109 protein-coding genes and 2 pseudogenes (2 of these 111 cut by a window edge) are annotated in these 112,925 nt (G+C 67.4%); 55 read left to right on the forward strand and 56 right to left on the reverse strand.

Annotated elements, in window-relative coordinates:
* The 5 genes from ACLJOO_RS22575 to ACLJOO_RS22595 all read left to right on the forward strand — a co-directional run.
* Positions 1-36: the 3' portion of a hypothetical protein gene (locus ACLJOO_RS22575; RefSeq protein WP_130388718.1), read on the forward strand. 480 nt of this gene lie to the left of the window's left edge; only the last 36 of its 516 coding nucleotides appear in the window; its start codon lies off the left edge, out of view; its stop codon occupies positions 34-36.
* Positions 37-254: 218 nt separating this feature from the next.
* A complete protein-coding gene (locus tag ACLJOO_RS22580) occupies positions 255-1,685 on the forward strand; it encodes a helix-turn-helix domain-containing protein (protein ID WP_410789260.1) in 1,431 nt (476 codons plus the stop codon).
* Between the two features lie 200 nt (positions 1,686-1,885).
* On the forward strand, positions 1,886-3,001 hold the full coding sequence (locus tag ACLJOO_RS22585) for a hypothetical protein (RefSeq protein ID WP_410789261.1): 1,116 nt from the start codon (positions 1,886-1,888) through the stop codon (positions 2,999-3,001).
* Positions 3,002-3,225: 224 nt separating this feature from the next.
* Positions 3,226-3,657, forward strand: a complete 432-nt coding sequence (locus ACLJOO_RS22590; protein ID WP_410789262.1) for an ASCH domain-containing protein — start codon at positions 3,226-3,228, stop codon at positions 3,655-3,657.
* A 219-nt stretch (positions 3,658-3,876) separates the two neighbouring features.
* Positions 3,877-4,212, forward strand: coding sequence for a hypothetical protein (locus ACLJOO_RS22595; protein ID WP_410789263.1), 336 nt, complete (start codon positions 3,877-3,879; stop codon positions 4,210-4,212).
* A 344-nt stretch (positions 4,213-4,556) separates the two neighbouring features.
* Here ACLJOO_RS22595 and ACLJOO_RS22600 read toward each other — a convergent pair whose 3' ends face one another.
* The 4 genes and pseudogenes from ACLJOO_RS22600 to ACLJOO_RS22615 all read right to left on the reverse strand — a co-directional run bounded on the left by ACLJOO_RS22600 (position 4,557) and on the right by ACLJOO_RS22615 (position 10,773).
* The gene (locus tag ACLJOO_RS22600) at positions 4,557-4,817 is read right to left on the reverse strand and encodes a DUF3024 domain-containing protein (protein WP_410789264.1); all 261 of its coding nucleotides are present in this window, start codon (positions 4,815-4,817) and stop codon (positions 4,557-4,559) included.
* A 258-nt stretch (positions 4,818-5,075) separates the two neighbouring features.
* Positions 5,076-8,931 (reverse strand): annotated as a pseudogene (gene mobF, locus ACLJOO_RS22605) (MobF family relaxase).
* A gap of 90 nt (positions 8,932-9,021) precedes the next feature.
* Positions 9,022-9,597: an HD domain-containing protein gene (locus ACLJOO_RS22610; RefSeq protein WP_410789265.1), complete on the reverse strand. Its 576-nt coding sequence runs from the start codon at positions 9,595-9,597 to the stop codon at positions 9,022-9,024.
* A gap of 336 nt (positions 9,598-9,933) precedes the next feature.
* Positions 9,934-10,773 carry an SAM-dependent methyltransferase gene (locus tag ACLJOO_RS22615; protein WP_410789952.1) on the reverse strand — a complete coding sequence of 280 codons (840 nt, stop codon included), beginning with the start codon at positions 10,771-10,773 and terminating at the stop codon, positions 9,934-9,936.
* A gap of 617 nt (positions 10,774-11,390) precedes the next feature.
* Here ACLJOO_RS22615 and ACLJOO_RS22620 point away from each other — a divergent pair.
* Positions 11,391-12,299: a helix-turn-helix domain-containing protein gene (locus ACLJOO_RS22620; RefSeq protein WP_410789266.1), complete on the forward strand. Its 909-nt coding sequence runs from the start codon at positions 11,391-11,393 to the stop codon at positions 12,297-12,299.
* 10 nt (positions 12,300-12,309) lie between these two features.
* Here ACLJOO_RS22620 and ACLJOO_RS22625 read toward each other — a convergent pair whose 3' ends face one another.
* Positions 12,310-12,798 carry an SAM-dependent methyltransferase gene (locus ACLJOO_RS22625; protein WP_410789267.1) on the reverse strand — a complete coding sequence of 163 codons (489 nt, stop codon included), beginning with the start codon at positions 12,796-12,798 and terminating at the stop codon, positions 12,310-12,312.
* A gap of 37 nt (positions 12,799-12,835) precedes the next feature.
* On the reverse strand, positions 12,836-14,248 hold the full coding sequence (locus ACLJOO_RS22630) for a hypothetical protein (RefSeq protein ID WP_410789268.1): 1,413 nt from the start codon (positions 14,246-14,248) through the stop codon (positions 12,836-12,838).
* A 97-nt stretch (positions 14,249-14,345) separates the two neighbouring features.
* Between ACLJOO_RS22630 and ACLJOO_RS22635 the strand changes: the two genes are divergently transcribed.
* From ACLJOO_RS22635 to ACLJOO_RS22665, 7 genes are all read left to right on the forward strand, one after another.
* Entirely contained in the window at positions 14,346-15,734 is a 1,389-nt protein-coding gene (locus ACLJOO_RS22635) for a hypothetical protein (RefSeq protein WP_410789269.1), read from the forward strand.
* Between the two features lie 10 nt (positions 15,735-15,744).
* Positions 15,745-16,698, forward strand: a complete 954-nt coding sequence (locus tag ACLJOO_RS22640; protein WP_410789270.1) for a phosphotransferase family protein — start codon at positions 15,745-15,747, stop codon at positions 16,696-16,698.
* A 282-nt stretch (positions 16,699-16,980) separates the two neighbouring features.
* Positions 16,981-17,181, forward strand: coding sequence for a hypothetical protein (locus ACLJOO_RS22645; protein ID WP_410789271.1), 201 nt, complete (start codon positions 16,981-16,983; stop codon positions 17,179-17,181).
* 1 nt (position 17,182) lies between these two features.
* The gene (locus ACLJOO_RS22650; RefSeq protein ID WP_410789272.1) at positions 17,183-17,491 is read left to right on the forward strand and encodes a hypothetical protein; all 309 of its coding nucleotides are present in this window, start codon (positions 17,183-17,185) and stop codon (positions 17,489-17,491) included.
* Between the two features lie 258 nt (positions 17,492-17,749).
* The gene (locus ACLJOO_RS22655; RefSeq protein WP_410789273.1) at positions 17,750-17,959 is read left to right on the forward strand and encodes a DUF397 domain-containing protein; all 210 of its coding nucleotides are present in this window, start codon (positions 17,750-17,752) and stop codon (positions 17,957-17,959) included.
* A gap of 507 nt (positions 17,960-18,466) precedes the next feature.
* Complete coding sequence (locus ACLJOO_RS22660; RefSeq protein ID WP_410789274.1) at positions 18,467-19,708, forward strand: hypothetical protein; 1,242 nt, start codon at positions 18,467-18,469, stop codon at positions 19,706-19,708.
* Positions 19,708-20,334 (forward strand): hypothetical protein, encoded by a 627-nt coding sequence (locus ACLJOO_RS22665; RefSeq protein ID WP_410789275.1) that lies wholly within the window; start codon positions 19,708-19,710, stop codon positions 20,332-20,334. The genes ACLJOO_RS22660 and ACLJOO_RS22665 overlap by 1 nt, the downstream gene beginning before the upstream one ends.
* 436 nt (positions 20,335-20,770) lie before the next feature.
* On the opposite strand, the pseudogene ACLJOO_RS22670 reads toward ACLJOO_RS22665, so the two are convergent.
* The 6 genes and pseudogenes from ACLJOO_RS22670 to ACLJOO_RS22695 all read right to left on the reverse strand — a co-directional run.
* Positions 20,771-20,881 (reverse strand): annotated as a pseudogene (locus tag ACLJOO_RS22670) (transposase); the annotation flags it as partial.
* A 417-nt stretch (positions 20,882-21,298) separates the two neighbouring features.
* On the reverse strand, positions 21,299-21,670 hold the full coding sequence (locus ACLJOO_RS22675) for a very short patch repair endonuclease (RefSeq protein ID WP_410789276.1): 372 nt from the start codon (positions 21,668-21,670) through the stop codon (positions 21,299-21,301).
* Entirely contained in the window at positions 21,657-22,514 is an 858-nt protein-coding gene (locus ACLJOO_RS22680) for a hypothetical protein (RefSeq protein ID WP_410789277.1), read from the reverse strand. The genes ACLJOO_RS22675 and ACLJOO_RS22680 overlap by 14 nt, the downstream gene beginning before the upstream one ends.
* 457 nt (positions 22,515-22,971) lie before the next feature.
* Positions 22,972-25,011 carry an AAA family ATPase gene (locus ACLJOO_RS22685; protein WP_410789278.1) on the reverse strand — a complete coding sequence of 680 codons (2,040 nt, stop codon included), beginning with the start codon at positions 25,009-25,011 and terminating at the stop codon, positions 22,972-22,974.
* On the reverse strand, positions 25,004-26,242 hold the full coding sequence (locus ACLJOO_RS22690) for a DNA cytosine methyltransferase (protein ID WP_410789279.1): 1,239 nt from the start codon (positions 26,240-26,242) through the stop codon (positions 25,004-25,006). The genes ACLJOO_RS22685 and ACLJOO_RS22690 overlap by 8 nt, the downstream gene beginning before the upstream one ends.
* Positions 26,243-27,323: 1,081 nt before the next feature.
* Positions 27,324-28,238: a hypothetical protein gene (locus ACLJOO_RS22695; RefSeq protein ID WP_410789281.1), complete on the reverse strand. Its 915-nt coding sequence runs from the start codon at positions 28,236-28,238 to the stop codon at positions 27,324-27,326.
* A gap of 159 nt (positions 28,239-28,397) precedes the next feature.
* On the opposite strand from ACLJOO_RS22695, the gene ACLJOO_RS22700 reads away from it, so the two are divergent.
* From ACLJOO_RS22700 to ACLJOO_RS22715, 4 genes are all read left to right on the forward strand, one after another.
* Complete coding sequence (locus ACLJOO_RS22700; RefSeq protein ID WP_410789282.1) at positions 28,398-28,967, forward strand: RNA polymerase sigma factor; 570 nt, start codon at positions 28,398-28,400, stop codon at positions 28,965-28,967.
* Positions 28,964-29,794 (forward strand): hypothetical protein, encoded by an 831-nt coding sequence (locus ACLJOO_RS22705; protein WP_410789283.1) that lies wholly within the window; start codon positions 28,964-28,966, stop codon positions 29,792-29,794. The genes ACLJOO_RS22700 and ACLJOO_RS22705 overlap by 4 nt, the downstream gene beginning before the upstream one ends.
* A 517-nt stretch (positions 29,795-30,311) precedes the next feature.
* Entirely contained in the window at positions 30,312-31,094 is a 783-nt protein-coding gene (locus tag ACLJOO_RS22710) for a hypothetical protein (RefSeq protein ID WP_410789284.1), read from the forward strand.
* A gap of 31 nt (positions 31,095-31,125) precedes the next feature.
* The gene (locus tag ACLJOO_RS22715) at positions 31,126-32,436 is read left to right on the forward strand and encodes a Gfo/Idh/MocA family protein (protein ID WP_410789285.1); all 1,311 of its coding nucleotides are present in this window, start codon (positions 31,126-31,128) and stop codon (positions 32,434-32,436) included.
* A gap of 39 nt (positions 32,437-32,475) precedes the next feature.
* On the opposite strand, the gene ACLJOO_RS22720 is transcribed toward ACLJOO_RS22715, so the two are convergent.
* From ACLJOO_RS22720 to ACLJOO_RS22730, 3 genes are all read right to left on the reverse strand, one after another.
* Entirely contained in the window at positions 32,476-32,955 is a 480-nt protein-coding gene (locus ACLJOO_RS22720; protein WP_410789286.1) for a DUF2231 domain-containing protein, read from the reverse strand.
* A gap of 106 nt (positions 32,956-33,061) precedes the next feature.
* Positions 33,062-34,804, reverse strand: coding sequence for a WD40 repeat domain-containing protein (locus tag ACLJOO_RS22725; RefSeq protein WP_410789287.1), 1,743 nt, complete (start codon positions 34,802-34,804; stop codon positions 33,062-33,064).
* A gap of 236 nt (positions 34,805-35,040) precedes the next feature.
* Positions 35,041-35,634, reverse strand: a complete 594-nt coding sequence (locus ACLJOO_RS22730; RefSeq protein WP_410789288.1) for a TIGR03086 family metal-binding protein — start codon at positions 35,632-35,634, stop codon at positions 35,041-35,043.
* Between the two features lie 52 nt (positions 35,635-35,686).
* Between ACLJOO_RS22730 and ACLJOO_RS22735 the strand changes: the two genes are divergently transcribed.
* The 4 genes from ACLJOO_RS22735 to ACLJOO_RS22750 all read left to right on the forward strand — a co-directional run bounded on the left by ACLJOO_RS22735 (position 35,687) and on the right by ACLJOO_RS22750 (position 37,883).
* Positions 35,687-36,106 carry a MarR family winged helix-turn-helix transcriptional regulator gene (locus ACLJOO_RS22735; RefSeq protein ID WP_410789289.1) on the forward strand — a complete coding sequence of 140 codons (420 nt, stop codon included), beginning with the start codon at positions 35,687-35,689 and terminating at the stop codon, positions 36,104-36,106.
* A 145-nt stretch (positions 36,107-36,251) separates the two neighbouring features.
* Positions 36,252-36,662: a DoxX family protein gene (locus ACLJOO_RS22740; protein WP_410789290.1), complete on the forward strand. Its 411-nt coding sequence runs from the start codon at positions 36,252-36,254 to the stop codon at positions 36,660-36,662.
* 52 nt (positions 36,663-36,714) lie between these two features.
* A complete protein-coding gene (locus tag ACLJOO_RS22745; RefSeq protein WP_130388757.1) occupies positions 36,715-37,224 on the forward strand; it encodes a sigma-70 family RNA polymerase sigma factor in 510 nt (169 codons plus the stop codon).
* Positions 37,221-37,883, forward strand: a complete 663-nt coding sequence (locus tag ACLJOO_RS22750) for an anti-sigma factor family protein (protein ID WP_410789291.1) — start codon at positions 37,221-37,223, stop codon at positions 37,881-37,883. Before ACLJOO_RS22745 ends, ACLJOO_RS22750 begins: the two co-directional genes overlap by 4 nt.
* A gap of 331 nt (positions 37,884-38,214) precedes the next feature.
* Here ACLJOO_RS22750 and ACLJOO_RS22755 read toward each other — a convergent pair whose 3' ends face one another.
* Together ACLJOO_RS22755 and ACLJOO_RS22760 are read right to left on the reverse strand one after the other, a co-directional pair.
* Positions 38,215-38,454, reverse strand: a complete 240-nt coding sequence (locus tag ACLJOO_RS22755) for a hypothetical protein (RefSeq protein WP_130388759.1) — start codon at positions 38,452-38,454, stop codon at positions 38,215-38,217.
* Positions 38,455-38,507: 53 nt separating this feature from the next.
* Positions 38,508-39,218 carry an ArsR/SmtB family transcription factor gene (locus ACLJOO_RS22760; protein ID WP_410789292.1) on the reverse strand — a complete coding sequence of 237 codons (711 nt, stop codon included), beginning with the start codon at positions 39,216-39,218 and terminating at the stop codon, positions 38,508-38,510.
* 66 nt (positions 39,219-39,284) lie between these two features.
* Here ACLJOO_RS22760 and ACLJOO_RS22765 point away from each other — a divergent pair, with 66 nt between their 5' ends.
* Positions 39,285-39,887, forward strand: coding sequence for a flavin reductase family protein (locus tag ACLJOO_RS22765; RefSeq protein ID WP_410789293.1), 603 nt, complete (start codon positions 39,285-39,287; stop codon positions 39,885-39,887).
* 46 nt (positions 39,888-39,933) lie between these two features.
* Here ACLJOO_RS22765 and ACLJOO_RS22770 read toward each other — a convergent pair whose 3' ends face one another.
* Positions 39,934-40,200, reverse strand: a complete 267-nt coding sequence (locus tag ACLJOO_RS22770) for a hypothetical protein (protein WP_410789294.1) — start codon at positions 40,198-40,200, stop codon at positions 39,934-39,936.
* A 258-nt stretch (positions 40,201-40,458) separates the two neighbouring features.
* Between ACLJOO_RS22770 and ACLJOO_RS22775 the strand changes: the two genes are divergently transcribed.
* On the forward strand, positions 40,459-43,245 hold the full coding sequence (locus tag ACLJOO_RS22775; protein WP_410789295.1) for a LuxR C-terminal-related transcriptional regulator: 2,787 nt from the start codon (positions 40,459-40,461) through the stop codon (positions 43,243-43,245).
* Positions 43,246-43,285: 40 nt separating this feature from the next.
* On the opposite strand, the gene ACLJOO_RS22780 is transcribed toward ACLJOO_RS22775, so the two are convergent.
* The 5 genes from ACLJOO_RS22780 to ACLJOO_RS22800 are packed head-to-tail and all read right to left on the reverse strand — an operon-like array spanning position 43,286 to position 46,656.
* Complete coding sequence (locus tag ACLJOO_RS22780) at positions 43,286-44,071, reverse strand: arylamine N-acetyltransferase family protein (RefSeq protein ID WP_410789296.1); 786 nt, start codon at positions 44,069-44,071, stop codon at positions 43,286-43,288.
* A gap of 24 nt (positions 44,072-44,095) precedes the next feature.
* A complete protein-coding gene (locus ACLJOO_RS22785) occupies positions 44,096-44,491 on the reverse strand; it encodes a VOC family protein (RefSeq protein WP_410789297.1) in 396 nt (131 codons plus the stop codon).
* A gap of 11 nt (positions 44,492-44,502) precedes the next feature.
* Complete coding sequence (locus tag ACLJOO_RS22790; RefSeq protein ID WP_410789298.1) at positions 44,503-44,853, reverse strand: SgcJ/EcaC family oxidoreductase; 351 nt, start codon at positions 44,851-44,853, stop codon at positions 44,503-44,505.
* The gene (locus ACLJOO_RS22795; protein WP_410789299.1) at positions 44,850-45,944 is read right to left on the reverse strand and encodes a YbfB/YjiJ family MFS transporter; all 1,095 of its coding nucleotides are present in this window, start codon (positions 45,942-45,944) and stop codon (positions 44,850-44,852) included. The genes ACLJOO_RS22790 and ACLJOO_RS22795 overlap by 4 nt, the downstream gene beginning before the upstream one ends.
* A gap of 1 nt (position 45,945) precedes the next feature.
* Positions 45,946-46,656 carry an SDR family NAD(P)-dependent oxidoreductase gene (locus ACLJOO_RS22800; RefSeq protein ID WP_410789300.1) on the reverse strand — a complete coding sequence of 237 codons (711 nt, stop codon included), beginning with the start codon at positions 46,654-46,656 and terminating at the stop codon, positions 45,946-45,948.
* 110 nt (positions 46,657-46,766) lie between these two features.
* Between ACLJOO_RS22800 and ACLJOO_RS22805 the strand changes: the two genes are divergently transcribed.
* Positions 46,767-47,690 (forward strand): LysR family transcriptional regulator, encoded by a 924-nt coding sequence (locus ACLJOO_RS22805; RefSeq protein WP_410789301.1) that lies wholly within the window; start codon positions 46,767-46,769, stop codon positions 47,688-47,690.
* 115 nt (positions 47,691-47,805) lie between these two features.
* On the opposite strand, the gene ACLJOO_RS22810 is transcribed toward ACLJOO_RS22805, so the two are convergent.
* Positions 47,806-48,579, reverse strand: coding sequence for a GntR family transcriptional regulator (locus ACLJOO_RS22810; RefSeq protein WP_410789302.1), 774 nt, complete (start codon positions 48,577-48,579; stop codon positions 47,806-47,808).
* Positions 48,580-48,767: 188 nt separating this feature from the next.
* On the opposite strand from ACLJOO_RS22810, the gene ACLJOO_RS22815 reads away from it, so the two are divergent.
* The gene (locus ACLJOO_RS22815) at positions 48,768-49,766 is read left to right on the forward strand and encodes a YeiH family protein (RefSeq protein WP_410789303.1); all 999 of its coding nucleotides are present in this window, start codon (positions 48,768-48,770) and stop codon (positions 49,764-49,766) included.
* On the opposite strand, the gene ACLJOO_RS22820 is transcribed toward ACLJOO_RS22815, so the two are convergent.
* From ACLJOO_RS22820 to ACLJOO_RS22830, 3 genes are all read right to left on the reverse strand, one after another.
* A complete protein-coding gene (locus tag ACLJOO_RS22820) occupies positions 49,751-51,556 on the reverse strand; it encodes a glycoside hydrolase family 2 protein (RefSeq protein ID WP_410789304.1) in 1,806 nt (601 codons plus the stop codon). The genes ACLJOO_RS22815 and ACLJOO_RS22820 overlap by 16 nt on opposite strands.
* 100 nt (positions 51,557-51,656) lie before the next feature.
* Positions 51,657-52,373 (reverse strand): class I SAM-dependent methyltransferase, encoded by a 717-nt coding sequence (locus ACLJOO_RS22825; RefSeq protein ID WP_410789305.1) that lies wholly within the window; start codon positions 52,371-52,373, stop codon positions 51,657-51,659.
* The gene (locus ACLJOO_RS22830; RefSeq protein WP_410789306.1) at positions 52,345-52,842 is read right to left on the reverse strand and encodes a GNAT family N-acetyltransferase; all 498 of its coding nucleotides are present in this window, start codon (positions 52,840-52,842) and stop codon (positions 52,345-52,347) included. The genes ACLJOO_RS22825 and ACLJOO_RS22830 overlap by 29 nt, the downstream gene beginning before the upstream one ends.
* A gap of 185 nt (positions 52,843-53,027) precedes the next feature.
* Here ACLJOO_RS22830 and ACLJOO_RS22835 point away from each other — a divergent pair, with 185 nt between their 5' ends.
* The 5 genes from ACLJOO_RS22835 to ACLJOO_RS22855 all read left to right on the forward strand — a co-directional run bounded on the left by ACLJOO_RS22835 (position 53,028) and on the right by ACLJOO_RS22855 (position 56,279).
* The gene (locus ACLJOO_RS22835; RefSeq protein ID WP_410789307.1) at positions 53,028-54,044 is read left to right on the forward strand and encodes a TRM11 family SAM-dependent methyltransferase; all 1,017 of its coding nucleotides are present in this window, start codon (positions 53,028-53,030) and stop codon (positions 54,042-54,044) included.
* 9 nt (positions 54,045-54,053) lie between these two features.
* A complete protein-coding gene (locus ACLJOO_RS22840; protein WP_410789308.1) occupies positions 54,054-54,440 on the forward strand; it encodes an ArsR/SmtB family transcription factor in 387 nt (128 codons plus the stop codon).
* Positions 54,433-55,104 carry a cation diffusion facilitator family transporter gene (locus ACLJOO_RS22845; protein ID WP_410789309.1) on the forward strand — a complete coding sequence of 224 codons (672 nt, stop codon included), beginning with the start codon at positions 54,433-54,435 and terminating at the stop codon, positions 55,102-55,104. The genes ACLJOO_RS22840 and ACLJOO_RS22845 overlap by 8 nt, the downstream gene beginning before the upstream one ends.
* A 126-nt stretch (positions 55,105-55,230) precedes the next feature.
* Positions 55,231-55,728, forward strand: coding sequence for a SigE family RNA polymerase sigma factor (locus ACLJOO_RS22850; RefSeq protein ID WP_410789310.1), 498 nt, complete (start codon positions 55,231-55,233; stop codon positions 55,726-55,728).
* Entirely contained in the window at positions 55,725-56,279 is a 555-nt protein-coding gene (locus ACLJOO_RS22855) for a hypothetical protein (RefSeq protein WP_410789311.1), read from the forward strand. The genes ACLJOO_RS22850 and ACLJOO_RS22855 overlap by 4 nt, the downstream gene beginning before the upstream one ends.
* Before the next feature lie 130 nt (positions 56,280-56,409).
* Here ACLJOO_RS22855 and ACLJOO_RS22860 read toward each other — a convergent pair whose 3' ends face one another.
* The 5 genes from ACLJOO_RS22860 to ACLJOO_RS22880 all read right to left on the reverse strand — a co-directional run bounded on the left by ACLJOO_RS22860 (position 56,410) and on the right by ACLJOO_RS22880 (position 62,094).
* Entirely contained in the window at positions 56,410-58,032 is a 1,623-nt protein-coding gene (locus ACLJOO_RS22860; protein ID WP_410789312.1) for a DUF222 domain-containing protein, read from the reverse strand.
* A 115-nt stretch (positions 58,033-58,147) separates the two neighbouring features.
* Positions 58,148-59,014 (reverse strand): amidohydrolase family protein, encoded by an 867-nt coding sequence (locus ACLJOO_RS22865; RefSeq protein WP_410789313.1) that lies wholly within the window; start codon positions 59,012-59,014, stop codon positions 58,148-58,150.
* A 4-nt stretch (positions 59,015-59,018) separates the two neighbouring features.
* Positions 59,019-60,254, reverse strand: a complete 1,236-nt coding sequence (locus tag ACLJOO_RS22870) for a RimK family alpha-L-glutamate ligase (protein WP_410789314.1) — start codon at positions 60,252-60,254, stop codon at positions 59,019-59,021.
* A 57-nt stretch (positions 60,255-60,311) separates the two neighbouring features.
* Positions 60,312-61,058: an esterase family protein gene (locus ACLJOO_RS22875; protein WP_410789315.1), complete on the reverse strand. Its 747-nt coding sequence runs from the start codon at positions 61,056-61,058 to the stop codon at positions 60,312-60,314.
* Positions 61,018-62,094: an alpha/beta hydrolase gene (locus tag ACLJOO_RS22880; RefSeq protein WP_410789316.1), complete on the reverse strand. Its 1,077-nt coding sequence runs from the start codon at positions 62,092-62,094 to the stop codon at positions 61,018-61,020. The genes ACLJOO_RS22875 and ACLJOO_RS22880 overlap by 41 nt, the downstream gene beginning before the upstream one ends.
* A 64-nt stretch (positions 62,095-62,158) precedes the next feature.
* Between ACLJOO_RS22880 and ACLJOO_RS22885 the strand changes: the two genes are divergently transcribed.
* Positions 62,159-62,500, forward strand: a complete 342-nt coding sequence (locus ACLJOO_RS22885; RefSeq protein ID WP_410789317.1) for an MmcQ/YjbR family DNA-binding protein — start codon at positions 62,159-62,161, stop codon at positions 62,498-62,500.
* On the opposite strand, the gene ACLJOO_RS22890 is transcribed toward ACLJOO_RS22885, so the two are convergent.
* Both ACLJOO_RS22890 and ACLJOO_RS22895 read right to left on the reverse strand, forming a co-directional pair.
* Complete coding sequence (locus ACLJOO_RS22890; RefSeq protein WP_410789318.1) at positions 62,497-63,603, reverse strand: winged helix DNA-binding domain-containing protein; 1,107 nt, start codon at positions 63,601-63,603, stop codon at positions 62,497-62,499. The two genes, ACLJOO_RS22885 and ACLJOO_RS22890, sit on opposite strands and share 4 nt — an antisense overlap.
* Positions 63,600-64,766, reverse strand: coding sequence for an epoxide hydrolase family protein (locus ACLJOO_RS22895; protein ID WP_410789319.1), 1,167 nt, complete (start codon positions 64,764-64,766; stop codon positions 63,600-63,602). The genes ACLJOO_RS22890 and ACLJOO_RS22895 overlap by 4 nt, the downstream gene beginning before the upstream one ends.
* Positions 64,767-64,827: 61 nt before the next feature.
* On the opposite strand from ACLJOO_RS22895, the gene ACLJOO_RS22900 reads away from it, so the two are divergent.
* Complete coding sequence (locus ACLJOO_RS22900) at positions 64,828-65,844, forward strand: helix-turn-helix transcriptional regulator (protein ID WP_410789320.1); 1,017 nt, start codon at positions 64,828-64,830, stop codon at positions 65,842-65,844.
* A 148-nt stretch (positions 65,845-65,992) separates the two neighbouring features.
* On the opposite strand, the gene ACLJOO_RS22905 is transcribed toward ACLJOO_RS22900, so the two are convergent.
* Together ACLJOO_RS22905 and ACLJOO_RS22910 are read right to left on the reverse strand one after the other, a co-directional pair.
* A complete protein-coding gene (locus ACLJOO_RS22905) occupies positions 65,993-66,733 on the reverse strand; it encodes a response regulator (RefSeq protein WP_165546714.1) in 741 nt (246 codons plus the stop codon).
* Positions 66,730-68,088 carry a sensor histidine kinase gene (locus tag ACLJOO_RS22910; RefSeq protein WP_410789321.1) on the reverse strand — a complete coding sequence of 453 codons (1,359 nt, stop codon included), beginning with the start codon at positions 68,086-68,088 and terminating at the stop codon, positions 66,730-66,732. Before ACLJOO_RS22910 ends, ACLJOO_RS22905 begins: the two co-directional genes overlap by 4 nt.
* Positions 68,089-68,264: 176 nt before the next feature.
* Here ACLJOO_RS22910 and ACLJOO_RS22915 point away from each other — a divergent pair, with 176 nt between their 5' ends.
* From ACLJOO_RS22915 to ACLJOO_RS22925, 3 genes are all read left to right on the forward strand, one after another.
* Positions 68,265-68,987: a M15 family metallopeptidase gene (locus ACLJOO_RS22915; protein WP_410789322.1), complete on the forward strand. Its 723-nt coding sequence runs from the start codon at positions 68,265-68,267 to the stop codon at positions 68,985-68,987.
* Between the two features lie 19 nt (positions 68,988-69,006).
* Positions 69,007-69,375: a hypothetical protein gene (locus ACLJOO_RS22920; protein WP_410789323.1), complete on the forward strand. Its 369-nt coding sequence runs from the start codon at positions 69,007-69,009 to the stop codon at positions 69,373-69,375.
* A 94-nt stretch (positions 69,376-69,469) separates the two neighbouring features.
* Positions 69,470-69,847, forward strand: a complete 378-nt coding sequence (locus ACLJOO_RS22925; protein WP_410789953.1) for a pilus assembly protein CpaE — start codon at positions 69,470-69,472, stop codon at positions 69,845-69,847.
* Here ACLJOO_RS22925 and ACLJOO_RS22930 read toward each other — a convergent pair.
* A complete protein-coding gene (locus tag ACLJOO_RS22930) occupies positions 69,844-70,548 on the reverse strand; it encodes a hypothetical protein (protein ID WP_410789324.1) in 705 nt (234 codons plus the stop codon). The genes ACLJOO_RS22925 and ACLJOO_RS22930 overlap by 4 nt on opposite strands.
* A 63-nt stretch (positions 70,549-70,611) precedes the next feature.
* On the opposite strand from ACLJOO_RS22930, the gene ACLJOO_RS22935 reads away from it, so the two are divergent.
* The gene (locus ACLJOO_RS22935) at positions 70,612-71,625 is read left to right on the forward strand and encodes an ornithine cyclodeaminase family protein (protein ID WP_410789325.1); all 1,014 of its coding nucleotides are present in this window, start codon (positions 70,612-70,614) and stop codon (positions 71,623-71,625) included.
* On the forward strand, positions 71,625-72,962 hold the full coding sequence (locus ACLJOO_RS22940; protein WP_410789326.1) for an aromatic amino acid lyase: 1,338 nt from the start codon (positions 71,625-71,627) through the stop codon (positions 72,960-72,962). Before ACLJOO_RS22935 ends, ACLJOO_RS22940 begins: the two co-directional genes overlap by 1 nt.
* On the opposite strand, the gene ACLJOO_RS22945 is transcribed toward ACLJOO_RS22940, so the two are convergent.
* A complete protein-coding gene (locus ACLJOO_RS22945) occupies positions 72,963-74,009 on the reverse strand; it encodes an iron-siderophore ABC transporter substrate-binding protein (protein WP_410789327.1) in 1,047 nt (348 codons plus the stop codon). It abuts the gene before it with no gap.
* Positions 74,010-74,198: 189 nt separating this feature from the next.
* Here ACLJOO_RS22945 and ACLJOO_RS22950 point away from each other — a divergent pair, with 189 nt between their 5' ends.
* The 4 genes from ACLJOO_RS22950 (at position 74,199) to ACLJOO_RS22965 (ending at position 76,448) form a co-directional block, all read left to right on the forward strand.
* A complete protein-coding gene (locus ACLJOO_RS22950; RefSeq protein ID WP_410789328.1) occupies positions 74,199-74,852 on the forward strand; it encodes a hypothetical protein in 654 nt (217 codons plus the stop codon).
* Between the two features lie 65 nt (positions 74,853-74,917).
* The gene (locus ACLJOO_RS22955; RefSeq protein ID WP_410789329.1) at positions 74,918-75,232 is read left to right on the forward strand and encodes an ArsR/SmtB family transcription factor; all 315 of its coding nucleotides are present in this window, start codon (positions 74,918-74,920) and stop codon (positions 75,230-75,232) included.
* Positions 75,229-75,708 (forward strand): SRPBCC domain-containing protein, encoded by a 480-nt coding sequence (locus ACLJOO_RS22960; protein ID WP_410789330.1) that lies wholly within the window; start codon positions 75,229-75,231, stop codon positions 75,706-75,708. Before ACLJOO_RS22955 ends, ACLJOO_RS22960 begins: the two co-directional genes overlap by 4 nt.
* Positions 75,705-76,448, forward strand: coding sequence for an SDR family NAD(P)-dependent oxidoreductase (locus ACLJOO_RS22965; protein ID WP_410789331.1), 744 nt, complete (start codon positions 75,705-75,707; stop codon positions 76,446-76,448). The genes ACLJOO_RS22960 and ACLJOO_RS22965 overlap by 4 nt, the downstream gene beginning before the upstream one ends.
* Here the strand turns inward: ACLJOO_RS22965 and ACLJOO_RS22970 are convergent.
* The 5 genes from ACLJOO_RS22970 to ACLJOO_RS22990 form a co-directional block, all read right to left on the reverse strand.
* On the reverse strand, positions 76,445-77,371 hold the full coding sequence (locus tag ACLJOO_RS22970; protein WP_410789332.1) for an ornithine cyclodeaminase family protein: 927 nt from the start codon (positions 77,369-77,371) through the stop codon (positions 76,445-76,447). The genes ACLJOO_RS22965 and ACLJOO_RS22970 overlap by 4 nt on opposite strands.
* On the reverse strand, positions 77,371-78,537 hold the full coding sequence (locus ACLJOO_RS22975) for an NAD(P)/FAD-dependent oxidoreductase (RefSeq protein WP_410789333.1): 1,167 nt from the start codon (positions 78,535-78,537) through the stop codon (positions 77,371-77,373). The genes ACLJOO_RS22970 and ACLJOO_RS22975 overlap by 1 nt, the downstream gene beginning before the upstream one ends.
* 190 nt (positions 78,538-78,727) lie before the next feature.
* Positions 78,728-80,272, reverse strand: a complete 1,545-nt coding sequence (locus tag ACLJOO_RS22980; RefSeq protein WP_410789334.1) for an aldehyde dehydrogenase family protein — start codon at positions 80,270-80,272, stop codon at positions 78,728-78,730.
* A 79-nt stretch (positions 80,273-80,351) separates the two neighbouring features.
* On the reverse strand, positions 80,352-80,621 hold the full coding sequence (locus ACLJOO_RS22985; protein WP_410789335.1) for a protease inhibitor I42 family protein: 270 nt from the start codon (positions 80,619-80,621) through the stop codon (positions 80,352-80,354).
* A 62-nt stretch (positions 80,622-80,683) separates the two neighbouring features.
* A complete protein-coding gene (locus tag ACLJOO_RS22990) occupies positions 80,684-81,265 on the reverse strand; it encodes a hypothetical protein (protein ID WP_410789336.1) in 582 nt (193 codons plus the stop codon).
* A gap of 86 nt (positions 81,266-81,351) precedes the next feature.
* Here ACLJOO_RS22990 and ACLJOO_RS22995 point away from each other — a divergent pair, with 86 nt between their 5' ends.
* On the forward strand, positions 81,352-81,828 hold the full coding sequence (locus ACLJOO_RS22995) for a DUF1992 domain-containing protein (protein ID WP_410789338.1): 477 nt from the start codon (positions 81,352-81,354) through the stop codon (positions 81,826-81,828).
* Here ACLJOO_RS22995 and ACLJOO_RS23000 read toward each other — a convergent pair.
* A complete protein-coding gene (locus tag ACLJOO_RS23000) occupies positions 81,821-83,911 on the reverse strand; it encodes a thiamine pyrophosphate-dependent enzyme (protein WP_410789339.1) in 2,091 nt (696 codons plus the stop codon). The genes ACLJOO_RS22995 and ACLJOO_RS23000 overlap by 8 nt on opposite strands.
* Positions 83,912-84,065: 154 nt before the next feature.
* On the opposite strand from ACLJOO_RS23000, the gene ACLJOO_RS23005 reads away from it, so the two are divergent.
* On the forward strand, positions 84,066-84,716 hold the full coding sequence (locus tag ACLJOO_RS23005; protein ID WP_410789340.1) for a hypothetical protein: 651 nt from the start codon (positions 84,066-84,068) through the stop codon (positions 84,714-84,716).
* A gap of 15 nt (positions 84,717-84,731) precedes the next feature.
* Here ACLJOO_RS23005 and ACLJOO_RS23010 read toward each other — a convergent pair whose 3' ends face one another.
* Entirely contained in the window at positions 84,732-85,595 is an 864-nt protein-coding gene (locus ACLJOO_RS23010; protein ID WP_410789341.1) for a hypothetical protein, read from the reverse strand.
* Positions 85,596-85,692: 97 nt separating this feature from the next.
* Positions 85,693-86,484, reverse strand: coding sequence for a sigma-70 family RNA polymerase sigma factor (locus ACLJOO_RS23015; protein ID WP_410789343.1), 792 nt, complete (start codon positions 86,482-86,484; stop codon positions 85,693-85,695).
* Between the two features lie 166 nt (positions 86,485-86,650).
* Here ACLJOO_RS23015 and ACLJOO_RS23020 point away from each other — a divergent pair, with 166 nt between their 5' ends.
* Positions 86,651-87,364, forward strand: a complete 714-nt coding sequence (locus tag ACLJOO_RS23020; RefSeq protein WP_410789344.1) for an NIPSNAP family protein — start codon at positions 86,651-86,653, stop codon at positions 87,362-87,364.
* A gap of 148 nt (positions 87,365-87,512) precedes the next feature.
* A complete protein-coding gene (locus ACLJOO_RS23025; protein ID WP_410789345.1) occupies positions 87,513-88,397 on the forward strand; it encodes a serine protein kinase RIO in 885 nt (294 codons plus the stop codon).
* Here ACLJOO_RS23025 and ACLJOO_RS23030 read toward each other — a convergent pair.
* A complete protein-coding gene (locus ACLJOO_RS23030) occupies positions 88,381-89,547 on the reverse strand; it encodes a prolyl oligopeptidase family serine peptidase (RefSeq protein WP_410789346.1) in 1,167 nt (388 codons plus the stop codon). The genes ACLJOO_RS23025 and ACLJOO_RS23030 overlap by 17 nt on opposite strands.
* A 75-nt stretch (positions 89,548-89,622) precedes the next feature.
* The gene (locus ACLJOO_RS23035; RefSeq protein WP_410789347.1) at positions 89,623-91,278 is read right to left on the reverse strand and encodes an FAD-binding dehydrogenase; all 1,656 of its coding nucleotides are present in this window, start codon (positions 91,276-91,278) and stop codon (positions 89,623-89,625) included.
* A gap of 36 nt (positions 91,279-91,314) precedes the next feature.
* Here ACLJOO_RS23035 and ACLJOO_RS23040 point away from each other — a divergent pair, with 36 nt between their 5' ends.
* Complete coding sequence (locus ACLJOO_RS23040; protein ID WP_410789348.1) at positions 91,315-93,177, forward strand: DUF5107 domain-containing protein; 1,863 nt, start codon at positions 91,315-91,317, stop codon at positions 93,175-93,177.
* Positions 93,178-93,371: 194 nt separating this feature from the next.
* Positions 93,372-93,764: a DUF3592 domain-containing protein gene (locus ACLJOO_RS23045; protein WP_238151433.1), complete on the forward strand. Its 393-nt coding sequence runs from the start codon at positions 93,372-93,374 to the stop codon at positions 93,762-93,764.
* A gap of 30 nt (positions 93,765-93,794) precedes the next feature.
* Here the strand turns inward: ACLJOO_RS23045 and ACLJOO_RS23050 are convergent, their stop codons facing one another.
* Positions 93,795-94,412 (reverse strand): TetR/AcrR family transcriptional regulator, encoded by a 618-nt coding sequence (locus ACLJOO_RS23050; protein ID WP_410789349.1) that lies wholly within the window; start codon positions 94,410-94,412, stop codon positions 93,795-93,797.
* Between the two features lie 87 nt (positions 94,413-94,499).
* Here ACLJOO_RS23050 and ACLJOO_RS23055 point away from each other — a divergent pair, with 87 nt between their 5' ends.
* Both ACLJOO_RS23055 and ACLJOO_RS23060 read left to right on the forward strand, forming a co-directional pair.
* On the forward strand, positions 94,500-95,660 hold the full coding sequence (locus ACLJOO_RS23055; RefSeq protein ID WP_410789350.1) for a phosphatidylinositol-specific phospholipase C1-like protein: 1,161 nt from the start codon (positions 94,500-94,502) through the stop codon (positions 95,658-95,660).
* Positions 95,661-95,667: 7 nt separating this feature from the next.
* Positions 95,668-96,117, forward strand: coding sequence for an OsmC family protein (locus tag ACLJOO_RS23060; protein WP_410789351.1), 450 nt, complete (start codon positions 95,668-95,670; stop codon positions 96,115-96,117).
* Between the two features lie 414 nt (positions 96,118-96,531).
* Here ACLJOO_RS23060 and ACLJOO_RS23065 read toward each other — a convergent pair whose 3' ends face one another.
* Positions 96,532-97,686, reverse strand: coding sequence for an FUSC family protein (locus tag ACLJOO_RS23065; protein WP_410789352.1), 1,155 nt, complete (start codon positions 97,684-97,686; stop codon positions 96,532-96,534).
* A gap of 67 nt (positions 97,687-97,753) precedes the next feature.
* Between ACLJOO_RS23065 and ACLJOO_RS23070 the strand changes: the two genes are divergently transcribed.
* On the forward strand, positions 97,754-98,257 hold the full coding sequence (locus tag ACLJOO_RS23070) for a DUF5709 domain-containing protein (RefSeq protein WP_410789353.1): 504 nt from the start codon (positions 97,754-97,756) through the stop codon (positions 98,255-98,257).
* Between the two features lies 1 nt (position 98,258).
* On the opposite strand, the gene ACLJOO_RS23075 is transcribed toward ACLJOO_RS23070, so the two are convergent.
* Together ACLJOO_RS23075 and ACLJOO_RS23080 are read right to left on the reverse strand one after the other, a co-directional pair.
* Positions 98,259-99,584, reverse strand: a complete 1,326-nt coding sequence (locus tag ACLJOO_RS23075) for a cytochrome P450 (protein WP_410789354.1) — start codon at positions 99,582-99,584, stop codon at positions 98,259-98,261.
* A 38-nt stretch (positions 99,585-99,622) separates the two neighbouring features.
* Entirely contained in the window at positions 99,623-100,867 is a 1,245-nt protein-coding gene (locus ACLJOO_RS23080) for a PucR family transcriptional regulator (protein ID WP_410789355.1), read from the reverse strand.
* Between the two features lie 109 nt (positions 100,868-100,976).
* Between ACLJOO_RS23080 and ACLJOO_RS23085 the strand changes: the two genes are divergently transcribed.
* A complete protein-coding gene (locus tag ACLJOO_RS23085) occupies positions 100,977-101,810 on the forward strand; it encodes an SGNH/GDSL hydrolase family protein (RefSeq protein WP_410789356.1) in 834 nt (277 codons plus the stop codon).
* Between the two features lie 62 nt (positions 101,811-101,872).
* Here ACLJOO_RS23085 and ACLJOO_RS23090 read toward each other — a convergent pair whose 3' ends face one another.
* Positions 101,873-104,887, reverse strand: a complete 3,015-nt coding sequence (locus tag ACLJOO_RS23090; protein ID WP_410789357.1) for an alpha-mannosidase — start codon at positions 104,885-104,887, stop codon at positions 101,873-101,875.
* 200 nt (positions 104,888-105,087) lie between these two features.
* Here ACLJOO_RS23090 and ACLJOO_RS23095 point away from each other — a divergent pair, with 200 nt between their 5' ends.
* A complete protein-coding gene (locus ACLJOO_RS23095; protein ID WP_410789358.1) occupies positions 105,088-106,182 on the forward strand; it encodes a TAXI family TRAP transporter solute-binding subunit in 1,095 nt (364 codons plus the stop codon).
* A gap of 6 nt (positions 106,183-106,188) precedes the next feature.
* On the opposite strand, the gene ACLJOO_RS23100 is transcribed toward ACLJOO_RS23095, so the two are convergent.
* Together ACLJOO_RS23100 and ACLJOO_RS23105 are read right to left on the reverse strand one after the other, a co-directional pair.
* The gene (locus ACLJOO_RS23100; protein WP_410789359.1) at positions 106,189-107,529 is read right to left on the reverse strand and encodes a sensor histidine kinase; all 1,341 of its coding nucleotides are present in this window, start codon (positions 107,527-107,529) and stop codon (positions 106,189-106,191) included.
* 36 nt (positions 107,530-107,565) lie between these two features.
* Positions 107,566-108,231, reverse strand: coding sequence for a response regulator transcription factor (locus tag ACLJOO_RS23105; protein WP_012918592.1), 666 nt, complete (start codon positions 108,229-108,231; stop codon positions 107,566-107,568).
* 118 nt (positions 108,232-108,349) lie between these two features.
* Between ACLJOO_RS23105 and ACLJOO_RS23110 the strand changes: the two genes are divergently transcribed.
* The gene (locus tag ACLJOO_RS23110; RefSeq protein ID WP_410789360.1) at positions 108,350-110,371 is read left to right on the forward strand and encodes a TRAP transporter permease; all 2,022 of its coding nucleotides are present in this window, start codon (positions 108,350-108,352) and stop codon (positions 110,369-110,371) included.
* Positions 110,368-111,345: a TAXI family TRAP transporter solute-binding subunit gene (locus ACLJOO_RS23115; RefSeq protein ID WP_410789361.1), complete on the forward strand. Its 978-nt coding sequence runs from the start codon at positions 110,368-110,370 to the stop codon at positions 111,343-111,345. The genes ACLJOO_RS23110 and ACLJOO_RS23115 overlap by 4 nt, the downstream gene beginning before the upstream one ends.
* A gap of 212 nt (positions 111,346-111,557) precedes the next feature.
* Here ACLJOO_RS23115 and ACLJOO_RS23120 read toward each other — a convergent pair whose 3' ends face one another.
* Positions 111,558-112,211 (reverse strand): hypothetical protein, encoded by a 654-nt coding sequence (locus tag ACLJOO_RS23120; RefSeq protein ID WP_410789362.1) that lies wholly within the window; start codon positions 112,209-112,211, stop codon positions 111,558-111,560.
* Positions 112,212-112,428: 217 nt separating this feature from the next.
* Between ACLJOO_RS23120 and ACLJOO_RS23125 the strand changes: the two genes are divergently transcribed.
* On the forward strand, positions 112,429-112,925 hold the 5' end (the start) of the coding sequence (locus ACLJOO_RS23125; protein ID WP_410789363.1) for a hypothetical protein. The gene runs 1,609 nt beyond the window's last position; only the first 497 of its 2,106 coding nucleotides appear in the window; it begins with the start codon at positions 112,429-112,431; its stop codon lies off the right edge, out of view.

The following is a 112,925-nucleotide window of genomic DNA, read 5'->3' on the forward strand; positions in this document are numbered from 1 at the left end:
GTCCTCGATCAACTGCTGTGGGGCCGCGACGGTTGAATCTCAGTGACCAGTCACACCTGTAGCGAACCTGGTGAGCCAGCGCGATTCCTCTGATGCACTGCAAGCCACCATCTCCACTTTGCAGCTTCGGCGCAGGCAGTCCCACTCGTTGTTGAGCGACGTTTCGCATCCTCTCGCATTGCTCTCGTTTCGCCCGATCTCCGGCCCGCCCAGCCGTTGAGCTTCCACACGCAGCTGGACTGTGGAGGGCCGACATGAGCAGACCGCACCTTCCGATCGGAACGTGGGGCAACGTCCGATCCCGTGCAGAGAGGAAGGACGCCGAGGGCAAGGTGGTCTCTTGGCGCGCGTCCGCGTACTTCCGTGACCACGACGGACGTACCCGTGAGGTCACCGCGTCCGCCAAGACCAAGGGCGCAGCCGAACACCGCCTACTCACGAAGCTGCGAGACCGCGCAAAGCTCACACGGTCCGGCGAGCTGAGCCCGACGGACAAGATCAACGACCTCATCGACCTGTGGATCGAGAAGTTCGAGGAACGCATCGAAGACGGCCGTCGATCACCGACGACGCTGACGACGTACCGCACAGCCATCAAGAACTACGTGCGTCCTGCCCTCGGTGAACTCCTGATCGGTGAGGCAACCACGCCCCGCATCGACAGAGTGATCGGAACCATCAAGCGCAACGCCGGCCGCCCCACCGCGAAGACCTGCCGCGCGGTCATCTCGGGGATGATGCAACTCGCCGTCCGGTACGGCGCCCTGACCGTCAATCCGGTCCGCGAAGTCGAGGCGGTCGAGTCCCGCCCGAAGAACCCGCCCCGCGCCTTGACCAACGACGAGATCGCCGGTCTCCGGCAACTCCTGACCACCGACGAAGCCGCCGTACACGCCGATCTCCCGGACCTAGTGCTCTTCATGCTCGGCACCGGAGTCCGAATCGGCGAGTCACTCGCGGTCCTCTGGTCACAGGTCAACCTCGAGTCCAGCGCAGTCGAGATCACTCACACCATGGTTCGCGTCCCAGGCCAAGGCTTGATCCGCAAGGCCCCGAAGTCCAAGGCCGGCGAACGCGCCCTACCCCTCCCGGACTGGGCCATCGCCATGCTCCGCCGACGCCACGCAGCCGGCGTCAGCCTCGACGAACCCATCTTCGCCGACTCCCTAGGAGGCTTCCGAGACCCCTCCAACGTCCGCCGAGCCCTCCGCCGCGCACTGTCCCCCGTAGCCAGCACCGCCCGCCGCGACTTAGGCGAGACCCTCCGATCCGCCCGCCTCCAAGCCGGCCTCACCCGCAAACAGGTCGTCACAAAGCTCGGCTGGCCAAAGACCAGACTCGAGCTGATCGAGAGCGGCCGCATCAAACTCGACCGCGAACTCGTAGCCACCCTCGTCAAGACCTACCGCATAGACCTCGACGCATCCCCCACCCTCAGCGCCCAAGTCGACCAAGCAGCCCAACCCTCACCCTCAGACGCCCTGACCTGGATCCGCTCCCACACCTTCCGCAAGACCACAGCCACCGCCCTAGACCGCCGAGGCCAATCCGCACGCCAGATAGCCGACCACCTAGGCCAAGCCCAAGTCTCCATAACCCAAGACGTCTACATGGGCCGCCGAATCCACAACCCCTCCGCAGCAACCGCCCTAGACCAGGAGTTCGCGGACCTCGACCTCTGGTGAGAAACGTTCGCCTGGTCATCCGGGCCGAGTGGCTTGAGCCGCCTTGGACGCATGGAGTGGTGGGGTCACACGAACCGGCCTAACATGACGGCTCAAGTCGACATCGGTCGGCCGATGTTCAGATTGTTGCTTCACCGTATCGAGACGCCAGCGCGACCTTCTTCGAGCTGGCTGTCCGCTAACCGCTGGGGGGACTAGCGATGACCGAATCTCCAATTGACGTGGACGACTCCGAGGACGATGTTGCGCGGGCGGATGTCGAGCGCGATCGGGCCGAGCTGCGGGAGTTCATCAAAGGGCTGGACGCGGACGACGTCAAGTCGGGCGGCTGGTTCTCGAAGCTCGTCGCCCACGCGCTGAACTCCTACACCAAAAAGGTCGACTGGCAGTACTTCAAGGAGAAGTACGACGGCGTGCCAGCGGACGGCATCGTCGAGCAGCGGATCAGGATGGCATCGCGGTACGCCGCGCTCGAAGGTGGGCTCTCCGCTGGGGCGTACTCGGCGGCCGTCGTCGCGACTATCGGCAGCCTTGGCGGTGCCTCACCGTTGACTATGCCGGCTGCCGCGGTGACGTTCATGGTAGACCTCGCCTACATCACCCAGCTGCAGCTGCGCCTGGCCTACGACATCTCCGTGCTCTATCGGATCCCGCTGGACCTGGACGACCCGGACGACCTGTGGAAGCTCGTGCGCGTTGCCTTCACGATCAAGACCGGGGAGCTGGCGCGGGAGGGCGTCACCAAGTCGGTTCCGTTCGTGGTGCGCCCATTGGTCAAGCGGTTCTATTCCAGGGATGTTCTGACCGCAGCGAGAGCGCTCCCTGTCGTCGGGAAGTACCTGCTGCAACGCAATGCGATCAAGGTCGGCATCCCCCTGGTCGGTATCCCGCTCGCCGTCGTGCTGAACCGCTACACGACGCTCGTCGCGGGCCGGCACGCGCGAGCTGTCTTCCGTAACGAGGCACGGGTGATCGAGCTGGCCGAGAGGATGAGCAGTTCGAGCCGGTATCCACAGTTGATGCTGTGGGTCGCGTGGCTCGTCATCACGGCGGACAACAAGATCCGCGACGACGAGACGCTGCTGATGAAGCACCTGGTGCGGGTCGTCCGCGATCAGCATCAAGTAGTCGATGGTCAACTCGCTAACGTTGTCGATATCGATCCCAGCGATGTGTGGAAGCGTCTGGAGGCTGAGTCCGGAGACCTGACCGAACTCATCGAGGTCGCGGACCGAGTGGCCACGGTAGACGGCGACCTGACCGCACGTGAGAAAGAAGTCATCGCTGAGCTTCGTTCCCGCTGTCGCCGAACTTGAGATAGCCACGAGCCGTTCGCGTTCTTGGCGGCCTACCCTGGCGGGAGAGCCGATCCGGGGTCTCTATCCCACGGGTCCTGGCCCCGACGGGCGCGAAACTGTCCAAGTCGCTGCTGCGCGAGCACGGCCGTGGCGTCCTTCCCGTCGATGTCGAACCATGGATGCTCGACACCACTGCCTCGCCCGGAACGGTCGACAACAACGTCGACGCCTTGGTCTGGTTGGTGTCGCAGCTGCTGGCGGATGCCAAGCACTTCTTCCGATCGTTCACCGTCAAGGAGCTAGGCCGACTGATGACCGCACGCCCCACCGAACCACTGATCAGCACCCACGAGATGCGCATCTACAAGCGCTACTTCGACCTCATCGCCACCGGCCGAAAAACCACCGAGATCCGGGTCAACGACTCCAGCCGCAAGAACATCAAACCCGGCTCCCTGATTCGGTTCCGCTGCCAAGGCGACGAAGTGCTGACCCGGGTAACGAGGGTCGCCCCGTACACCGACTTCGACGCAATGTTCGACTCCGAATCAGTCGCCGCCGTCAACCCCCTCGCCACGCGGGAAGAGCAGCTCGCCAACATCCGCGAGATCTACCCTCCCGAGCGCGAAGCCCTGGGCGTGGTTGCCATCGGCATCGAGCTGGTGAAGCCCTGATGCGGGGTCCGGTCCGTTATGGCCACGGGCCCACTGACCATGGGGAAGCCACACCGGCTGTTGCGGACCAGGCCTAGCAAGATGACCCGCGATGAGTGGCCCAGACCAGCACCTCGTCTGCTACCAGCAGGCGGGTCCCCTAGCCCCGCACAAATGCTCATACCGCGGAGCCAGTATCGCCGCGGGCCGAGGCTGAGCTCTGCCCGGTACCGTTGAAGGATGAGCCGTCCCACGTTCATCCGGCAGGTGACCTCGTCGACGACGTACCACCCGGACGGCAGCGTGGACACCACGAAGGACCCGGCCGTGTGGACGCTGGCTCATCGTGGCTACGGCGGATCTGGAAGGCTGGATGTGTGGGTCTATCCGACCAAGGCGGACGCGCTGCGCGAGGGAGCCGCTTTGGCGATGGCGTGCGGCCTGGACGAAGACGAGCGGGCCGTGAAGCTGTTTGAGGCAAAGCGCTACGACCAGGTTATGGAGCGGTATGAGGCCACCCACCCCGACACCCACCTGCTGCGTGTCCAGCCGGCCTTCCTCCAATACCCCGGCTGAGACTCCCGAAGGCTGGTCCGACAGTCCGACCGGTTGCGGCGGCCTGGTGGTGTCGCGCTGACAGTTGGCCTGGGCGGCGTCAGGATCGGTCGGTATTACCAGTCGTCGAGCAGCACGACGCAAGGCACTAGAGCAGCGGGCAGCACGGTCGTCCCGCAAGGCGATCTGTGCCGACTCGCCAAGTCCCGTTCCTGCCAACTGCAGATGGGGGGGTGCCCCAGGAGGCGCCCGGAGCCAGCCACGCGAGACTTGTCTGCCCCACTGGAACACTTGCCCTACACGTGACGCGCCCACTTGATCGACTCGCTGCAAATGCATCGCACGATCACGCCGACCGGTCGAGGTCAGCCCCAGAAAATGTTGGTGGGGTCGCGTTCGATCTCAGTCAGTAGGTCTTCGATGCCCTGCGACGGGGGGAGCCGGTCGTAGGTATGGAAGCGCTGGTGCTGGTCAGCCCAGTACAGCGTCCAGGACTTGTCGGTGGCGTTGTAGCGCAGGCGAGCGATCGCGGAGCTCGTCCAATCTGGCCCGAGGTCCTCGCGCCACGGCGGGCGTCGTTCCACGATCGTCAGATGGCGCGGGGCGTGCTCGCACTCGATGCGCACCTGGTCGCGAGCGTGCTCGGGGACCCTTGCGGCGCACCATCGCTGTACGCGTGCAACATCCAGTTCAGGAAGAGCCATTCAGATCACCAGTCGTCGGGTGGCTGGAGCCGTGCTTGTCTGGTCAGCGGCTTGGCCGATCGACGTGTGGAGCACGGCCGGTTGGTCGACACCCCTGCTGGAAGCATGCAGGTCGGCGACATTCGTACCAAACCCTACCGACCACGGCCGGTGGGTCTGGCACCGACTGATGCGGCGCCGTCACTCTGGCTCCGGCAACGGGACGGATTGCGTTGGCACCGCAGCGATGCCTGTGCTGTCGACCGATCGTTCGACAGCCTCTGACGAGAAGCTGGCAAGCAACTTCGCGAGTCGGGAGTGCTGACGGTGTCGATCGGCAGCGCCGGCTGGTGGGGCGTCTCCGAGGATCGAGTGGACGTGGATCTGGTAGCGCTCCCTGTAGGCGGCGATCTCGCGGGCGAGGTCGGCGAGTTCATCGGCTGGAGGCTCACCGGCTGCGTGGCCCAACTCGCGGTACCAGGCGGGTGGATGGGCGAGCAGCTGCTCGGCGAGCCAATTGGCGCGTTCGATGATTTGGGATTCGAGTTCGCGGAGTGGGGCGACGAGTGTGGGGTCGCTGACGTGCGTGGCTGGGGTGATGAGGCCGAGGATCTGTGCGGGGTGGTGGCCGGTCTTGTGTAGTGATCGGGCGGTCAGGCGGTGGACTCTGTGGTGGATGACGGCGGCGAGGTCGTCAGCAGTTGTGAGCTGTGATTGGCCGACGGCGCGGTGGAGTACGTCGGTGATGTCTAGGCTGGCGTTTTCGGCGCGGCGGAGTTCGGCGATGAGTGGGCCGTAGGCGGGGGAGGCTTGGAGTGCGGCTTGGTCGGCTGGGTCGAGGCCGGAGGTGGCGATGGCGGTCCGATAGCGGTTCTTGGCGTCGAGTTGGCAGAGGTGTTCGTGGATGGGGATCAGCCGGTCGAGGCTGGTGGCGTTGTCGAGTTCTTGGCGCATGACTTCGTGGGCGGATTGCTCGACGCCTGGGTCTTGGAGGACGGCTTCGAGGACGTCCTGCATGGTCTGTTCAGTGTGGGGCTCATGGAGATCGGTAGCGGTTTGGTGGGTGGCTACGTAGGCGTTGTTGGCGTCGCGGCCGCGGGTCATGCCGACGTACATCAGGGCCCGGGTGAGCTGGTCGGTGACCAGTAGGTGGGCCGTGTCGACGGTGGCGCCTTGGGCTCGGTGGGCGGTGGTGGCGTAGGCGAGTTCGACGGATTCCTGGACGTATACATTGGGGAGGGTGACGGTGTCGCCGGTGTGGTTTTGGACGGTGAGGGAGCCGTCGGGCCAGCGGTGGATGACGGTCCAGTGGTCGCCGTTCTTGACGAATTGGCGGTGGCCGTAGGGGAGGCGGCGGTTGTTGAGGCGGGTGACGATGTGGTCGCCGAGGCCGACGTGGTTGCCGTTGTGGAGTTCGATGCCGTCGGGTTCGACTTCGCCGGTGGTGATGCGGTCGAGGCGGGCGCGGGCGTTGAGCCGGGCGACGGTGGTGTTGTCCGCGGCGATGAGCAGGCTGGGTTTGCCGTGGTGGGTGTCGGTGAGCCAGGCCTTGTAGGCGGCGTCTTCCATCGCCTCTGATGAGCCCGCGGTCAGCCGATCGTGGTTGTCGTAGGCGTCGATCGCGGTGAGGTCTCCGCGGCGTAGGGCAAGGCTGGCGTCGCGTTCCCAGGGGCTGGTGAAGCGCCAGACGTCGGTGAGTTCGGCAGCCTCCGTGTCGCGCGCGATGAGCCGGAAGGCGCCCCCTGTGTCGGCGGCGGAGCTGTGCGTCGTCGCCAACGAGGAGAAGTTTGGCACCAGCGGTGTTGGCGGCGCGGGCGATTGTGGCGAGTTCCATCGTGCCGGCCATGGAGGCCTCGTCGACGATGACGAGCTGGTTCTTGTGGAAGCTCCATCGGTCCTGTTCGGCGTGTAGCGCGGCAAGCTGTGCAGCAAGCCGTTGCTGACGCCGTCGACGGTGCGACCGGTCGGCTAGGCGTACGGCGTACGACGTCTGCTGGATCTGGTCGCGGCGTTGTTCGGCGCCGAGGCCGGCGGACTCGTAGATCCATTTCGCGATGTTCTCGGTGGGGGTGCCGATGGCGCCGGACAGGATGGTTGAGGCAGCTGACGATGGCGCGAGGGCGATGATCGACCCGTCGCCGTACCTGGCTTCCCAGCTGGCGGTGAGTGCGGAGAGAAGGCTGGTCTTGCCAGTGCCGGCCGGTCCGATGAGGGCTTCGAGCTTCTGGCCGCTGGCCGCGATTCGCGCGATCGCGGCGGCTTTGTCAGGGCTGAGGCCGGCGGTGTAGATGGTGGCTGGGGCGATGGTGGGTCCGGTGGTGTCGCGGGCGAGGTCGAGCAGGACTGCTTCGGCGCCGAGGATGACGGGTGAGGTGTAGATCTGGCCGTTGTGGATGGTGAACACGTCTTCGCCGCTGGCGCGGATGACAGGGGTGGTGACCAGGTCGGGTGCGGTGAGGGTGATCGAGTGCTGTTCGGCGCGTCCGACGATCGCCTGCAGCGCAGCGAACCGGTCGCTGGTGCTGACAAAACGGAGGAGTCGGGTTTGGCGTGCGGCTTCGGCGAGGAGGTTCCAGCGGGTCCACGTCGCGCGTTTGGTTTGCAGTGTCAGGACGGTCGCGGCGCCGTACGCGTCGAGCGTTTCCGGGCTCAGGTCTGCGGCTGCCAGAGGACGCTCGCCAGCCGCGTTGAGCGATCGTTGGATGGCGGCGACGGCGTCGTGTCCGATGGCCTGGTCGGCGCGTTTTCGCCACTGCGCCATGAGCACGGCGAGGGGTTGGGCGTGGTGCTTGGAGGGGCGGTTCATGAGGGTTGCTTGCTGCCGTAGGGCGTACATTTCGCGGCGGTCGTGTGGCCGGATCTGGTCGTCGCGGTCATCGAGAAGTGCGTTGAGGTTGGCGTCGATCTGTGCCGTTCTGGCGGAGAACTCGCGGATCAGTTCGTCGGGAATCGCGTCGATTTCGAACGCCGGATTGCGCCGGGAACCGCGTTCGCGCAGCTCCCAATTCACCCCGAGACGGCGGGTGAGATGGTCGGCCAGAAGCACGTTGTGGATCTCCGACATCGCCACCGCGGCCCGGTACAGCACACGCCCATCCAGGGTCCGCCAGGCGCCGTCCGGGCCCTGGACACGGTTCGCGACCACCACGTGAGTGTGCAGTTGCGGGTCGCCGCTGCGACTGTTCCAGTGGTCGTACGCCGCCGCGATCACCCCGCGAGTGTCCAGCTGCGCGATGCCGCCATCGCCGCTCCTGGTGAACGCCGCATGCTGCTCGATCAGCGACACCAAGTCGGCGACAGCCGCGTGATGCGCAGCGACGATCTGCTCCTGCGTCCCCACATCGGCAGTCGCCCATAGCGCCGAAACCGACTTCACCGGCGAGAACGTGAGGTCGAACCCAGCGACCGCCTGCCGCGACTTCTTCCGCATCTCTTCCCGCCGGATCTGCGCCACGGCGTGCTCACGTTCGGGGTCCGGCAGCGCCGGGTCGAGTTCGCGGATCCGGTCGCGGATGCGCTCCTCCGGGCTCTTGAAAACGCGGTACGGCTCGCCAAGTGCCCGGCCGGTCAGCGGATCTTCCGCGCGCCCGAACAGCGCGGCCATCTGCGCCTCGGTCACCTCGCTCCCCGGGACCAGCTCGCCATCGCCCAGACCGCCAAGGCTCTGACCAATCCAACGGCCATGTGGGTATCCCGACGCGGTGTAGTACGCCGTCAACGGCGTCGCCATCCGCCGATCAACATCACCAGCGGCGACATGCCGAAGCAGATACAGATAACCTTCTCCGGCATTCATCCGGTGGATACTCAGCACAGTCGCCCGCCGGGAACGAGGCTGTTCAGTGGGTCTGTCAGATAGCTCATGCAAGCTCAACGGCTGAGCGCTCACAGGCTTGATCGCGACGGCTCTCGCGGGGGTCGCCCCGAGCATGCAAGAGGTGTGCTCGGATCGAGGCTGTCGTAACACGGCCAGCGACGCTCGTCGGCTCGCGACGGCGTTGCTCCGCCTGGATTCAGCGCCGTTACTATTCACAGAGACCTGACGGAATCGCGCCATTTGCGGTGGTTGAGGCGACGAGACAGTTGATGTACTCGGCCTCGAACTCGCTATCAGATTTGTGGCTACCCGCCGAGGAACTCGGGAGGGTCAGCGGTCGCGCCAGGCGAGTGGTGAGGTTTGAAGAGCTGCTTCGGCAAGGCGGCGACCGAAATCGGTTTGGATTCGGGCGCGGGACGACTCGATCCAGCCTGTGACGCGCTTGTAGCCGGCTTCGCCGTACTCGACGGCCTGCATGAGGCATTCGAGGCGATCGGCGTCTTTGGCGCAGCGTGCCTCGATCGTCTCGGCGGCCTCGTACTCGGTGACGGCTTCCCTGATGCTCTTGGCGGCCGCCTCCGGAAGGACTGCGACCTGGTCCTCGGTGATGCGTTCGTTGCTCGCGACATCCATGTACGGCTTGGCGCTGTGCGGGATATCGCCGATGCGGGTCTCCTGGGAGTCGTGCCACATCCCGAGGTACGCCGCCCGCGCCGGATCGCCGCCCTCCTCGCTGGCGATCAGCGCCGCGAGCTGGGCAACGCGCAGGCTGTGCTCTGCGACGGACTCGGGGTCGCGGACGCCGACATGCCACCATCCAGACCGACGGAGCCGCTTGAGTACACCCATCTCGTAGGCGAAGGCAGCGACTCCTGCTGCGTCGCGGTCGGTAGTGTCACGGGTCACGATTACTCCGTTCGATCAACAGTCGGCCACCCGCACCGGAGATTGTTCAACTCTACGGTGCTACTGCGAGCGGGGCTGTCGTCCAGCGCTGCTTCGAGCCGCTCGCCGGTATGTTGTCGTAGGGCTCTGCCGTACTCGCACGCACTGGCTTGATCGAGCTCCTCGGTTCCGGTCTTGCTCCATTGGATGAGGGCAGAGTTGCACCACGCTGTTGACGGTGCTATGAGGCGCGAGCTGTCGATCGGCAGCCAAGGTGACTTGCCTGCGCTGTCGACGTGGATCGAGATCCGCGAGAAGGCCGGAGTACGGAGCGGTCGAGGCTTGGCTCTTTGGTAGTCAGCGGGTGCAGGTCAGTTTCTGTCCGATGCCGCCGGCAACGCAGCCCTGCACCCAGCTAATCGGGTCTATCTCGGTGTTGGGCCATTGGTGGCAAGGGACCACCCCCGGGTCCAGGAGGCGTTGCCCGGGGAACATAGCTCGGATCTCATCGAGGGTTCGGAACCAGCCAGTTCCGAACGAGCTGTTAAGCAGATGCTTCTCGATGCGGCGCAACGCGCCGCTCGCGACATCCTGTGGGTCGAGGAAGTGGGAGATCACCGTGCAAGAGCCCGGTGCCGCGGCGTCGATGTACGTCTGCATGATGCGGGCCACGTCGCTGGCTGAGCCCGAGCGATGGTGGAGGGTTGCGGCCTGGATGATCGCGACCGGCTCAGACCAGTCGATGAACGAATTGACCTCTTTGGACTCCAGCATGTCGTCGGGCGTAAAGATGTCGCCGTCCACCACGCGTACCTGCTCGTTGGCAGAGACAAAGGAGTGGGCGTGCGCCAGCACCTCCGGGTCGTTGTCGACGTACAGCACTTTCGCGGCGGGATTGATCGCCTGAACGATCTCGTGGACGCGATGGCCTACCGGCAGTCCTGGGCCGCAGTCGACGAACTGGGTGATGCCGGCAGTGCCTGCGAGGTGCTGGCAGGCGCGGAGAAGGAAACCCTGGCTGGCGACTGCCAGGTCCCGGAAGCGTGGGGCGATCTCCTTGATGCTGAGTATGAGCGTGCGATCGACTGCGAAGTGGTCCTTGCCGCCCTGCGCCAGGTTCCAGAACCTAGCGTCGCTCGCGTTGCTGAGGAATTGCGCCACGAAGCTGTCGTGCGAGATCGGTTCGCAGTCCGTCATCGCCGGCACGGGGCTCCTTTCGCTCCGAGAATTCTTGACAGGATCTGTGCCGGTGAGCGACCTGGCAGAGCCAGTCGTCGCTCACCGGCCTTCTTGGAGTCCCGGCTTCGGGCCGGTGGTTGGATTCGATCCGCCCCACAGGGGAGAGCAGATCGCCAAAGGGCTCCAGATCGAGGCGCTGAACCGAGGCGTGCGGACGCGCCAGGATCGAACTGTGGCCGTTCAGCGTCAACTCTGATCGCCGTCGAACCGACAGCTAGAGGTCTTCGTCGCGCCAGCGGCGGAACCTGCTGTTGAGTCGCTCCAGGCACCGCTCAAGTCCGCGCTGCAGACCGCAGCGCGTGGCCTGACGGTCGATGAGACCGGCTCGTATCAACAGGTGCGGTGCCGGTCGAGCGTCCCCGGGATCGGCCGGTTGTGAGGGACGTATCAGTGTCGTCATTGGTTTCACCGCTCCATCACTCGTGGTGTCGAGTCACCCAGTGAAGCAGCGAACGTTCCATCATGCAACGTTTCATAACGGCGCGTTTCGTCGTACTCTGTCTCCAGGTCGGCGCGGATAGCGATCGGTCAACGGGGTCCGTTGTAGGGTTCTGGTCGCTGAGAAACGAGGTCAGATGACGCTGGAATCAGCCATCGGTTCGGTGGTCCCGCGGTACCTGCTCGGCCGGCACCTGCGAGAGCTTCGTGAGGCTGCAGGTCTGTCTCTCCGTCAGGCGGGGTCAAGGCTGGAGATGTCGGCATCCACGGTCTCGCGACTGGAGAACGGCGAGTCTCCAGTGCGGAGCCTGGACGTCGAGCAGGCATGCAAGGTGTACGGCGTAGCCGACGCCGAGCTGGTGCGCGCCTTGATGGATCTGGCGAAGGAGACCAGGGCGGCCAAGGCGAAGAACTGGCTGAGCTCGTACGCAGACCTGGTGTCGGACAACTTCGTCCTCTTCACCGGCTTGGAGGCATCCACGTCGTCCCTGGCCCTCTACGAGACGGACCTCATCCCCGGCCTGTTACAGACTCGCGACTACGCGAAAAGCATCATGGGAGACGAGCGCTTCACCCGCTCGGACATCGATCCTGATGTGCTCGAACGCCGGTTAGAGATCCGGCTCAACCGGCAACAGATCCTGGACCGCGAGTCGGGCGCGCCCAGACTCGCCGTCGTACTGAGCGAAGCAGTGGTCCGCCGGCGTGTCGGTGGTGCCGAGACGATGGCAGAGCAATTGACCCACCTACTGGATATGGCTCAGCGCCCAGATGTTGCGATCAGGATCATGCCGTTCGACGTTGAGGAACACGCCGGCATGACGACCGGGCCGTTCGCCCTGCTGGGCTTCCCGTCCCGCGGTCCGCTGGTCGAGTGGTCCGGTGCCTACGTGGACGGCTTCCTCGGGTTCTTCTGGTCGGACAAACCCGACGAAGTCGAACTGCTTCAGAAGGCCTGGGTGAATCTGTGGGAGACCGCCCTCGACGACGCGAGGTCCGCTGAATTCATCAAGCACAGACTCAGCCAACTCCAACCGAACGCCTGACCCAGCGGGGTCAGCGCTGGTCGGCTGGCGCGAAGTAGTTCGTAAGCATGTCGGTGGTCCAGGCCGGCTGGTGGGTCTCGCCCCGCGGCCCGAACTCATCGAACCAGGGCTTGATGTCGAGGACAGGCGTTCCGTCGACGGCGTCGAGATCCTCGACGTGCAGGTCGAGCCCATCGACTTTGACAAGTCGGCAGCGAGAGATGCCGAGCCAGTTGACCCTGCGCATGTTGCGGTGACCGAACGCACCAACCTCGGGCCAGGCCGGGTTGTCTCTGGGGCGGCGGGCGCCGAGGTTCAGATCGGTCTGGTCGGAGAGGTGAAAGAAGAACACGACCTCGAGGTGTGAGAACGCTTCGAGGCCGGCGGTGGATCGTTCGTCGAATCGCTCGTTGTTGATGCGCAGGATGGAGCGGGTACCGCCCCAGTAGTCATCGGTAGGTTCGTTTCGGCCACCGATGACCTGGGCAACGGGTTCGATCGTGAGAGGACTCGGCGTCATCGGGACGTCCTTTGATCTGTGGGTGGTGAACAGGGGGTCATCTCGGCGCGGAGGCGAGGTAGCGTGCGGCGCGATGATCGAGCTCGGCAGCGGCTGGGATGCCGCGGGCCCGGAACGGCGACAACGCCGATCGCATGTCGACGACAGTTTGACGCGTGCGGCCAGAGTGCACGCCGTCCATGGCGTCGAGAGCCGCCGACCAGGTTGAGCAGGCTTCGTCGATCGCACCCTGACGCGCCTGAACTGCTCCGAGGTACCCCAGGGTCACAGCGTGCGTCCGGGTAAACGTTGCCGCCTTCCGCGTACGGACGCTGCGTCTGAACTGGGTGGTGGCCGCGGCCAGATCGCCGAGGTCGCGCAAAGTGCACGCAGTTTCGTGGGCAAGGCTGGCCTCGCCGAAGAAGAAGACCCGGCCGGGCTCGTCGTCACCAGAGCCAGCGGCGGTCAGGTTGTCCTCGGCGCGCAGGAGCGCTTTCGTAGCCGCGCTGCCTTGACCGTCAGCCGCAAGAGCCCTGGCCTGGACGACCTCGAGCAGAGCGCGTTCCCTGGGACTGGCCAATGTCGATCGTGTCCCCGACAGCGACGCCTTCGCCAATTGCACTGCTTGTCGTGAATGGCCGAGATCCACAGCCTGGTGTGCCATCGCGCGCAGGACATGGCCGGCCAGGGGTGGATCGTCGGCCTCTGCAGCGAGTTGGACGGCGACGGTGAAGTACTTCTGCGCGGTTGCGTGCTCGGCGTTGTCGAACGCCATCCAGCCACTGAGGTACGCAAGTTCGCCCGCTGTGGCGAACAGGCCGCGGCGAATCTCGGCGCTCGCGTGGGCGGCTCTCAGCGCGCTGGCGACGTCGGATGTCAAGTACTGCACGACTGCTGTGCGCGCATGCCCGCCGCCACGGCGCTGGTCGATTCGGGTGAACATCTGCGCCATCTCCCGGATTGCTTCCAGGTCACCGGCGCCGATCAATCGTCCGCTGCGCGCAGACCGCTGGGCTCCTCGGTGCGCCATGGTTTCCCACCAAGCCTGTGAAGGAACCGCCAGTGCGGCTACGGAGTAGCCGGCGGCTCGCAGGACTGACCTGCGCTCGATGTCCACGTTGCCTCTTCCCAGATCGGCGAGCGCTGTCAGCGTATCTGCGGACCAATCCGGTGCTGCAGGTGCCCGCGGACCGGACAGGCCGACCTGGTCGAGAGTGATGACCCTGCCGAGGCGGCGCGAAAGTGCCTCCACCAGGATCGCTGGGGCGTCACCCGACGGCGTCGACCCTGCGACCCAGTGGGAGACGTGGGATCTGCCCACCGAGACCAGGCGCTCGTTGCCGGCTTCGGTGGCCACCCGGCCTACCGCCCGTGCGAGTTGGGCATGCGACCAGCCTGCCTCCGCGATCACCGCGGCGAGCTTGGAGTTGCGGCGCGGTCCGGCGCTCGACGTTCCCGTTCGCTCGTTCACCACTTTCACCACTCTCGGCCCCAGAACCGGTATCCCACCCACGGTAGCTAGTGATTCGCTCATCGTATCCGCACCGAAGCAGCAGGAGGGCCCGAGAGTGCAGCTAGAGCACGTCGCGCGGCACGTGGCACGACCAGATCCGCAATGGTGGACCTCGGGCGTGCACGCGGGTCGGCTGCTGCGTGACTGCTTGGCTGAGCAGGACATTCGGACGCTGTTCTTGTTCCTGCGCGATCACGGCTACAGCAGGAGCGCGCTCGCTGCTGCGTCCGGTCTCGCGGAAACCCGGGTCCGGAGTATTTCCCAGGGCAAGCAGGTGGTGACGTCGTACGACGTACTGGTGCGTATCGCGGATGGGTTTGGCATCGACCGCGGTCTGCTGGGTGTGGGGTCTCATGTGCGGAGCGGTGAAGCCAAGAGGGATGGCAGATTGCGCGACCCGGGCGCAGCGCCAGGGTTCGTCGGATCGCTCGCCGCCCTGGCCGTTGGCCCGGTCCCGGCCGAGCTGAATGGGTACGTCGACGCCAGGCAATCCACCGCGACCAGCGTTCCATCGCGGGTGACTGCAGCCCACGTCGATCTGGTCCGCGTGGTTCGTGACGAGCACCGACAGATCGATGCCGCCCATGGCGGCGGGTCCTGCCGGGACTCCGCGGTCAGCTACCTCGCATGGGCGAATGGCATGCTGGCCAGCCGGTTCGAGACGGAACGAACCGAGACAGACTTCAAGGCCGCACTGTCCGACATGTACCAGGTTGCCGGATGGGCAAGTCACGACCTTGGGGACCACGGAGCGGCCCGTCACTACCTAACTGCTGGGCTTGTCCTTGCGCGGGAGATCAACGAACTCGCTCTGATCGCTGGTGGTTTCTACCGCCTTGGCCGCGTCTCGATCCACCAAGGTCGGGCCCAAGAGGCGCTGCGGCTATGGCAGCTCGGGCAGATCGTGGCGCAAGACAGCGGAAATCTCGCAGCAGTCGCTGTCTTGCACGCGAATGAAGCCTGGGCCTACGCCATGCTTGGCGCCGCGGACAGGGTCTCAGACTCACTTGCACGTGCTCAAGACGAACTCGGGCGAATTGACGAAGACACGGTCCCGTCGTGGGCTCGATTCTTCCTTGCGCCTGCAGATCTGGACGGTATCTCGGGGGTCATCTACGCCTGCCTGGCCTCCCACCCAGAGCATCGGACCCGGTTTGCGCCGCGCGCGATCGAACATGCAGAGCGCTCGTACGCGACGAGGGGCGCGGGGGAGGAGCGGAGCCGCACGTTTGACGCGATCAGCATCGCCACCGGCTACGTCCTCGACGCACAGCCAGACCGTGCGGCGGCGGCCGGGCATCAGGCTGTCGACATGGCCATGGCCACTGACTCGGTTCGCGCCGCCGATCGGTTGCAGGCGATGGTGTCCCTGGCTCGTCCGTACACAACCCACGACGGGGTGGGCGGGGTCCTCGAGCGTGTTGGTGCATTGATCAGCGGCTAGCTTCTACGGCGTGACAACTCTCAGCAGCGGCGAACGCGACCGTCTCGACACTGCTCTGCGCGACATCGCCAGCGCGGCAGGGATCGACCCCGCAGGCGCCGTACTGCTCCGCTACACGATGAACGCCGTCTACAAACTCCCCGCCGCCAACCTGGTGCTCCGCGTCGCTCCCGTGGCCAATCGCCTCACCGTCCGCCGCGTCACCAAGATCGCCCACCGGCTGGCTGAACTAGACCTGCCTACCGTCCGGCTGGCGCCCGGACTGCAAGAGCCGATCGAGACCTCAGGTTGGGCCGCCACCGCCTGGATGTACCTCCCGCAGATCCCCGGGCAACGTCACCGGCATGCCGAACTTGCCCGTCCGCTGCTGGCATTCCACTCGCTCCACGATCTCGGATTCCCCCTCCCACAATGGGATCCCATCAGCCGCGCGGAGTCCCGCCTCGAGACCGCTGCGGCAGCTCGGGACGGCGAACTGGACTACCTGCAGACATGGGCATCAGACCAAGTCGGGCTCGCATTGAGCGATCTCGTCGGCTGGCTGCGAGACCGCGTCCGCTCGGTTCGGGCCGCTACCGAGTCGACCGAGTGGCTCCTGCCCACGGCCGTTATTCACGGTGATGCGCACGTCGGCAACCTGCTCACCGACGCTCGCGGCCAATCTGTGCTTTGCGATCTGGACTCGGTGAGTATCGGCCCGCCTGAATGGGACCTCGTCCCGGCCGCCCACGGCGTGGAGCGGTTCGGAGATCCGCGTGAGCAGTACGACGACCTCCGTGCGGCGTACGGCTTCGACCTGCTCTCCTCGCCCACTTGGCCGATCCTGCGGTCGATCCGCGAGCTCCAGATTGTCACCAGCGTGATCGGCGGGCTGCCCGGCCGGCCCGACGTCGCTGATGAGCTGGCTCACCGGCTACGCAGCCTGATCGCGGGCGATGCGGCTACTTGGCACCGCTACCAGTAAGGCGGCGCAGCGGTGGGGGTACATCGTAGACCCCCACGCTGGGCTGAACAACTCCGCGTGTGCCGGTCGAAACTCGGTGATGTAGGCAACGATTCGCCTACATGGGCTGGGGCTTCAGCCTCACTGCCCTCGCCCGAGACCCATTCGACTGAGAACGGGGATGTTCATGATCGGCTGTTGGCTCCTAACGCACGCGCACACGACGGTCCTGTACGCACTCATCGGCATCGCGGTGGCTGCGTACGCCGTGATGCTCCGTGACATCGCGCAGGAGGTCCGCGGGTGACGACAGTCCCCGAGCCTTTGGCCGATCCCATGCCGCAACGTCGTGTGCGGGTCTGGTTCGGCGATCACGTGATCGCCGACTATTTGGTCGGGCCCGACTTGGCCGAGCGGTACGCCGCGGCATCTTCCAGGCGATTCGGTCTGCCGGTGACGGTCGACCTCGTGTCCGGGCCGATCTGGATCGACGGCGGGCAATGAGGTGACCGGCGCTGCCCGACCGGCCATGCTCGGCTACTTCGTCGAGACCTTCCTGATGACGCCGACCGAGCAGGACCGAGCTCGCAACCTGCTGCTCGGGTTCGCAGACCGCGCGGGTTCACAGATGACGGCGATATACATGGAGGCGCTCGACTCCCAGCCGGCGGCGATCGAGGCCTTGATCGAAACAGCGCGCCGAGGAGACGTCTCGGCGGTCGCAATCACTGCCGCCGATTCAATCGCAGCGCAGTACCGCCGTGAACTCGAGGACGCCGGAGTCCGACTCCTAATCGCGCGCGACTCGCCCTGAGCAGGCGAGGCCGAGGCTCCTCAACGCCTCCTCCCTGCGGCCGACCTCACGACCGCGGGTAGGCCTCGGCCTCGCCACTGTCCGGAGTTCCTCGGTCCCGGGATCCCCGCACGCCCCTGTGCACAAGCCCGGGACCGAGGACTCCACCTTGAGCCGGCTGGCTCCCGTCGTGAACACGGCCTGCGGGAGCCAGCCGTTCCAACCCCGAGTCAGCCGGGTTCCTGGCTGGCCTACCCGCTCCGAGCGAAAGGGAAGCAAATGACCGACCTCACCACCGCCGTCTGGCGGAAGGCTACCCGCAGCAACAACAGCAACAACTGCGTCGAGGTCGCGCTCATGCCGGACGGCGGTGCGGCGGTCCGCGACAGCAAGGAACGGGGTCGCGGCCAGATCCTGCGCTTCACCGCCGGCGAGTGGGCGGCATTCACAGAAGGCATGAAGGCAGGAGAGTTCGACGCTCGTGCCTGATCGCTCAATCGCGCGGCTTATCAATCCGCACCAGCGATCACTGCCCGTGTGGGCCTCACGGCGGATACTGTTCGTAATAGTTCTGCTACTTCGAGTTTGCGTTCGCGTGGATAGGGGATGGCTGTGTCCGAGCTGAGAGGTCGTCGTGGCGGCGACGACCCGAGCAAGGGCACCAGGCCAGGGGATCAGGCAGGCAAAACCGGGCGTCCTGAGAACGAGACGCCTCGGCAGTCCGACGGCGGCGTGCGTGATCAGCAGGTAAGCCGTAGAGATGCTCCGACTCCGGATCGCCACGACGCTGCACATCATGAGGCCCGGCGTCCGTCTACTGCTCGCGAGAAGTCCGAGCAGCGCCTCGATGACGTCAACCTGTCGGGCAATGCTCGCGGGGCATCGGCTGAGCAACGCGATGACTCGACCGCCCCGAACTCCTCTACTGTCGTGTCCCGGGCGTCGGAAAGCAGACAAGAGGACGCGCGGGCGTCCGCTGACCCTCGGCTGAGGGAAGTGCAGGCATCCGAGGCCGACTCAATTGAAGGCGAGACCGCGGACCGTCGATCCTCACACCCACTGACCGCTCGCGAAAAGCTCGAGCAACGTCTCGATGAGATGTACTGGCCGGGGTACTCCAAGTGGTCGTCAACCGAGCGGAGCGATGACGAGTCGACCGAGCGACGACCGGTCGATCCTCCCTCGGCCCCGGCGGCGACGCCGGTCGATGATCGACCCGAGCCGGAGGACCCGTTCGCCTCCTACTCGCCAGAGCTTCGGGCCCACATGCTTCACGACGACACCTTGGCACGCCTCCAGTACATCAGCCCGCCCGCTCAAGAAGCCGAGTCCACCTCCCACGACGCAGATCCTCCCAGTCTGGTTGAGTCGCATGGTGCTGACGAGCGAACGTCAGAGGCGGAACTGCCTGACGACGTAGCGAGCGTCGCGTTGACGGCAGACGACGGCACCACGTCGACGTCACGTCTGGCCAACGAAACCGGCGATCAGCCCGCTGCCAGCTCGCCTGACCAACCGTCCACCGACATCGAGGCTGCCGCAGCCAAGGATCAGAAGCTCGCCGTCGATAGCGTTCCGGCCGGTGGCAGCGACTTGCTCGAAACCGATGACGTTGCTGCTGGCATCGATTCCGAACCGGGGTCTGTTGCCGGCGTCGACGAGGTCGCCGAGCTGGAGCACGAGTTCGTCGACGATGCCACCCCGGAGGAGATGGACCAGTACCGCCGAATCCGGGAAGCTGACGACGTCGACGCGCTCGCGGATCACAGCGGGATGCCGCGTGAGGTCATTGAGGAGGCAAAACAACACCTCTTCCAGCGCCAGCACGACGTGGCAGTTCGCCCGGGCGAAATCAGGCACGGCTACTTCACCCCGGACGCGTTGTACGGCGATCTCTGGGAGCGAGTCGCGTCCGGTGCGGAGTTGACTGACAAGAATCGAGTGGAGTTCTGGTCGTTGCTGGCGCACGAGTACGTCGAGTCAAGGCTCATGGCGGCCGGACTGCCGTATCGGTCGCCAGATCCTAGAGCCTGGGACCAATCGGGGACGCCACTGGCCACCTCTGATTACCCGTCGGCGCACAACACGGCACCATTGAGTGCGCGGTCATCGAGGATGGATTTACTGATTCTTTGGGACTCGTCGTTGGACATACCGAGGGGCGACCTTCGGGTCGCGGAAGACCTGTCGAATCTTGACGAGGTGGTACGTGTGGCGAAGGAAGGGCTGGGATTGTGATGGATACAGGAGCGTGCGAGCGGCTCTTGATGCGTCTTACGGCGGCGAGCTGGGACAACCATGAGGCCGAGGAACGGCACTCCAGATCGCGAGGTCTGCTTGCGCAGGAGTATTTGCGGCGGATGGCGATCTGGGCCGAGGTGCTTGGTGTGCCGAGGCAGTGGCCGTTCTTCGAGTTGGCGGTTGTGTTCGATCCATCGGTCGAGACTGACGCAGGCTGGCTACTGCGCCTGGAGGCTGGGGTCGGGCGTGAGCTCGGAACTCGGACGGAACAGGTGCTTACCGACATGTTCAGGTGGGCTTCTTTGGGTGAGCGTCCGAAGGAGCGGTTTCCTGAGTTCGAGGATCCGTATGAGCCGATGGTGCAGGTGTTCGAGCGCGGCGGCGAGATCTATCCCGGCCACGGATCGATCGAGCTCCTCGCAGCCTCGGTTCCATATCTCGGCATCACCGAACGTCTCGCTCAGCCGCCGTTCCCGATCGACGCCGCCACCTTGGACGAGGTCGATGAGAACGAACGGATCAGGGTCGAGAAGTCACGCGCACGCCGAGCGGCCAAACGTGCGGAGCAAGAGCCCACATTGCACGCCGGTGAGGAGGCCGAGCAACCGTCAATTGACTCTTGATCGACATGCGCGCGTGGTCCGGCTGTGCAGTCATCCGTGCGGAGGTCGGCGCATGGTATCGGCGAAAGAGGAGGGATCGGCGCTTTGACCGATTTGGTCTCGTGTGAGCGACTGCTGGCGCAGCTAGCGCTGTCAACGGCGGCCGCGAAGGACGATTGACGAGGCTGAGGACCTCCACGTTTCGTCGCGCGGGCGGTTGGCGGTTGAGTACTTGCGGCGGATGGCGGTCTGGGCTGATGCGCTGGGCGTTCCCGGGCGATGGCCATTCTTCGATCTGGCCGTGGTGTTCGATCCTTCGGACGAGAGGCTCCGCGTCATTCCGCGCCTCGTGTTGGTGGCTGTGTTGACTCGGCTGCTCGCTGGGCGCGTTGGGCAGCTGCCTGCGTAGGGATTCCTCGGCCTTGATCCGGCAGTCCTCGTCCGGGGCGTCCAAGGTGGCGACGAGGTCGGCGAAGAACTCGTTCCAGGCCGGCCCCGTCTCCGATGTAGCCACCCGCAGTCCCAGGACCTCGCGGTGACCATCGCCGTTGACACCGGAGCCGGACAAGCCCGCGCGGGCTTGTGATAAGACGAGTTCGGTGGAAGACGAACCGCCGTCGCGGGGCGCCGTCGACGAGCGGCCGCAGGACAGGGGCGCCAGCGATGAAGCTGGAGATCAGTCGATGCCCGCTCAGTTCATCGCGCATGTCTTCCGGCAACTACCCATGTGGTATCGCCGAAGTGGCCGGCTACTCGCTGCCCACTGGCTGATCCATGCGCCGGCCTGCCCGGAGCTCCGCATCGCCCCGCTAGCAATCATGGAGGGACTGCCCGCCACGGTGCGCGTCAAGGCGCCCACGGCGTCCCGTCGGGATCTCCGGCCCTTGACGCGTACCTGAGGTCAGCAGCTATCGGGGCGATGCAGTAGGACTGCCCGTTCGCTGACACGCATACTTCAGGCGCGTGGGTGTGGTGCGAGTCGCCATCAATCGCGGACCAACCGCTCGATTCGATCGGCAACTTCAAGCAAGTCCTCGTGCTCCCAGACACGCACCACTATCCAGCCCACTTCCTGCAGGCTCGCAGTGTTCATCTGGTCACGCTCGCGGTTGCGGGCCAGTTTCGGGGTCCAATAATCCGTATTCCGCCCTGGTGAACGACCGTGATCCGGGCAGCAGTGCCAGAAGCAGCCATCTACGAACACAGCGACCCGGCTACCGATGAACACGAGGTCAGGGCGAGGCTTGGCCGCTCCTAGGTCCAGACGAAGGTCCTTCCGGAAACGCAGGCCCCGACGATGCAACTCGGAACGGATTGCTCGTTCAGGTGAGGTGTCTGTTCGCCTAATCGCCGCCATCGTGCGGGAACGGCCAGGTGAGGTTCCCGGTGGACTCTTCGGCACTGAGATCGGCACGAGCGCGCTCCCCTTCCGTGAACATCAGCTCTGACACAAGGCTCTCAAGATCGGAGGGTCCCACGACTCCAACCCGGACCTCCCCCAGAATATGATCCCGTCGTCCCGGCACCAGGACACCTGGCCCAACGGCGAACCCGCTGACACTCTGGAAAGCTGGCATGAGCTGATGCGCATAGAAGACCGCTTGGTAGAGCCCATGTGCAACGTAGCCGGGGTCGAGGCTCTCGCTCGGGAACTTGCACTCGAGCACCAACGCACGATGGCCACGTTGAGCCAGCACCACATCAGGTCTGATATTTCGGGCCCGGAACGGACGCCCGTCAGACATGGTTAGGCTAGCCGCGAACTCCTTATAGTGATCGACGACATCGTATATTGCCCAGCAGTTCGCAGCCTCGCACCATAAGTCCCAGGAACCGCGACCTTGCAGATCGATCGTGTAGACAGGCCCATCCGTCATGTATCCGATCGGACGCAAGCTAGTAATCCGAGCCCCGAGCTTCTCACTGGCTAGCAGAACCGCGCCGAGCACACTTAGCTGAAACAGTGCCTCAGGGAATCCGTCAGGACGCAAGAGACGTCGCGCCATGGCCTCGGCGCCTCCGCGCTCTATCGCGGAGAAGACACCTGCAACCTCAGCGACCACGCTCCACGGCCAGCCTGCGGAACGGACTGCGCGTACGTCGTCCTTTGCTGGCGTCGTCTCGTCAGACTCATCGAGTAAATCCAGGATCGGCAGAGCCTGGACAAGGACGTGCTCGACGTCCGTGGCCAGAGCCTGCACGTCCTCCGCGTATGGCCCGACCAAAGTGCTCGAGGCGTCAAAGGCCTCCTTAAGACGGGTAAGTGTCCACGCAAGGACGCTAAGGGTCACCTGGTCTGTTGAACGATGTCGTCGCCGTATGGCGAAGCTGGCTGGCGGCCAGCCTTTCAGCCGCGTCCGGGGCCAGTCGACACGTGTCTGAGGAGTGTCGGACCAAAAGCGACGTCGCATCGATAGAGTTGGCAGGTGGTCCTGCCAGGCCCTCGCCGATCGTGGCCATCGACGGAGAATCGGGGTGCACTCGAGTAGCAGGATCCGCATAGCCCTGCGCTGAATGTCGTTCGAGGACCACTCGCGATTGACTATGTCAGGAGCCACCGTAGCGACAGCGCGATATAGGTTCCCGACGCCCGACCACTCGGACAACACTCGCAATAGGCCCTCTTCGTGCACCGCAGGCCCGGTCGGTTCGGTCATCTCAGGCCCGCATCGCATGAAGATTATCTCTGACCCACCGCCAATTCTCTGGTGTCAGCGCTTTCATCCTCACAATGCTTCTGCCAAGGTCATCCAGAATATCTGGTTCGTACTTAGCGACCATATTTCCGGCAGATAGGACGTACGCCTCTGCAAGAAGTTCCTCTAGCAGGACAGCTTGTGAATCCTCCGGACTCAAGATCTGGTCCCGGTCCCCTGAGGACGGCAGTCCTTCAACATAGTCAAGCGCAGCGTCAGTCTCAGCCGTATCGTCCCGTTCGCCAACCGCTGCGATAACGGCGGAATCATTGGCATCCTCGCCCTCCGGCGGTCCGGCCATGCGCAACCCGTGCTCTATGTATGCCGGAATGTCCACAAAGAGCCCTGCGCCTAAGTGTGTGTCAGCAACCTCGAGATGGGCAGAGTAGAGCCGGGTGACCCGGTCTTGAAACCAGTCCAGGAGAGACTCAGTGTTCACGTGGCCGGCGACTATGTGTTGGAAGTCTTCAGCAGATGCGGGTGGTACCGGCGCATGCTTGAAGCGTCGACTCAATGCCTGCCCCATCCGAAAAACGCGTTGCGCGTCTACAGCATTGTACGTACCCAGCACACGCCAGTCTGACCCAGCGGCGTACTCGATCGACGGCGGCGTGCGCACCTCTCGCATCTCGCTCTCGGGCTGATCGGTCCAATCAAGGTAGACGGGGACAGCATCCTTGCCCGGCAGGCGACGGACGCCTACTCGGACCCGCTTACCAGATAACCAAGTCAGAACACCGCCCAGCACACGATCCATGTCAGCCCGATTAGTTTCATCCAAAACTAGCCACTGGTTTAGACGAATTGACTGCAGTAGGTCGCCTTCTACACTTTGGATTTCGCCATCGACGACAGTCTCACCAAGTACTAGTTTTTCGAAGGTCCACTCTTCCTCCGGCGTGACCCAGACTGCATCAACCCCCTCACCGGAGAAGCCGAAATGCTCTGGGGTTCGGTCAATCTTGTCGATGACCTGCTCGAGTATCTCTGTCTTCCCCGTCCCGGGTGGGCCAACCAAAAGCACCGCGCGCGAAGACGCGATTGCAACCTCCACCATCCGCTCAATCCGGGCAGCGAGTTGTAGTTCGACTGTTCGCGCCACATGCCGTCTTGTAGCAGCTGCCTCGCGTCGCCGATATCGCTGGAAGGCCTCGTCGCCATCAAGAGCCGCAAGACGCATGGCCTCAAAATCCTCGAGGTCAGCAAAGGGGTTGATACTTCCGTCTCGGCGACCAAGCTCGCTGGCAATCTCCCTCAGAGCGGCCAGAGAGTCACCACCGACCAGGCTGAAATTGTCCGCGGTCTCACCCCTTACCGCGAAGAATGTCGCGATCTCCTTTTTTACGGTGGTGTTCCGGATCATTCTCAGCTTCGCGCCTTGACCGTCGTCGAAGGTTGAGATGTCAAGATCCCTAATGTGGGTAACTGGTTCCGGCATCAGGCCGCGTTCTTCCCAGTCGGCTGAGGTAGCAGATGGCCAACGTTCCAATTCCTGCTTATTCTCACCTGTCAGCATCTCAAGCGCTCGAGAGCGGATCAGCGCGGACGCGCGCCCCATCTGATTGTGATTCTGAGTCCCTTGATAGTTGCTGCCTAGGCCGCATGCGACAAGCTTTAACGACGGAAAGCCCATGATCCGGACGCGCCATCCCCGGTTGCTCCTGGCTTGCGGCATGAGAGACAATAAGTGCAGTTGGATGCTGACATACTGAATGGTCCCAACAGCCTCAGCGTACGCTTCGACGGTCACTCCATTTCGCTGCAGCCATTCTTTGAAGTCGCGCTGGCTCTCCACATTGTACAGATTGCTGTGAGCGCCAACCCCATATTTGTTGACAGTATGGTTTGCAACCCAGACGTCGGGGTCGAACAGCTCACTAATGGCGGGAAGCGCCTCAGGCCATAGCGCTGCGGTCTCCGTCTCCGATCCGGACATAAGGAGGTCTCGAACCGGTGATGGATCCCAGTCTGCGATATCGGCCGGCGCGCCGTGATCAGGCATGAAGCAACGCCTTCAGTGCACGACCCACGGCCTCAGCAAACAATGGGGGTACGGCATTTCCGACCTGCGAACACCTAGCGACGTCAAACTTCCTGCGGGGACCGTTGATCGTATAACGCCCCTTGAACCTGAAGTCATCCGGGAAGGACTGAAGGCGGGCCATCTCGCGGACGGTAACATTGCGTGGTTCGACATAGTGAATGAACTCATCGGGGTGAGTGGTAATTGTTGACACCGGTGCGTCTGGGTCAACCACCACCTTCTTATCCTTCTTTGTTCCCATCGACAGGAGGAACTCCTTGGAGAGGCGTCCCCTGGGCTGGGTCTCCTGAGCCTGCTCATAGAGATGAAGAATTCGCTCCCCGTGCTTCGTATACCGATGCGAATCCGGGACAGCCCCCGAAGGTATACCTCGGCGCATTTCAGTCGCGTATGGTCCGACAGCATCGATGTAAGTAGAGCTGTCGAACTTGGGTGAGTCGGGGCATTCAATCCGCTCATCTTGATTCAGGAGATCTGCGATCGCTTCGGCGGCAGTGACCGGTCGATCAACAGGCAATCCGTGCGTCATGAGGTGTTGCTCGCGCACTTTCTCGAGATGCTCAAAGAAGTCGGACGGGGAGATGTCAAGTTCTGATCGAACTCCAACAATAATCGCCCGCCTGCGGATTTGAGGTACGCCGAAGTGGCTTGCATTGGCAATGCCGAATGCTGCGCTGTAACCAAGCTGCCCCAAGGCTTCGACCACCTCAGCAGCGACAGACACCTGAGCGCCGTCACGCGGCCGGGACTTGAACGGTCGAGTGATTCCTTCAACGTTCTCGATCAGCGTCACCTTGGGCTGAACCAACTCGACAAACTCGAGGAGTCGATGGACCAGGTGATTCCGCTCGTCTGCTCCGTTGCGCGCGCCGCCAACTGAGAAGCCCTGACAAGGGGGACCTCCGGCGACGAGCGTGATCTTGCCCCGAAGGTTGAGAAGTCGCTGTCGATTCGAAGGCTCACTCAAGAAGGCGTCGATGTCATGGGGCGATCGGTCGACCCAAGATGGCCACTTCTGGTAGGCCAGGTATGGAGCACCGTCGGCCACAAGGTTGCTGTGCAGTGTGTCGAACGCCATGGGGTCGCGCTCGATCGCGAACAGACCGTCCCAACCCGCCCTATGCAGGCCCAAGGATAGGCCACCACAACCCGCAAACAGGTCGATACTGGTCAGGTCGAGTTCAGCCATGCTGACGCATGCTCCTTCGCTCGTTGGCCCTGTTCGGCCAGGGCCGATCGGTCGATCTTATTCTCTGACAGGTGAACCTAGCGGAGGCCTCCGACACCCCGGCGCGAGCGGGACTGGCCTAGGCTGCCAGGAGACAAGCCCGTACCGCGCCGCATCCTGAATGGGCTGCTCGGTCACGTGGCGACGGGCGTAAGTGGCCGGCCAGGAACCACGCCGCGATCGAACGAGCCACTCGATGGTCTGGGCGATTGAACATACGGGCGCCCAGTCGCCAGATCTGGTTCGGCGCCATTCCAAGGCCAGACCTGGCCATGCCCCGCGTTGGTGTGCTGTTTACAGCGCCCAACAGTGCCGCATCGCCGAGTCGGGTGGGCTCTCCCATGAGGGACTGAACAACGGGCAGTGACGGAGAGTGAGCGGCGTGCTGCTGACGGCGCGCTGAAGGGCGTTGTTAGCTGCGTCTCTCTGCCATCGGATTAATATGAGGTGCTCTGCCACGGGGCTCTCAGTGGGGAGTGCCTGCGCATCGGCGTCACGTAACTGAGCGATGCAGTTGGTGGGGCAGGTCGGTGTCCGACGGCGGACCGGAGGACGGATCCATGTGAGCTGCGTTGGCAGCGCTGACTCCGCAGCAGCGGCGATTCTGTCTGCAGACCCGCCGGTGGTTCGCTTCTGTCGTCAGCTGTCCGCTTTTACCCAGCGGAATCACTAGGAGGCGAGGGCTGTGCACGGTCGCCGATGCGAAGTCCGGTGGTGTGAATCCGCAGGTCACGGGTAGATTTGCTCATCGATGACAAACGATGAACGTATTCTGCCAGAGTCCGCGGGTTGCGGGTTCGAGTCCCACGGGGTCTGCCGCATCTGACTTGGCGTTTGTCAGGTTGGTTGCAGGCGCCAGGCCTGTTTGTCAGTGGCTGGACTTCTCCTATGTGTTCAGAGCAGCGCAGCCGTGGGCGCGTTCGCAAGGGCGGCGACTGCCGGCTGGCGACAGGCTAGATCGCGGCGAAGGCTCTTGAGAGCATCTACGCCCAATGGGGCAAAGTGTTCGGTGATGGTCGGCCATCGCGCGGCCGGCCTGTGCCTACTCGCCTAGGAGGAGGGACTGGAAGCCGGTTTGGGATGTGTGGTTGAGGCCGTTGAAGGTGGCTGGGATTTTGCCGTATGACGTTGTCGCGGTGGCTGTGCCGTTGAATTTGCTGAAGCCGTACTGGTAGGCGGTTTGGGTGTCGTGGTCTACGGCGGTGATGACCGTGGGGCCGTTGACGCCGCACTTGTTGACGACCAGCGACTCGTACGCCGCCCAGCCGGACTTCCGGATCAGCTTCACCACCGGCTTCGCGGCGGCTGTGGTGGGGATGTGGATGGTGTAGAGCGCACCGGCTGTCGTGGTCATCAGCAGGGTGTCGTACGTCCTCTCCTCGCTGATCATGGTCATCGTCTTGAAACCACGGAAGCCAGCGAACGAGCCGGCCGACCGGTACCCGGCGCCGGTCGGGGCGTAGCGGTACAGGTTGCCGTTGCTGTTCAGGCCGTACAGGTACGCGGGCCGGGATCCCTTGAGGGGATAGTTCGAGGTGGCGATGGACTTGAAGCTCGCCCAGCCGGTGCCGACCCGGACGGCCTTCGACTGCGCCGGGCGTCCCCCCGAGAGGACGGTCGTCTGCCGGTACAGGTTCGAGCCCAGCAGGAACAGGCCGAAGGCGTAGTACTGGGTGCCCGCGGCGTTCCACGCCAGGTACCACCTGTCCATGAAGCGGGTGGCGAAGAACTTCGAGGACACGTACGGCGGCGACACCAGGGTCGGCGGCTTGTGCGCGGTGATGTCGACGGTGCCCACGACGTTCGCCTTGGTCGGCCAGACGACCGAGTTCCAGCAGGTCTGGGCTGCAGCGGTGGCCGATCCGGGCGCGGCGACCGCAGTCGCAGCTGTGGTGGTCGCACTGGCGGCCAGCAGACCGAAGCCAGTCAGAACGTGTACAAAGCGCCGCAGCCTCATCGAGCAGTCCCCTCCAGAGAACCCCAGACCACCCCGGTCCCCCCGAGGTCGGTAGTACAGCCCGGGCCGCAGCCTACCGAAACCATCAGCGTTTGATCGGGAACCCGCTCGCCTGCGCCGACACCTAATCGATTGGAAGGTGATCGTGAGGGGAGTGTCGTGCGGGCTTTGGTTGGTGTTTCGGATCGGGAGCTGTGGGATCGGGCCGCGGAGGGGGACTCCGGGGCGTTCGCGCAGTTGTACGACCGGCATGCCCGGGCGGTCTACAACTTCCTGCACCGGCGGACCGGGTCCTGGAGTGATGCGGAGGATCTGACGTCCGCGGTCTTCCTGCAGGCGTGGCGGCGGCGGGCTGACGTCGTACTCGATCGTGACTCGGCCCTGCCCTGGCTGTTGCGGACGGCCGACTACACCGCCCGCAACGAGTGGCGGAGCAAGGTCCGGTACCGCCGTGCGTTGGCCGCCGCGCATCTCATCCACAGCGAGGTCGAGGACCCTGCGGACGATGTGGCGCAGCGGCTCGACGACGACCGCCGGATCCAGGCGGTCCAGGCGTTGTTGAAACGCCTGCCCAGACAGGAGCTCGAGATCGTCGAGCTCTGCGTCTGGGCCGGACTCGATCAGGCCGCGGCGGCGGTAGCGCTCGACGTACCGATCGGCACGGTCAAGTCGCGGCTGTCCCGCGCTCGAAAGCACCTGCGCGAACTCGATCTGGAGACCCAGGCATGAACATTCTGCTGCCCGACGGCGACCTGCGCCCGTCGACCCGAGACCGTCAGCGCGACGAACTGATCGCGATCCTCGAGAGCCAATCCGGTACGCCGTCACGCCGCCGCCGACTGCTTGTTCCGCTGGCCGCGGTCGCGGCGGTCGTCCTCGTCGCGGCGTTCGGCTTCGTCCTCAGGGACAGCAAACCACGGGTTGCGTCGGCGCCGGCGGTCGAACCATTGAGCGCGGCGGAGAAGGCACATCTCGGTCAGCGATGCCTGGTCAGCTACAACCTCGCGACGTCCACGGGCCACGCGGTCCTCGACGGGTTCCGGTTCGTCAACCCGCCCAGCGACGCGTATGTCCGAACGTGGGTCGTCGGCTACGGCGACGGTCTGTGGGTGAACTGCGGGTTCAACCAGGCCGGAGCCATGGTTTCGGGTACCGCGGCCGCATCGAGGCTGGGGTTGTTCAACGAGGTGCAGGCCGGCGGGCCAGGCAGCGGCGCCTACCTGAAGTCGGTCACGCGTATCACCGTCACGCCGCTCGGCGGCGAGCCGGTCGAGGCTGTGCTCCGCAACGGCTTCTACTACGCCCCGGTCAGGTCGGTGCCGGCCAGCAAGGCGCAGACCGACAGCAGCCCTCGCCCGTACGTCGTTCGCGGGTACGACGCCACCGGGAACCTCGTGTACACCAGCGCGGCGACCGAGGCCGACCGCAAGGCCGAACAGGTCGCCTGTCGCGCCGACCCGACAGGCCGCACGTACTCCTTGATCGGCTCGGAAAGACCTCTCCCTGCTCCCAAGGACTGCCGTCCCAACCTCCCCTGGACCTGGCTACCCAACTGACGCCGCACCGGTACGTTGCTACGGTCGGGTCGTGCTTGTGCGTCGTCGGGCTGTTCTGCTTGGTGTTGCGTCTGCGCCGTTGCTGGTCGCGTGTACGAAGAGCGCTGATGAGGCCGCGGCGAAGTTGAGGGTTGAGAAGGTTTGGGCGGAGGCGGTGGTGACGCCTGGGCCGGCCATGCTGGGGCGGGTGCGGGTGGTGGGGGATGTTGTGGTGGTGGTTGACGGGACCGGGACGGAGGGGGCTCGGGTCTGCTGCTTGAACGCGGCGGACGGTGCGGCGAAATGGATCATCGACGGGAAGAAACCGATGTCGGTGCCCGGGTTGGGGGCCGTTCGGGTTTGTGTTGTCGGTCCGGGGTTTCTGGGGAACACGGCGACTTTGGTTCAGCGGCCGGCGGTCAGGGTTGCTGGTGACGTGCTGCCGGTTTCGGTTGCGGGTGCACCTCGGGGTGCGACGACCAGTGGGGTTGCCGGTGTCGACGTACGGACGGGGGATCCGGTCTGGGGATTTCAGGCGATGGCGATTCCGTCCAACGAGCGCACGATGGTCACGGCAGTGGCTGAGTCCGTCGTACTTGCGACTGTCAGTACGCCGTTCGGCCCTGGCTGGCCGACCAGGGCCCAAACGCCGACCACGATCGCGCTCGACGCCAAGACCGGTGACGAGCTGTGGCGTGACGTAGACGTCGTCGGAGTCTCGGGTGACGGGAACTCGGTCGTCGTCGCGAAGCGGACGGCGGCGTCCTGGCAGATGGAGGTCCGGGACGCGCGGACCGGAAAGGCTCGCTGGACCGGTACGCATCAGTCCCGCGGACCGCACGAACACAAGGGAACAGCCGCGGACCACACAGTGCTGCAACACGCGGACCGCACGGATATCGACGTGATCCGGCTGTCCGATGGCGAGCCACTCGTTCTCGATACCGACAGTGTGCCGAACGTGGTGGCGAGCGATCCACCGTTGCTGGTCTGGGACAACGGGGTCGCCTGGTGGGCGAAGGGCCCGAACGGTTTCGTCACCCAGGCCTTGCCCAAAGGCTCGCCCACGAAGGGGAAGCATCGGCCCAAGGGCCTGGAGTTCAAGGCGGCGTACGGCGTTGGGCCGCACATCTGGGGCGTGTACGGCGACACGCAGGAGAGCGAGAAGAACGACCACCTCGTCGGCACGATCGCGGTGGATCGCACCGGCGCACCGTGCTCGCCGAACCTGCCAGGCGTTGCCCTCGCCGACGTCTCCGAGAAGTGGTTGGCGGTAGGTCGAGCGGGGTACGTCGAGGTTCACCGGATCACTCCAGCTTGAGCCGTCCCCCCCGAGAGAAAGACTGCTACAGATGCAGACAGTTCCGTCCGCGCCGGTGCGCGCCGTGCTCGTCGGCGCCGGGCATCGCGGGGTGCTCTACTCGCGCTACGCACAGGTCGCGCCCGACGAGTTGGCGATCACCGCGATCGTCGAGCCTGATCCGACGCGTCGCGAGCGGTGGGGCGCCGAGTTCGGGATCCCCCAGGCGGCCCGGTACTCGTCGCTGACCGACCTTCCGGACGCAGGCGCGGTCGCGGACGTGGCGATCGACGCCACGATGGACCAGGATCACGTGCCGACCGCGATCCATCTGCTCGGCGCCGGGTACGACGTGCTGTTGGAGAAGCCGATCGCCCAGAGTGCGCCGGAGCTCATGACCTTGGCGGAGGCGCAGCGGACGTCCGGGCGGACCTTGATGATCTGTCACGTGCTGCGCTATGCACCGTTCTACAGCGAAGCCAAGCGCCGCATCGTCGCCGGCGAGATCGGCGAGCCGTTGAGCATCGAGATGGCCGAGCACGTCAGCTACGACCACATGTCGATGGCGTTCGTCCGTGGTCGCTGGGGCAACTCCGAGCAGTCGGGTTCGTCGATGCTCCTGGCCAAGTGCTGCCACGACCTGGATCTGATGACCTGGCTGTGCAACGCCGCGGCCCCGGCCCGTGTCGCCGGCTCGGGGTCCCGTGGCATGTTCGTACCCGAGCGGGCGCCGCACGGGGCGGGGACGCGGTGCCTGTCCGACTGCTCGATCGAGGCGACGTGCTCGTACTCGGCTCAGCGGCTGTACGTCGACCTGAACAAGTGGCCGGAGTACATCTGGGAGCAGGCCGAGCACCTGAGCCCTGAGCTCGACCTGGACCAGAAGCTCGAGTCGTTGCGCACGGACAACCGCTACGGCCGGTGCGTGTGGCACGCCGACAACGACGTACTCGATCGTCAGACCGTGAGCGTCGAGTTCGCGGACGGTGTCATCGGGTCGTTCGCGCTGGCGACCAACACACCGGCGTCGAGCCGCACACTCCACGTCGTCGGGACCACCGGTGAGATCTCTGGTGCGCTGGAGGACGGGACGCTTCGGGTACGTCGCATTCGCACCGACGGAGCTGCTTCGTTCGACGAGGAGATCATCACCACGTCGGTGACCAACGACATGCACGGCGGCGGTGATCATCGGCTCGTGGCCGACTTCGTTCGAGTCGTGCGCGGGGAGCCGGCAAGCGTGTCGAGCACGCAGCTTGCTGACTCGGTCAACGGCCACCTACTGGTCTTCGCCGCCGAACGCGCCCGGCAGCAGCACCGCTGGGTCGACCTCACCGAGCTGCAGCCCGTCGTCGACGCCTGACGCCTCACTCCTCCAACCGACCCAGGCTAAGCGCCGGAGCTAGTTGCTCTCAGCAAGGGAATCGCGGCGGGCAGTGCCGCGGTTCAGAGCTAGGTGCCCGCCGAGGAAGCCTGCGCCTGCTATGACCAGGTTCCCGGCCAGGGCGAGCTTTGTGCCGGTCCGGTGCCTGCCGCGCAGACGCGCGACGAGTGAGCCGGCGAAGAGGAAGATCGCGGTGTCGGCGCCGAGCGCGTGGATCGCGCCGATCCGGCGTTCGGAGCCTGACAGATCCGCCCAGTCGGCCGCGCCTGCGATGGCCGTCGGTACGGACGCCAGTACGCCGAACCCGGCGAGGATCGTCGCCCCGCGACGCGACTGCCGACCACCTGCGAGGTCGAGAAGGGTTGTGCCGAGCCAGCACCCGGTGGTCACGTCGGTCAGCGACGGATGGATCGAATGACCGAGTACGTCGGTGTGCATCGGACTGCGCTGTACCCAGTCGATCAACGGCGCATAAGCCAGCTCCTGAGCGCGAGCCACGCGCTCAGAGAGCGAGCTTTCACCCACCGCGCGAACCACACGCTGCGGCAACGGTCTCGACGCCACGTTCTCAAGATACGCGAACGCCCGTCACCCTTGGAAGCACTTAGTCGCGCGAGGGTTTGGGATGGGTCAGGAGGGAGGCTAAGGAGGTCTGGGGAGAGGGGCGGTAGCGGAGTACGGCGATTGAGCCGTCGGGGGACGTGCCGATCAGTAGGGCGCCTGAGGCTGTTGGGAGGAGGGTTGCGTCGGTGAGCTCGAGGGGGTCGAGGCGGCGGCCGGAGGGGAGTTCGAACAGGTCGACCTGGTGGCGTCCGCTGCTGATCAGGAGGCGTGAGTCGGGTGTGACGGCGGCGTTGGTGCGCGACGTGGATGGGCTCGGGCCGCGAGGGGTTTCGAGGCGCGTGTAGCCGGGGAGTCGCCACAGGGCAAGGCCGTCCGACTCCACTACGGCGAGATACTGGCCGTCAGGGGTGACGACGGGCGGGGATTGGGCGTTTGCCCGGACGGCGAGGTTGGCGATCGGAGCTCCGCTGGGGAGTTGCGCGATGATTGCGCGCCATTCGTCGAGTTTGGTCCGGCCTTGGACAACCACGGTGTCTCCGGCGGGCGGGATCAGGAGGGTTCGGACGTCGGTGATCCCGGTGGATTTCAGTGGCAGGTGGGCGACGGTTCGTCCGGTCGGTAGCCGGCGGATGCGAACCTCGCCGCGGCGGCCGATGGCGGCGAGAGTTCCGTCGGGGCTGAGGGCAACGGTCGGGTTCGCGGCGGGCATGTTCTCGGTGAATGTGCGCGCCCGTCGGAAGAGAGGGTCCGCCTCGGATCGGCGCCAGAACCTACTCGACCATCTGCCCCAGCTCGCCACTGCCAGCAGACTTCCGTCCGGGCTGATCGCTGAGCGGTATCCGGTCTCGCTCAGGACGCGGCTCTCGATGGGCGATGCGTCGGCGGGCTGTGGCTCCGCGGGCAGGCGCCAGAGTCTCGTGGACGGTCGCGTGCTGATGAGCGTCGAGCCGTCCGAGGTCACCTTGAACTCCCCAACGTCGTCCGGGCGATGGAGTCGAGCTAGGAGTTCGAACGGTGCTGCGCTCTGGTTCAGGTAGTCGGTGGCCAGGCGGACGAGGGTTTGGTCTGCTTGTGGCCAGTCGGCTAGTTCGACGAGGCAGCGGGCCGACCAATGGAGCCGTGCGCGATCCAGTAGTTGCCAGAGGTACTGCTGTCGGTTGCCGTCGCGTAGCAGTTCGATGAGGGCTTCCCATTCCTCCGGCAGGAGGCGCTCGGGTACTGCTGCCACTCGATAGGCCCAGCCGAGCCGCTTCCCGCGGCGGGCGGCGATTGCGAGCTGGACCCGGAGGGCGGGATCGCCTTCGGCGCGGGCTGATTCGAGGAGGGCGCCGCTGGGGTCGACCGTGGTGTAGCCCTCGAAGTCGCCTAGGAGGAACAGCGTCACTGCTCTCTGGCGTACGTCGGCTGGCAGCCGATCCCTGACGAGCTCCTTGAGCTTCCCGTCGGGCGCCTCCAACCACACGTGCCGGATCGCCTCGTGCGATACCGGATCGGTGAGGGCTAGCAGGCAATCCCATGCCATGTCGGCGACGCTCGGATCGACGAACATCCCGCGTACGGCGTCCCCCGAGCCGGCGACGAAGACCTCGGCCAGTGTGCGGGCGTACCAGGCGACGCGCTCCGGCGAGGGCGGCTTGGCGTTGCGGCGCCGCCACTTCGGCCGCTCCATCCGTTCGAGCTCGCTGAGCGCTCGCATCTGGTCGCGCGGATAGCTGCGTCGGTGGAGGCCCAGCGCGGTCCTGCGGAGGTGATCGTGGAGCGGGGAGATCTCCTGGCGGGGCACCCGAGCGACCTTATCGGTGCGTTCAGCTGACCCACCGGTCCGGTTTGATGGGACTGGCGCGGGTAACTACTTTCTGTAGCGCGGTCGCGCGGTCGCGTACGCCCAGCTCGAGACGGTCGCGGTGTGGGAGCAGGCCACGTTGCTCGGCGACAGCTCGAAGGACCACAAGGTCGAGCGGCTGCGGGTCGGCTTCTCTGGTGCGTCGGGTGGCCAAACGTTCTCGGGAGCCAGTTAGTTCAGTTCGGCCAGGTGGGGTTGCGGCCGAGGTGGGCGATGATGCGGTCGAGGGTGTCCTCGCCGGACCACGGTACGTCGGGTGCGAACGGCGAACCCGGGGTACGGCGGACCTCGCCGGTCGGCACGACCTGCGCCACGTCCTGCGCCGCCTCGAGCGTGGCAGGAGCGAAGGTCACCGTCGTACCGAGCGACTTCGCGACGTCCCAGCTGTGCACCACGTAATCGATGAAGTGGAAGCTGACCGCCTGCGCCCCAGGGAACGAGGCGTCCGGCCCGAACTCGGCAAGCGTGAACGTCCGGTCCACGACCCCCGGCTGCGCGAACGCGTCCAGAACATGCTCAGCAGATTCGACGTACGCCTTCACCGGGTCGTCGCCGAGATCGCGGACCTTCCAGATCGCCGGGTCGGACTCGCCCCGCGACGCGGCCGCGAAGCCGTAGTGCTGGGTGGCCATGTGGGCGAGCAGACCGTACAGGGTCCAGGCACGACACGGCGTCGGCTTGGACAAGTCGTCAGTGGTCGCGGTCGAGACGAGCTCGATGCTGGCCTGAACGGCCTCGGCATCGAGCTGAATGTAATCAATAGTAGGCATGCACCTATCATAAGCGCCAGCATATGATTGCGCCAGTGCTACCTTTCCGGGCATGGCAACCGAGCGCCCCGACCTCGCTGCGATGCTGTATCCGCTGGTGCGGGAACTGATCGCGCTCGAACTGCCCGTGCTCGCCGCGCACGAGGTCTCGATGTGGGGCTACTCGGTGCTCACCGCGCTCGACGACACCCCGGTCCGGACCCAGGCGGCGCTCGCTGAGGCGATCGGCGCGGACAAGTCCCGCATCATCGGCACCCTCGACGAACTCCAGCAGGCCGGCCTGATCGAGCGCACCCCGGACCCCGCCGACCGCCGCGTCCGCCTGCTCTCGATCACACCCCAGGGCCGCCGGGTACGCCGTACCGTCCGCAAGGAGATCCAGGCGCAAGAGGAACAAGTCCTCACCGCACTCGCCCCGGCCGACCGCAAAACCTTCCTCCGCATCCTGCAAGAACTCCACGCCTCACGCTGACTGTTGCTGCGCGGGTACCAATTCGCCACCCGAAAGGCAATCGATTCGGAGTGTGATCTTCAAATCACGCAGCGTTGAACCAAGTAGAGCACTCAATCGTTCGAACCAGGCACACGACCAATCCACACCGCAAGGAGTGAGGCCTGTGCAGGTGCTTGAGCGTTTTCAAAAGGAAGTGATCGGCGTCTTCCGGATCGTCGTCGGGTTTCTGTTCGCCACCCACGGCGGGGCGGCGCTGTTCGGCGTACTCGGAGTCGAGCAGGTCGGCGCGTTCGTCTGGCCGTCCTGGTGGGCGTCGTTGATCCAGACGGTCGGCGGTGCGCTGGTGATGATCGGGCTCGGCACCCGGTACGCCGCGCTGCTGTGCTCGGGATCGATGGCCTACGCGTATTTCAGCGTGCACCAGGCGGGTGCTTTGCTGCCCGTGCAGAATGGTGGCGAGAAAGCGGCGTTGTTCTGCTTCGCCTTCCTGCTGATCGCCTTCCTGGGCAACGGCACCTGGTCGGTGCAGCGGGCAGCGAAAGCACCAGCGCAGGCAGTCACAGCGACGAAGTGACCCAATGTTCGACCCAGTGTCAGACCCGCAGTCCCACAGAGCAGGAGCGCCGATGGCCGACGACCGGGCGACGCTGCTGCGTGAGCTGCACGATGTGCACGCTCCTGCGCTGTGGCGGTTCGTCGTCCGGTTGACCGGCGACGACCGGCTGGCGGAGGACGTCGTCCAGGAGACCCTGCTCCGGGCCTGGCGGCGGCCGAACATCCTGGCCGAGGACGAGGCGGGCGCCCGGGCGTGGCTGTTCACGGTGGCGCGCAACCTCGTCATCGACGACCGGCGCAGCGCCCGGGTCAGCAGGGAGGTCGCCAGCGACGATCTCCCGGAGAACCCGAGCGCCGACCACGCGAACGCCGTACTGGATGCCTGGCTGGTAGCCGAGTCGCTGGCTCAGCTGTCGGAGGAACATCGGCAGGTGATCGTTCGTGCGTACTACGGACGCCGTACGGTCACCGACATCGCCGAGGAGTTGGACATCCCGTCGGGCACCGTGAAGTCGCGGCTGCACTACGGGCTGCGGGCGTTGAAGCTCGCGCTGCAGGAGAAGGGGGTGACGAGCCAGTGAGCGACCCGTACCGGGAATGGGACGCGGCCTATCTACTTGGCGCGTTGTCGGCGAAGGACCGGCGCGTGTACGAGGAGCATCTGCACGCCTGCGAGGAGTGCTCGGCCGGGGTAGCGTCCCTGGCCGGCATCCCCGGAGTACTGGCGGCCTTGCCGGCCGACCGTGCGCTGGCCACGATCACAGCGGATCCGCCGAATCTGCTGCCCGGTCTGGTCCGGAACGTCCAGCGCGACCGGCGCAGGCAGCGGATCCGGTTCGGCGCGCTGACGACCGGGATCGCCGTCGCGGCCGCTGTCGTCGGTGCGGTGGTCGTCGTCCCGCTGACCCGCAACGAGCCGAAGGGCGACTACGTCGTACTGGCCCAGACGGTGTCCAGCAAGCTGTCCGCGGACGCCCGGCTGGTGCCGGAGCCGTGGGGTACGACGATCGAGATCAGCTGCCGGTACGACGAACTCGCGACGCCGAGCGAACGCGCCCGCGGGTACGAGTTGTACGTCACGGACACGTCCGGGAAGGTCGCGCTGATCGCCAGCTGGACGTCCTCGCCCGGGACGACCGTGAAGCCGGCGGCGACCACCAAGCTGCAGCGCAGCGAGATCAAGGCCTTGGACATTCGCAGCTCGGAATCCGGCCGGGTGCTGCTGGCTGTGCATTTCTGACCACGCATGACCACAGCCCGTTCGGGCACCTGGGAGACAAGATCGACGGTCGCTCGAGAGGTCGCCGACCCAGGCCCCGGTGTTCAGGGACGTGCACCGGGGTCGCCGTCCGTCGTGATGCGGCTGCAAGAAAAATCTGGCGAATCTGTAACACTCGCGGCGTCACCAGCGATACACCCTGTGTAACGCCACTGAGGATCCCGTCCCAGGCCGTCCGCCCGAAGGGTCTGGGACGGGGTTCTCGATGCTTCTGAGGCGCCCAAGCAGCGTTACGAACGAAGGCCCCCGGTGACTCATCACCCCGGGGGCCTTCGTACTGCGCGTTCCCTCCCTAGGACGCTTGTTCCGTCGGGCCGTTCGACTCCGGGAGAGCGATCCGGTCCGCCGGTAGGCGTTCCGTCCGCTCGTTGCCGTCGTCGCCCTCGTACTGCACCAGAGCGGTCCATCCCGATTCCTCGTGGTCGCGGCCGATCAGCCAGCCGCGACGCCACTTGCCATCCGCGAGGACGACGACATGGCTGGGCAGAGGGAGTCGGGACACCAGATCGGTGCCGGGCTCGAACTCAGTCATGGCCGAAGGCTAGGGGGTTTCGGAGCCCACCGCCTCCCGGACGCGTGTTACTTCTATGTTTCACGCGGGGAGGGCTGCAATTCTTTGACAACTCTCACAGGCAAACCGAACGCTTGAACCGAACCCGACACCTTCAACGCGCGACCGCCCGGGATGTGCGTCACCCAGTCGTTCCGCAACGCGTGCCTGCATAGCGCGGCCCCGACTGCGCCGGCGAGATGCGGGCGGCGTTCGGTCACATCCAGACACGACCTGATGGCCGGCCGTCCTCGTCGTACCTCGAGCTCGATGCCGAGATCTTCCAACCAGGCTTGGCCATCCGGCGTCAACGCGATCCCCTCCGACCAATCGATCAGGCCGCGCTCGGTCATCGCGTCCGCCAGTGCGACACCGAGCTTGCCGGCCAGGTGGTCGTAGCAGGTGCGCGCCCGCGCGAACGCGTCCCGTTTGCTCACGGCGGCCAGGCTGTTCGCCACCTCGATACGCCGTGGCGTCAGCGCGGCCAGCCCTTCCAGTAACTCGGCCGTATCCGGTCCGGCGAGCTTCACGTACCGGTGCCGCCCCTGCCGCACCTCGGTCAGCAACCCGCCTGCGACCAGCTGATTCAGGTGCTCGCTGATCGTCGGCCGGGACACTTTCGCCAACCTGGCGAGCTCACTGGCAGTCCACGCCCGCCCGTCGAGCAGCGCCAAACACACCGTCGCCCGAGTCCCATCGGCCAACATCCGAGCCCAACCCGCCAACTCCTCACCTTCGGCCGTCATACCCCCATCATCCCGCCCCCACAGTTAGGCGCCCACCGAACGGTCTCGTGTCTAGCGTCGGTTCACGTGACTCATCTGACGATCGAACCTTCCATCCTGTACGTCGGTACGCCGGTCGCACTGCTCGCGACCGTGAATGAAGACGGGACTGTCAACCTTGCGCCGATGTCGTCGGCGTGGGCGCTCGGTGATGTTGTGGTGCTTGGGGTCGGTGTGTCGGGACAGACTGCGGTGAACCTGCGTGAGCGGCCGGAGGTGGTGATCAACTACCCGTCGCCCGATCAGTGGAAAGCCGTCGAACGCCTGGCCCCGTTGACCGCGGCCAACCCGGTGCCTTCGCACAAACAGGACCGCTTCCGCCACGAACGCGCCAAGTTCACCGCCTCCGGCCTGACCCCGGTCCCCTCCGAACTCGTCACCCCACCCCGAGTCGCCGAATGCCCACTCCAGTTCGAAGCCACAGTCGACCATGCGGAGCTAGATGCCAAAGGCAACTTCCTGATCGCCCAGGCCCGGGTCGTCCGAGTACACGCCGCCCAGGAGATCGTCGTACCAGGAACATCACACGTCGACCCCGCCGCCTGGTCGCCCCTCATCTACAACTTCCGCCACTACTACGGCCTAGGCCCCGAACTAGGACAGTCCTTCCGCACCGAAACCCCAAGGTAGGCAGTCAGCCGAGGCGTTGGCGGTCGGAGCCTTCATGCTGGTCGGGTTACAGCGTGGCTTTGTTGCGGCGCAGCCGAGCGACTGCGGCGAGTCCGGCTCCGCTGATGGCGATCCCGCCGAGTGTTCCGGCGCCGACCTGCGCCAGGTCGAGATTGAAGCCGCTGTCTGCGGGGCGGGTCGATGGTGGCTGGGTGTTCGCACCGGGTTCGGGTTTGGTGATGGCACTGGCCGGCGCGGTGACGGTCAGCGGGAGGCCGGCGATGGCGATGGTTGCGGCGATGCCGGCGAGTCTGGTGATGGTTCTGGTGGCCATGGGAATCGGCTCCTTCGTTAGTTGGACACGCCAATGACTGTCCGGGACAAGGACTACCGCCGGCATCGGGCACCCGCGCTCAGATCGGCCGTCGTTCGCCTTACATCGCGGCTACTTGGAGCGTCAGTGCCTTAGTTGCGGTCACTGTGTCGACCAGGCTGCTCTGCGTGGTCATCTCGCGACTGAGGGACAGGCCGACGGCGCGATTGCACGTAGGACCCGCTATGGCGACACGACGATCGCAGCGCATGATGGTGTATGGCCGACTTGATGGTCGGACGTGGGGAAGAGGCTCGGGTACTGCGGGGTTTGATCGCTGATCTGGCGGAAAGCTCAGCGGCCGTGGTGGTTCGGGGTGAGGCGGGCATCGGCAAGACACTGCTCGTCCGATCAGTTCTGGACGAGCAGCCTGGTGTGCGGACCTTTCGTGGCGCCTGCGCGCCGATGTCCGGTGCGACTGCCTACAGCGGCCTCGGCACTACGGTGACGGCTGCGCTGAGCCGATCCGCAGCATCCAGCCAGTTCCCGTCGGCTGCTGCGGCCCGCGCATGGTCAATGCAGACCCTCGCCAGTGTGCTGGACGGCGACGCGGCACACGGCACGGTTCTGCTGGTCGAGGACGTTCACTGGGCGGATTGGTCCACGCTCGACTTCCTCGCCCATGTGACGCGCAACCTGCCCGAGCGGCGGTTACTGGTCCTGCTGACCTGGCGCGACGAGACTGTCGATCACGACCGCCTGACCTGGCTGGGGGAAATGCTCAGAACCCCGGGGTTCGTCGATCTGCCGCTGCGCCGGCTGACCGAGCAGGAGACGTCGCAGCAACTGCGCGGTCTCCAACCCAACTGCTCGGCGGAGACGATCGCTACCGTGTACGGGCGCAGCGCAGGCAACCCATACCTGAACGTCGAACTCGTCCGCGGTGACCTGGCGGTCCCGGCTTCGTTGCGCCAGCTGCTGCTCGCGCGTCTGCAGACACTAACGCCGGCAGCGCGCGCAGTCGTCGCGGCCACCGGCACGTTGGCTCGCGCTCTCGATGACGATGACCTACTGGCGGCGGCCGACTCTGCTGCCGACGCCGTCAGAGAGGCCTGTGACTCCGGCCTGGTGATCCGCGACCCGGCGGTCGGCTGCGCCGCGCGGCACCCGGTGATCGCCGAGGTCGCATACGACCAGTTGCTGTCTTCGGAACGTCGCGACCTGCACGCGCGACTCGCGAAGCATTTGGCGGACCGCGTTGGCAGCGACACCACCGCATCGGAGCTCGCCGAGGTCGCCGAGCAGTATCACCGCGCGAGCGAGCGAGACGCGGCGTTCAGCTGGGCTCTGACGGCGGCCCGTGCCGCCGAGAAGGAGTACGCGTTCGCCGAGGCCGGCCAGTGGTACTCCGTCGCTTCGTCGCTCTGGCGGCAGTCGGACCTGGCCGACGACCTGGCGCCGCAGCGCCTTGTGCTCACCGAGCGCGCGGCCTCGTTGTTGGGAGGCGCCGGCCGGTACGCGGAGGCACTCGCCTTGCTCGAGGCGTCGGTGACTGAGTCCGACGGCGAGGTGGGCACGCTTGAGGCCTTGCTGACGCGGGGCAGACTGCGCTCGCTGGTCGACGACCTCGCCGGGGCGATGGCAGACGTTGAGCGAGCACGGCGTCTGGTGCCGGCCGACGACGACCGAGCGCTCGGCCAGGTCTGCATCTCGCACGCACTGACGCTGAGCGCTTACGCCCGCTCCGCGGACGAGGCCGAGGCAGCCCAGGCGGCGCTGCGGCACGCGACCCGGGCAGGCGACACCCGGACCATCGGCCAGGCTCGGAGAGAGCTGGGAGCGGTCGCCGCCAACGAGGGTCGGATCGACGAGGCACTTGAAGAGACGCTGGCAGCGCTCGAGATCGCTCGTGACCTCGGCGAGCCGGAGGACCTGGCCATGGCGGCGACGACGCTGTCCTATGTGCACGGGTTGCGCGGCGACTCCGACCAGGTGGTGGCGGTCACGGACGCCATCCAGGTTGAGCTACGGCGCTTGATGGTCAACGAGCATTGGGCCGAGGGCATCCTCGAGAACAATGCGGTCTGCCATCTCTATTATCTCGGTCGGTGGGACGAAGCGCTGACGAGGGATGACAGCAAGGGAAGGCCACCGTCCGGACCGGCGTTCAAGGACGCCGATCTCGCGCGGATCCACATGGCACGAGGGGACCTGCAGACCGCCGTCGAACTGCTGCGCGGACAAGAGTTGCTCGCGGCCGACGACCAGCCCATGATGAAGCGCGATTACGCAGGAGCCATGGCCCAGCTGCGCCTCCTCCAGCAACGTCCGCACGATGCCCTGGCCCTGGTACTGGACGCTGCCGAACTCAGCCACGACACCGAAGATGAACTGGTGGCCGACGAGCTGCTGCGTATCGGTCTGGAAGCAGCGGTCGCGTCGCAGTCACCCGACGGCTTCGATCGACTCGTGTCACTCCTTCGGCGCTCCGTATCCGGGGTCGAGGGCCCAGCGCTGGCTGCGATTGTCGACGGTGAACGATCTCGGATCCGCGGCACGCCCGTGCCGACCCCGTGGCTCACCGCCGCACAGGAATGGGCGGCACTCAGCCGGCCGTACTGGGAGGCGCAGGCCCGACTGAGGGCAGCCGAGGCGCTGCTGGCCCAGCGCAGGCAACCTGGAGCCCGAGGACGCGGGACCGGCGAGCTGGCAACGGCGCGACAGATCGCCGACCGACTCGGCGCGGCACTGCTGCTCAGCCGAATTCAGGCGCTGGCGAAGATCGCCCGGATCCATCTCGAAGAGTCTGCGACCGAGCACCACGAGCACCGCGGTGCCACTGCAGATCCACAGTCACCCTTGACCGAGCGTGAGCAGCAGGTCCTTGTCTTGGTCGCGGCTGGGCGGACAAATCGCGAGATCGGCGCGACTCTCTACATGAGCCCCAAGACTGCCAGCGTGCACGTCACGCACATCCTGGAGAAGCTCGGCGTGCAGAGCCGTGTCCAAGCCGCCGCCGAAGCGGTCCGGCTCGGCCTGACAGGCCACCCGGAACCACCCACCTGACGGCTGGCATCGGGCGGCGTAGCACGTGTGGGGCTGCAGGTCAGACGAGGCGTAGGCGGTCGACTTCTTCTTCGCTGAGGACCACGTCGAGGGACGCCAGTACGTCGGGGAGGTCAGCCGGGGGAACGGGGCGTTCTGTGGTGTGGCCGTCGGCGTGCTCGATCGTGAGGGTGTTGCCGACCAGGCGGCGTACGACGCCTTCGGCGACGCGCATGACCACGGGCCGGCCTGTGAAGGGCGAGTTCGGGTGGGTTGAGACGTAGTGGTGGTAGACCTCGTAGTCGATCGGTCGGACCGGCTCGTCGTTCGAGGCATGTTGCGGGACCCACCCGTCCGCGGTCTGCTTCGAGAGTGTCCACAGGTCGCCGTCGAGGGTGAGGCGGTGGTCCCAGCCGGCCTGGTCGACGACGGCGCCGTCTTTCAACGGGGTCGGATACAGCTGACCCGCCCCGAATCCCACATCCGCCAGGAACTCCTGCCCGTCGACGCCCACCTTCAACAGCGCATGCGTCCGCGGTCCGGCCTTGTGCGGCTGTACTCGAGCAACCCGCCGTGCGACGTCGAACCCGAGGTGCTCGAGCGCGGCTCCGAACAGCAGTGCGTGCTCGTAGCAGTACCCGCCGCGTTGCCGGCCGACCAGCTTGGCCTGGATCGTGTCGAGGGCGATGCCGGGGTGCGTGCCGAGGATCACGTCGATGTTCTCGAACGGGATCGCCAGCACGTGCGCCCGATGCAGGCTCCGCAACGCATCGGCCGACGGCGCGACCCGTTCGTGGCCGATCCGGCGTAGGTAGGCATCCAGGTCCAGGTGCGAGATGTTCCACATGCGGGCTACCTCAGCACTTCCAGTTCACTTGAGGTCAAGCTCCGTGAACAAGGTCAGCTGGATCCCGCCCGGGGTCTCGAGGCGCGCGTTCAGCGAGTCCCACGGCGTCCGGGTCGGCTCGGCGACGACCTTGGCGCCGGCGTCGGTCAGCCGTGTCGTCAGGCCCGCCGAGTCGTCGACCTCGAGCGCGACCCGGAACTTGCCGGCCACCCGCCGCCCGACCTCGACCTCGTCGATGTACTCGGCCTGCGCGCGGTTCGCGAGCTCGAGCGTCGCCCGACCGGCCTCGAGGATCATCACCTGCGCATCCCCTGTCGTGTAGGACTCGCGCTCGGGTAGCCCGAGCGCGTCCCGGTAGAACGCCACCGCGGCGTCGTAGTCGTCCACCGTCACAACCAACCGCAACTCTTTGACACCCATGCAGTCAGTATCTACAACCGCGACACCTGATAGTGCGCAATCAGCCAACCATGGTCGGTCCGCCGGAGCAGCACGCTCAGATTGACCGTCAGCGTGGGCCGGTCGGTGAACGAGAAGTCGACCGTCAGGTACCCGAGCACCAGGTCGTCACTCAGCGCACGCGTCTCCAAGATCCGGTACTGCGGAGACAGGCCGAGCGGCTGCGAGTCGTAGTACTCCGCTACGGCATCACGGCCGACGCCGTACGGATGCAGGCCCTGGAAGATGGCGTCCTTCGTGAAGAGGGCGGCGACGCGTTCGGGATCGTGGTCGTCAATGCCCGACTTCCACTGGTCCAGGACGCTCGTGAGTCTGTTGTTCATGTGAGGCTCCTCAAGGGATGGCGGACCAGGAGCGCGGCGGCCGCGGCGAGGGCGACGACGCCGGCGCTTACCAGGAGCGCCTGGTGATATCCGTTGTGTAGTAGGGGTCCGACCGCCAGCGGCCCGACGATCTGCCCGAGGCTGTAGCCAGTGGTGAGGATGGCGACCGCGTGCGGCACGCCGAGTTCGGTGCCGATCGCGATCGCGAGGTTGGCGACGCCGAGGAACGTGGCGCCGAACAATGCGGCGGAGATCAGCGCGGCAGCGACACCGTGCACGAAGGTCGGCAACGCGATACCGACTGCCTGGAGCAGCAACGCGGCCAGGAGGAGGGTCGACCGTGACCATCGGCGGCTGAGACGGGCCCAGAGCGCGGTCGACGGTACGGCGGCGACGCCGACGACGATCCAGGCGCCGTTGCCGACCGGTCCGGAGGCGGTTTCGTTGATCGCGGCAACGAGGAACGTACCGGCGATGATGTAGCCGATCCCTTCCAAGGTGTAGCTGGCGAGCAGAGCGGTGAAGTGCCGTGACCGGGTCCCGCGCTCAGTAGCCGGCGGTGCGGGTGATCCGGTCAGGTGCCACGCCGGCAGCGTGCAGGCGATCGTCAGCACGGCCGTGATCCACCACGCCGTACGCCAGTCGCCACCCACCAGGACCGCACCCGAGAGTGCGATGCCTACGCCGACACCGCCGAAGGCCCAGCCGACGTGGTGGCTGTGCAGCCGGGGGAGTACGGCGCTGACCGCGATCACGAACACCAGTGCGCTCGCGATCCCTGCGATCAAGCGCAGCCCCAGCCAGAGCGGACCGCTTTGGCTCAGTGGCATCAACGCGAGTGTTGCGGCCAGGACCAGCAGCGACAGCCGGAGCGCCCAGCGGGAGTGGAGGAGCCTCGGCGCGACCACCGCCGCCAAGGCACCGGCGAGGTAGCCGGTGTAGTTGGCCGTCGCGAGGGCTGCGCCGAGTCGCGGTGACAGACCTGCCTGCGTGTGCATCATCGGCAGGATCGGCGTGTACGCGAACCGGCCGATCCCCATCCCACCGGCCAGCGCCGCAGCACCCTGACCCGCCAGGCGCCACTGCTTCATTTCAGTGACCTGCCTGCTGGCCGCCGTCCACGTGCAGCACCTCGCCGGTCACGAACTTCGCGGTCTCCAGGAACGTCACCGCGTCGACAATCTCCTCGATCTCGCCGAGCCGGCCGACCGGGTGCAGCGCGGCGAGGAACTCGTGCGTTTCCTCGGGGTGCATCGGCGTACGGATGACACCTGGTGCGACCGCGTTGACGCGGATGTTGCGCGCGGCGTACTCGGTGGCGAGCGACTTGGTCACCGAGTTCAGCCCGCCCTTGGTGAGCGAGGCCAGCGCCGACGGCACAGTGCTGAAGGCGTGGTCGGCGAAGGTCGTCGTGATGTTGACGACATGCCCGCCGTCGCCGTTCTCCAGCATCGCGGCGATCGCCCGGCGGGTCGTGTCGAAGAAGCCGCGCAGGTTGAGGCCGGCGATCCGGTCGTAGTCCTCGTCGGTGTACTCGGTGAACGGCTTCGCGACGAAGACGCCCGCGTTGTTGACCAGGCTGTCGATCCGGCCGAAGGTATCGAGGCCCTGCTCGATCACCCGGGCGCCGACGCCCGGCTCGGCGAGGTCGCCGGGCACGGCCAGCACCTCCGGGTCGTCGGAGCGCGCGATCGTGCGGGAGTTCGCGACGACGGCGTAGCCGAGCTTGCGGTACGCCGTGACGAGCCCGGCGCCGATGCCCTGGGACGCCCCGGTGATCACGGCGACTTTGCGGTGGTTCATGGTTCTCTCTCTCGATCGGGGTGATGTACTTCGATCGTTGTCGAACCATGTGCGCTTTTCCACGACCGGTCTGCTCCCAGCTGAGAGGCGCGGCCTACTACGCTGCAGGCGTGGAGCTGCGCCAGTTGCGGTACTTCGTGGCGGTCGCCGAGGAACTGAACTTCGGGCGGGCCGCGGCCCGGTTGCGCATCGCCGGCCCGTCGTTGTCGCAACAGATCAAGTCGCTCGAGCGCGATCTCGGCGTACGGCTGTTCGAGCGCGATCGCCGGACCGTGCGGTTGACCGCGTTCGGCGAGACGTTGCTGCCGCAGACGCGGGCGTTGCTCGAGCAGGCCGACGCGTTGCGACGTACCGCTCGGGGGTTCGCGGCGAGTGAGCCGGTGCGGTTGGGCTATGTCAGCTGGCGGCCGGCGGATCTGGCGGAACGCGTTTCCGGGGTCGCGCAACTGCTCGTGGACACCTGGGTGATGCCGTCGCACACGCAGGCCGCGCGGGTCGCGGACGGGAGCATCGACCTCGCGATCTGCTGGGTGCGCGCAACCGACCTGGCCGAACAGGAACTGGTCGGCTCGTTGCTGGGTGCGGACCGCTTGTTCGCGTTCTCGATCGGTGACGACTCGCCCGTGCGGGCGCGCGACACGGTCGTGCTGGTCGACGCGGACACCGAAGCCTGGGCCTCGTGGAACATCTACGCGGTGGAGTTCGCCCGCGCCACCGGGGCATCGGTGGTCCGCATCGACGACCACGGCATCACGGGTCCCGCCTTCTACGACCATGTACGTCGTCTGGGACGCCCGGTCGTCGGCTCGCCGAAACGGGACGCAACCCCACTCCCGCGGGACTTCGTACGCCGGCCGATCGTCGATCCGATCCCGGTGTGGACGTGGGCGCTGGTGTCCCGGCAGGACGAGGCCCGCCCCGCCGTACTCGCGACCGTCGAGGCGCTGACGCGGGACGTGAAGGTCGAGTTCGACCCAGGCAGCTGGCTACCGGCCGAGGACCCGTTCCGCCTGGCTTCGACCTGGGGCGGCTGATCGCCCTTCGGGTCACGACGCTTGACGGATCCCCAGCCCATCACAATCGCGTCCGCCGAGCCGCCTCTCGCGGGCCGGTCACCCGGACCGGCGATTGTGATGGCCAGGGGATCGGCTACCAGGCCTGGGCGAGTGCGGTCGTCGCCGGGGTGAGGCGGTAGCCGGCGTTGGCTGAGAACTCGGCGGAGAGGGCGAAGCGGTCGCCGCGGACGATGGTGTGCCGCCACTCGACCGGACGGTTCTGCGCGGTGCCCTGGCGGATGATCGAGAAGACCGCGGCGTCGGCGGGGCAGTGCAGGAGTGCGCGCTCGGCCGGGCTCGGGTTCATCGCGCGGATGTCCTCGCGCCCGTGGTCGAGGTTGATGCCGGTGCGTTCGGCCAGCTCGTTGTACAGGCTGGTGTGGGTGAAGTCCGCGTCCAGCAGCGGCTCCGCGAGGGCGGCCGGCAACCAGACACGGTCGAGGGCGAGCGGCTCGTCACCGGCGTACCGGAGGCGCTCGAGGTAGAGGAGGGGGATCGACCCTTCGAGGTCGAGGCGGGCGGCGACCACGCCGTCCGCGCGGAGATCGAGTGCCCGGACGACGCTGTGCTGTGGCAGGCCGGATTCCTCGACGGAGGAGAACAGGCTGTAGAGCGCGCCCATCGGCTGCCGGATCTCCGGCGCGGTCGCGACCCGCGGCTGCCGGCCGCGTTCCGCGACGATCAGCCCGTCGGTACGGAGCTGCCCGAGCGCCTGGCGGACCGTGTGCCGGCTGACCGCGTACTCCTCGACCAGCGCGAGCTCACCCGGGAACGCGTCATCGAACTCCCCGGAGCGCAGTCGCCGTACGAGATCCTCCTGCAGCTGCTTCCACAGCGGCTCACCGCTGCCTCGCTCAAGCTTCCGCATGGATCCTTCCCGGGTTGCCAAATGTCCGGTCATCTCCTACCGTGAATGTACGTACATTTCTCGCGGAAGGGAACCGGCTAGTGGTGCAGCTTGAGGTTAGGCCACCTCACCCCCACACCGCCGTTCCCACCGTCCGTCGCCTCGGGTCTGCCGTACGGCGGCTGCGCGGGTTGTGGATCGTGCTCCTGGTGACTGCCGTGGCGGTCCCGCTCGGGCGCCTCGTGCCGCTCGTCGGCGGACCGGTCTTCGGGATCCTGCTCGGCGTGATCGCGGGCAGCGTGATCCCGGCGCTGCGCTCGGAGGTTTGGCGTCCCGGGTACGACTTCGCCTCGAAGACATTGCTCCAGCTGTCGATCGTCGTACTCGGCACTGGACTGTCGCTGCAGCAGGTCGCGCGCGTCGGCGTCTCGTCGTTGCCCGTCATGCTCGGCACGCTGGCGCTCGCTCTTGGCGGCGCGTGGTTGTTCGGCCGGATTCTCGGCGTACGGGGCGACACCCAGATCCTGATCGGCGTCGGTACGGCGATCTGCGGCGGCTCCGCGATCGCGGCCGCGACCGCCGCGATCGGCGCGAAGCGTTCGTCCGTCGCCTATGCGCTCGCGACGATCTTCACCTTCAACATCGTCGCCGTCCTGACGTTCCCGCCCCTCGGTCACCTGATGGGCATGAGCCCGGAGGCGTTCGGGTTGTGGGCCGGTACGGCGATCAATGACACGTCGTCCGTCGTCGCGGCCGGGTACGCGTACAGCCAGGCAGCCGGCGATCAGGCGATCGTCGTGAAGCTGACGCGGTCGCTCACCCTGATCCCGATCGTGCTGACGCTGGTCGCGCTGAAGATCCGGCGCGAGAACCGCGTCGCCCGTGCACTCGACGCCGCGGGCGAGGGCTCCTACGCAGGCGCCACGGCGTCGATTCGTAAACCGTTGCCGTGGCGCAAGCTCGTTCCACTGTTCCTGATCGGCTTCATCGCGGCCGCAGGCCTACGCTCCGCCGGCGTGATCCCCGAGCACTGGCTGCCGGGACTGAGCGTGACCGGCGGCGTGTTGATCACCGCCGCCCTCGCCGCGATCGGTCTGTCGCTCCGCCCGCGCGAGCTGCGCGACGCAGGACCCAGGCCGCTCCTCCTCGGAGCAATCCTCTGGATCCTGGTCGCTGTCGGCAGCCTCGGGCTTCAGTCCTTCTCGTAAGCGGCCTGGCGGTCCTGGACTGCCTTGATCCGCGGTACGTCGAGCTTGTTGCTGCGGTCGAAGTTGTAGATGCCGTTCTCTTCCTGGAACACGTCGGTCAGCTGCGTGTAGCAGTAGCCGAACATCAACTCGTTGTCGAGCAGTGCGTCGACCAGGCCGGCGAAGCGGGTGTAGAAGTCCTCTTCGTTCGCGACCCGCTGGCCGTAGCCCCAGGAGTCCGCGGAGTTCCCGCTCTTCCCGGCGGCCGCCTTCTCCGCGTTCCACCAGATGCCGCCGAACTCACTGCAGAAGTACGGCTGGCCGTCGTACGCCAGCGAGATCGGCTTGCCCTCGGGGCCGCCGGTGTTGCCGTACGGCTTGTTGTTCACGAGATCCGCCATCTGCTTCGCGAACTCGGCCGGGTCCTGCTCGTAGTTGTGCGAGTCCCAGACGTCAGTCTCGGGCACGCGGTGGCTGTAGCCGGACGCGTCCAGCACGGGACGGCTCGTGTCCGCGGCCTTCGTGGCCAGGAACATCGCGCGGGTCACGTCGTCGAGCTGGGTGATCCGGTCGTGCAGGAGCTGGTGCGTCTCGTTCAGCGGGCACCAGCCGATGATGCTCGGGTGGCTGTAGTCGCGTTCGACCGCCTCGAGCCACTGGCCGACGTACGACGCCGTCGGCTGCTGGTTGTTCTCGGCGGTGTCGCCACCGGAACCCCAGTCGCCGAACTCGCCCCAGACCAGGTACCCGAGCCGGTCCGCGTGGTACAGGAACCGCTCCTCGAACACCTTCTGGTGCAGGCGCGCGCCGTTGAACCCGGCCGCGAGACTGAGCTCGATGTCGCGGATCAGCGCCTCCTCGGACGGCGCGGTCATCAGGCTCTCCGGCCAGTACCCCTGGTCCAGCACGAGCCGCTGGAACACGTGCTTGCCGTTGATCAGGATCGCCTTGCCGTTGATGCTCACCGACCGCAGGCCGGCGTACGAGTCGGCGGCGTCCGCGATGTTGCCGTCGGCATCGATCAGCTCTAAGCGTACGTCGTACAGGTGCGGATCCGTGGTGTCCCAGAGGCGGACGCGGTCGGCCGGGACCTGCAGCGTCAGGCGCGGCGCCAGGTCGAGGTCGGCGCGTACGTCGGCCGTGGTGATCTCGCCGTCGGCGTCCTTGAGGATGGCGCGTATCTTGTAGCCGGGCTTGTTCGCGGAGACCGGTACTTCGAGGTGGAAGCTGGAGCCCGCGACGTCCGGGGTGATCCGGGGCCGCTTCAGGTGCACGGTGGGGACCGCTTCGAGCCAGACGGTCTGCCAGATGCCGGTGGTGCGGGTGTAGAGGCAGCTGTGGTTGAAGTACAGCTGGCTCTGCTTGCCGCGCGCCTGCGGGCCGCGGTGCGTGTCGCGGGCGCGGACGACGATGGTGGCCTGCTCGCCGGGCTTGGCGACGTGGTGCAGGTTGGCGCTGAACGGGGTGAACCCGCCGCGGTGCCGGACCACCTCTTCGCCGTTCACCCAGACGGTGGTGTCGTGGTCAACGGCCTGGAAGTGCAGTACGGCGTCCTTGCCGTCCCACTCCGCGGGGATCGTGACGGTGGTGCGGTACCAGACCGCCTCCATGAAGTCGACGTCCTCGATCCCGGATAACTCGGTCTCCGGCGCGAACGGTACGACGATCCGCTGCGTCAGCTCGCGTTCCCGCAGGCCGCGCTCCAGCCCGGAGTCCGACCGGTCGATCTCGAACTGCCACTCGCCGTTCAGATTCACCCACTCGGGCCGAACGAACTGCGGACGCGGGTACTCCGCACGAGGCTGCGACATGAACTCTCCCGTGATGCTTGATCGGTGGCGGGACACAAGCACTTTACAACGTTGGAATAGCCCCGGCAACGGCCAGTTCCGCGGACTGGGAATCGGCCCCTCAGGGGTGCGTGAAGAGGGCTGCGTTCAGAAAGTCGGGGGCGAAGGTGGTTTCGCGGCCCGGCTGTACGGCGCGGAGCTCGAGCGGGGTGAGGGCGCCGAAGATCGTGCGGAGGTCGTCCAGGGAGAACGTCATGCCGCCGTATGTATCGCCGGTCATGACCACGTCGAGGTCGCTGGGCGTCTCCATCCGCTCGGCGGCGAACGCGACGATCCCGAACCGCCCACCGGGCCGCACGAGCGGGAGGACGCGCTGCAGGTACGTGATCCGGCGATGCGGGGCGATGTGGTGAAAGCACCCGGAGTCGTACACCACGTCGTACTCACCGGCCGGCAGCGGATCACGCAGTACGTCGACCGCAGTCAACGTGACCGTGGCGGGCATCGTCGGCCGTAGCGTGTCGAGGAGGTCCGTGGCCAGGTCGATCCCGTCGACGGTCGCGCCCTGCTCGGCGAACCACCGGGTGTTACGGCCCGCACCGCACCCGACGTCGAGAACGCGCGCATTCTCGAGCTCGCCGAGCAGACCTCGCTCGTGCCAATCGACCAGCGGTTCGTCCGGGAGCTGGGTGGCGAGCGGATGCCCGGGTGTGGTCAGCAACCCGGTCCAGTACTCCGCGGCGGAGGCGCTGGAGCGGTCTCCTCGCCCGCTCGAACTCACCACCTGATCGAGCACATCGAGCAACTGGTCAACCGTGAAAATGCGAGGTCCCGTCACCACTGAATTCTACCGGAATCCCCTTTGCGTAGCAGCGTGTTCCGGCCTGATCGACGTACTTTCCCCAGGGCACTGTCAGCGTGTATCCGCTCGACTCGTAGAGGGCGATCGCATCAGGCTGAAGGTCACCTGTGGACAAGCGAAGCGTCGGGTAGCCGGCGGTCCGAGCGGCCTCTTCCAGCCCGGCCAGCAAGGCGCGCGCGTATCCCCGCCCACGTGCGGCCGGGACGACGTACATCCGCTTCACCTCACCGTCGCCGGGATGCTCGCTGCCCGGCCCGAACGCCTGTACGGCGCCACACCCGACGGCACGCCGCGCGTCATCGAGCACCACGAAGTACCGCGCCCCGTCCTTGACCTGCGACCGCCCCTCGACCCCATACTTCGCAACAAGCTCACCGAAGGCCGCCGCCAACAACTCACCCAACTCGAGATCCTCGGCCGACCGCTCCTCCACGATGTGCTTCACCCCCGCATCGTAAAAGCAGATGAGTTCGTACGGCGGCGGGCCATAGGCTGTTGATCGATGCAGCGTTTCTGAAGGTGTAGGTACGTCGTGGCGGGCCCTGGACAGGGTCGGCTCGATGTGACGTGCCTGCGCCGCGCTTCGACTGTTCTGTCGATCGCGAGCCTTCAGGAGCCAACTTGTCCGGCATGGTCATGCCCTGCATCACCGATCACCTCGTCCTGCGCACCATCGACGGCGCGGCCGATCTCCTCATCGAGGAACTGCGAGCGATGGCGTCGATCCATTCGATCCGCCAGGCGTCTGTCGACACCGTCGAGTGTGCGATCGCCGGCTCGCTCGACGAGCTCGCCGCCTGTGCGCTCTACTCGACGGTCGCCCTGCGAGATCCCGGGAAGTCGCTGCAATTCGGCGTACTCGGGACCCTTCCAGAGCCGGTCAAGTTCCGGGTCGGCGTGGACGATCCGGAGCGGCGACGGGAGATGATCAACGCGACCGAGCAACGATTCGGCTGGGTGAACCGGCCGGGCGACTGGGATGTCAACCTCGTCCCTTCCGCCGACGGGTGGATCGCGGAGTTCGGCCCGCTGTCGTGGACGCGCCGGTTCGGTCGTTCGGAACGGTTGCCATGGTCAACCAACTTCGTCGTCGTCGAAGTCCTGGTACGGCTGGCGAAGATCCACCCAACCCACCGAGTCCTGGACCCGTTCTGCGGCACCGGCACCATCCTCCACGCAGTACGCCGCCAACACCCCACCACCCACCTCCTAGGCCTCGACCACAACCCAACCGCCCTCACCCTCGCCACGGGGAACTCTCTCGCCGCCGCGCACTCTCTCGTCACGGCGAACCCCCTCGTGGTCGGTCGCTCGCCCTCGTTTGTTCGGGGTACTGCCGAGGTGCTGCCGGTCGCGTCCGGCTGCGTGGATCGGGTGGTTGCGAATCTCCCGTTCGGCAAGCAGGTCGGTAGCCATCGCGCCAACCGCACGTTGTATCCCGCCGTACTCGACGAGATCCATCGAATCCTCACCGGCGACGGGCGCGCCGTACTCCTCACCGAGGACAAGCGCCTGCTCCTCGAAGCGGTCGAGCGGCGGATCGGGCTGAAGATCGTGCGGCAGCGTCTCCTGAGATACAAAGGCGCGACGCCGACCGCCTACGTCCTTGCGCGGACCCGTCTACCCGGAACCGCCCGGCCGCGATAACATCGCCAAATGGCGATGGATCAGATCGAGGTCGATGAGACGGCTGCGTTGGCGGTGGCCGGCTGTTTGTTCCACGGGTTCAGCGATGCGTCGCGGTTGGCGATCGTTCGGCACCTGGCGCTGGGGGAGCACCGGGTCGTCGACCTGACCGAACACCTCGGACTCGCACAGTCGACGGTCTCCAAGCACCTCGCATGCCTACGTGACTGCGGGCTGGTCGAGTCACGCCCCCAGGGCCGGGCATCAATGTTCAGCCTCTCGCACCCCGAGGCGACGATGAACCTCCTGTCAGCAGCCGAGCGCCTCCTAGGCCTAACCGGCGACGCCGTAGCCCTCTGCCCAAACTACGGCCTGCCACCCGCCGCGACCGCTGTGTCGGGGGTGCGTCATGGGTGAGCCGCTGCAGCTTGGGGCGGCGGGGGCTGCCTGGGTGGTGGATCCTGTTGAGCGCCGCCGGTTGGGGAAGCGGGCGCAGTTGCTGGCCGGCGCATCCGTTGCGTACAACGTGGTTGAGGCGGTTGTTGCGATCACCTCCGGCCTGGTCGCCGGCTCGGTCGCGCTGGTCGGGTTCGGGCTGGACTCGGTCGTCGAGGTCTCCAGCGGCCTGATCATCCTGTGGCAGTTCCGCCACCCATTGCCCGAGTCCCGCGAACGTCAAGCCCTTCGACTATTGGCGTTCTCGTTCTTCGCGCTCGCGGCGTACGTCGGCTTCGAGTCGATCCGCACGCTGTTCACCGGCGCCGATCCCGAGGCATCCCCTGTCGGCATCGGCCTGGCCATCGCCTCGCTCATCGTGATGCCGTTCCTCTCCTGGGCGCAACGCCGTACCGGAAAGGCGCTGGGATCGAACGCCGTCGTCGCAGACTCGACGCAGACGCTCCTGTGCACCTACCTGTCCGCCGTGCTCCTCGTAGGCCTCGTCCTGAACGCCACACTCGGCTGGTCCTGGGCCGACCCGATCGCCGGCCTGATCATCGCCGCCGTCGCAGTACGCGAAGGCATCGAAGCTTGGCAAGGCAAAGGCTGCTGCTCACCCCTCGGCGGGCCCTGCAAAGCCTGAACTCCGGGACAGCGCCGCGGTGACGGCGCGAGGCTGTGGAACTCGATCCGAGAATTGTTCTGGCGGACCCCCAACGCCGCGGCCTCGTTGTTCGTCTAGGTCGGTGAGTGGACGGATGGTGGTGTGGTGGCTGACTGGGAGCGTGCGTTCCGGACGTTGCTGGCTACGCGCGGCGGCGCGCTCCGTAGCTACGCCTACCTGTTGACCGGTGATCCAACGACCGCCGGCGACCTGGTCCAGGAAGCGCTCACGCGGGTATTCGGCCGCCGCCGGATCGGCGAGGACATCGACCAACTCGAGGCGTATGTCCGGCGCGCGATGCTGAACCAGTACGTCGACAGTCGCCGGCGACTCAAGCGGTGGAACGCGACCCGTCATCTCCTGGTCGACGTACCTCACCACGATGACGACCGGCTCGCGGTGGCGGACGAGGTCCGGCGAGGGCTAGCGACCCTTTCGCCGCGGCAGCGGGCGTGTGTTGTTCTGCGCTACTACGAAGACCTGACCGTCGCCGAGATCGCCGACGAACTCGGTTGTGCCGAGGGCACGGTGAAACGACACCTGGCCGACGCAAGGGCGAAGCTCGCCGTGCAGCTCGGCATCACGGAGGAGAGCACGCAATGACTGCCAACGATCTACGAGAAATGCTCCGGGTCACGGCCGCTGAGGGCAGCGACGTCGTTGACCTCGCCGAGGACGCGGTCGTCGAACGCATCCAGCGCCGCCGGATCCGCAGCAGACGACTGGCGGTCGGGGGTGTCGCGGTTGCCGCCGCGGTGGTGGTCGCGGGGACCACCTGGGTCGTCCGCCCCGGCGACGGACACCCGCCGACAGCTAGTGGCGGCCTGCCGCCTCGGATCGTCCAGTCCGACTTGGATAATCCCAGTGGGATGGAGGCGCTTCTCCGAGCCACCTTGACCGTCGACGCGAGCGGGTGCGTTCGGGCTGGTACGGGTCAATCCAGGATCACGCTCGTGTGGCCCCGTGGGTACACCGTCCGGGGAGATGCTCAGTCATTCGAGATCCTCGACGGTCCGAACCATGTCGTCGCGAAGTCCGGCACCCCCCTCGACATCGGCGGCGGTGGTGTCGACAGGTTCAAGGACACGTGGACAGGCCGCGACTGCGTCGGCGGCCCGCTGTGGATGGTCGGCGACATCAGCCCCTCCCGATAGCCGTGCCGCTACAGCCGGCACCAAAGCGCGGCGGCCCTGGGCCCGACCCGTACGCCGGTACACGCCGTGCCGCTGCCAGGGCATGGCGGGGCCGCCGATGCGCTCGAGAATTGCAGGGGACGCGGCGGGGTCAGACTGTGGTGAAGGATGGCGGGCCGGCGCCGGATTCGTTCGTGGTCCGGTCGCCCCAGACCGCGAACCGGGCTGCTTCCGCGCGCGTCTGATCGTCGGCATGCCACCGACTCGGTCTGACGCCGGATGCGCCGGCTGCGGGCACGTCGGTCTCACCCCACGGATCGTCTGCTGGGGTGGAAGTCTGGGGCCTTGGCATGCCCGTGGGTCGTTCACCCGGCGGCTCGTGTGCCCGGGATGCGTCATCCGATGATCTGCGTGAACGGGGTGGTGGATCGGCCCATTGGGGGCGGGTTACGTGGACTTCGCCGTTGGTGATGGTGATGGTCCAGTGGCCGTTGTGCAGGTCGGTGTGGTGGCGGCGACAGACCAGGGCGAGATTCTCGACCTTGGTCTCACCGCCGTCGATCCAGGAGATCAGGTGATGCGCGTCGCACATGACCGGCGGCGCGTTACAGATCACGCAGCCGCGGTCGCGTGTGTTCAGGGCGCGGCGGATGGCCTTGGTGACGAGGCGTTCGCGGCGGCCGACGTCCAGGGGTTCGGAGTTGGAGCCGAGCACGATCGGGATGACGTTCGCGTCGCAGGCAAGCCGGCGGATGGTGGCGGCGGACAGGCCGTTGCTGTGGACGGTGTGTCCGATCGCGTCCGCGGTGGCCGCCTTGAGGTCCTGGAAGTCGATGGTGACGGTGAGGTTCGCTTTCGCGCCGAACCCAGGCACCGTCTCCACGACCCCACCCCGCGAACCACCCACGCCATCACACGCATGGCGAGCTACCGCGCCGTCCGCGCCGTTGTCTTGACCGTTGTCCGGCTCGCTCCGTGTCTTCGCAGCTGACGTACCTGAGTCGCCGTCGCCCGGCGTGGTCGGGCGTGGCGTGGTGGGGCGGGGGATGGTGGGTGAGGGGGTGCCTGCGTCTAGGGCGGTGGCGGCCAGGGTCAGTGTGGTGGTGAGGGCGTCGGCTTGGCGCTTCTCGCGGGAGCGCGGGTCACGCTCGCCATCGACGGTCTTGTGCGGGCGGGCACCGGTGAAGATGAGCGTCCGGAACAGCTCGGCGTTCTCGTTGGCCAGAAACCCGGTGAACTTCACCCCCCGATCGGCCGTCTTCAAGGTCAAGGTCTCACGGGCAGCGGCCTTGTGCTCTTCGGGTTCGGGGCCGTCGGTGTCGAGGATGTCGCGGGATTGTTCGGCAGCCTTGCGGAGATCGGCGGGTGCCAGGTGGCGGGCGAGGCGGACGAGTTCTTGTTCGGCGAACTCGAGGTCGTCGACCGGTACGGTTGTCGGGACCTTCTCCAGGGCGGTCACGATTGCCTCGGCCTGTGCCGGGCGCAGCAGCACCTGGGGAGTCTCTGGGCCGGGGAGCGCTGCGGAGACCGCGGAGTACTTGGGGAGGGCGCGGGCCAGGCGGACGTCGCGGTACGCGCGGACGTGGTCCAGGCGATAGCGGAACTCCACGTACTGGACCATGTCACGGGCACCGACCCGTTCGGCGTACCCAGACCTGTCCATCGCCCCGACGATCCGCAACCGACGGGTCTCCACCCGGGCCAGGTCAGCGTCGCACTGGTCGAGGGCGTGGGCCAGTTCGGCGTCGCTCATCAACTCAGGCGGTCTGTCCATGTAGTAAAGCCTAGACACCGCCACCGACAGTTTTCAAAGCCGGAACCCCTTATTTTCAAGGGATTCTGTTATCCACAGCCGGAACCTCCTGTGGATATTGCCGAGGGCAACAAAATCACAAACCGAGGAGCCGGGCGCCGTTCGCCCAGCAGACCGCGCGTAGCCAGTCGTCGCCTAGGTTCAGTGAGCCCAGTGACGTGAGTTGGACGGCGTATTCGTAGGGGATGTTGGGGAAGTCGGAGCCGAGGACGATGCGGTCCTGGAGGTCGGCCAGGCGGGGCACCAGGTCGCGGGGGAAGGGCATGAGGGACTCGGTGAAGGGGGTCAGGGCCATCGTCGTGTCGAGGTGGACGTTCGGGTACGACGTGAGTGCGAGATGCTCGGCGTACTCCGGCATTCCGAGGTGGGCGATCACCGCAGTCAACCGGGGATGCCGTCGCAGTACCTCGCCCATCGGCCCGGGACCGGTGTGCCGGCCGGGGATCGGGCCGGAGCCGCAGTGGATGACGACCGGTACGGCGGCTTCGGCCAGCTGGCCCCACACGTCGTCGAGTTCGCCGGAGCGGGGGTCGTAGTCGCCGACCTGGACATGCACCTTGAAGATCCGCGTCCCCAACTCCAGCGCCTCGCGGACATACGCAGCCGCTGAAGGCTCGGGGAAGAACGTCCCGCTCGCCACACACCCAGGTGTCACCGCCGCGAAGTCCCGCGCCCACGCGTTCAACGAGGCGGCCATGCCGGGCTTGTGGGGGTAGACGAGCGCCGGAAACGCCCGCACCCCCAACGAATCCAGCGTTTTCAGCCGCTCCTCGACCGAGGTCCGGTAGGCGATCGGCCACTCGGTTCCGTAATGCTCGGAGGCTTGGTCGAAGTACGCCCAGACCGCGTTCATCATCCGGTCCGGCAGGAAATGCACATGCACATCCACCAGCCCGTCGAGCCCGAGCCGCCGCCACCAGGTCGGCACATCTGCGTCACGCACGCCTCTAGCCTGCCTGATCGGCCACCCAGAGGTCGGTGAGGCCCTTGAAGTGGGCCATGAACTTCTCCTGTTCGTGGACCGGGTACGTCGCGGCGACCGTCTCCTGGAGTATGCGGGCGAAGTCGGGGCCGGCTACCCAGTCCCGGACCCGCAGGTCGAAGTCGCCCAGGTGGGCGGCGCACCACTCGTGGTACTTCGCGGTTTCGAAGTGCTCGTCCGCGAGGGCCAGGTACGCGTTCAGCTTCGCCTCGTAGTCCAACGAAGAGTCGTCCGCGATCTCGAAGTACCGCTCCGTGTGCAGATCCACCGACGAACGTCGACCGGTCGCCAGGCAGAAGACCGACCACTTCACCAACGCACTCAGCGCCCACGGGAAGTAGTAGTGCAGTGACGTGACCGCAACGTCCGGGCAGGCGTTGGCGTAGTCGATCGGGTGTACCGAGTCACCCTTGACCAGCATCTCGCAGGAGTTGAACTCCCAGCCGAAGAACGCGTTCACGATCCGGCTGATCGCGACCGCCTCGTGGCCGGCGGCGGGGCTGAGGAAGTCGTGCGAGACGGCGTACCGGTTGTGCATCGGCTCGTCCGGGCGGAAGTCCATCACCATCGTCTCGGCGCCGATCGACAGGGCCCGCGCGAACTTGTCGTACTCGATCGTCGCCTGCAGGTGCATCAGCATCTCGCCGGACTCGTCGTACGCGCGGTGCAGATCGTCACGATCCCCGATCCGCGAGACGCCCCGCCAGCCGCCGCCGTCGAACGGCTTCATGTAGAGCGGGTAGCCGAGGTCGTCGGCGATCGCGTCCAGGTCGAACGGCCGGTTGTACGTCGACGACGTGTACGCCCAGCGCACGTTGTCGACCGGGTTCTTGTACGGCACCAGCACGGTCCGCGGGATCTTCAGGCCGAGCCGGAGCATCGCGCAGTACGCCGAATGCTTCTCCATGGCCTGGAACGTGAACGGGGAGTTCAGCAGGTACGTGCCGTTCATGAGCGCGGCCTTCTTCAGCCACTCGCGTGGGTGGTAGTACCAGTACGCGAGCCGGTCGATCACCAGCCCGACGCGCACCGGATCGTTCAGGTCGAACGGCTCGATGGTGAGCCGCCGGGACCCGAACTCGTGCTCGTGCCCGTCGATCGTCACCGGCCCGACCCGCTGCAGCAACGCCTCGAACGCCTGCGGCCAGTCCTCCTCGGCGCCCAGCAACAACCCGATCAAATGCCTTGAGCGGTCAGACACAGAAACTCCTACGAGGTCGGAGAACGAAAGGAAGGAAAGCGGAGAGGAGGGGGACTCCTAACAGAATCGGGGCAGCTGATGGGCGAGCTGTTGCCGCCACCAGGGCCAGTCGTGTGCTACGTCGTACCCCCACATGTCCAGCTCATGCGGGATGCCCTTCTCGGTCAGCACAGCATCAGTCGCGCGGGCCGACGGCAGCGAGCCGGTCGGGTTGGTCTCCCAGTCACCCTGACCCACTGTGAGCACGATGAACAGCCGCCTGCGCAAATAGTCGAGATGGTCGCCCGACAGGTTGGGCAGGTAGTCGGCCGGGTTGTTGAAGTACGTCGCGTCGCCGCGCTCGCCCCACGCGTGCCAACTGGCCGCGTCGTAGTTGCCGGACTGACAGATCGCGACCGGGAACAGGTCGGCCCGTTTGAACGCGAAGTTCAGCGCGTGGAACGCACCGAGGCTGCAGCCGGTGGTGATGATGTCGCTGACGCCCGGCGAGTCCGACCCGATCGTCGGCACCACCTGGTTCACGATCCAGGACTCGTACAGCTTGTGCCGGCGGGCCCGGTCCTCGAGCTGGATACTGCGGTCCGACCAGCTCACATGGTCGTAGGAGTCGACGCAGTACAGCTTGACCCGGCCGTCCTCGATCAGCGAGGCGACCGCGTCGACCATGCCGTTGTTCTCGTAGTCCCAGGCGCGTCCCTGCTCGCTCGGGAAGACCAGCACCGGGCGGCCGAAATGGCCGTACCGGATCAGCGTTCCGCGGCGGTCAAGCCCCGGCGCCTCCAACTCGACCTGCTCCCGTTCCATCAGCCCCACCCCAGGTCCGTCGAAGTAGCTCCGTCAGCTCAGGATCCAGCACATCCCGCCAGGCTGTGAAGTTGTGCATGTCCGGAGTTTCGTCGAGTACGACGTCCAGCCCGAGTTCGGCGAGCCGTGCGGCCATCACCCGGTTGTTGTGCACGTTCTCCTCGGTCGTCCCCGCGGTGATCCCGACGGGCGGCGTACTCGGCGCCGTGGTTGCCGCCAGCACCTGCGCGACGAACCCGGTCACCTCGGCGAAGAACTCGAACTTCGACTCCTGCGGGTCGGTCTCCGGCGTGAAGAACGACCCGGACTGCAGGAACAGCCCGGAAAACGTGTTCGGAAAGTTCCATTCCGCGTGCAGCGCCGCGAGCGCCCCCAGACTCGCGCCCATCATCACTGGCCGCCGACTCTGGTACTGCGCCCGCACGGCCGGTACGACGTACTGCGTCAAAGACAGGGCGTACTGCGGATTCGCGGCGTACCAGAGGTTGCGGGCGGTCGGCTCGATCAGGGCCAGCCGGAACGGCGGCAGCGCGGATCTGGCGACCATCGCGCCGGCGTACTGCGCCAGACCGGCGTACGCGGCGAACTCCGGACCGTCGTGGGCGAGCAGGAGAGGCAGCTCGAACGAGGGTGCGATGCCTTCCGGCGCCCAGACCTGTACGTGGACCTGTCCGACCGGGGACTCGACCGTCATCGAGGTCAGCGTCGACGGGATTGGCTGCACGGTGAGCCACTCGGGCTCGACGTACCCGGGCAACGGCAGCCAGGAGTGGTGCCCGAACGCTCCGTCGACGGTCCGTGGATTGGTCGGATCGGTCCGCGTGCCGAGGCTCGCGATGTCGAACAGATACTCCATCCGGTGCACCGACGGCCGCGGCAGGCGCAGCTCCCAGCCGTAGTCGACCGGCTTGAACTCGAGCAGCTCGGCCGGCAGACCGAGCTCCTGCCACAACCGAACGCCCGTGAACGCATGCGCAGCGTCACCGAGGCGGAACACCACCTCGGCCCCTTCGACCGCGCTCACCAAACCGGACATCCAATCAAGGTACCGGCGGAAATACTGACAAGGGCTGTCAGTGATGCCGTTCTATCGTAGGAAGGTGGTCGATCTCACCGATATCCGCGAAATCACCGCGGACCTCCCGCGCAGCTACGAGGTACTGGTCCGGGACCGGATCAAGTTCCGCGTCGGCCAGATCGTCTATCTGGCGGTCGCGGCCGACGAGCAGACCATCGGCCTCGGCTTCCCGCGCGAGGAACGCGCCGCGGCCCTCGCCGCCGAGCCCGACAAGTTCCTCCCGCCGCGCCCGTCCGACGAACGCTTCCAGTGGATCGAGCTCAACCTGGCGGCCGTCGAGTACGACGAACTCCGCGAGCTGATCCTCGACGCCTGGGCGCTGTGCGTCCCGAAGAAGGTTCGCGCCGAGTACTTCGGAACCTAGCCGGAGGTCACGACGACGGGCGTGTCCTTGCTGCCGATCAGGCCGAGGAGCGCTACGGCCTCCGCCTCGATCGCTTCCTGTTCGGCGGCGGTGACCGGGCCGTGGGCGGTGACCCGCAGACTCGGGTCCGCGCCGCGGTGATGACGCCAGTCGGCCGCGTAGTCGCCGTCGATCAGGACGGTGCCCATCGCGGCGCCGTTGCCGGGCGGCAGCGGTACCTGCCGTCCGGCCGGGTTCACTCGCCGCCGATCCGCGTGCGACAGCAGCAGATTGTCGAACTCCGGAAGGAACCGCACCGGCGCGGGCGTCTCAGCGTCAGGCAACGGACCGTCCGGTACGTCGAACAGTTCGGCCCCGTTCTCGTCGGCGTACACGCGCAACCCGGGCCGGAGCCGGTCCAGGACCTCACGCAATCTCGTCAGCCCCGACCACATCTGGACGTCGGCCGCACTCGCCGGACCGAACACCGCCAGGTACCGCCGGACGAGCGCGTCGATCGAAGGATCCGTCACCTGCGGTCGACCGAGCCAGCTCTCGATCGTCTGCAGCGCGGCCGGACCGGTCTCGCCCCAGACACCGCGCGGTGTCACCTGCACGCTGCCGGTCAGGTAGCTGACGGCGTACGCCATCGCGTTCGCGTCCCAGTCCGGCCAGCGCTCACCGAGCACGTCGCGCAGCCGGCTCCGGCTGTACGGCTCGCGGCTCAGCAATTCCGTGCCGAAGGCAACGATCGCGTCGAGGTCGGCCCCGGCCAGTTGCTTGCCGAACGCGCCGCGGAACCCGCGGTCCGCGACCGGGTGCACGAGCGGCCGCATCAGCAGGCAGTCCTCGGCCGTGACGAGATGGATCGTGGAGCGCAACAGCGAAGCGCGAACGGCCTGGCGTGAAGTCATCAGCGCGGACAGGTCGGCCGGGTCGAAGCCCTCGAGCCTCGACCACAGCGCGACGTACGGCGCCAGCGGGGCCTGCGCCTGCAGACCCACCAGCCGCTCGATCAACTCGGCGACCGTGCCGCTCTCCCGGCGCAGCAACTGCTGCCGCTGGAGGAGAGCACGGTTCAGTTCACGACGGCTGAGCACGCGGACCGGGGTCGAGGCGTTCATCGGCCAAGCGTACGGAAGAAGGCGCGCACGTCCTCGACCAGCAGATCGCCGCACTCCATCGCGGGGAAGTGACCGCCCTCGGTGAAGTCCGTCCAGTGCCCGATCTGCTGCTCCGGATCGGCGATGCGGCGAACGACCGGGCTACTGTTGAAGACGGCCCATCCGGCCGGCACCGACGACTTGGCGCCCCATCCGAGATCGGAGTGCGCGGCCTCGTACAGGAACCGGGCAGCGCTCGCCCCCGCGCGGCAGAACCAGTAGATGCTGACCAGTGTCAGCAGCTGGTCACGGTCCACCGACTCCTCGGGCGATTTGGCCGGATCCGTCCACAGCTGGAACTTCTCCGCGATCCAGGCGAGCTGCGCCACCGGGGAGTCGGTGAGGGCTGCCGCGATCGTGTCCGGCGTGTGGTTCTGCAGATCCAGATAGCCACGTCCCGCCTGCCAGGCAGCCTTGGCCTCCTGGACGACCGCGAGATCCTGCTCGTCGAGGTCGTCCGGCAGCGGTACGAACTCCCCGGCCAGGGCGAGCGTGCCCCGGTCACTGTTGATGTGCGTCCCGATCACGCGGTCGGGCACGGTCGCGCCCAGGTGCCCGGTGATACCGGCGCCGATGTCGCCGCCCTGCGCGGCGAATCGCTCGTAACCGAGCCGCGTCATCAGCTCGGCGAACGCGGCGGTGGTCCGTCCCAGCTCCCAGCCGCCGCTGGACAACGGCGTCGAGAACCCGAACCCCGGCAAGGACGGTACGACGACGTGGAAGGCGTCGGCGGCCTGGCCACCGTGGGCGACCGGATCCGAGAGCGGCCCGAGCAGGCGGAGGAACTCGACCGCCGATCCGGGATAGCCGTGGGTGATCAGCAGCGGCATCGCGTCCGGCTCGGGTGACCGGACGTGGAAGAAGTGGATGACCTGCCCGTCGATCTCGGTCGTGTACTGCGGATAGCGGTTGAGCTCCTGCTCGGCCTTCCGCCAGTCGTACGACGTACGCCAGTACTCGGCCAGGTCGAGCAGGTAGCCGCCGGGGATCCCGCGGCTCCAGTCGTCGGCGTCTCCCGGGACCGGACGCGGCCGGCGGGTGTGTTCGAGCCGGAACCTCAGGTCGGCCAGGTCGGCCTCGTCGATGTCGATCTGAAACGGGCGGATCTCCTGTGTGTTGGTCATACTTCGACCGTAGAAGCCATTGCGGAAGACTTTCTTCCGCAATGTCGGCCATCCTGGAGAAATGCTGAACACGTCGGCTCGCCTGCTCCGGTTGCTGTCGCTGCTCCAGGCCCGCGCGCTGTGGGCCGGACCCGAGTTGGCCGAGCGGCTCGGAGTGACCACCCGTACGATCCGCACCGACGTCGACCGGCTACGGCAGCTCGGCTATCCGGTGGAGGCCGCGCCCGGACTCGCCGGTGGCTACCGGCTGGGGGCAGGTGCTGCGTTGCCGCCGTTGCTGCTGGACGACGACGAGGCGGTGGCGGTCGCGATCGGCCTGCGCACGGCCGCCAACGGAGGAGTGGAGGGCATCGGCGAGACGTCGATCCGTGCGCTCGCCAAACTGGAGCAGGTCCTGCCGCCACGCCTGCGCCATCGGGTGAGCGCGCTGCAGTCGGCGACTCTCGCCGTACCGGGCACCGGGCCGAAGGTCGATGCCGACGTGATGATCGCGATCGCGGCCGCGATCCGCTCCGAGCACCGGCTGCGCTTCGACTACGCGAGCTACGACGGGCGGGCCAGCAGCCGGGAGGTCGAGCCGCACCGGCTGGTCGTCATGGGACGCCGGTGGTACCTGATCGCCTGGGATCCGGAGCGCGACGACTGGCGGACGTTCCGGGCCGATCGGATCACGCCGAAGATCCCCGGCGGCCCGCGGTTCACACCCCGGGAGCTGCCGGAGGCCGAGGTCGCCGCCAGGTTGCAGCGCGGCGTCGGCACCGCGACCTGGCGGTACTACGCCCGCGTGCTGCTGCACGCACCGGCCGCCGACGTCCGCGCCAAGCTCCCGCTGCCCGTCGAGATCGAGGAACTCGGTCCGGACCGCTGCCAGATCAGGGTCGGCTCCGACACCCCGCACATGCTCACGCTCTACCTCGGTCTGCTGGACGTGGACTTCGAGGTCATCGACGCGCCGGAGCTGTCGGCCGCCCTCACCGCACTGGCCGACCGGCTGCACCGCGCGGCCGGGCCGGTTGGCCGTTCGGATGCCCCTGGCAACGACCAGTCATCCTCAGGTAGTAGACCAGAACCATCCTGACGGCCGATGGGTGGCGACGCTTCGCGAGCAACTCTTGAAGCATGACTGGGGACTTCCTACCCCGGCGCCAGAAGGCGTCGGTGCTGAGCCAAGCTGTGACCGTTGTGATTCTGCTTGCCGTAGTGGCGGTCGGGGTCGTGCTGTTTACCTAGGAATCCCAGCGCACATCCGCTTCGCCCGGCCGGACGACTCCGGCCTCGTAGGCGACCACGACGGCCTGGACCCGGCTGGAGAGGCCGAGCTTCGACAGGACCGAGCTCACGTGGGTCTTGACCGTGGTTTCGCTGACGAACAGCTTGGTCGCGAGGTCGCGGTTGGACAGCCCGCGAGCCATCCAGACCAGGATCTCGCGCTCACGTTCGCTGAGGTGTGACAGCAGCCCGGCCCACCGCGCATCCGGTTGCGCCGGCGTGCTGATCGCCGTACCGCCGTCGACCTGACGCTCCAGTTCCATGCAGCGCTCGAGCAGGACGCGGGTCGAGGCCGGATCGACGAGCGAGTCGCCGCGGTGAACCGCCCGTACCGCGGACACCAGGAGGTCCGGATCCGTGTCCTTCAAGAGGAACCCGGACGCTCCCGCACGGACCGCGGCCAGTACATACGCCTCGTCGTCGAACGTCGTCAGCACCAGTACGGCGGGACGCGCCCGGCCCGCCTCCCGGTTGGCGGTCGTGATCCGCTCGGTGGCCACCAGCCCGTCCATCACCGGCATCCGGATGTCCATCAGGACGACGTCCGGGTCGTGCTGCTCGATCAGCCGGAGCGCCTCCTCGCCGTTCTCGGCCTGCGCGACCGTGGTCAGGTCCGGCTCGTGGTCGAGGATCATCGCCAGGCCCATCCGGATCACCCCCTGGTCGTCGGCAACCAGGATCCGGATCGGCTCGCTCACTTCTGCGGCGGCAGCCATGCCTGCACTCTCCATCCACCCAAGGGGCCGGCCGCGACGGCGAGGGTGCCGCCGACCGCTGTGGCCCGTTCCCGCATCCCGATCAGTCCGTTGCCGCGGCCGCTCTCCTTGCGGCGCGCGGTCTCCAGCACGTTCACGGGCGGCGGCCCGCCGTTGCCGTTGTCGTCGATGGTCAGCAGCTCGCCCTGCGGTCCACTTTGCCAGGTCACCCGCGCCGCGCTGGCCTTGGCATGCACCATCACGTTCGTCAGCGCCTCCTGGATGATCCGCACCGCGGTCAGGTCGGTCGCCGACGTCAGCTGCCGCTGCCGTGGCGGCAGCTCCATCGTCACGTCGATCCCGACCGCCTTCAGTCGCTCACCCATCCGCGCCACGTCGGCCAGGTCCGGCACCGGCGCAGTGCCGCCGCCGGATCCGGTGTCGCCGGCGATCTGCGGCGACGCGGTGTTCAGCACCCGCACCGTCTCCCGCATCGCGGTCAGCGCTTCCTTGCCGCTGGCAATGATCCAGCGGATCGCCTCCCGCAGTACTTCGGGTCGCTCGTCGGCCACCCGGTCCGCCGCCTGCGCCCGGATCACGACCGCGCTCACGTGGTGCGAGATCACGTCGTGCAGGTCGCGGGCGATCCGGGTGCGCTCCGCGACCGCGGCGCGCTCCGCCTCGACCGCCCGCAGCCGGACCAGTTCGGCGTTCCGCTGCTCGAGCAGGGCCACCGACTTCCGGCGCCGGCGCGCGTCCGCACCGAGCAGGACCATCCCGCAGATCAGTGCCTCCGCGAACACGAACAGTGACACGTCGATGTACGAGTACAGGCTCGGCACATCCCGCGGGAGGCTCTGGTACCGATCGCCCCGCAGGATGTCGCGGTTGACATGACTGAGGACGATCGCAACCACGGCCGGCAGCCCGATCATCAACCCGGCCAGGCTGCCCATCGTGAAGAACAGACACGTGAACCGCCGTACGCCGGCCGACGCCGCCAGGTACCCGACGACGAGCAGCGGGACCAGGTGGATCTCCGACTGCAGCGCCGCGTCGCTGATCTCGGGCTGACCGAACATCGTGAGCCCGAGCTGCGCCGCCAGGCCGGTGCCGGCCGCGGCGTACAGGAACGGGTACAGCACCGAGACGACCAGGAGCATAGTTCGCGGGATCCGCCGGACGAGGGCGACCGTGGCGACCAGGAAGACGCCCGTGACGACCGAGACGGCTGGGTTGTGCGGACGCAGACCGGTGCCGTTGATGAGGTTCAGCACGACGAACCAGACCAGCCCGATGAACGCCGCGAGCAGCACATCCTGCTGCCCCTGCGACAATCGGCGCCAGACACTCATCATGTCGCCCAGCGTAGTCAGCCTGTGTTTGCCAAAGCTTCATCTGCCCGGAGGGGCACGCTCTCCAACTTTTGGAGGAGGCTCGGCGTCCGAACTGATACTCAGGGGCTACAGATGGGACGTGAGAACGGTCCCTGGGACCGATGTGCCGCCCACCCGGATCCGAGAGGCTGTACCCCATGAGCAACGACCTGCCGTCGCGCCCAAGCAATCAGGCGCGGACGCGGTTGCTGTCCGTGATCGGTGTGGTCGGGGTCGGTGCTGTCGCCGGAGCGCTGCTGCTGTGGCACGCGCAGGTCGGCGAGGTACTCGGCCTGGGTGCGGACAAGGAGCCGGTGGTGTCGACCGTCGGCGCGCCCGCGATCGGTGCACCGCCCACCACCACGAGGCTGGTGACCCCGACGCCGTCCCGCCGTACGACGAAGACCCCGTCGACTCCTCCCGAGACCACGGCGACTCCCACCAAGAAGGCGACCCAGAAAAAGACCCAGCAGCCGACTCTGGTATCGGGTGAGGAGAGCATCGACGGCCTCTCGCCGAAGCTGAAGTCGAGGCTGACGAAGGCGATCGCGGCCGCGAAGGCGGACGGCGTCCGGATCAGCATCACCTCCGGCCGGCGCAGCGCGGCGAAGCAGCAGCGGCTGCTGAACGAGGCGATCAAGAAGTACGGGTCGTACAAGCTGGCGACGCGCTGGGTGCTGCCGCCGAAGTACTCCGCCCACGTGCAGGGCAAGGCCGTGGACATCGGTCCGGCGGCCGCGATGACGTGGCTGAACAAGAACGGCTGGCGGTACGGCGTATGCCGCCGGTACGACAACGAACCCTGGCACTTCGAGGCGCTCACAACGCCCGGCAAGAAGTGCCCGCCGCGGGAACCGCACGCGGTGGCCAAGGCAGATTGATCACAAGGGGGAAACCGAGATGACCATGACCTACGCACAGCCCCTCACCCGGCGCTACACCCGCGCCCGGCTCGCCGTACCCGCCTTGTGGCGCCAGGTGATTCGGACCAGCGACAGGGCCGAGCGCACGACCACCGAGCCGGACCGCTCCGCGCATACGCAGCTGGAGATCTACGACGGCGTACTGGCCGCGTTCGAGCGTCGCGACGAGGTGACAGCGGTACTGCGGGCATCCGCGGACCGTGCGACCGCCGTACGACGTCTGCGCGAGGAGTTCGCCCTCAGCCACCTGCAGGCGACCGCTCTGATCGACTTGCCGCTCACCACCGAGTGCCGCGACCGCATCGCCCACCGCGCCGAAGAGCTCCGCACCGCCCTCGCACGCTGACCCCGCATCCTCCGCGCGAGCCGCACTCGGTGGTGGCGGCTCGCGTGGACCTGCGGAGTTTGCGTGCCGTGGGGAGGATGGAGGGGTGATCACGATGGAGCAGGCCGGACGACTGCGCAAGGCCGGGGTGCTGTGGACACCGGCGGCCGGGGATCGTTTCGTCGTACCGGACCGAGATATGGACGATGACGTGTTCGTGGTGAGCGACATGACCGTCGAGGTGCACGACTACCAGGGCAGCAAGGTGATCGGCTTCAACGGCACCACCGAGTGGGCCCTGGACAGCATCGAGCAACGCGAAGTCATCTGGCTCCCGCGCGAGGAGCAGCTCCGCGCTCTCCTCGGCTCGCACTTCCAGTCCCTCGAAGCCACCTCCGACGGCTACCGAGTCACCCTCACCAGCAGCACCCACACCTCCGCCGACGCCGAACAGGCGTACGCAGACGCCGTCATCCACTTGCTCGGCGCTTAGGGCGTTGCCCGCCAGTACTGCTTCTTGTCCTTGTCCTTGACGCTGTAGCCGAGGTTGGCCAGGTCCGTGCGGAGTTCCCGCAGGTCGGCCTTGCCCTTGTCGCCTTGGTCGAAGGCCTTGGACCGAGCCCTGAGGAGCGCGTTCGCCGCGGGCGAGAGGTCCGGGTCGGCCTCGACCCAGCGGCGGAACTCGGACTCGTGCGGGTCGCCGGAATCCGACCACGGGTAGCCGTGGGCGCGGAACGCCGCCGGGATCTGCTTCGCCTCGGACTTCAGCTGGTCGTGCTTCTCCCGGGCCAGCTCGCGGGACGCCGCATCCTGGAGGACGATCTCCTTCCCGTCCAGGAACGCCACCGCGACCTTCACCCGCGGCACCGTCACGGTCTTCTGGTTCTTCAGGAACTCGACCGACTGGCTGGTGATCGTCACCTTCAAGGTGTCGTCGAGCGCCATCCCGGCCAGCAGTACGCCGGCCACCAGCCCGACGGCCACGCAGATCACCACGACCCACCAGCTGTCCCACTCGGCGATCAGCGTCAGCGGGCCCTGGAACGGCACCCACTGCCGCCCGGCCGCCCAGTCGGCGATCCGCGGCAGGAAGAACCCGAGCACCAGCCCGGCCAGCGGCAGCCCGCCGAACAGCAACGTCTTGTCCGCGGCGGAGTGGCCGATCACCGTGCGATCCGCAGTCGTAGACCCCATGCTCCGAACGTAGCGTGACGGCCTGAAACTAAAGTATCGACCGACGGCAACCGAAGGAGCCACGTGACGGACGGGATCTGGCTGCGCTTCCTCAGCGGCCCCGACATCGACGAGTTGGGGCTGACCAGGCTGGAGATCGTGGACGCCGTGGAGGATGCGGTCCGCGAGCACGGCGAGGGCCGGACGAGCTTCGAGCCGCGCATGCACCTGATGCCGAACAACGGCGGGATCGGCCACTTCAACGTGCTCCGCGGGCACCTCGACGGCCTCGGTGAGCACGGGGTCAGCGGCGTGAAGGTGGTCGGCGACTTCGTCCCGAACTACCAGAAGGGCCTGCCCAGCGAGCTCGCGATGGCGACCCTCTTCGATCCGACCACCGGCGTACCGCTCGCGGTCCTGGACGCGACGATGATCACCGCGGCCCGTACCGGCGCGATGACGACCGTCGGCGCCCGCCACCTGGCCCGCCGGGACAGCAAGATCCTCGCGCACGCCGGCGCCCGCGGTACGGCGTGGTGGAACGTGACGATGCTCGACGACCTCCTCGACCTCGACGAGATCCGGGTGACGTCGCGGCGGCCGGAGTCCCGCGAGAAGTTCGCGTCGGAGCTCTCCGCAGAGCTGACCACGCCGGTCCGGGTGTGCGCAACGGCGGAGGAGGCCTTCGACGGTGCCGACGTACTCGTCGAGGCGACCCGTCTCACCGAGCCCGAGCCGCTGTTGCGGACGGCGGCGGTCCGGCCGGGCGCGTTCGTCGTACCGTACGGGACGATCTCGGCGGTCGAGCTCGATCTGCTCGACGTGATCGACAAGGTGGTCGTGGACGACTGGCGGGAGGCGCAGTCCGGGCGGTTCGGGTCGCTGCGCCGGCACGTGGACAGCGGGCGGCTGTCGCCCGAGACGCTGTACGCCGAGGTCGGGGAGATCGTCGCGGGCCGCAAACCCGGCCGCGAGAACGACGCCGAACGCAACCTCTTCTGGCATCGCGGCCTGTCCCTGCTGGACGTCGCGATCGCCCACCTGATCCTCCGCCGAGCCGAAGCCACCGATGCCGGCACCATGCTCCGCTTCCACTGATGATCGTCAACGACCCCAGTGATTTGGACCCGGCCAGCCCGGAGCAGATCGAGCTCGCACCTGCTCTCCTCGACCGTCTGGCCGCGACCCGCGCCGCCGCTCTCGACACCCTCCGCTCGGGCCAACCGGTGTACGGCGTCAACACCGGCATGGGCAACCTGAGCAAGGTCCGCCTGACGGAAGACGAGCAGCGGGTCCATCAACGCAACCTCCTACTAGGCAGAGCCGTCGGCGGCCCACCCTGGCTCCCACCCGACGAATCCCGCGCCGTCCTCATCGGCCGCCTCAAAACCTTCCTCACCGGCGATGCGGCCGTATCGGTAGAACTGACCCACCAGCTGGTTGCCCTCATCAACAACGGCCCGCTGCCGAACATCCCCGCCGAAGGTGCCGGCTCCGCAGGTGAGATCATCCCGCTCGCGCACGCCTTCGCCTCCCTGGACCCAGGACCCAAGGAAGGCATCGCCTTACTGGCAGGCATCCCCGGCGCGACCGGCCGAGCCGCCCTCCACGCAACCAGAACGCACCGGCTGGCGGACCACCTCACCACCATCGCAGCCGGGGCGATCGCAGTCGTCGCCGCCAACCGGGATCCGTATCAGCCTCACGCGGCGCGCGGCGACGACGTGCTGGGCGCCGAGCTCGCAAGGCTTCGAGAGCTGGCAGGTCCCGAGCCGGATCCGCGGAGCCTGCAGGCACCGGTCTCGTTCCGGGTCGCGGGGCACGTGAACGCTCACCTTCGGCGCACCCTGCAGCACCTGGATGACGCGGTGGAGAGAGCATTCACGGGTGTGACGGACTCCCCGGCGTACCTCGACGGCGAGTTCGTCGGGACCGCCGGCTTTCACGGGATCGATCTCGCCGCGCACTGCGATCACCTGACAACCGCACTGGCGCATGCCGCGGAGGTGTCAGCGGCGCGATTGCACCGCCTGCTCGACCCCAACGTCACCGGCCTCACCGCTCAACTCGCCCGCGAACCAGGTCCGCAAGCCGGTCTGGTCGCCGTCCACAAACGCGCGGTCGCGACCACCCACCAGCTCCGCCGCCTGACGTTGCCCACGGCAATCAGTACGGCGGAGACGTCCAACGGTCAGGAAGACGTGCAGACGTTCTCCTGGGAAGCCGTCGGCAACCTCGGCGAAGCGATCCGCCTGACCCGCGAGACGACCGCCTGCGAGCTGCTCGCCGTACGGCAGGCCTTCGCGCTCTCGGCCCGCGAGATCCCGCCAGGTCTTCACGACGTCATGCGGGCGGTCGACGCCGTCGTACCTCCGATCGACGCGGACCGCCCGTTCGGCAAGGACCTGACCAGGCTCCTGACCGACGTGCTCTAGCTAGCCCTTCCCGGCCAGCGCGTTCTTCAGCATCGGGACCAGCTTCGGCAGCGCGTACTTGATCCCGAGCGGTCCGCCGATCGACATCGCGCTGGAGAACTCACCGCTCGGCGTCGCCGTGTTGATCACCGGCGCGCCGCCCCAGTACGCGACATGCCCTGCCTTCACCGCCGGCAGCGCGTTCCAGACCTTGTCGTTGACGACCGCGGGATCGAGCTTTCCGGCGCCGTCCAGCGCGGCCATGAAGATCACGTCGGCGTTCAGCTTCGGAGTCAGTTCCGGCGAGATCTTCACGTAGAAGTCGCCGTTCTCCATCGCGTCGATCTGCGGGTTCGTCTTGAACCCGAGCGAGGTGAGCAGCCGCATCCGCGGGTCGGACGGCAGCCAGGCGTTCAGGCTGTTCGCCGAGTACACGCCCGCGGTGATGACCTTGCCGGCGAATTCCGGATTCGCCTTCGCGGTGTCGGTCAGCAGCGTCTCGGTGTCCTTCACGACCTGCTCGCCCGCACTCGCCGTACCGGTCGCCTTCGCGATCTCGCGGACCTGGTCCTGCCACGGCACGCCGTACACGTTCTTGGTCCCGGCCGGCGCCGCGATCGTCGGTGCGATCGCGTTCAGAGTGTCGAACTCCTTCTTGTCGTTGATGGTGTTGACGTAGACGATCAGATCCGGCTTGAGCGCGGCGATCTCCTCGAACTTGGGCTGGTAGGCCTGGATCAGCTTCGGAGCCGGCCGGTCGCCGAGCGCGGACTTCACCCAGCCGCGCACCTGCGTGTCACCGAACCAGTCGGCGCCCCCGACCGGGACCACGCCGAGCGCGATGGCCGCCTCCAGGTCGCCGCCGCCGAGCGTCACCACCCGTTGGGGCTTGGCCTTGATCGTGGTCGAGCCGTACAGGTGATCGATCGTCACCGGGAATCCGGCGGTGTCGCCGGTGCTCGCGGCGGACTTCTGGGTGTCGTCCTGGCTGCACGCGGCAAGGACGGTGCCCAGAGCGAGAGCGGCGATCGCGACAGTCGCGACGGACCGGATACGGGACAAAGCCATGGCGGATGGTTCCTCCGAAGGGCGTCAGATGTAGGTAAGCCTAACCTGACTAAGACCCGCGTCCGCGAGATGGTTGATCGAAAAAGCCAGCCGACACGCAGATCGTGGCGAAGCCGCAAGTAGCCTGCGGCGGGTCTGTGTCGTTGGCCTGGTGCGGGGGATCGGCGTCGGTGAGTGGAGGAGTTCTCTTTGAAGCGGTTCGTGGTGCCGCCGAGCTGGCCTTCCCCGCCCCGGCGCAGCTGGGTCCCGCCGAAGACCTGGCGCCCGGATCCGTCCTGGCCGCCGGCCCCGGAGGGCTGGCGGTTCTGGGTCGACGGCAAGGGTGAGCCGGTCCTCGGCCCGATCGGCCGGTACGGCGCTCCGTCCCGCCGAGCCGCGTACGCCGCCGCCGCGGCGATGATCGTGTTCGCCGGGGTCAACCTCTGGGCCGTGCTCGTGATCGGCCAGTTCGGCGGACCGGATGATTCGGCGGTGGTGAAGTTCGTCGAGGAATCGCCGTCTCCGGGTCCGGCGGTCAGCTCGGCGAGTCCCGTCGTACCGCGGACGACGTCCACCCCGCCGCTGGTGCCGCGGACGATCCTGGTGCCGAGCGAGGGTCCGACGTCCCGACCGACCCAGCGGCCGACCAAACGCCCGACCCGGACGCCGACCGCAACCAAGACCACCGAGCGGACCACGCCGACGCCCACGCCGACGCGGACGACCGGTACGGCGACTGCGAGGCCGTCGCGTCCGACCAGTCGCCCGTCGACGCGGGAAGAACTCCTCCGGCAGTACTGCATCGACCGCGGCATCGACCCGGCCTGGTGCGATCCGGCCAACTGGGAGCAGACGCCTGGTTGACAGCAAGGGCGATCAGCAGGATTCTTAACCATATGGTTCTGAAACCATTTGGTTATGAAGACGGATTGACCGGCGTCTTCGCGGCGCTCGCCGACCCGACCCGCCGGGCGATCCTGACCCAGCTCAAGCACGGGGACGCGACGGTCGCCGAGCTCGCGGCGCCGTTCAGCATGTCGCAGCCGGCCGTCTCCAAGCATCTGAAGGTGCTCGAGCACGCCGGGCTGATCAGCCGCTCGCAACGGGCGACGGCCAGGCTCAGTCACCTCGAGGCCGAACCGCTGCGGACCGCCGTCGGCTGGTTGATGGACTACCGCGCCTACTGGGCGGAGAGCTTCGACCGTCTGGACGATCTGCTCGACGACCTCAAGGAGGAGTCGTGAAGGTTATCGCCGAGCCGGGCGTGCCGCAGGTCGTCATCATCCGGGAGTTCCGGGCGCCGCGGGAGCTGCTGTTCCGCGCGTACACCGAGCCCGACCTGGTGAAGCGCTGGCTGGGTCCCGCCGGGCTCGAGCTGGTCGTGAACCAGCTCGACCCGCAGCACGGCGGTCGCTGGCGGTGGACGCATTACGACGCCGACGGCAAGGGCTATGTGTTCCACGGGCTGTACCACGGGGAGCCGACGCCGGAGCGGATCGTGCAGACCTACGAGTTCGACGAAGCAACGGGAACCGTCTACCTGAATCTGATCACCTTCGACGAGGCCGACGGCGTCACCACCTTGACCCAGAACACCGTGTTCTTCGCGGTCGAGGACCGCGACCTGTACGTCGACGGCGGCATGGAGCGCGGCATCCGCGCGTCCATGCGGCAACTCGACGACCTCGTCACCGAACTGGCCAAGGAGGCCAACTCATGATGCTCAACGACAAACAGGCGATCGTGTACGGCGCGGCCGGACCGATCGGCGGCGCGGTCGCGAAGGCGTTCGCCGCCGAGGGCGCAACCGTCCAGCTCGCAGGCCGTACGGCGGAACGCCTGGAACGGGTCGCGGACGACATCCGCGCCGCGGGCGGCAAAGCCGAGGTCGCGGTCGTCGACGCCCTCGACGAACGATCGGTCGACGACCACGCCGCCGCGGTCGGCCGGATCGACATCTCGTTCAACCTGATCGGCCACACGCAGTACTTCGGTACGCCGCTGATCGACATGTCCCTCGCCGACGTCGAGGAACCGGTGCGGAACATGCTGCGCACCTTCTACCTGACGTCCCGCGCGGCCGCCCGGCGCATGGTCGAGCAAGGATCCGGCGTGATCCTGACCTTCGGCGGGTACGGCGACCCGACGGCGAACCTCGGCGCCTTCCAGGCAGGGTTCGGTGCTGTCGAGGCGCTGCGACGCAGCCTGGCCTGCGAGCTCGGCCCGCATGGCATCCGGGTGATCACGCTGCAGACCAACGGCATCCCGGAGTCGAACCCGGACACCTACCCGGAGGACTTCCGCCGCGAGGTAGCCGAACAAACCGCCGCCCAAACCATGCTCAACCGCGCCGCCACCCTCGCCGACGTCGCCGCGATCGCCACCTTCGCAGCCTCCGACTGCGCCGCCTCCATCACCGGCACCGCCATCAACCTCACCGCCGGCGCCGTCGTCAACTAACCCAGGAAGTCGATCGTCCGGGAGTTGCCCTTCGACGCCTGGTAGACGGGCCACGCGATCGCCAGATCCTGCCAAGGCAGTCCGACGGGCGCATACACGGTGACGTCATCCGCCGACCGGCGGCCGACGATGGCTCCGGTCAGTACCTCGGTCAGCGTCGCGTGGGCTGTATCGGCCGACAGTCCAACGTTGCCCAAGGCACCCATTCGCGCAGCGAGCGCGCGATCGTCGACGATCACGCGGGCGCCTGCCAGCAAGTCGGCGGACAGCTCCACCTTTCCGGGCTCGTCAGCGCCCAACGTCGTGAGATGCGAACCAGGTCGGACATCGGCCGCGGTGAGCAACGGCTCCCGGGACCAGGTGGCCAGCACGACAACCTCGGCCGCCGCAGCCACGTCCCGCGGGCTGCTCACCACCACACCCGGAATCCCTTGCCGAGCAAGGAATTCCGAGGCGCGCTCCGGTACGACGTCGTGCAGAACGAGGCGGTCGACCGGCCGGAGCGCGACCAACCCGGCAAGCGCCATCGCAGCCTGAGCTCCGGTCCCGATGACACCAACTGTTCCTGCTGGAGCCAGCGCATCTGTGGCGATCGCGGCCGCAAGGCCGGTGCGCCAGGCGGTGATGGTGGAGCTGTCGAGGACGGCGAGGAGCGTGCCGTCGGTGAGGTCGTGGAGACAGACGACGCCGCGCAGGGCCGGCGTGGCGCCGGGGAACTTGGCGTTGACCTTCACGGTGTACGCCGGGATGCCCGGGATCACGCCCGGCAGCAGCGCGGTCGCCGTACCGGGACCAGGGAGATCGGTCCGGATCCGCAGCGGCTCGATCTCACTCGACTGGAGGAACCCGGCACGCAACGCCTCGAGCACAGCAGGTACGTCGAGCACTCGCCGGACGTCCGACCGGGTCAGGAGCGCTGTCATCAGACGATGTTCCGCTCGGGGCGGACGGTGGAGAGAAAGCGGTCGGCGCTCAGCGGAGTGATGTCGACGAACGGCTCCCGGCCAAGGTAAAGGTCGCGAATCACCTCGCCGACGGCTGGGCCCTGCAGGAAACCGTGGCCCGAGAACCCTGTTGCATAAAGGAATCGCGAGATGCCGTCCGCCTCGTCGATCAGGGCGTTGTGATCGGGGGTCACCTCGTACAGACCGGCCCAGCCGCCGGTCAGCCCGATGTCGAGGAGCGAAGGTGCGCGTTGTGCCATCGCCTCGGTCAGCCGGGGGATCCACGCGTCCGTCCGGTTCAGGTGGAATCCGGGCTTCTCGTCGGGATCGGACAAGCCGACGAGAAGCCCGGGACCCTCGCGGTGGAAGTAGAACGTCGTACCGAAGTCGATCGTCATCGGCAGAGTGGCCGGTAGTCCCGGGACCGCCTCGGTGACCACGATCTGCCGCCGCAACGGAACCACCGGAAGCTCGACCCCCGCCATCGCACCGACCTGCGCGGACCAAGCACCCGCCGCACAGATCACCGTCCCGGTCCGAACCTCGCCGTGGTTGGTGCGCACCGTTGTCAACTGGTTGCCGGAAGCATCGATCCCCAACACCTCGCACCCGGTGACCAACGTCGCACCCAGTCGTCGGGCGGCCGATGCGTACCCGAGTACGACGGACTCCGGTGTGCAATGCCCCGCGCTCGGCGAGAAGCACGCGCCGACCAAGCCGTCCGGAGCGACGATCGGCGCCAGCGCGACCGCCTCGTCGACGGAGATCATCCGCGTCGGAAGGCCCGCGGTCTGCTGCAACCTGTTCTGCAGTGCGGTGCTCTCGCGGAAATGCTCGACCTGCTCGGCACTGTCCAGCAAGAACAGATACCCGACCCGGTGCAGGTCGATCTCCTGCCCGGGCCGCTCACCGAACCGCGCAAACGACTCCAGGCTGCGGGCGCCGAGCGCGATGTTGACCTCGTCCGAGAAGTTCGCCCGGACACCACCGGCCGCCTTGCAGGTGGAGCCGGAGCCGAGGTCGTTCATCTCCAGCAACACCACATCCCGCACGCCGGCCTCGGCCAGGTGGAAGGCGATGCTCGTCCCCATCACCCCACCGCCGACGATCACCACATCCGCCAACCCAGGAACCTCAGCCACCATCACCCTCCTCCAGGTAGATCGCCCCCGTCAGTTGAACCACTTTGAGCACGGACCAACCAGAAACCGAGACCCAAAACGGTTGACCCGTGCCCAAGGTCGCGGTGGACGGCCGGTCGGGGCCACTTTGTGCACGAGATCCGTAGCGGCGGACGCTGGACGTGCGGATCTGGTGCACAAAGTGCGCCAGATCCTAGGGGAGCTGGTACTTCAGGTCGGCATCGACGGTTTTGGTGTCCATTTGGGCCTTCTGTAGTTTTCCTGAGTAGTCCCAGTTCATGGACTGCCAGCGGGTGAACTGGTCCAGGACCCACATTCCGCTCTGCCGGGAGCCGTTGCCGGACTTGCCGTTCCCGCCGAACGGCAGGTGGGCCTCGGCGCCGGAGGTCGAGTTGTTGACGCTCACCATCCCGGCCGAGATCCCCTGCGCGAACCGGAATGCCTTGTTCGGGTCGGTCGTGTAGATCGAGCTGGACAGCCCGTACCCGGACTTGTTGCCCAGAGCAATCGCCTCGTCGAGGGTCGAGTACGGCGTCACGCTGACGACCGGCCCGAACGTCTCGTTCAGGAACAGCTCGTCGTCCGCCTGCACTCCGGCCACGATCGTCGGGTGGTAGAACAACCCGGCCGCCGGATCGCCCACGAACCCGGCCCGCGGGTTGTCCGCGGTGACCCGGCCGGCCCGGCCGATGACCCGGTGGTGCGCCGCGATCCATCCCAGCGACTTCTCGAACCCGGCCGCGAATTTCTCGTCCAGCAACGGCCCGAACAGCACGTCCTGCGTCGGGTCGCCCATCGCCGCGTCCGCGGTCGCCTGCCCGAAGCGGTCCAGGAACTCGTCGTACACGGACCGGTGCACGATCGCCGTACCCAAGGAGGTGCACCGTTGTCCCGCCGTACCGAAGCCGGAGAACAACGCGCCCTCGACGGCCAGGTCCAGCTCCGCGTCCTCGGTGATCACCATCGGGTTCTTGCCGCCGAGCTCCAGACATGGCGTCTGCAGGTGCCGACCGCACAACTCGCCGATCCGGATGCCGACCGCGCTGGATCCGGTGAACCCGACCTTGTTGATCAGCCCGGCCGCCAACGCCTGCTCGAGACCGCTGAACGTGTCCGGCCCGTCGGCGTACACCACGTTGAACACCCCGGCCGGTACGCCGGAATGCGCGAAGATCTCGTAGAACGCGTCCGAGACGACAGCGGAGTACTCCGCCGGCTTCCAGACGACCGTGTTGCCGCAGAGCAGCGCCGGGACGATGTACCAGGACGGGACCGCGACCGGGAAGTTGCCGGCCGTGATCACCGCGACGGTGCCGACCGGGCGGCGGAACGTGAACAGCTGCTTGTCCGGCATCTCCGACGGCACCGTCTGGCCGTACAGCCGGCGGCCCTCGCCGAGGAAGAAGTCGCAGGTGTCGATGATCTCCTGCACCTCGCCGAGCGCCTCAGCCAGAGGCTTCCCGATCTCCCGGGTGACGAGCGCGGCGAGCCGCTCCTTGTTCAGCGTCATCAACCGGCCCACGTTCGAGATCACCTGGCCGCGTTGCGGCGCCGGGGTCGCGGCCCAGGCAGCCTGCGCGGACCGGGCCGCTTCGGCGGCCTGCACGAACACTTCCGGCCCGGCGCTGCCGACCGTCCCGACGACGTCGCTCAACTGGGCGGGGTTGGTCGATCCGGTGGTCCGGGCGGGGTCCTGGACCCGCTCTCCGGCGACAACGGACAAGATCACGGACGACACAGATGGGTCCTCTCGCTCAGGGTTACGGGGTGCAGCCCACCCTCCGTCATCCACCCCACCGTTGCCAACCCCGTCTATCTCAGCTCACTCGGACCCTGAGTCGCCGTTCCTCGAGCACCCCGGACTCCCACTGCCGGGCCAGCCGGAACCCGACCTGCCAGTCACCCGCTTGCTCGGCCCGCAGCCGGAACAGATGCTCACCGCCCGCACCAACCACCCCGTCCGCGGCCGCGCGGATCCAGCGGTCATCTGCGAGCGCGAGCCCTTCCGCGCGCTCGACGATGGACCACACATAGCCGGTAGTGCCGTTCTCCGGCAGCCGCACCGTCACCGTGTCGTGGACCGCCACAGACACATCCCCAGCCCCTGAACCCACCTCTACGTCCGTCATAGCGCCCCCTTGAATCCACCTTAGGCTGGCGGCGGCACCTTGTGATCGGGGTAGAGGTCCGGGATCGGGATCGGCATCCGCCACAGGTGGGACTCGGGGTGGATCATGCCGTGTCGGATCGCGACGTACCGGAGCAGGCGGAGCGGGCCCGCGATCAGTACGACGGCCAGCGGCAACTCGACCAGGAACGCGCTGAGCAACGCCTGAGTGAGGTCGCCGCCGCGCTGACTGGTCATCACGTCGAACCAGGCGTCACAGATCAGCAGGACGCCCGACGCGAACGCGGTTGGGAACACGAACTGCTTGCGCTTCCAGCCGGCCAGCGCGGTCAGCACCAGCATCGTGAGCAGCAGGATGTCGAACCCGACCCAGGTCGCGACCCAGTTCCGCGCGACGTAGTGACTGGGCAGGGTGATCGCCAGGTACACGGTCCACGGGACCAGGGCGGCCGCGCAGACCAGCATCAGGACCGTCCGCCACTTGCGGATCCGGTCGATCGTCCGCCGGGACGGCAGCCCGACAGGCCGCGGCGCGAGCCGGAGGATCAGCTCCCGCCGCTCCTGCGGCGTCATCGCCGCGATCTCTTCGTCGGTCAGCTGCACACCCCGATTATGCCTTGTGAATGCAATCACAAGCCGGTATTCTGTACCTCGAAGGAACTGCCGTCGACGACAGACGAGGTGTCGCCATGACGAAGCGCAGACCACCGGGCATGAGTAACCAGGACTGGGTCGAGTCGCAGATCAAGCTCGCTCAGAACCAGGGCGAGTTCGACGACCTGCCCGGTGCCGGCAAACCGCTGAAGCTCGCGGACCAGCACGATCCGGACTGGTGGGTGAAGGACTTCATCCGCCGCGAGAACATCGAAACCGACGCGTTGCTGCCGTCCGCGGTCCAGCTCCGCAAGGAGAAGCAACAGGTCCACGAGAAGGTCCGCGGCATGCGTCGCGAGTCCGAGGTCCGTGAGTACCTGGCCGATCTGAACAAGCGGATCCGGGTCGCCATCCGCGACTCCACCGGACCGGTCGTGCCGACGGGCCCGGTGGACGAGGACGTGATCATCGCCCAGTGGCGGATGGAACGCCCCGCGCGCGAACCGCGTCCGCTGCCCACTGAGGAGCACCGCGCGAAGAAGAAGTCCTTCTGGCAGCGGTTGTTCAGCTGAGCAGTTCGCGGGCCGCCTTCTCGATGGTCTGTTCGCTCAGCAGTACGTCGTGCGCGGCCGCTCCGAGCGGGACGTACGAGTCGTAGCTCGTGACCCGGGCCAGCCGCCCGGCGTACCCGTGGTCGATCAGCGTGGCCAGAATGCCCTCGGACACGCCGCCGGACCGTCGGGTCTCGTCCGCGACCAGCACCCGCCCGGTGACGTTTGCCTCGCGCAACAGATCCTCGACCGGCAACGGTGCCAGCCAGCGCAGGTCGAGGACCCGGACTCCAGGCACCCGGGCGGCCACCCGCAGGCTCATCGGTACGCCGTTCCCGAACGTGACGATCGTCAGCTCGGTGCCGTCGCCGTACGTCCGGCCGCGCCCGATCGGCACGGGTTCGTCGGGGTACGGCGCCAGCCACTGGTCGTCGCCGTCCTCGTACAGGTCCCGCCGGTGGTAGAGCGCGATCGGCTCGAGGAACACGCTCACAGTGCCGGACGACCGGGCCGCCGCCGTACACGCATGCAGCATCGCGGCCGCGTCGTCCGGTCGGGATGGTGATGCGATCACGATCCCCGGGATGTCCCGCAGTACGCCGATCGCGTCGTCGTTGTGGAAGTGGCCGCCGAAGCCCTTCTGGTACCCGTAGCCGGCGATCCGCAGCACCATCGGGTTCGCGTACTGCTCCTGCGAGAAGAACTTCAGCGACGCCGCCTCGCCGCGGAGCTGGTCCTCGGCGTTGTGCAGATACGCGAGGTACTGGATCTCGGGAATCGGCAGCAGGCCCGAGACGCCAGCACCCAGTGCGAGGCCCAGGATCGACTGCTCGTCGAGCAACGTGTCGAAGACGCGAGGCGGTCCGAACGCCTTCTGCAGCCCGCGCGTCACGCCGTACACACCGCCCTTGCGGCCGACGTCCTCGCCGAAGACCATCGCCTCCGGGTACGACGCCAGTACGTCGCTCAGCGCGCGGTTGATCGACTGGCTGAGCGTCAAGGGTTCCGCGGCGGGCGTCCGCTTCGGCAAGGCCCCGGCGACGGCGTCCGGCGACGGGAAGCGTAGGGGCGCGGCGACGACTTCGGGTGAGGTGAGCTGCGGGAGGCCGGCGACCTCGGCCGCGATCCGGAGCGCCTCGGCGTGCTTCTCGTCGTACAGCTCGATGATCTCGTCGGCGGTGTAGCCGGCTCCGAGCAGGTAACGCGCCGTACCGAGCAGCGGGTCGAGCTCCTCGTCCGCGGCCAGCTCCGCGGGGGACCGGTACGCCGCCTCGACGTCGGAGCCCGCGTGGCCGAGCAGACGGACCGTGCGCAACCGCAGGAACGCCGGCCGCCGGTTCCGCCGTACGAACGTCGCCGCCTCGCGAGCCATCGACAGGGCCGCGTCCAGGTCGGTGCCGTCCGCGTCGAAGTACCGCAGGCCCGGACGCGAACCGTACGCCTGCCGGATCCAGCCGTCCGGGGTGCGCACGCTGATCCCGATCCCGTTGTCCTCGCAGACCAGCAGCAACGGCATCGGCAGACCCTGGTACGACGCGTGCAAGGCAGCGTTGATCGCGCCGGTCGCGGTCGAGTGGTTCGCGGACGCATCGCCGAAGCTGGTCACCACGATCGCGTCGGACGGCCACGGAGACGGTACGCCGAGCTTCGCCGACCGGTTCATCGAGAACGCGACGCCCATCGCCCGCGGCAGGTGAGAGGCGATCGTCGACGTCTGCGGGATCACCGACAGCTCGTGCCGGCCGAACACCTTGTGCCGGCCGCCGGCGATCGGCTCGCTGGTCGCCGCAGCGACGCCGAGCAGGATGTCGCGCAGGCCGTCCTTCGAGCCGCACTGCGCGGCGCGGGTCAGGTAGAAGGCGCCGGACCGGTAGTGCAGGAGCGCCGGGTCGGTCGGCTCCAGGGCGGCGGCGACGGCCGCGTTGCCCTCGTGACCGGCCGAGCCGATCGTGTAGAAGCCGGTGCCCTGGGACTGCATCCAGCGGGCCGCGAGGTCCGCGTGCCGGCTGCCGAGCTGAGCGTCGTACAGGCTGCGGAGCAGCTCTGCGTCGTGCTCCCACGGGGCCGGGGCGAGGCCGCGGACGCGTTCGGCGAAGGTCCTCATTCCATCCATGATCCGGGATCGCCTCGCCGAACACAGCTCCGCCCACGAGTTGAACAGGTCACCTCGTCGGTTCGGGGAACCGGTCTTGGGGGTTGTTCGTTCTAGGAAGGAGCGGGACTCTGTGGGGTGTGGTGACGGTGAGTGAGCCTTGGTGATGCAGCTTTCCTGGGTACGGCGGGTGGGGATCGCGGCCGGTCTCGGAGTCGGGACGGCCGGCGCGCTCGCCGGTGTTCTGCTGCTCGGTCCGCTCGCCGCGTCGATCCTCCTCGTCGTGGTGTTCGTGCTGGTCTGGCCGCTGGCGGCGGTGGTGCGGCACGTGACGGACGATGCGCCGTACGGCTCGGCGGCCCTGGTCGCGGGCGCTGCGGCCGCCGCGGTGTTGTGCCTGCCGGGGCTGGTGCGGTTGCTCGCGTGGGGTGCACTCGGACTGGTGACGGCGCTGATCCTGGCCGCAATGTTCGTGCTGATCGACCTCGCCGTACCCGATCGGGCCCCGCGCCTGCGTCCGTCGCGTAAGCAGCGCAAGCTGGTGCGCCTGACCGAGACGCAGCTCGCCGAGGACGAGCAGTTGATCGCCTCGCTGCAGTGTCCGCTCTCCATCGAGGAGCTCTGCGGGGTCTGGTCCGAGACCGCCACACAGCTCGCCCAGGGCGCCGGCCCGCGCGACCGCCAGGCCGTCGCCGAGGTCCGCCGGATCTGCCTCGACGAATTCGAACGCCGCAACCCCGACGGCTTCAACCGCTGGCTGGACGCCGGCGCCCCCTCCAACCCCGGCCACTACCTCCTGGGCAACAGCAACAACTAGTTCCTGCTCCGGCAGTCAGAGTCGGTTGTAGCGCTTTCGGGCCTCGCGGCTTTCTTTTTGGGCGTCGCGGGCGGCTCGGCGGGCTTCGTCGAGTTCGGCGCCGACGCGGTGGACGCGGGCCTGGGCCTCGGAGAGAGCCTCGCGGGCGTTGTCGAGCTGGGTGTCCAGGTCCTCGACCTTCGCCTCGGCTGCCTGGGCGGCCGCGACCGCTTCCTCGAACGCCTGCTTGGCCACGGCGCGCTCCGCCGCCTCGCGCTCGTCGTCCTCCGCCTGCTTGCGCTGAGCGGCTTCCCGCTCCTCCTCGGCGGTCGCGGTTTCGGCTTGCTGCGCCTTCCGGCGGTCGCGGGCGGCCTGGCGGCGCTCGTCGGTGAGCGGGGTGACGTTGGACGGCTCGCCGTTCTCGTCGACGACGCCGAACCCGACGTGCCGCAGCGCGCTGCTCAACCGGCCCTCGCGTACGGCGTCGCCCGCGGCAGGATCCACCAACGCGGCGTCGAGCGTCTCGCGCAGCTTCTGGCCGACGTCCGGGCTGACCTTCTGGCCTTCGTCGGCGGCCAGCCGGGCGGCTTCCTTGGACAGCTTGTCCAGCAGCCGGTGCCGCTTCGGCGTCAGGTCCCGCAGCCGCTCGCCGTCGAGATCGGCGGTCGCCTCCCGGAACTCGTCGCCGAGTGCGAGCAGGTCGTCGAGCTCGTCGGGCAGCTTGCGGGCGACCAGGTTCGTGATCCAGGCCGCGACCGTCGGCTTGCGCAGCGCCTTCAGCCGGGTCGACCCAATGGCGTCGCCGCCGGCCTTCAGCTGCTTGGCCAGCTCGTTGCGAGTAGCAATGAAGTCGGCCGCCGGCGCCGCATAGACCGCATCCGCCGCCTCCTCGAAGTCCACGAAGGCGACGCTACCGTACCGAAGAGCGGGTAGTGGTGGCCTCCGGCACCGCGCGCACCGCTCAGGACGTCCCGCTCGAGGCGCAGCGAACGGACCACTACCCGTGCTTCGGTACGGCTCCGGCGAGTTCGGCGCGGAGGGTTTCGAGGATGCCGCGGAGCAGGCGGGAGACCTGCATCTGGCTGACGCCGAGTTCCTGGCCGATCTCCTCCTGCGTGAAGCCGTTGCAGAACCGGAGCTGGAGGATGCGCTTGTCCCGCTCGCCGAGGTTCGCGACCGCCGGCGTCAGGGTGTGGACGTTCTCGACCAGGTCGTAGCCGTCCTCGGCGTCCGCGACCGTCTCCAGCAGGCTCGTCCCGCCGTCCGACGTACCGGGCGCGTCCAGTGAGAGCGTGCTGAAGCAGCCGCGGACCGACGTGGCCTCGGCGACCTCCGACGGATCGGTGCCGAGCGCTTCCGCGGTCTCCTCGTCGGTCGGCACGTGACCGAGCCGCTGGATCAGCTCGGGCTCCGCGGCGGCGATACTGCCCTGCATCTCCTGGACCCGGCGCGGCGGCCGGATCGTCCAGGCGCAGTCCCGGAAGTACCGTTTCAGCTCACCGCGGATCGTCGGTACGGCGTACGACAGGAACGCCGTCGACGCCTCCAGCTTGTATCCGTTCGCGGCCTTCACCAGGCCGAGGTACGCGACCTGCTCGAGGTCGTCGGCGTCGACGCCCTTGCTGCGGTACCGCGAGGCGATCGATCTCGCCACCGGTGCGTTCAGGAGGACGACCTCGTCGAGGCACGCCTGGTGCCGGGGATCCGGGACGCTGTCCGCCTCGAGCAGCAGCTCGTGGGTGGCGTCGGCGATGTTCTGCTTGGAGCGTTCTGCAAGTGCGATCGTCACGGGAGATACCTCGTCGTGTCGTCGTGCAGGCCTAGTGGCAGGGGCTGAACCACTAGCTCCACCAGATCAAAATCGGCCGGAGCTTTCAAGTACCCGACTGTTACGGGTGCTTGAAACGCTTGTCGCCTGACAGTAACTGTCAGGTTTCAATGGTTTGCTCATACTCATGAACGAGTGTTGCGCCGTCGTCGACCTGCGCCAGTACACGCTGCATCCCGGACAACGAGACGCTCTGATCGAGGTGTTCGACACCTACCTCGTCGAGGGGCAGGAACAGACCGGTATGCACATCGTCGGTCAGTTCCGCGATCTGGACGATCCCGACCGGTTCGTCTGGATCCGCGGGTTCCGCGACCTGCCCGCGCGGGCGGACGCGCTGAACGCGTTCTACTACGGCCCGGTCTGGCGCGCGCACGCCGCGGCCGCGAACACGACGATGATCGACTCGGACAACGCCCTGCTGCTGAAGCCCGTGCGACTCGAGACCGGTTACCCGGCGCTCGACGCGCCGCGGCCGGGCAGCACCGCGAGTTCGGTGATCGGCGGCGCGGTCTACCACCGCGCTGCCGAGGAGGACGGGTTCGTCGAGTTCTTCACCGATCAGGTCGTGCCCGTGCTCACCGCGACCGGCGCCGCACCGGTCGCGGTCCTCGAGAGTTTGGTTGCCGAGAACAACTTTCCGCAGCTGCCGTTGCGGGACGAGGTGGTGCTCACCTGGTTCGCGCGGTTCGCCGACGACGCGGCGTACGACGACCATCGCCGGCAGCTCGCCGAATCGCACGTCTGGCAGCAGCGGGTGCTGCCCGAACTGGTCTGCCGGTCAGCGCAACCGGTCCAGGTGCTGAGGCTGCGGCCGACCGCGCGATCGCAGTTCCGGTAAATACGTTGCGGGGCCCGGGGCGGGCGGGCATCCTGGGTTGACCGAGCGGCGGCGAACGCTGCCTGGACTAAGGAGGGCTGAGGGATGGCCATCACTGTGCTGCGGCATGTCCGCGTCAGTTCCACTTCTTCGTTCAGGAGCACACCAGTTGTCTACCGAGTACGAATTCACACCTAACTACTCAGACCTCGAACCGGATCCGTCCGACGCCTTCGTCTTCAAGTTCCACTCCGTCGACGAGGAACTCGGCCCGGATCAGCGGTGGTCCACCTGGCTGGACGTCGAGCGCGGTTCTCGCGGCCCGGAACCACGACCCGAATGGGTTGTGACGGAACAGGCTGCGATCGACACCGAGCTCGGCGTCCTCAAAACCGGTAAGGAAGCCGACGTCTTCCTGGTTGAGCGTGCCGTCGAAGCCATCGGCGACAATCCGGCGAAATCCTCCCTGCTGGCCGCGAAGCGGTACCGCACCGAGGAGCACCGGTCCTTCCATCGCAGTACGTCGTACGTCGAAGGACGCCGTACCCGCAACAGCCGCGACAGCCGGGCCATGCACAAGAAGACCGCGCACGGCCGCAGTGTCGCGGCCGGGCAGTGGGCGTACGCCGAGTGGGACGCCCTCAACAGGTTGTGGAAAGCCGGCGTCCCGGTGCCGTACCCCGTCCAGGTGGACGGCACCGAACTGCTGATGGAGTTCATCGACGACGGGGAAGGCGGTGCCGCGCCACGGCTCGCCCAGGTGCGGCCGTCGAAGGAGCTGCTCGGTCAGTACTTCGAGCAACTCCGCGGCGGGATGCGTGAACTGGCCCGGGCCGGGCTGGCGCACGGTGACCTCTCGCCGTACAACGTCCTCGCCCAGGGGGAGCGGATCGTGATGATCGACCTGCCGCAGGTGGTCGACATCGTCGGCAACCCGAAGGGCATGGACTTCCTGCTGCGCGACTGCCACAACATGGCCGCGTGGTTCACGAACCGCGGGCTGGAGATCGACGAACAAGAACTGTTCGCCGACCTCCTCACGATGGTGTTCTGATTGCCCGCTGCAACAGGGGGACGAGCGGGACCAACTGGTCGGGGTGGGTGTCGACGAGGCCGTCGACGTGGTTGCCTGCCTCGACCCGCTGGTATGTGTGCAGGCCGGTGCCGCGGGCCATCTCGGCGTACACGTCGGAATCCTGGGTGATCGGGAGCAGGCTGTCGTACGTGCCCTGGATGGTGATCAGCGGCTTCTTGATCTTGCCGGTGAGTGCGATCCGCTTGATCGCCCGGTGTGCCTCGGGCCGCTGGGCGTAGTCGTAGTCGGCTTCGCTCCCCGTGTACGTCGGGTCGAGCTCGGCGGCGTAGATGCGCTGGGTCAGCTTCCAGTAGACCGTGTAGTGGTAGTCCCAGAGGAAGTCCGAGCGCGGATCGAAGCCCGCCGCCACGATCGCGGCCGGGTCGTGCTGCTCGTAGCCTTTGATTGCCTGAGGCAAGTACGTGAAGAGGTTCGGCCCGTTGACGGTCCACAGCGTGCCTTCCAGGTCCACGCCGCGGGTGAAGAGCTCCGGGTGGTTCTCGAGCTGCCAACGGACCAGGTAGCCGCCGTTGGAGATGCCGGCAGCGATCACCTCGCGCGCCGGGTGACCGTAGTACTGCGACACCGTGGCGCGGGCGGCTCGCGCGAGTTGCGTCGTACGGACGTTCCACTCGACGATCGCGTCGCCGGGGCGCAGTCCGTCGGTGTAGAACGCCGCGCCGGTGTTGCCCTTGTCGGTCGCCGCGTACGCATATCCCAGTGCGAGCACGTAGTCCGAGATCGCCTTGTCATTCGCGTACTGCGCTCGCACGCCGGGTGATCCGGACACGACGAGTCCGCCGTTCCACCGCCGCGGCAGCCGGATCACGAACTGCGAGTCGTGGTTCCAGCCGTGGTTGGTGTTGGTGTGCGAGTTGTCCGGGAAGTACCCGTCGACCTGCACCCCTGGTACGCCGGACTGCTGCGGCAGACCCGAATGCGTGAGGCCTGCGTAGTCGGCGGGATTGGTGTGACCCGACGCGACCGTGCCGGCCGTGGTCAGGTCGTCCAGGTGGGCGACCTGTTGGTACTCGGCACCCGGGACGCGAACGGCACGGTGAGCTTCGGCCGGCACGGTTACACCTGCGAGCAGGACAGTGGCGGTGAACAAGCTGAGGAGACGGCGCATGCGGTCACGCTAAGAGCCGCCCTTCTGCTCGGACATCGGATCGGAGCACACAACAATGGGCCTGACGATGGTCCCTCAGGACACCGCCTTCGCGGCCGCGCGCCCCGCCGTACGGCCGGTGAACAGGCAACCGCCGACGAACGTGCCTTCGAGCGATCGGTAGCCGTGGATACCGCCGCCACCGAATCCGGCGACCTCACCGGCGGCGTAGACGCCAGGCAGCGGCGTGCCGTCGGTACGCAGTACGCGCGACTCCAGATCGGTCTGCAAGCCGCCGAGGGACTTGCGGGTCAGGATGTTCAGCCGTACGGCGATCAGCGGGCCGGCCTTCGGGTCGAGGATCCGGTGCGGGGACGCGACCCGGATCAGCTTGTCGCCGCGGTAGTTGCGGGCGCCGCGGAGCGCCGTGATCTGCAGGTCCTTGGTGAAGGTGTTGGCCAGCTCCCGGTCCCGCGCGACGATCTGCCGCTCGAGGTCGTCGAGCTTGATCAGGTTGTCGCCGGTCAGGTCGTTCATCCCCCGGACCAGGTCCGGAAGGTTGCCGCGGACAACGAAGTCGGCGCCCTTGTCCATGAACGCCTGCACCGGCGCGGTCGCACCGCCACGGGCCCGGCCGAGAACACCCTTGATGTCCTTGTTCGTCAGGTCCGGGTTCTGCTCCTGGCCGGAGAGCGCGAACTCCTTCTCGATGATCTTCTGCGTCAGGACGAACCAGGTGTAGTCGTACCCGGTGGTCATGATGTGCTCGAGCGTCCCCAACGTGTCGAACCCCGGGAACAACGGCACCGGCAGCCGCTTCCCGGTCGCGTCGAACCACAAGGACGACGGCCCGGGCAGGATCCGGATGCCGTGCATCGGCCAGATCGGGTCCCAGTTCTGGATGCCCTCGGTGTAGTGCCACATCCGGTCCCGGTTCACGTACCGGCCGCCGGCGTGCTCGGTGATCGCGAGCATCCGGCCGTCCACATGCGCCGGGACGCCGCTGATCATCCGCTTCGGCGGTTCACCCATCCGCTTCGGCCAGTGCGAGCGGACCAGATCGTGGTTGCCGCCGATCCCGCCGGACGTGACGATCACCGCCTGCGCGGTCAGCTGGAAGTCGCCGACCTCGGTCCGTGAGCTTGACACCCCACGCCGTACGTCGCTGGGCTCGAGCACCTTGCCCGCGACTCCATCGACCACACCGCCCGTCACCGTCAGCTCGTCCACCCGATGCCGGAACCGGAACTCGACCAGCCCCTTCGCAACGGCCTCCCGCACGCGGCGCTCGAACGGCGCGACCAGGCCCGGCCCGGTGCCCCACGTGATGTGGAAACGCGGCACCGAGTTCCCGTGGCCGTCCGCGTTGTACCCGCCGCGCTCCGCCCAGCCGACGACCGGGAAGAACCGAACACCTTGCCCATGCAGCCACGGACGTTTCTCGCCGGCCGCCCAGTCGACGTACGCCTCCGCCCACTGCCGCGCCCACTTGTCCTCGTCGTCCAGCCGGTCGAACCCGGCCGAGCCGAGCCAGTCCTGCAGTGCGAGGTCGCGGGAGTCCTTGATCCCCATCCGGCGCTGCTCCGGGGAGTCCACGAACAGCAGTCCGCCGAACGACCAGAACGCCTGGCCGCCGAGCGACGCCTCGGGTTCCTGGTCGAGCAGCAGTACCTTCCGGCCCGCGTCGGCCAGTTCGGCAGTCGCGGCCAGCCCGGCCAGCCCTGCCCCGACGACGATCACATCAGCGTCCATGTCGAGAATGTATAGCGCACTTGCGAAGATGTGGCAGTGACGATCCTTTCTGTTCAAAACCTCGTACTTCCTGCAGCTTCGATCGGTCCGGAGAACCCGCTCGCGCCGCTCAGCACTCAACGCGAGCCGCACCACGTCGAGAACATCGCGGAGCTCCCCGCCGACCTGCGGGAGAACGTCGAGTACGGGCGTTTGCACAGCCCACTGCCGTGCCTGAATCAGGACGGGTACGACCGCACCCTGGTCGAGACAGCGCTGCCTGCCCTGGTGCTGGAGAACGACCACGTCCGAGCGACTGTTCTGCCGAGCCTCGGCGGCCGGTTGTACTCCCTCGTCCACAAGGCCACAGGGGAGCAGTTGCTCTACTGCAACCCGGTCTTCCAGCCCGCGAACCTTGCCCTGCGCAACGCCTGGTTCGCCGGCGGCGTCGAGTGGAACGTCGGCAGCACCGGCCACTGGACCGGCACCTGCGCACCGATGCACGCCGCCCGCGTCGAGGGCCCGGACGGTACGCCGGTCCTGCGCTTGTGGGAGCTCGAACGCACCCGCAACCTCGTCACCCAACTCGACTTCTGGCTCCCGGAGGACTCGGAGTTCCTGTACGTCGGCGTACGGCTGCAGAACCCGTCCGACGTCGAGGTCCCGGCGTACTGGTGGTCGAACATCGCAGTACCGCAGTCACCGGACCGTCGCGTCCTCGTGCCCGCGGACCAGGCCTGGCGCTTCGGGTACGGCAGTCGGCTGGACCTGGTCGACGTGGAAACCGATCTGACCTATCCGATGCGGCACCCGCAAGCTATCGACTACTTCTTCGAACCGTTGGCGGAGGAGCGGTCGTGGATCGCCTCCGTCGACGGGGACGGCAACGGACTGATGCAGGCGTCGACTGAGCAGTTGCAGGGCCGGAAACTCTTCGTGTGGGGTCAGGGCGACGGCGGACACCGGTGGCAGGAGTGGCTGTCACCTGGTCTCGAGGGTGACGGGTACGCCGAGATTCAGGCGGGGCTCGCTCGGACTCAGATGGAGCATCTGAAGCTGCCTGCCGCGACATCGTGGCACTGGTTGGAGGCGTACGGACGTGTCTCGATGGACGCGGGCGCTGCGCACGCCCAGGACTGGAAGACAGCCCGGGAGGCGGGGGCCGCGGCGTTGGGGGCGTTGCTTGACGGGTTGCCTGGGCGTGAGGCCGAGTGGTTGAGCGTTGTGGACGCGGCTCCGGTGGAGCGGCTCGCGGCCGGGTCCGGGTGGGGAGCGCTGGAGCTCAAGCGCACCGGGTGGAGCGTGTCGCACGGTACGCCGTTCAGCGAGGACACGATGACGTCGCGGGAGCGGGCGTGGCTGCCGCTGCTCGACGGACAGTTGCCTGCGGTTGACGACGTACCGGACGGGACTCTGGTGGCGTGGCGGGACCTGCTGGAAGCGGCTGAGGACAACTGGCTCGTCTGGTACCACCGGGGCGTCGCGCGGCACTACGACGGTGATGTCGACGGTGCGATCGCGGCGTGGCGGCAGTCCGGGGACAACGCTTGGGCTCTACGCAACCTCGGTGTAGTCACGGGAGAGCTGGAGTACTACGAGCGTGCCGTCGAGCTCCTGCCTGACCTGGTGCCGCTGGTCGAGGAAGCGGTCGCGGCTGCGCTCGACACCGACGTGAAGCGGGCGGAGCGGATGCTCGCGCATGCTCCCGACGACCCCCGGATCCAGTTGCTGCGCGTGCGGCACGCGCTGGAGACCGGGAACCCAGCCACAGCGCACGAACTGTTGGCCGCGGGGATCCAGCTGGCCACGGTCCGGGAGGGTGCGAACCCGCTCACCGACTACTGGCTGGCCGCCGAGGCGGCGCTTGGCACACAGCGGCCAGTTCCGCCGCAGTACCAGTTCGGAATGGGCGGAAACTGACAACTTCAGGTCAACTCTACCTCTAGAAACACCGCTCCACCGGACTCTACTATGGTCCTGTAGAGAAGTTTTTGAATTACATGGAACCGAGTGGAGTCCGGTGGCGTCTCACCGGGTGAGCGGCAAAAGCCGCGCAAAGGCAGTTTCGACAAACGACCGCGTCGCTCGCGGGCGACGCGTCGGGGGTGAGTGCCATGTTGACGATCGTTGTACTCGGTGGGTTCGGCCTGGTGCTGGTGGTCGCGGCCTTCATCGTGACCGAAGTTCTGGCCGGTCTTCGGCCGTCCCAGATCCCCACCGGCACGGAAGAGAAGACCGCGGGACGAGTGATCCGGGTGCGTGGCCCGGTCCGCGGCCAACTGCAGAGCGGTGCCCCGGCGATCTACACCGAGGTCATCGTCGAGTACTACACCCGCCGGGGTGAGGGGCCGTACGAGGTCGCTCGCAAGTTCCCGGTCGGGAGCCGTATTACTTACGCCAAGGGTGACCGGGTGATCGTCGCGTACGACGTCCGGACCCCACGCCGGGCTCGTCTGGCCGGCCGAGTCAGCCACTGGCCGGCGCTGGGCCTGCCGTCCGCGGCCTGACGGTTCACCTGCTTGAGCCTCCTCTCCGGCTCAAGCAGGAAGATGCGGGGCGAGCAGGTTGTAGAGCACCGGCCGGCCCTGATCCAGAACGTATTCCGCCTCGTCCGCGGGCAGCCGGTCCGCGAGGTGCGCGAGCGCCTCGCCCATCGTGATGCTGAGCGTCACGGCCAGGCGGAAGTCCCGCGAGTCCCGCGCGCCGAAGCGCGCCGCCAGCAGCTCCGCGAACTCGCCGGCGTGCTGGTCGTCGAACTCGCCCGGCTTCGCCTCCAGCTCCGGATCGCCGAGCCCGCTCAGCACGACCGCCTTGAAGCCCGGGTCGGTCCGGTGCATCTCCCGGAACGTGTCCAGCGTGACGTCGACCGCCGCGCGCCAGCTCGTCACGTCGGCCAGCCGCTCGCGGACCGCGTCGGTGTAGCGCGCCTGGTTCCGCCGCTCGATCGCCTGGATCAGGCTGCGCTTGTCCGGGAAGTACCGGTACACGCTGCCGACCGCGATCTCGGCCCGCTTCGCGATCCCGCTCGTCGACGCCGCGTCGTACCCGCGCTCGACCACCTCGGCACAGGCCGCGTCCAGGATCCGCTCGACCTGCCGGCTCGCCCGGTCCTGGGTCGGCGTCCGGCGCAGCGGATAGGCCCCCGAAGTCACCATTCACTCATTGTCCACGCTCCGGGGGACAACGTTGCCACCTCTTTGTGACAGATTGCCGACAGTTGGTCATGAGGAGGGGAACTTCGTATGCGTATCAACAAATCCGCCGTCGTCGGCCTCGCATCCGTCGCGCTGGCCGCCTCCGGGGTCGCCGGTACGGCGCTCACCCGGGACAACACCGCGTCCGCGGAGAACGGCTCGGGCCTGCGGTTCAACCAGGTCCAGATGATCGGGTCGCACAACTCGTACCACCGCGAGCTCAGCCCGGCCGAGCAGAAGGTCCAGCAGGCCCAGAACCCCGGCTCGGTCGACCTCTGGTACTCGCACGCGCCGATCACGCAGCAGCTCGAGGACCAGAACGTCCGCACGCTCGAGCTCGACCTGCTCCCGGACCCGGACGGCGGCCTGTACACGTACCCGCTGATCCGGAAGCTGACCGGGCAGGGTCCACTCACCGATCCGGCGATGGCTCGCCCCGGGATCAAGGTCATGCACATCCCGGACTTCGACTACAACGGCACCTGCGACACCTTGGTCCTGTGCCTGCAGCAGGTGAAGTCCTGGTCCGACCAGAACCCGAACCACGTGCCGATCACGATCAGTCTCGAGCTGAAGCAGTCCGACCCGAAGGTGGTCGCGGCCGGCGGTGTGCAGTCGCCGCCGTGGAACGCGGCCAACCTGGAGAGCATCGACCGGGAGATTCGCTCAGTGTTCTCGGAGAAGGAGCTGCTGTCGCCGGACGACGTCCGCAAGCCGGGCCTGACGCTGGAGCAGTCGGTCCTGACGAAGGGCTGGCCGAAGCTGGACGAGGCCCGCGGCCAGGTGCTGTTCTACTTCGACAACGGCGGCCCGGGCGCGATTCGCGACCTCTACCGGACCGGTCACCAGAACCTCGAGGGCCGGGCGGTCTTCACCCGTGGCCCCGAGGGTGAGTCGGATGCGGCGATCACGCAGGTGAACGACCCGCGGGGCGCGAACCAGGCAGAGATCCAGCGGCTGGTGGCGAAGGGGTACCTGATCCGGACCCGGTCGGACGAGCCGATGGCGACGATCCGCGACAAGGACTACAGCCGGCTCGGGATCGCCCTCGCCAGCGGTGCGCAGGTGGTGACGACGGACTGGCCGGTCGCCGGCATGGCCGCGCGGTACGACAGCGACTTCGTCGCGAAGCTGCCCGGGCACACCGCTGTACGATGCAACCCTGTGACAGCACCAAAGTGGTGCCATGGAGATGTCGTCGGAAGGTGATCTGAAGATGTCGGAGCACGTGGTTGACGTGAGCTGGAGCCGTGGTGAGCACGAGTTCACCTATGACACCTACGACCGCGACCACGAGTGGCGCTTCGACGGCGGGATCACGGTGCCGGGCTCGGCGAACCCGAAGTACCTGGGCAACCCGGGCCCGGTCGACCCGGAGGAGGCGTTCGTGGCGGCGCTGTCGTCCTGTCACATGCTGACGTTCCTGGCGATCGCGGCCCGGAAGCGGCTGGTGGTCGACGCGTACGACGACCACGCGGTCGGCGTGATGGCGAAGAACGCGGCCGGCCGGCTGGCGATCACCGAGGTGACGTTGAACCCGAAGATCGTCTGGAACGGCGCCGAACCGGACGCCGAGACGATCGAGCGGATCCACCACCTCGCGCATCAGGAATGCTTCATCGCGAACTCGGTGACCACCGAGATCACTGTTGCTCCGAGCAACTAGAGACAAGTAAAAACCACCCGTCGACCGGCCTGAACCTCGCGCAAACGGTGTCAGGACGGTCGGCGGGTGGTGAGGTGCACCTCTGTGGCGGTGCACCGGTAACGGATCCGGGGGCGCCTCGCACTGGGGCGCCTCTGCGTTTGATGTGCGACTTCCGTGCGGTCTGGCTCGGTGGGCCAGACCGTCCGGGTGCGCCGCCCGGGTCCGCTCGTCCGGCTCGCGCCTTACTGCTCGGCGGCGGCGTCGGTCCGGTCGTCTGTGGTCTGGGTGTCGACGGCCAACAGGTCCTCGAGCTGGCGGACCTGCTCGGTGGCCATCGTGGTCATCAGTCGGTGGATCGTCATGCCAGTGAGACGCCGGAGTCCCGAAGGTATGACGGGAATCCGCGATGTGACCTGAGTCACTGGGGTGGTGCTACTTCTCGTCGAGCCCGTCCAGACGGAGGGGAACGAGCTTGCGGGCGTCGTCGTACGACGTCCCGGTCAGTTCGAGCAGATCGATGATCGTGGAGCGGAGCTGACCGAGGACGACGACCGCGGACAGTCCGACCGGCAGCGGCATCTCCGCCGTACGACGGCCCAGCTCGCCCAGCACGCGGTGCGCGGCGACGTCGGCGGCCGGTTCGAACAGGGACTCGCCGATCAGGCGGGTGCCGTCGGCGAGGCGTTCGAGCAGCATCGGGTACTCGTCGGGCATCCGCTCGTCGCGCCACACCGACACTGCGCACCGGCGTACCAGGACCCGGGTGTTCCGGATCGCCCGGTCCAGCGGTACGACGAGATCCGCGATTTCCTGGACCCGCCCGCGATGCCGGCGGCGGAACGGGGACAGCCGGACGACCGCGACCCCTTCCTCAGCGGCGCTGCGCAGGTCGTCGAGCCGGGACTCGCTCGCGCGGGCGCGGCGGAGCGCGTCGGTGACGGCCTCCTCGTCGCGTTCCCGCAGGCCGTCGGCGGTCTCGACCAGGATCTCGGCCAGCTCGTTCAGGACGCCGGACGCCTGTTGTCGAGGACGCCTGATCGCCGCGGCCGGCGCGATGGTGGCGGCCGCCAGCGCGACCAGTCCGCCGAGCGCCGCGTCCTGCCAGCGGCTGAAGCCGGCGCCGGGGTTGGGCAGGAGCGTGGTGACGATCGCGGCCTGGACGCCGGCCTGGGTGGTCATCAGGTTCCCGGCGCCGAGCAGTACGGCGACGCTCATCGCGAGTGCGATCACGAAGATCAGCTGGACGATGCCGGTTCCGAAAGCCTTGACGAACAGATCGCCGACGCCGACCCCGACCGCGACGCCGACCATCACCTCGGCGACCCGGCGGAGGCGCTGGCCGAAGCTGAAGCCGAGACAGACCATCGCGGCGACCGGCGCGAAGAACGGCTGCTTGTGGCCGATGACGTAGTGCGCGACGGCCCAGGCGACGCCGGCGGCGAGCGCGCACTGGGCGATGAAGAAGGCCCGGCTGCGCCAGCGTTCGATCCGCCGGCGGATCGAGGCACGAGACCGCCGCGCGGCCTGCGGCGCGATGTCGTCGCGCAGCTCCCGCAACTGGTCCAACGTCAGCCTGACCGGATCCACGGGCCCCATTCTGCGGGATAGGTGCGCCAGCTTGATTCATTGGTGCTCTGCGGTTCACTGTTGCCTCATGACGGAGAACAACCGCGAGGACTACGGCAGCTACAGCGTCGACGACGAGGATCAGCTGCAGCCGGGGGACACCCTCAACGACCGTGGCGTGGCCGACCTGCTCGACGAGGGGTACTCGCCGCCGGAGAAGTGGTCCGCGGGCGAAGGCTTCGGTACGACGGCCGACGAGGCGCTCCAGGGCGAGACGCTGGACCAGCGGATCGCGCAGGAGGTCCCGGACGTCGACCCGTACGCCGAGGACGGTGAGGACGTCGGGGGTCCGCAGGTCGGCACCGAACGCTCCGGTCGCCTGGTCGCCTCCGACGAAGGCGCACGCAGCGACGACGACAGCGAGCTGTACGCCGAGGACGTCGGCATCGACGGCGCCGCCGCCGGCGCGGAGGAAGCCGCCGTACACGTGGTGGACGACGAGGAGAACTTCGAACTCGAGGACGACGACGAAGAGGACCTGGAAAGCTACCGCGACGTCGACCTGGGAGACGTCGGCGACCTGGAGGACTGACCTACCTGCGGGTGACCTGGACCTCCGCGCCGTGGCGGGGGACCAGGGTGACGTTTTTGGCCTGGGCGGGTTCGGGTTTGGGGTGGGGGGCCTGGAAGTTGTAGGCGCCGAGGGCGGCGCGGAGGATCTCGGTGCCTTCCATCAGGGAGAAGCCGGCGCCGATGCACCGCCGGGCCCCGCCGCCGAACGGCATCCAGGTGCCGGGCGCGGGCGGGTCGTCGTCCAGGAAGCGTTGCGGGCGGAACTCCCGGGGCTGCGGGAAGTGTTCCGCGTCCCGGTGGACCAGGCCGATCGCGGCCATGATCGTCGTACCGCGGGGAAGCCGGTAGCCGGCGACGTCGGTGGTCTCGGTGAGGCGCCGGCCGACCTGGTACACGACCGGGTGCAGCCGCAGCGCTTCCTTCACGATCGCTTCGAGTTCGTCGTCGGAGCCCGCGTCGGCGGCGCGTTGGCCGAACTCCAGATCCGCCGGCCGGCGCGCCAGTTCGTGGAACGCCCACGCCAGCGCGGTCGCCGTCGTCTCGTGCCCGGCCAGCAGCAGCGTCACCAGCTGATCCCGCAGCTCGACGTCCGACCAGTTGCCTGCAGCAAGCAACCGTGAGAGTACGTCGTTGCGCCCGGCGTACGTCTCGCGCCGGGCGGCGATCTCGTCGTACAGGATGGCGTCGACCTGCTTCTGCGTGTCCAGGTACGTCTTCCACGGCCGCACCCGGAGCAGCGGCGGGTAGAACCCACCGAGCATGATCACCGGCGACACCGACACGATCTTGTCCATCAACGGGCGCAAGGTGTTCAGCCGGTCGACGTCGGTGACGCCGAAGATCACCTGCAGGATGATCTCCAGCGTCAGGTTCCGCATCCGCTGGTGCACCTTGAACGGCTTGCCGACCGGCCATTTCGCGACCTCGGCCTGAGCGAGTTCGAGCACCATCCCGGCGTACCCGCGCAGGGCCGCACCCGAGAACGCGGGCATCAGCTGCTTCCGCATCCGCACGTGGTCCTCGTCGTCGAGCAGCAGCAACGAGTGCGAACCCATGATCGGCTCCAGCACCGTGTTCCCCTCGCCGGCGTGCATCACCGACGGCGGGCTGCCGAACACCTCGCGGATGTGGTCGGGGCGGCTCAGGACGACGCACACGCGGCTCGACGGCACCAGGCGGATCGTGAAGACGTCGCCGTACTTCTCCCGCATCCGCGGGAAGAACGTCCTCCGGTGACTCGCGAACAGCACGGTCTGCGCGAGGGTCGGCAGCTTCGGTCCGGGCGGCAGGGTACGGGCCGTCTGCCGGTCGAGCGTCCGGGAACCGAGCAAAGGTGTCGGAGCCATACCGTTCACGCTACGTCAGCCGGGTGAACTGCTGCCGATCACTGGGCATCGAACGCGACAAGCGCTGCGACGATCCGCGGCAGCTGGTCGTCGCGGACCGGATCGAGCCCGGTCAGGCGGCCGACCTGGCGCAGGCGGTAGTCCACGGTGTTCGCGTGGACGTGCAGGTCGGCCGCGGTCTGGCGCCGGTTGCGCGCGTTCCCGAGGTAGCACCGTAGCGTCGCCATCAGCTCCGCCCGCCCTGCCACAGGTTCGAGCATCCCCGCCAACCTCTCCCGTGCCGGCCCCGGCCGACTCAGCTGATACTCCAGCAACAGATCGTCCAACTCGTACACCCCCGCCGGCCGCCGGTGCGTACGTACGACGTCCAAGAGCTCCCGCACCAACGCCACCCCAGCCGGAACGTCCCTCGGCGCAGCCGTCGTACTCGCCAGCGTCACCTCCACCCCAGCCACCTGACTCAACCGCGCCCGCAACCACCCGAGCGCGAGCCGCCCGACCCCGCCACCGCCCTGTACTGCGTCCAGCCTCTGGTTGGTGGGAGGGGAGAGCAGGGCGATGCCTCCGTCGGGTGCCAGGGCGGACATGCTGCCGGGGATGCGATCCAACTCGACACGGAGGCGGCGGAGCTTGCGGCGGGCAACGATCTGCGCGTCGACACCGGGCCGGCTCTCGTCCGGATGCGGCCCGATCGCCAGCCCGAGTACGACGTACTCCGTCGGCAACCGCACCCCGGCCCGCGCCGCCGACTCGTCGACCGGACGGCCGTCGACGAGCGCCGCGAACACCGACTGCCTCGTGGCCTGATCCTCGCCGGCGATCGACTGCCGCTCCTCGAAGTAGCTGGCTGACACCACGGCCGTCACGCGCTGGAGGAAGTCCAGGATCAGCCGGTTGAGCGCGATCGCGTCCTGCAGTTCCTCCGGCCGGAACGTCGCCGCGACATGATCCGCGCAGACCTTCCCGCCCAGGTGGTACGCCGCCAGCAACGCCTCCAGCGGAACCCCCTCCTCGGCCCGTCGGGTGGCCGACTCCCGGAGCGGATCGAGTGCCTCACCGGTCGGTACGACGCCGGTTCGGAACGTATCGCTGAACGCGCGCAGCGTCCGCTCGGTGATCCGCCGGATGTCGCCCTGCAGTTCTTCGTCAGGCAGTTGCGCGTACAGCGGGATGTCCGCGACCAGCCGCCGCAGTACGTCGTCCACCAGCGGACCGAGGTCGGCGCGCAGGATCTCGTGCACGGGGACGCCGCCGGACCGCAGCTGCTCCTTGTGATCCGTCACAACGATTACCCCTCGAAGTCTGGGCGTTGCCCTAGCGACCGGCAGGCGCTTTGGGGTCGAACATTACTACCCGAAGGTAGTGACCGGTCGGCGGCGAAGGGTGATGGTGATGAGACGAGGCGTTCTGTTCGCGGTAGGTGCGCTGGTAGCGGGACTGGTGAGCAGTCCCGGGGTGGCCCAGGCGGACGAGGCGTTGGAGTACGTCGCGCTCGGGGACTCGTCGGCTGCGGGGCCGCTGATCCCGCCGCAGATCGACGTACCGTGCTTGCGGTCCGCGCTGAACTACCCGCACGTCGCGGCGGAGGAGCTCGGTGCGCGGCTGACCGATGTCACCTGTTCCGGGGCGGTGATCCCGGACTTCAGCGGGAAACAGTTCGGCATCAAGCCTCCGCAGTACGACGCTCTGAAACCGACGACCGACCTGGTGACGGTCGCCATCGGCGGGAACGACACCGGGCTCGTCTCCGCGGCGCTGAGTTGTATCAACCTGCTGCCGCCACCCGCCGGCGCCTCGTGCAAGGAGCGGTTCACTGCGGGCGGTACCGACCAACTCGCCGCCCGGATCGCCGCGACGGCCGCACCGTTCGGGCAGGCGCTCGACCGGATCCGGCAGCTCGCGCCGAACGCGCGCATCCTGGTGACCGGGTACGGCACCTACATCCGCCCGAACGGCTGCTACCCGCAGATCCCGGTCTGGCCGGTCGACGCCAACTACCTGCAGGCCACGATCGATCGCCTGAACACCATGCTCGCGGAACAGTCGGCCGCGCACGGAGCGCAGTACGTCGACCTCCGCACCCCGAGCATCGGCCACGACGCCTGCGCCCCCATCACGTCCCGCTGGCTCGAAGGCCTCATCCCCACCTCAGCCGCCGCCCCCCTCCACCCCAGCGCCCGCGGCATGGCCGCCTTCGGCCAACTGGTCGCCGCCGCAGCCCACTAAGCCCGGGGCAAAGGTGAAGGCCCGCCCAAGGGGGGATTGGGCGGGCCTTCGGGAGGGGTAGGTCAGGAGCGCCTGAAGCGGAGGGTGAGGATCTGGAAGGGGCGGAGTTCGAAGGTGACTCCGTTGTCCTGCAGGTCCCGGTCCGCCAGGTGGCGCTCGAGCAGGTCGACCTCGGTCACCGACGCCGCCGCGAAGGACGGCGTGACGGTGGCGCGAGACCGGCCGCCGCTGGACTCGTACAGCCGGACGACCACGTCGCCGGACTCGTCGTCGGCCAGCTTGAGCGCCTCGACGATCACGTTGTCGTTGTCAACGGCAACGATCGGCTCGACGCCCGCGGCGCCGCTGACGACGCGCTCCGGCAGGTTGATCCGGTAGCCCTCCTCGATCGCCTCCGGGATCCCGGCGCCGACCACCAGCGCGTGGTTCACGGTGTGCACGCCCTGGTCGGTCAGCGGGTCGGGGAACCGCGGCGCCCGGATCAGCGAGGTGCGGATGGTGGTCGTCGTACCGCCGTCCTCCCGCGCGGTCCGGTTGATGTCGTGGCCGTACGTCGAGTCGTTGACCACGGCAACGCCGTACCCCGGCTCGCCGACGTGCACCCAGCGGTGCGCCGCGATCTCGAACTTCGCCGCGTCCCACGAGGTGTTCTGGTGGGTCGGCCGGAAGATGTGCCCGAACTGCGTCTCGGACGCCGACCGGTCCGCGTGCACGTCGACCGGGTACGCCGCCTTGAGGAACTTCTCCGCCTCGTGCCAGTCCATCTCGGTCTCGATGTCGACCCGCTTCGTCCCCGGGCGGACCCGCAGCGTCTGGGTCACCGTGGACCGGTTGAAGGACCGCTTCACCACGACGGTCGCGACACCGTCGACAACCGAGAAGTCCACGTTGTCGACCTCGGTGACGTCCCGGACGTTGTTCTTGTAGAACGAGTCGACGTCCCACGCGTCCCAGTGGTTCGGGGTGTCCACGTGCAGCTGCAGAAGGTTGCCCACGGTACCTGGCGCGATGACCTCGCGCTGCGCGTCGACGTCGTACAGCGAGGTGATCAGGCCGCGCTCGTCGACGGTGACCCGGATCAGCCCGTTGTCCAGTACGCCGTTGTCGACCGTGACGGCCTGGCCTTCGACGGCCGCGACACCCGCACCCAGCCCGGCGACACCGTTGCGCGTGTGCGGCGCCGCGTTGAAGACGATCTGCGCGTCACCGGAGCCGGCCAGCGCCTGCTGTGCCTTGGCGATGATCGCGTTCAGCTCCTCGGCGACCCGGGCGTACGTCGCCTCCGCCTCGCGGTGCACCCACGAGATCGAGGAGCCCGGCAGGATGTCGTGGAACTGGTGCAGCAGCGCGACCTTCCACAGCCGGTCGAGGTCCTCGTACGGGTACGCGTCGAGCTTGCCCGCGACGACGGCCGCCGCGCTCCACAGCTCGGCCTCGCGGAGCAGGTGCTCGCTCCGCCGGTTGCCCTGCTTGGTCTTCGCCTGCGAGGTGTACGTCGCCCGGTGGATCTCCAGGTAGAGCTCACCCGACCACACCGGCGCGTGCTCGCGGTACTCGTCCTCGGCGGCGGCGAAGAACTCCGTCGGTGACTCGATCGTCACGCGAGGCGAGGCCTCCAGGTTCGCCACCCGGCGGGCGGTCGCGACGAACTCACGGGTGGGGCCGCCACCGCCGTCGCCGTACCCGAACGGAACCAGCGACCGGGTCGCGGCGCCGTTCTCCTGGAAATTCCGCTGCGCGTGCGCGAGCTCGCGACCGGACAGGTCGGAGTTGTACGTGTCGATCGGCGGGAAGTGAGTGAACACCCGGGTCCCGTCGAGGCCCTCCCACCAGAAGGTGTGGTGCGGGAACTTGTTCTCCTTGTTCCAGGAGATCTTCTGGGTCAGGAACCACTTCGAACCGGACAGCTTCACCAGCTGCGGCAGGGCCGCGGTGTAGCCGAACGAGTCCGGCAGCCAGACCTCCTGGGTGTCGATGCCGTACTCGTCCAGGAAGAACCGCTTGCCGTGCACGAACTGCCGCGCCAGCGCCTCGCTGCCGGGCAGGTTGGTGTCGGACTCGACCCACATGCCGCCGACCGGAACGATGGTGCCCTCGGCGACGGCCTTCTTCAGCCGCTCCCAGACCTCCGGGTAGTTGTCCTTCACCCAGGCGTGCTGCTGGGCCTGCGAGAACGCGAAGACCAGCTCCGGGTACTCCTCGGCCAGGGTGGCAACGTTGGACACGGTCCGGGCCACCTTGCGGCGGGTCTCCCGGAGCGGCCAGAGCCAGGCGGAGTCGATGTGCGCGTGCCCGACCGCGGACAGCTGGTGCGCGCTCGCGTGCGCCGGCCGGCTCAGTACCTCGGTGAGCTGGGCGCGGGCGTCCGCGGCGGTGCCGGCCACGTTCTCGTAGTCGAGCGCGTCCAGCGAACGGCTGAGCGCCCGCAGGATCTCCTTGCGGCGCGGGTCCTGCAGCGACAGCTCGCGCTGCAGGCTGTCGAGCGCCTCGAGGTCCAGGATCAGGTCCCACACCTCGGCGTTGAACACGGCCAGGTCGGCGCGGGTCAGCTGGTAGATCGGCGTCTCACCGAGCTTGGCGCCGATGTCGACCTTCGCGTAGGCGTTGTCGAGCGGGATCTCCGGGTTCGCGGCGCCCTCGACGTAGAACTCGATCCGGTCGCCGGGCGATGCCGCCGTACCGTCCGGGCCGAGGATCGACAGCGGCGCGTAGGTCTGCCGCGGGTGCAGACCCTTCAGCGGCCGGCCGGAGGTCGTGTGCACCAGGCCCTCCGCGGAGAAGCCGGGGCCGCCGCTGAAGCCGAGGTCGATGACCGCCTCGATCTCGCTGCCGGCCCACTCGGCCGGCACCTGGCCGCTGAACTTGAACCACGCGGTGCCCCAGGCGGGACCCCACGGCAGGCCGATCTCGGCCTTCTCGTAGGTCTGCGCCAGCGCCTCGGCGGGTGACACGGGCTCACCAGGTGCGTGCCACACCTCGATGTCCAGCGGGACCGCCGCGCCGTAGATCGCGGGGCGGAGCCGCTCCCGCAGGGCGCGCTGCAGCCGCTCCTCGATGAGTTGACGGTCGTCGTGCACGAAATCAGCCTCCGGGAAAGGATCCTCACGCGGCCGAGCAGGCCGCGGATGACAACGCTGTCACACCGACCCCGGCCGCGTCCAGACTGAGTTTGTCTCTCGCTGTGTGGAATCTGTGGGGAATGTCTGTGCGTAGCGGTTGGGTTGCGGGGCGCCGACACGGCTACCCCCGAGGCCTCATTGTTGTCTAGGTTGTCTGCATGGAACGCCCCCGCCTGCTGCCCCCTGCCCGGCCGACTGGGACGAGACCGTCCGGGATGACGCGGCGCAGCGTGCTCGGACTCGGTGCCGCCGCCGCGTCCGGACTGCTGCTGCCCGGCTGCTCGCGCGGCCGCGCGGACGAGCCGGCGCCGTCGGCGGCCGGGGTGTTCTCGACCGGGAACCTGAACGGCGTCTACAACAAGTTCGGTACGGCGCTCAGCGCACTGGTCAGCGAAGTCACCGGCATGGAGCTGAAGCCGGTCGTCAGCGACGGTTCGGTGGACAACCTGTACAAGGTCGCCGGCCGCAAGGCCGACCTCGGATTCTGTACGTCGGACTCCGCGCTCGCGGCGTACGAAGGCACCGGCGAGTTCAGCAGCGCCTCGCTGCGGTTCTTTGCGCTCGCCCGCGTGTACGACAACTACGTCCACGTCGTCGTACCGATGGCGTCGAAGGCGTCGAAGCTCGACGACCTGTTCCCGAGCAAGGACGACCCGAACCGGAAGATGGTCGTCGGCGTCGGCCCGAAGGACTCCGGGACCGAGATCGTCGCGAACATGATCCTGAACAAGGCCAAGGCCGACCTGATCCAGAAGAACCCGGACCTGGACCCGGCCAAGGTCGACGTGATCCGGAAGAACCTGTCGCTCGAACAGATGGCCGCCGCGGTGCAACCCCGCGGCACCGCCACCAAGGGTTCGATCGACGCGTTCATCTGGAGCGGTGGTGTCCCGACCGATCCGATTGCCGCCCTGCAGAAGTCCATCGGGTTCCGGCTGCTCGACATCGGCGGGGTCGCGCAGGCGATCGCGCTGAAGGAGTTCGGCGGCTTCCTGGTGTCCGCGATCCCGCCGTCGCAATACGGGCTGGCCAGCTCGGTGCCGACGCTGGCGGTCCCCAACCTCCTGATCGCGAAGCCGAACCTGTCCGACTCCTGGGCGTGGTGGACGGTGAACACCCTGTTCCGCCGGCAGAACGACCTGATCCCCAAGCACCCCGAAGCCGGCGCGCTCGACCCCCGCTCGGCGATCGCCACCATGCCGGTCCCGCTGCATCCGGCGGCCGAACGCTGGTACCGCCAGAATCACATCTGAGAACGCTTAGACGTCGTAGTCGTCGATCAGGGGAACCCGGACCTCGATCACGAGGCCGCCGCCGATCGGCGGCCGGGCGACCACGCGGCCGCCGACCCGGGCGGCCTCGGAGCGCACGATCGCCAGGCCGAGACCGGTCCCCGGCATCTCCCGGTGGTGCGCGCTGCGCCAGAACCGCTCGCCGACCTTCTTCAGGTCCCGGGAACCGAGTCCGAGACCGTGGTCGCGCACCGACATCACCACTTCGGTGCCGTCCCGGGTGACCGAGACCTCCACCGGCGGCGCGCCGTACTTGGACGCGTTGTCGAGCAGTACGTCGAGGATGTCGTCGACCTCGAGCTCCGGCGCGACCCCGCCCGGGACCATCTCGCCGATGATCAGCTCCAGGTCGTCTGCGGAGTACACGGCCTTCCAGCCGACCAGCCGCTCCTTCACCGCCTGGGCCAGGTCCAGCGGCTCTTCGTTGCCCTCGGCATCGGCCGACGGACGGTCGGAGCCGGCCAACCGGGACAGCCGCTGGACGATCCGGCCGAGCCGGTCGATGTCGCTGAGCGCGAACCGCGCGGTCGGCGACAGCCGGGACAGGCCCTCGATGTGGATCCGGGCCGAGGTCAGCGGCGTCCGCAGCTGGTGCGACGCGTCGGCGACGAACTCGCGCTCACGCTGCCGGGCCTGGTGCAGGCTCAGCGCCATCGAGTTGAAGCTGTCGCCCAGCCGGCGGAGCTCCGGTGCCCGACCGTCGGTCGAGACTCTGGTGTCGAGCGCGCCGCGGGTGATCTGGTGAGTGGCGTTGTCGAGGTCCTGCAGCGGCCGCAGCACCCAGCGGGTGATCGGCCGGACGATACCGATGATGATCGCGCCGATGCTGATCAGCAGGCCGCCGAGGAGCAGCAGCAGGCCGCGCTGCACCTGGTCACGGGCATTGTCCGTCGGCACCCGCAGTACGGCGGCGCCGAGCACGCTGCCGTTGTTGACGACCGGGCGGGACACGATCATCTCGCCGGAGGCCCACGGCCACAGCGCCGGCGGCTCGGGTGGGAGACGGCCGGCCAGCGTGCTGTGCAGGGCGGTCGCGATGTCCTCTTCCTTCACGTCCACACCGGACACCGACGTGGCGACGACGCGGGAGTCGACGTCGACGACGAAGACCGGGGTGTTGTAGAGCTCCTGGTACCGGACCGCGAGCTCACGCAGGTTCGCGATGTCGCCGGTCTGCAGCGGCGACTCGGCCATCGCGGCGAACCAGTCCGCGTCGTTGCTGCGGGACAGGAAGAGCGTGCGCGAGTTGCTCGTGGCGATGAAGTTCGCCAGCGGGATCACAGCGACGATCGCCAGCGCGACGACCATCGGGACGAGGGACTGCAGTAATCGACGGCGCAACGGTCAGTCCGAACCCAGGCGGTAGCCGACGCCGCGGATGGTCTGCACCAGTTCGGGCCGGCCGAGCTTGGCGCGCAGGCTGGCGACGTGCACGTCCATGGTGCGCGACGACGCCTCGAAGACCGACTGCCAGGCGTACAGCGCGACCTGTTCCCGGGGAACCACCCGGCCGTGGTGAGCGGCCAGCACTGCGAGCACGTCGAACTCCTTGCGGGTCAGACTGATGGGCTTGTCCGCCACCTGAACCGTCCGGGCCTCGATGTCCACGGTCAGGTCGCCGACGGTCACCCGGGGGCGGGGCTGCAAGAGGCCGGTACGACGAAGTACAGCATCGATGCGGGCCAGCAGCTCGGAAATCGCGAACGGTTTCACCACGTAGTCGTCGGCGCCGCTGCGCAGTCCCCGCACCCGGTCGGCCGCCTCGCCGCGCGCGGTCACCGCGATCACCGGCACATCGGACACCGTCCGGATCTGCCGGCACACGTTGATGCCGTCCCCGTCCGGCAACCCGAGGTCCAGCAGGACCAGGTCGCCGGGGTCCGCTGCCAGGGCGTCCGCGGCCGTGCGGACGTGCGTGACCATCAGGCCATAACGCCGCAAGGCGGGTATCAGGGCATTGGCGATATCGAGATCGTCCTCGACCAGCAGAATCCGGACCGCGCCACTCATGCGGTGATCGTAGGCCAGGTCACGGGTAGATGTGTCAGATCTTGGTAAAGACGTAATCACACGACTCCACGCAGTGTTCGGCAACATTAGCCTTCCGGACACAGGAGGGAACCGGTCGATGACTGTCGGTGCTGGCGGGGGTGGCGTAACCGTGCCCTCTGAAGAAGAACTGGCCGAGTACGAGCAGGAACGGCCCGCTCGGCGGCTTCAGCCTGCCCTGGATCGGGTGGTTTCGGTCTGGTGCGCAATCATCAGCGTCGGTGTGCTTGCACAGGTGTTCTTCCCATTACCACAGGGCACGCAGTTCTACTTGGTGATCTTTCTCGCAGCGGTTCTGCCGATCACGTTGCTGTGTTACCGCGGTTTTCGGGTGCCTGCGTTCATGAATCCGTTCAAGGCGCAGGCGCGGTCACACGACGACCCGGGCGTGGCGGACTGGATCCTCGCCCTCGTCGCGCTGGCGGTGTGCGTCTACCCGCTCTTCGACTTCGACGGGTACCTGGAGCGCCGACAGGCTCCTTCTGCGCTGGACGTAGCGGTAGGGGCTGTACTGCTGATCCTGTTGCTCGAAGCGTGCCGTCGTACGACCGGCTGGGTGCTTCCGGTGTTCTGCCTGGTGTTCATCGCTTACTCGTACTACGGCGGGTTCCTGCCCCAGACCTGGTTGCTCGCGCACAAGGGCTTCAACTTCGACGCGATCATCGCGCAGTTCACGATGGGTACGGCGGGGTTCTACGGGACGCCGTTGACGGTCGCGGCGTCGTACATCGTGCTCTTCACCATCTACGGCGCGGTGCTCGACTACTCGGGTGCGGGCAAGTTCTTCATCGACCTGTCGTTCGCCGCCTTCAAACGCAGCCGGACGGCGCCCGGCCGCACGGTCACGCTGGCGGGCTTCCTGCTCGGCAGCGTGTCGGGTTCGGGTACGGCGACCGCGGTGTCGCTCGGCACCGTGTCGTGGCCGATCCTGCGCCGGGCCGGGTACCCGGCCGAACCGGCAGGCGGAATGCTCGCCGCGTCAGGGATCGGCGCGATCCTGTCGCCGCCCACCCTCGGCGCGGCCGCGTTCATCATCGCGGAGTTCCTGCAGGTCTCGTACCTGAAAGTCCTCGGGTTCGCCGTGATCCCGACGCTGCTGTACTACCTGGGCATCCTGCTCGCGATCGAGATCGACGCCCGCAAGCACGGGACGACGTCGGCTGTCGTGTCCGAGGACTCCGCGTGGCGGTTGCTGCTGCGGTTCGGGTACCACTTCCTGTCGTTGTTCGTGATCATCGGTTTCATGGCGGTCGACGTACCGCCGTTCAAGGCCGTGGTCTACGCGGTGATCATCCAGTTCGGGTTGTCGTTCCTCGACCGTGAGCACCGGCTGACCGGGAAGCCGTTGTTCAAGGCGCTTGCCCAGGGCACCCGTTCGGTGCTGCCGGTGGCGGCGACCTGCGCGACCGCGGGCGTGATCGTCGCGGTCACCACGCAGACCGGTCTCGGCCTGAACCTCGCGGAGATCATCGTCGACGCGGCGCGCGGGCTGACCGACAACCACACGGTCGTGCTGATCCTGACCGTGGTGCTGTCCGGGTTCGCCGTCCTGATCCTCGGGCTGGCGGTGCCGGTGACCGCGTCGTTCATCATCGCGGCGGTGATCATCGCGCCGGCCCTGATCAACCTCGGCGTGACCCGGCCCGAGGCGTACATGTTCATCTTCTACTACGCCGTCCTGTCGGAGGTGTCGCCGCCGACCGCGCTGGCCGCGGTGGCGACCTCCGCGATCACCGGCGGCAAGGTGATGCCGACGATGTGGCAGGCGTGGAAGTACACGCTGCCGGCGTTCCTGGTGCCGTTCGCGTTCGTACTCACCGACAACGGCGCGCACCTGCTCGGTCAGGGATCGTTCGTCGGCATGGTGTGGACCACGGTGGTGTCGATGCTGGCCGTGGCCGCGCTCGCCGTGGTCACCGGCGGCTGGGTGTTCGTCCGGGCGACCTGGCTCGAGCGGGCGGTCTGCGTACCGGCCGCCGCCCTGCTGCTCTATCTCGCTCCCGTAACCATCACCGCCGGAATCTGTTTGCTACTTGTTGCCGTCGTCATCAATCTGGTCCGGCGGCAACGCCTGGCCTCTTCCGCGGAAGGAACCGTATGAGACTCCGTCGCCTCCCCACCGCCGCGGTGGCGCTCGTTGCCCTCGTCTCGCTCGCTGCCTGTGGCGGCCAGCGGGAACCGTCCAGCTCCGGATCGGAATCCGGCGGTCGGCTGACGATTGCCACCGGCAACACGACGGGGGTGTACTACCAGCTCGGTGGTGCGCTGGCCTCGGTCATCTCGGAGAAGATGTCCGGCTACCGGGCAACGGCCAGTGAGACCGGCGCCTCGGTGCAGAACATCCAGGGCCTGGTCGGCGGGAACTACGACATCGCCTTCTCGCTCGGTGACTCGGCGGCGGACGCCGTGAACGGCGTGAACAGCTTCAAGACCAAGCAGGACGTGGTCGCGCTCACCCGGTTGTACAACAACTACACGCAGGTCGCCGTACGGACGTCAGCCAACATCAACTCGATCGCGGACCTGAAGGGCAAGCGGGTCTCCACCGGTTCGCCGAACTCCGGCACCGAGGTGATCGCGCGCCGGCTGATCGAGGCAGCAGGGCTCGACCCGGCCAGCGACGTGACCGCCCAGCGGCTCGGGCTGCCGGAGTCGGTGGACGCGATGAAGTCCGGGTCGATCGACGCTCTGGTCTGGTCCGGCGGGCTGCCGACCGGCGGCATCACCGACCTGTTCACCAGCCTGGGCAAGGGTGTCAAGCTCTTGCCGATCGCGGACCTGCTGCCGAAGATGCAGGAGAAGTACGGCTCGGTCTACTCGCAGGCGCCGATCCCGGCGGCGACGTACAAGCAGCCGGCCGACGTGGCGACGATCATCGTGCCGAACGTGCTGCTGGTCCGCAAAGACATGAAGGACGAGCTCGCGGAGCAGCTCACGAAGGTTGTCTACGACAACATGGATGCGCTGGTCGCGGTGAACGCGGCCGCCAAGGGCATCAAGCTGGAGAACGCCGAGAAGACCGACCCGGTGCCCCTGCACCCCGGCGCGAAGAAGGCGATCGACGGTCTGAAATAGCACGGGTCTGGGTACCGGTACCTGTTCGGCACCCAGGCGCACACAGACCGTCCTCCCCCGCACACCAGGCGCAGCGGGGGAGGACGCAGGGCCCCGGATCCGCACACCAGGCGCAGCGGCGACGGGACCCGCAAGCCGGCTCCCACAACCAGGCGCAGTGAGAGCCGGCAGACCGGGCCCGGTCTCGGCGGAGGCATCCGCCGGGGCCGGGTCTATTTGTTCTCCTCCTCGTGCGGCATGGGCGTTCCGTACAGGTAGTGGGAGAGCGCGGAGTCGCGCTTCGGGTGCGCGTGGTACTTGATCGGTACGACGCGTCCCTCGGCGCTGTCCCAGGCGGTGTCGGCCATCCGCCACATCCTGTGCGCCAGCCGGCCCGCCGTACCGGTGTGCGGAGAGACCGGGTGCGCCCTTGTCGGCGCGACCTCCTCCGCCTCCAACAGGTCCTCGGTCAGCGTGTTCAGGTCCGGGCCGTCGAGCTGCTCGGAGATCTGCCGGCTGTACGTCGCCTCGATGGTCTCGTGCTCGTCGAGCAGCCGGTCGATCTGCTGCCACAGATCGTGGTGGTCGAGATGCACGAACCGGCTGTCGCCGTACTGCCGTCCTTTCAGGAAGCGCAGCGAGCGTTCCAGTTCCTTCGCGTTGCCGACGTACCTGGTCACCAGGTCATCCCCGTCGGGGAGTCGGCTGACGTGTGGGAGGAGCACGTCCTCGGCCGCGGCCAGATGCTGGGCCGCGATCGCGTAGAACCAGTCGGTCTGATGCCGGTGCTCAGGGTGCGCAGCGTCCGGATGGTGAGCCGGCTCGGCCAGCTCCCGAATCCGTGCATGTTCGTAGGTCAGGGCCATTTCGAGCGTCGAAGCGGTCATGGCAACCACCTCCAGGAGGTCTCCTTCCAGCGTGTGCCCATCCCACCCAAACCGCAACCGTCCCAACCCGCTCCGTAACCACTCCGTCCGCGATCCGTGAGCCACCGCGCCGGGCGCCGCCGCGTCGGCGCAACCGGTGTGGTCGAACCGTTCGGCGAGCTGAGACGAACATGCTGAATCGCTCCGCACCAGGTCCCGGTTCGCGTAGGTTGACCCGGTGCTCGCGACCCCGCTCCTGCTTGCCACACTCCTGTACCCCGGATCCGCCGCGTCGGCCGGTGACATCACGCCCGACATCCTCGCCGGACGCAACGTCACGCTCAGCGGCGACGCCGTCGTCACCCTTCCGCCCGGGACGACGACGTACGACGGAGTGATCAGCGGCGAGGGCACTCTGCGCATCACCGGACGCGGCACCCTCGTACTCACCAAGGACAGCGACTTCACGCTGCCCAGGACTCGTCAGCGGCAGAGCGTCAGCATCCTGGGCGGCAACCACCCGTACGTCGTCGTCCGCACCCCGGATCCACCGTCGGTGATCGTCGATCGCGGTGCCACCCTTCAGTACGGGAACGGCGGCGGCGCCGGGCTGATCGGGCGGTTCCCGTACAACACGCCCGGCTACCAGCTCAACCAGGACAACATCGAAGTGAACGGCACTCTCCGGCTCTCGCTGACCCGAACCTTCAACCTCGGCACGATCAGCGGCTCCGG

It is taken from the genome of Kribbella sp. C-35, assembly GCF_046549195.1.
Classification (GTDB): Bacteria; Actinomycetota; Actinomycetes; order Propionibacteriales; family Kribbellaceae; genus Kribbella.

Bases quoted from the DNA above. Each gene is read 5' to 3' on its own strand.
- ACLJOO_RS22580 (WP_410789260.1), top strand. From the start codon at position 255: ATGAGCAGACCGCACCTTCCGATCGGAACGTGGGGCAACGTCCGATCC.
- ACLJOO_RS22585 (WP_410789261.1), top strand. From the start codon at position 1,886: ATGACCGAATCTCCAATTGACGTGGACGACTCCGAGGACGATGTTGCG.
- ACLJOO_RS22595 (WP_410789263.1), top strand. From the start codon at position 3,877: ATGAGCCGTCCCACGTTCATCCGGCAGGTGACCTCGTCGACGACGTAC.
- ACLJOO_RS22615 (WP_410789952.1), bottom strand. From the start codon at position 10,773: ATGACGGACTGCGAACCGATCTCGCACGACAGCTTCGTGGCGCAATTC.
- ACLJOO_RS22620 (WP_410789266.1), top strand. From the start codon at position 11,391: ATGACGCTGGAATCAGCCATCGGTTCGGTGGTCCCGCGGTACCTGCTC.
- ACLJOO_RS22625 (WP_410789267.1), bottom strand. From the start codon at position 12,798: ATGACGCCGAGTCCTCTCACGATCGAACCCGTTGCCCAGGTCATCGGT.
- ACLJOO_RS22655 (WP_410789273.1), top strand. From the start codon at position 17,750: ATGACCGACCTCACCACCGCCGTCTGGCGGAAGGCTACCCGCAGCAAC.
- ACLJOO_RS22665 (WP_410789275.1), top strand. From the start codon at position 19,708: ATGGATACAGGAGCGTGCGAGCGGCTCTTGATGCGTCTTACGGCGGCG.
- ACLJOO_RS22675 (WP_410789276.1), bottom strand. From the start codon at position 21,670: ATGGCGGCGATTAGGCGAACAGACACCTCACCTGAACGAGCAATCCGT.
- ACLJOO_RS22685 (WP_410789278.1), bottom strand. From the start codon at position 25,011: ATGCCTGATCACGGCGCGCCGGCCGATATCGCAGACTGGGATCCATCA.
- ACLJOO_RS22690 (WP_410789279.1), bottom strand. From the start codon at position 26,242: ATGGCTGAACTCGACCTGACCAGTATCGACCTGTTTGCGGGTTGTGGT.
- ACLJOO_RS22695 (WP_410789281.1), bottom strand. From the start codon at position 28,238: ATGAGGCTGCGGCGCTTTGTACACGTTCTGACTGGCTTCGGTCTGCTG.
- ACLJOO_RS22705 (WP_410789283.1), top strand. From the start codon at position 28,964: ATGAACATTCTGCTGCCCGACGGCGACCTGCGCCCGTCGACCCGAGAC.
- ACLJOO_RS22710 (WP_410789284.1), top strand. From the start codon at position 30,312: ATGGCGATTCCGTCCAACGAGCGCACGATGGTCACGGCAGTGGCTGAG.
- ACLJOO_RS22715 (WP_410789285.1), top strand. From the start codon at position 31,126: ATGCAGACAGTTCCGTCCGCGCCGGTGCGCGCCGTGCTCGTCGGCGCC.
- ACLJOO_RS22730 (WP_410789288.1), bottom strand. From the start codon at position 35,634: ATGCCTACTATTGATTACATTCAGCTCGATGCCGAGGCCGTTCAGGCC.
- ACLJOO_RS22735 (WP_410789289.1), top strand. From the start codon at position 35,687: ATGGCAACCGAGCGCCCCGACCTCGCTGCGATGCTGTATCCGCTGGTG.
- ACLJOO_RS22745 (WP_130388757.1), top strand. From the start codon at position 36,715: ATGGCCGACGACCGGGCGACGCTGCTGCGTGAGCTGCACGATGTGCAC.
- ACLJOO_RS22755 (WP_130388759.1), bottom strand. From the start codon at position 38,454: ATGACTGAGTTCGAGCCCGGCACCGATCTGGTGTCCCGACTCCCTCTG.
- ACLJOO_RS22760 (WP_410789292.1), bottom strand. From the start codon at position 39,218: ATGACGGCCGAAGGTGAGGAGTTGGCGGGTTGGGCTCGGATGTTGGCC.
- ACLJOO_RS22770 (WP_410789294.1), bottom strand. From the start codon at position 40,200: ATGGCCACCAGAACCATCACCAGACTCGCCGGCATCGCCGCAACCATC.
- ACLJOO_RS22775 (WP_410789295.1), top strand. From the start codon at position 40,459: ATGGCCGACTTGATGGTCGGACGTGGGGAAGAGGCTCGGGTACTGCGG.
- ACLJOO_RS22780 (WP_410789296.1), bottom strand. From the start codon at position 44,071: ATGTGGAACATCTCGCACCTGGACCTGGATGCCTACCTACGCCGGATC.
- ACLJOO_RS22785 (WP_410789297.1), bottom strand. From the start codon at position 44,491: ATGGGTGTCAAAGAGTTGCGGTTGGTTGTGACGGTGGACGACTACGAC.
- ACLJOO_RS22790 (WP_410789298.1), bottom strand. From the start codon at position 44,853: ATGAACAACAGACTCACGAGCGTCCTGGACCAGTGGAAGTCGGGCATT.
- ACLJOO_RS22795 (WP_410789299.1), bottom strand. From the start codon at position 45,944: ATGAAGCAGTGGCGCCTGGCGGGTCAGGGTGCTGCGGCGCTGGCCGGT.
- ACLJOO_RS22800 (WP_410789300.1), bottom strand. From the start codon at position 46,656: ATGAACCACCGCAAAGTCGCCGTGATCACCGGGGCGTCCCAGGGCATC.
- ACLJOO_RS22810 (WP_410789302.1), bottom strand. From the start codon at position 48,579: ATGCGGAAGCTTGAGCGAGGCAGCGGTGAGCCGCTGTGGAAGCAGCTG.
- ACLJOO_RS22820 (WP_410789304.1), bottom strand. From the start codon at position 51,556: ATGTCGCAGCCTCGTGCGGAGTACCCGCGTCCGCAGTTCGTTCGGCCC.
- ACLJOO_RS22835 (WP_410789307.1), top strand. From the start codon at position 53,028: ATGGTCATGCCCTGCATCACCGATCACCTCGTCCTGCGCACCATCGAC.
- ACLJOO_RS22840 (WP_410789308.1), top strand. From the start codon at position 54,054: ATGGCGATGGATCAGATCGAGGTCGATGAGACGGCTGCGTTGGCGGTG.
- ACLJOO_RS22845 (WP_410789309.1), top strand. From the start codon at position 54,433: ATGGGTGAGCCGCTGCAGCTTGGGGCGGCGGGGGCTGCCTGGGTGGTG.
- ACLJOO_RS22855 (WP_410789311.1), top strand. From the start codon at position 55,725: ATGACTGCCAACGATCTACGAGAAATGCTCCGGGTCACGGCCGCTGAG.
- ACLJOO_RS22860 (WP_410789312.1), bottom strand. From the start codon at position 58,032: ATGGACAGACCGCCTGAGTTGATGAGCGACGCCGAACTGGCCCACGCC.
- ACLJOO_RS22875 (WP_410789315.1), bottom strand. From the start codon at position 61,058: ATGGAACGGGAGCAGGTCGAGTTGGAGGCGCCGGGGCTTGACCGCCGC.
- ACLJOO_RS22880 (WP_410789316.1), bottom strand. From the start codon at position 62,094: ATGTCCGGTTTGGTGAGCGCGGTCGAAGGGGCCGAGGTGGTGTTCCGC.
- ACLJOO_RS22890 (WP_410789318.1), bottom strand. From the start codon at position 63,603: ATGAACGCCTCGACCCCGGTCCGCGTGCTCAGCCGTCGTGAACTGAAC.
- ACLJOO_RS22895 (WP_410789319.1), bottom strand. From the start codon at position 64,766: ATGACCAACACACAGGAGATCCGCCCGTTTCAGATCGACATCGACGAG.
- ACLJOO_RS22900 (WP_410789320.1), top strand. From the start codon at position 64,828: ATGCTGAACACGTCGGCTCGCCTGCTCCGGTTGCTGTCGCTGCTCCAG.
- ACLJOO_RS22910 (WP_410789321.1), bottom strand. From the start codon at position 68,088: ATGATGAGTGTCTGGCGCCGATTGTCGCAGGGGCAGCAGGATGTGCTG.
- ACLJOO_RS22915 (WP_410789322.1), top strand. From the start codon at position 68,265: ATGAGCAACGACCTGCCGTCGCGCCCAAGCAATCAGGCGCGGACGCGG.
- ACLJOO_RS22920 (WP_410789323.1), top strand. From the start codon at position 69,007: ATGACCATGACCTACGCACAGCCCCTCACCCGGCGCTACACCCGCGCC.
- ACLJOO_RS22925 (WP_410789953.1), top strand. From the start codon at position 69,470: ATGGAGCAGGCCGGACGACTGCGCAAGGCCGGGGTGCTGTGGACACCG.
- ACLJOO_RS22930 (WP_410789324.1), bottom strand. From the start codon at position 70,548: ATGGGGTCTACGACTGCGGATCGCACGGTGATCGGCCACTCCGCCGCG.
- ACLJOO_RS22940 (WP_410789326.1), top strand. From the start codon at position 71,625: ATGATCGTCAACGACCCCAGTGATTTGGACCCGGCCAGCCCGGAGCAG.
- ACLJOO_RS22945 (WP_410789327.1), bottom strand. From the start codon at position 74,009: ATGGCTTTGTCCCGTATCCGGTCCGTCGCGACTGTCGCGATCGCCGCT.
- ACLJOO_RS22965 (WP_410789331.1), top strand. From the start codon at position 75,705: ATGATGCTCAACGACAAACAGGCGATCGTGTACGGCGCGGCCGGACCG.
- ACLJOO_RS22970 (WP_410789332.1), bottom strand. From the start codon at position 77,371: ATGACAGCGCTCCTGACCCGGTCGGACGTCCGGCGAGTGCTCGACGTA.
- ACLJOO_RS22975 (WP_410789333.1), bottom strand. From the start codon at position 78,537: ATGGTGGCTGAGGTTCCTGGGTTGGCGGATGTGGTGATCGTCGGCGGT.
- ACLJOO_RS22995 (WP_410789338.1), top strand. From the start codon at position 81,352: ATGACGAAGCGCAGACCACCGGGCATGAGTAACCAGGACTGGGTCGAG.
- ACLJOO_RS23000 (WP_410789339.1), bottom strand. From the start codon at position 83,911: ATGAGGACCTTCGCCGAACGCGTCCGCGGCCTCGCCCCGGCCCCGTGG.
- ACLJOO_RS23005 (WP_410789340.1), top strand. From the start codon at position 84,066: ATGCAGCTTTCCTGGGTACGGCGGGTGGGGATCGCGGCCGGTCTCGGA.
- ACLJOO_RS23020 (WP_410789344.1), top strand. From the start codon at position 86,651: ATGAACGAGTGTTGCGCCGTCGTCGACCTGCGCCAGTACACGCTGCAT.
- ACLJOO_RS23030 (WP_410789346.1), bottom strand. From the start codon at position 89,547: ATGCGCCGTCTCCTCAGCTTGTTCACCGCCACTGTCCTGCTCGCAGGT.
- ACLJOO_RS23035 (WP_410789347.1), bottom strand. From the start codon at position 91,278: ATGGACGCTGATGTGATCGTCGTCGGGGCAGGGCTGGCCGGGCTGGCC.
- ACLJOO_RS23045 (WP_238151433.1), top strand. From the start codon at position 93,372: ATGTTGACGATCGTTGTACTCGGTGGGTTCGGCCTGGTGCTGGTGGTC.
- ACLJOO_RS23050 (WP_410789349.1), bottom strand. From the start codon at position 94,412: ATGGTGACTTCGGGGGCCTATCCGCTGCGCCGGACGCCGACCCAGGAC.
- ACLJOO_RS23055 (WP_410789350.1), top strand. From the start codon at position 94,500: ATGCGTATCAACAAATCCGCCGTCGTCGGCCTCGCATCCGTCGCGCTG.
- ACLJOO_RS23060 (WP_410789351.1), top strand. From the start codon at position 95,668: ATGTCGGAGCACGTGGTTGACGTGAGCTGGAGCCGTGGTGAGCACGAG.
- ACLJOO_RS23070 (WP_410789353.1), top strand. From the start codon at position 97,754: ATGACGGAGAACAACCGCGAGGACTACGGCAGCTACAGCGTCGACGAC.
- ACLJOO_RS23075 (WP_410789354.1), bottom strand. From the start codon at position 99,584: ATGGCTCCGACACCTTTGCTCGGTTCCCGGACGCTCGACCGGCAGACG.
- ACLJOO_RS23085 (WP_410789356.1), top strand. From the start codon at position 100,977: ATGAGACGAGGCGTTCTGTTCGCGGTAGGTGCGCTGGTAGCGGGACTG.
- ACLJOO_RS23095 (WP_410789358.1), top strand. From the start codon at position 105,088: ATGGAACGCCCCCGCCTGCTGCCCCCTGCCCGGCCGACTGGGACGAGA.
- ACLJOO_RS23100 (WP_410789359.1), bottom strand. From the start codon at position 107,529: ATGGTCGTCGCGCTGGCGATCGTCGCTGTGATCCCGCTGGCGAACTTC.
- ACLJOO_RS23105 (WP_012918592.1), bottom strand. From the start codon at position 108,231: ATGAGTGGCGCGGTCCGGATTCTGCTGGTCGAGGACGATCTCGATATC.
- ACLJOO_RS23110 (WP_410789360.1), top strand. From the start codon at position 108,350: ATGACTGTCGGTGCTGGCGGGGGTGGCGTAACCGTGCCCTCTGAAGAA.
- ACLJOO_RS23115 (WP_410789361.1), top strand. From the start codon at position 110,368: ATGAGACTCCGTCGCCTCCCCACCGCCGCGGTGGCGCTCGTTGCCCTC.
- ACLJOO_RS23120 (WP_410789362.1), bottom strand. From the start codon at position 112,211: ATGACCGCTTCGACGCTCGAAATGGCCCTGACCTACGAACATGCACGG.